Annotated in this window: 66 protein-coding genes and 3 pseudogenes; 29 read left to right on the top strand and 40 right to left on the bottom strand. The window is 68.7% G+C overall.

The window, feature by feature from the left end; genetic code table 11:
* The 3 genes from ACFOM8_RS15255 to ACFOM8_RS15265 all read right to left on the bottom strand — a co-directional run.
* Window positions 1–451: FAD-dependent monooxygenase (locus ACFOM8_RS15255; protein ID WP_377762790.1), on the bottom strand; the 451-nt coding region annotated here is incomplete at its 3' end.
* A gap of 152 nt (window positions 452–603) precedes the next feature.
* Window positions 604–828 (bottom strand): hypothetical protein, encoded by a 225-nt coding sequence (locus ACFOM8_RS15260; protein WP_377762792.1) that lies wholly within the window; start codon window positions 826–828, stop codon window positions 604–606.
* Between the two features lie 581 nt (window positions 829–1,409).
* The gene (locus ACFOM8_RS15265) at window positions 1,410–1,835 is read right to left on the bottom strand and encodes a MarR family winged helix-turn-helix transcriptional regulator (protein ID WP_377762794.1); all 426 of its coding nucleotides are present in this window, start codon (window positions 1,833–1,835) and stop codon (window positions 1,410–1,412) included.
* Window positions 1,836–1,889: 54 nt separating this feature from the next.
* Here ACFOM8_RS15265 and ACFOM8_RS15270 point away from each other — a divergent pair.
* Window positions 1,890–2,088 (top strand): annotated as a pseudogene (locus ACFOM8_RS15270) (homogentisate 1,2-dioxygenase); the annotation flags it as partial.
* Window positions 2,089–2,223: 135 nt separating this feature from the next.
* On the opposite strand, the gene ACFOM8_RS15275 reads toward ACFOM8_RS15270, so the two are convergent.
* The gene (locus ACFOM8_RS15275; RefSeq protein ID WP_377762795.1) at window positions 2,224–2,871 is read right to left on the bottom strand and encodes a GntR family transcriptional regulator; all 648 of its coding nucleotides are present in this window, start codon (window positions 2,869–2,871) and stop codon (window positions 2,224–2,226) included.
* A gap of 268 nt (window positions 2,872–3,139) precedes the next feature.
* Between ACFOM8_RS15275 and ACFOM8_RS15280 the strand changes: the two genes are divergently transcribed.
* From ACFOM8_RS15280 to minE, 8 genes are all read left to right on the top strand, one after another.
* The gene (locus ACFOM8_RS15280) at window positions 3,140–4,372 is read left to right on the top strand and encodes an NRAMP family divalent metal transporter (protein ID WP_377762797.1); all 1,233 of its coding nucleotides are present in this window, start codon (window positions 3,140–3,142) and stop codon (window positions 4,370–4,372) included.
* Between the two features lie 10 nt (window positions 4,373–4,382).
* Window positions 4,383–5,150 (top strand): LamB/YcsF family protein, encoded by a 768-nt coding sequence (locus ACFOM8_RS15285; RefSeq protein ID WP_377762799.1) that lies wholly within the window; start codon window positions 4,383–4,385, stop codon window positions 5,148–5,150.
* Window positions 5,150–5,932 (top strand): putative hydro-lyase, encoded by a 783-nt coding sequence (locus ACFOM8_RS15290; protein WP_377762801.1) that lies wholly within the window; start codon window positions 5,150–5,152, stop codon window positions 5,930–5,932. The genes ACFOM8_RS15285 and ACFOM8_RS15290 overlap by 1 nt, the downstream gene beginning before the upstream one ends.
* Before the next feature lie 2 nt (window positions 5,933–5,934).
* Window positions 5,935–7,476 carry a 5-oxoprolinase subunit B/C family protein gene (locus ACFOM8_RS15295; RefSeq protein ID WP_377762803.1) on the top strand — a complete coding sequence of 514 codons (1,542 nt, stop codon included), beginning with the start codon at window positions 5,935–5,937 and terminating at the stop codon, window positions 7,474–7,476.
* Window positions 7,473–9,257, top strand: a complete 1,785-nt coding sequence (locus tag ACFOM8_RS15300; protein WP_377762805.1) for an acetyl/propionyl/methylcrotonyl-CoA carboxylase subunit alpha — start codon at window positions 7,473–7,475, stop codon at window positions 9,255–9,257. Before ACFOM8_RS15295 ends, ACFOM8_RS15300 begins: the two co-directional genes overlap by 4 nt.
* Before the next feature lie 261 nt (window positions 9,258–9,518).
* Complete coding sequence (minC, locus tag ACFOM8_RS15305) at window positions 9,519–10,208, top strand: septum site-determining protein MinC (RefSeq protein WP_377762807.1); 690 nt, start codon at window positions 9,519–9,521, stop codon at window positions 10,206–10,208.
* Window positions 10,205–11,053, top strand: a complete 849-nt coding sequence (minD, locus tag ACFOM8_RS15310; protein WP_449301497.1) for a septum site-determining protein MinD — start codon at window positions 10,205–10,207, stop codon at window positions 11,051–11,053. Before minC ends, minD begins: the two co-directional genes overlap by 4 nt.
* On the top strand, window positions 11,050–11,328 hold the full coding sequence (gene minE / locus ACFOM8_RS15315) for a cell division topological specificity factor MinE (RefSeq protein WP_377762809.1): 279 nt from the start codon (window positions 11,050–11,052) through the stop codon (window positions 11,326–11,328). The genes minD and minE overlap by 4 nt, the downstream gene beginning before the upstream one ends.
* Window positions 11,329–11,473: 145 nt before the next feature.
* On the opposite strand, the gene ACFOM8_RS15320 is transcribed toward minE, so the two are convergent.
* Genes ACFOM8_RS15320 through ACFOM8_RS15335 form a run of 4 tightly spaced genes read right to left on the bottom strand, consistent with a single transcriptional unit; the run spans window position 11,474 to window position 14,081 of the window.
* Window positions 11,474–12,025, bottom strand: coding sequence for a DUF2076 domain-containing protein (locus ACFOM8_RS15320; RefSeq protein ID WP_377762811.1), 552 nt, complete (start codon window positions 12,023–12,025; stop codon window positions 11,474–11,476).
* Window positions 12,026–12,051: 26 nt separating this feature from the next.
* Window positions 12,052–12,768 (bottom strand): Bax inhibitor-1/YccA family protein, encoded by a 717-nt coding sequence (locus ACFOM8_RS15325; protein ID WP_377762813.1) that lies wholly within the window; start codon window positions 12,766–12,768, stop codon window positions 12,052–12,054.
* A 22-nt stretch (window positions 12,769–12,790) separates the two neighbouring features.
* Window positions 12,791–13,564 (bottom strand): anti-sigma factor family protein, encoded by a 774-nt coding sequence (locus ACFOM8_RS15330; protein WP_377762814.1) that lies wholly within the window; start codon window positions 13,562–13,564, stop codon window positions 12,791–12,793.
* Complete coding sequence (locus ACFOM8_RS15335) at window positions 13,548–14,081, bottom strand: sigma-70 family RNA polymerase sigma factor (RefSeq protein ID WP_377762816.1); 534 nt, start codon at window positions 14,079–14,081, stop codon at window positions 13,548–13,550. The genes ACFOM8_RS15330 and ACFOM8_RS15335 overlap by 17 nt, the downstream gene beginning before the upstream one ends.
* Before the next feature lie 170 nt (window positions 14,082–14,251).
* Between ACFOM8_RS15335 and ACFOM8_RS15340 the strand changes: the two genes are divergently transcribed.
* The 4 genes from ACFOM8_RS15340 (at window position 14,252) to ACFOM8_RS15355 (ending at window position 17,456) form a co-directional block, all read left to right on the top strand.
* A complete protein-coding gene (locus tag ACFOM8_RS15340; RefSeq protein ID WP_377762818.1) occupies window positions 14,252–14,599 on the top strand; it encodes a DUF883 family protein in 348 nt (115 codons plus the stop codon).
* 61 nt (window positions 14,600–14,660) lie between these two features.
* The gene (locus ACFOM8_RS15345) at window positions 14,661–15,620 is read left to right on the top strand and encodes an alpha/beta fold hydrolase (protein WP_377762820.1); all 960 of its coding nucleotides are present in this window, start codon (window positions 14,661–14,663) and stop codon (window positions 15,618–15,620) included.
* Between the two features lie 270 nt (window positions 15,621–15,890).
* On the top strand, window positions 15,891–16,946 hold the full coding sequence (locus tag ACFOM8_RS15350; protein WP_377762822.1) for a type III polyketide synthase: 1,056 nt from the start codon (window positions 15,891–15,893) through the stop codon (window positions 16,944–16,946).
* Window positions 16,947–17,456: an isoprenylcysteine carboxyl methyltransferase family protein gene (locus tag ACFOM8_RS15355; protein WP_377762823.1), complete on the top strand. Its 510-nt coding sequence runs from the start codon at window positions 16,947–16,949 to the stop codon at window positions 17,454–17,456.
* 62 nt (window positions 17,457–17,518) lie between these two features.
* Here ACFOM8_RS15355 and ACFOM8_RS15360 read toward each other — a convergent pair whose 3' ends face one another.
* The 6 genes from ACFOM8_RS15360 to ACFOM8_RS15385 form a co-directional block, all read right to left on the bottom strand.
* Window positions 17,519–18,379, bottom strand: a complete 861-nt coding sequence (locus tag ACFOM8_RS15360) for a LuxR C-terminal-related transcriptional regulator (protein ID WP_377762825.1) — start codon at window positions 18,377–18,379, stop codon at window positions 17,519–17,521.
* A 290-nt stretch (window positions 18,380–18,669) separates the two neighbouring features.
* Window positions 18,670–20,106, bottom strand: coding sequence for an exopolysaccharide Pel transporter PelG (pelG, locus tag ACFOM8_RS15365; protein ID WP_377762827.1), 1,437 nt, complete (start codon window positions 20,104–20,106; stop codon window positions 18,670–18,672).
* Window positions 20,106–21,659 carry a GT4 family glycosyltransferase PelF gene (gene pelF, locus ACFOM8_RS15370; RefSeq protein ID WP_377762829.1) on the bottom strand — a complete coding sequence of 518 codons (1,554 nt, stop codon included), beginning with the start codon at window positions 21,657–21,659 and terminating at the stop codon, window positions 20,106–20,108. The genes pelG and pelF overlap by 1 nt, the downstream gene beginning before the upstream one ends.
* Window positions 21,656–22,492, bottom strand: coding sequence for a hypothetical protein (locus ACFOM8_RS15375; protein WP_377762830.1), 837 nt, complete (start codon window positions 22,490–22,492; stop codon window positions 21,656–21,658). Before ACFOM8_RS15375 ends, pelF begins: the two co-directional genes overlap by 4 nt.
* The gene (locus ACFOM8_RS15380) at window positions 22,485–23,471 is read right to left on the bottom strand and encodes a hypothetical protein (protein ID WP_377762832.1); all 987 of its coding nucleotides are present in this window, start codon (window positions 23,469–23,471) and stop codon (window positions 22,485–22,487) included. Before ACFOM8_RS15380 ends, ACFOM8_RS15375 begins: the two co-directional genes overlap by 8 nt.
* Complete coding sequence (locus tag ACFOM8_RS15385; RefSeq protein WP_377762834.1) at window positions 23,468–25,015, bottom strand: hypothetical protein; 1,548 nt, start codon at window positions 25,013–25,015, stop codon at window positions 23,468–23,470. Before ACFOM8_RS15385 ends, ACFOM8_RS15380 begins: the two co-directional genes overlap by 4 nt.
* Before the next feature lie 340 nt (window positions 25,016–25,355).
* On the opposite strand from ACFOM8_RS15385, the gene ACFOM8_RS15390 reads away from it, so the two are divergent.
* Together ACFOM8_RS15390 and ACFOM8_RS15395 are read left to right on the top strand one after the other, a co-directional pair.
* Window positions 25,356–27,563, top strand: a complete 2,208-nt coding sequence (locus tag ACFOM8_RS15390) for a hypothetical protein (RefSeq protein WP_377762835.1) — start codon at window positions 25,356–25,358, stop codon at window positions 27,561–27,563.
* A 1-nt stretch (window position 27,564) separates the two neighbouring features.
* The gene (locus ACFOM8_RS15395) at window positions 27,565–28,920 is read left to right on the top strand and encodes a tetratricopeptide repeat protein (RefSeq protein ID WP_377762837.1); all 1,356 of its coding nucleotides are present in this window, start codon (window positions 27,565–27,567) and stop codon (window positions 28,918–28,920) included.
* On the opposite strand, the gene ACFOM8_RS15400 is transcribed toward ACFOM8_RS15395, so the two are convergent.
* From ACFOM8_RS15400 to ACFOM8_RS15435, 8 genes and pseudogenes are all read right to left on the bottom strand, one after another.
* Window positions 28,862–29,986 (bottom strand): hypothetical protein, encoded by a 1,125-nt coding sequence (locus ACFOM8_RS15400; RefSeq protein ID WP_377762839.1) that lies wholly within the window; start codon window positions 29,984–29,986, stop codon window positions 28,862–28,864. The two genes, ACFOM8_RS15395 and ACFOM8_RS15400, sit on opposite strands and share 59 nt — an antisense overlap.
* Window positions 29,987–30,083: 97 nt before the next feature.
* Complete coding sequence (gene galE, locus ACFOM8_RS15405; protein WP_377762841.1) at window positions 30,084–31,211, bottom strand: UDP-glucose 4-epimerase GalE; 1,128 nt, start codon at window positions 31,209–31,211, stop codon at window positions 30,084–30,086.
* A complete protein-coding gene (gene glmS / locus ACFOM8_RS15410) occupies window positions 31,208–33,031 on the bottom strand; it encodes a glutamine--fructose-6-phosphate transaminase (isomerizing) (RefSeq protein WP_377762842.1) in 1,824 nt (607 codons plus the stop codon). The genes galE and glmS overlap by 4 nt, the downstream gene beginning before the upstream one ends.
* Before the next feature lie 108 nt (window positions 33,032–33,139).
* Window positions 33,140–34,468 (bottom strand): annotated as a pseudogene (glmM, locus tag ACFOM8_RS15415) (phosphoglucosamine mutase); the annotation flags it as partial.
* Window positions 34,469–34,499: 31 nt separating this feature from the next.
* Window positions 34,500–38,495 carry a hypothetical protein gene (locus ACFOM8_RS15420; protein ID WP_377762844.1) on the bottom strand — a complete coding sequence of 1,332 codons (3,996 nt, stop codon included), beginning with the start codon at window positions 38,493–38,495 and terminating at the stop codon, window positions 34,500–34,502.
* 290 nt (window positions 38,496–38,785) lie between these two features.
* A complete protein-coding gene (locus ACFOM8_RS15425; protein WP_377762846.1) occupies window positions 38,786–39,115 on the bottom strand; it encodes a hypothetical protein in 330 nt (109 codons plus the stop codon).
* A gap of 811 nt (window positions 39,116–39,926) precedes the next feature.
* The gene (locus tag ACFOM8_RS15430; protein WP_377762847.1) at window positions 39,927–40,241 is read right to left on the bottom strand and encodes an H-NS histone family protein; all 315 of its coding nucleotides are present in this window, start codon (window positions 40,239–40,241) and stop codon (window positions 39,927–39,929) included.
* Between the two features lie 144 nt (window positions 40,242–40,385).
* Entirely contained in the window at window positions 40,386–41,201 is an 816-nt protein-coding gene (locus ACFOM8_RS15435; protein ID WP_377762850.1) for a cyclase family protein, read from the bottom strand.
* Between the two features lie 169 nt (window positions 41,202–41,370).
* On the opposite strand from ACFOM8_RS15435, the gene ACFOM8_RS15440 reads away from it, so the two are divergent.
* From ACFOM8_RS15440 to ACFOM8_RS15455, 4 genes are all read left to right on the top strand, one after another.
* Entirely contained in the window at window positions 41,371–42,120 is a 750-nt protein-coding gene (locus tag ACFOM8_RS15440; RefSeq protein WP_377762852.1) for an SDR family oxidoreductase, read from the top strand.
* Between the two features lie 118 nt (window positions 42,121–42,238).
* Complete coding sequence (locus tag ACFOM8_RS15445; RefSeq protein ID WP_377762854.1) at window positions 42,239–45,325, top strand: response regulator; 3,087 nt, start codon at window positions 42,239–42,241, stop codon at window positions 45,323–45,325.
* Window positions 45,322–46,182 carry a CheR family methyltransferase gene (locus tag ACFOM8_RS15450; protein ID WP_377762856.1) on the top strand — a complete coding sequence of 287 codons (861 nt, stop codon included), beginning with the start codon at window positions 45,322–45,324 and terminating at the stop codon, window positions 46,180–46,182. The genes ACFOM8_RS15445 and ACFOM8_RS15450 overlap by 4 nt, the downstream gene beginning before the upstream one ends.
* Window positions 46,175–48,001: a response regulator gene (locus ACFOM8_RS15455; protein ID WP_377762858.1), complete on the top strand. Its 1,827-nt coding sequence runs from the start codon at window positions 46,175–46,177 to the stop codon at window positions 47,999–48,001. The genes ACFOM8_RS15450 and ACFOM8_RS15455 overlap by 8 nt, the downstream gene beginning before the upstream one ends.
* Before the next feature lie 164 nt (window positions 48,002–48,165).
* Here the strand turns inward: ACFOM8_RS15455 and ACFOM8_RS15460 are convergent, their stop codons facing one another.
* The 8 genes from ACFOM8_RS15460 to ACFOM8_RS15495 all read right to left on the bottom strand — a co-directional run bounded on the left by ACFOM8_RS15460 (window position 48,166) and on the right by ACFOM8_RS15495 (window position 56,832).
* The gene (locus tag ACFOM8_RS15460; RefSeq protein ID WP_377762859.1) at window positions 48,166–48,891 is read right to left on the bottom strand and encodes a transcriptional regulator NanR; all 726 of its coding nucleotides are present in this window, start codon (window positions 48,889–48,891) and stop codon (window positions 48,166–48,168) included.
* Window positions 48,892–48,918: 27 nt separating this feature from the next.
* On the bottom strand, window positions 48,919–50,655 hold the full coding sequence (locus ACFOM8_RS15465; protein ID WP_377762861.1) for a hypothetical protein: 1,737 nt from the start codon (window positions 50,653–50,655) through the stop codon (window positions 48,919–48,921).
* Entirely contained in the window at window positions 50,646–51,674 is a 1,029-nt protein-coding gene (locus ACFOM8_RS15470; RefSeq protein WP_377762863.1) for a Gfo/Idh/MocA family protein, read from the bottom strand. Before ACFOM8_RS15470 ends, ACFOM8_RS15465 begins: the two co-directional genes overlap by 10 nt.
* Window positions 51,671–52,729, bottom strand: a complete 1,059-nt coding sequence (locus tag ACFOM8_RS15475) for an ABC transporter permease (protein WP_377762865.1) — start codon at window positions 52,727–52,729, stop codon at window positions 51,671–51,673. The genes ACFOM8_RS15470 and ACFOM8_RS15475 overlap by 4 nt, the downstream gene beginning before the upstream one ends.
* A complete protein-coding gene (locus ACFOM8_RS15480; protein ID WP_377762866.1) occupies window positions 52,726–54,258 on the bottom strand; it encodes a sugar ABC transporter ATP-binding protein in 1,533 nt (510 codons plus the stop codon). Before ACFOM8_RS15480 ends, ACFOM8_RS15475 begins: the two co-directional genes overlap by 4 nt.
* Window positions 54,255–54,881, bottom strand: a complete 627-nt coding sequence (locus ACFOM8_RS15485) for a DUF2291 family protein (RefSeq protein ID WP_377762867.1) — start codon at window positions 54,879–54,881, stop codon at window positions 54,255–54,257. The genes ACFOM8_RS15480 and ACFOM8_RS15485 overlap by 4 nt, the downstream gene beginning before the upstream one ends.
* A 66-nt stretch (window positions 54,882–54,947) precedes the next feature.
* Window positions 54,948–55,889, bottom strand: coding sequence for a D-ribose ABC transporter substrate-binding protein (locus ACFOM8_RS15490; RefSeq protein WP_377762869.1), 942 nt, complete (start codon window positions 55,887–55,889; stop codon window positions 54,948–54,950).
* A 112-nt stretch (window positions 55,890–56,001) separates the two neighbouring features.
* Complete coding sequence (locus ACFOM8_RS15495) at window positions 56,002–56,832, bottom strand: phosphogluconate dehydrogenase C-terminal domain-containing protein (RefSeq protein ID WP_377762871.1); 831 nt, start codon at window positions 56,830–56,832, stop codon at window positions 56,002–56,004.
* Window positions 56,833–56,917: 85 nt separating this feature from the next.
* Between ACFOM8_RS15495 and ACFOM8_RS15500 the strand changes: the two genes are divergently transcribed.
* Genes ACFOM8_RS15500 through ligD form a run of 9 tightly spaced genes read left to right on the top strand, consistent with a single transcriptional unit; the run spans window position 56,918 to window position 71,967 of the window.
* Window positions 56,918–58,267 carry a four-carbon acid sugar kinase family protein gene (locus tag ACFOM8_RS15500; RefSeq protein WP_377762873.1) on the top strand — a complete coding sequence of 450 codons (1,350 nt, stop codon included), beginning with the start codon at window positions 56,918–56,920 and terminating at the stop codon, window positions 58,265–58,267.
* Window positions 58,264–59,526 carry a 3-oxo-isoapionate-4-phosphate decarboxylase OiaX gene (oiaX, locus tag ACFOM8_RS15505; RefSeq protein WP_377762875.1) on the top strand — a complete coding sequence of 421 codons (1,263 nt, stop codon included), beginning with the start codon at window positions 58,264–58,266 and terminating at the stop codon, window positions 59,524–59,526. Before ACFOM8_RS15500 ends, oiaX begins: the two co-directional genes overlap by 4 nt.
* Window positions 59,527–59,581: 55 nt before the next feature.
* Window positions 59,582–60,748: a glycosyltransferase gene (locus ACFOM8_RS15510; protein WP_377762877.1), complete on the top strand. Its 1,167-nt coding sequence runs from the start codon at window positions 59,582–59,584 to the stop codon at window positions 60,746–60,748.
* Window positions 60,745–63,081 carry a UDP-galactopyranose mutase gene (gene glf, locus ACFOM8_RS15515; RefSeq protein ID WP_377762879.1) on the top strand — a complete coding sequence of 779 codons (2,337 nt, stop codon included), beginning with the start codon at window positions 60,745–60,747 and terminating at the stop codon, window positions 63,079–63,081. Before ACFOM8_RS15510 ends, glf begins: the two co-directional genes overlap by 4 nt.
* Window positions 63,082–63,088: 7 nt before the next feature.
* Window positions 63,089–65,182: a glycosyltransferase gene (locus tag ACFOM8_RS15520; protein ID WP_377762880.1), complete on the top strand. Its 2,094-nt coding sequence runs from the start codon at window positions 63,089–63,091 to the stop codon at window positions 65,180–65,182.
* The gene (locus ACFOM8_RS15525; protein ID WP_377762882.1) at window positions 65,172–66,272 is read left to right on the top strand and encodes a zinc-dependent alcohol dehydrogenase; all 1,101 of its coding nucleotides are present in this window, start codon (window positions 65,172–65,174) and stop codon (window positions 66,270–66,272) included. The genes ACFOM8_RS15520 and ACFOM8_RS15525 overlap by 11 nt, the downstream gene beginning before the upstream one ends.
* Window positions 66,269–68,545, top strand: a complete 2,277-nt coding sequence (locus ACFOM8_RS15530; RefSeq protein WP_377762884.1) for a glycosyltransferase — start codon at window positions 66,269–66,271, stop codon at window positions 68,543–68,545. Before ACFOM8_RS15525 ends, ACFOM8_RS15530 begins: the two co-directional genes overlap by 4 nt.
* A gap of 53 nt (window positions 68,546–68,598) precedes the next feature.
* On the top strand, window positions 68,599–69,462 hold the full coding sequence (gene ku, locus ACFOM8_RS15535; RefSeq protein ID WP_377762886.1) for a non-homologous end joining protein Ku: 864 nt from the start codon (window positions 68,599–68,601) through the stop codon (window positions 69,460–69,462).
* A 3-nt stretch (window positions 69,463–69,465) separates the two neighbouring features.
* Window positions 69,466–71,967, top strand: a complete 2,502-nt coding sequence (gene ligD / locus ACFOM8_RS15540) for a DNA ligase D (protein WP_377762888.1) — start codon at window positions 69,466–69,468, stop codon at window positions 71,965–71,967.
* A 280-nt stretch (window positions 71,968–72,247) separates the two neighbouring features.
* On the opposite strand, the gene ku (ACFOM8_RS15545) is transcribed toward ligD, so the two are convergent.
* A complete protein-coding gene (gene ku, locus ACFOM8_RS15545) occupies window positions 72,248–73,054 on the bottom strand; it encodes a non-homologous end joining protein Ku (RefSeq protein WP_377762890.1) in 807 nt (268 codons plus the stop codon).
* A gap of 142 nt (window positions 73,055–73,196) precedes the next feature.
* Window positions 73,197–74,975 (bottom strand): YbhB/YbcL family Raf kinase inhibitor-like protein, encoded by a 1,779-nt coding sequence (locus ACFOM8_RS15550; protein WP_377762891.1) that lies wholly within the window; start codon window positions 74,973–74,975, stop codon window positions 73,197–73,199.
* A gap of 164 nt (window positions 74,976–75,139) precedes the next feature.
* On the opposite strand from ACFOM8_RS15550, the gene ACFOM8_RS15555 reads away from it, so the two are divergent.
* Entirely contained in the window at window positions 75,140–75,892 is a 753-nt protein-coding gene (locus tag ACFOM8_RS15555; RefSeq protein WP_377762893.1) for an SDR family NAD(P)-dependent oxidoreductase, read from the top strand.
* Between the two features lie 16 nt (window positions 75,893–75,908).
* Here the strand turns inward: ACFOM8_RS15555 and ACFOM8_RS15560 are convergent, their stop codons facing one another.
* From ACFOM8_RS15560 to ACFOM8_RS23125, 8 genes and pseudogenes are all read right to left on the bottom strand, one after another.
* Window positions 75,909–76,355, bottom strand: a complete 447-nt coding sequence (locus ACFOM8_RS15560; protein WP_377762894.1) for a DUF421 domain-containing protein — start codon at window positions 76,353–76,355, stop codon at window positions 75,909–75,911.
* A gap of 7 nt (window positions 76,356–76,362) precedes the next feature.
* On the bottom strand, window positions 76,363–76,878 hold the full coding sequence (locus ACFOM8_RS15565) for a hypothetical protein (protein ID WP_377762896.1): 516 nt from the start codon (window positions 76,876–76,878) through the stop codon (window positions 76,363–76,365).
* Between the two features lie 82 nt (window positions 76,879–76,960).
* Window positions 76,961–77,131, bottom strand: a complete 171-nt coding sequence (locus ACFOM8_RS15570) for a hypothetical protein (RefSeq protein ID WP_377762897.1) — start codon at window positions 77,129–77,131, stop codon at window positions 76,961–76,963.
* Entirely contained in the window at window positions 77,128–77,331 is a 204-nt protein-coding gene (locus tag ACFOM8_RS15575) for a hypothetical protein (protein ID WP_377762898.1), read from the bottom strand. The genes ACFOM8_RS15570 and ACFOM8_RS15575 overlap by 4 nt, the downstream gene beginning before the upstream one ends.
* A gap of 4 nt (window positions 77,332–77,335) precedes the next feature.
* A complete protein-coding gene (locus ACFOM8_RS15580; RefSeq protein WP_377762899.1) occupies window positions 77,336–78,523 on the bottom strand; it encodes a zinc-dependent alcohol dehydrogenase in 1,188 nt (395 codons plus the stop codon).
* Complete coding sequence (locus ACFOM8_RS15585) at window positions 78,523–79,140, bottom strand: SRPBCC family protein (protein WP_377762900.1); 618 nt, start codon at window positions 79,138–79,140, stop codon at window positions 78,523–78,525. Before ACFOM8_RS15585 ends, ACFOM8_RS15580 begins: the two co-directional genes overlap by 1 nt.
* Before the next feature lie 50 nt (window positions 79,141–79,190).
* Window positions 79,191–80,123, bottom strand: a complete 933-nt coding sequence (locus ACFOM8_RS15590) for a manganese catalase family protein (protein ID WP_377762902.1) — start codon at window positions 80,121–80,123, stop codon at window positions 79,191–79,193.
* A 102-nt stretch (window positions 80,124–80,225) separates the two neighbouring features.
* Window positions 80,226–81,013, bottom strand: a pseudogene (locus ACFOM8_RS23125) (IS30 family transposase); the annotation flags it as partial.

The following is an 81,013-nucleotide window of genomic DNA, read 5'->3' on the forward strand; positions in this document are numbered from 1 at the left end:
TCGAGGTGGACGAGGCCGTCGCCGCCCCGGCCCGCCGGGCGGTGCAGCGGATGATCGAGATGTCGCGGCAACCGGCGCCCTGACCCGGATTGAAGGGCGGATCAAACCAGAACCAGCGTTCCGGCGGCATGGCGTGCTTCATGCCGATGTCCGCGATCAGGAAGCTATCCTCGACAACCCGGCCATCGAAATCCGGGCCCATGCAGCCGCATGCCGTGGAACGCGATTCGTCGCAGGCCACCGCCCATCCGGCGCGCAGGGCATAGCTGCCCCCATTCGTCGCGACCGCCAGGTCCACCCCGTTGCACAGGGGCGTCACCCCCTCGACCCGGTGGCCCCAGCGGATGTCGATGTTGGGCAGGGCGTTGCAGCCGTCCAGCAGGTATTTCTCAACGTAGTATTGCTGGACGTCGATAAAGCCGGGACGTTTCCGGTTCTTCACCGGCAGCATGTCGAACTGATAGACCGGCCGGTCGGCCGCGCCGGCCCAGATCCAGGGCCACGGCCAGACCCACGGGACCGGCGCCGGGCTGGCGCCGATTTCCTTGCAGACAGGTATTTCCCTGAACGCTTACCGTGTCTTTCCTCCTCCCCTTTGGCCGCTCAGCCCTGTAGCTGCGTCCAGACCGCGCGGTCGCGCTCGGCGGTCCGGATGCGGGGATGCTCGATCCCCTCGTGTGCGTCCCAAAGCCGCTGCACGTCGAAGGGCAGGCAATGTCCGAAGATCGGCCCATGACCGAATTCGGGCGCCAAGGCGTCGCGCGTGGCCTCGAAGGCCTGCTTCAGGGTGCCGCCCGCCTTGTGAACGCGACCCACGGTTTCGATCATGCCTCCAGGAAGTTGCGCGTCGGTTCCGCCGCCGCGCCGGTTTCCGCGACCCCGCGACCCCGCGACCCCGCGCGCCGCCGCGCCGCGCCCGCCGATCAGGTTCCCCCCGTCCCGTCACCGGAAGGATCGGCCGGCAGCAGGCCAAGGGCGACAAGCCGGCCGCATCGGGATCGCCATGCCGTTCCTGCCCAAGGGGCCGACTTGGGCTTGCGCCCTGGCCGGGTTCAGGCCGCATCCGCGATCCGCGCGCAAGGCTTCGGCCTGCCGGTCGCGGCGTTCGGCATGGTTGTTCGCGACGCCCCGAAAAAATTTGACGCCGCAACGCGATCCCCCCAATGGCGGCGGTGCGCGTCCGATTTGCCCGGCAGTCGCCGGAGAAGGGCAACCGCTTGCAGCCAAGCGGCTGCGGGATCACGCGATCACGGACAAGGGGCGCGACCTGTGCCGCCATGCCTTCGGGGATGTCGAGGCGCGGGCAGAGGCGGTTCTGCAAGGCATGGAGTCAGACAACCGGGCTGCCCGGGATCAAGGCCGTGCCGCTCGGGGCGGCCGTGCGCCGGATCGGTCGCGACCCTGCCTGATCAGTCGCCGGAACCGGCCAGGCGCAGAAGTCCCCTGCGAAAGGCCGTTGCGTCGTCGCCCAGTTCGGCCAGCAGTTCGGCCTGATAGGCATCGGCGATCCGGCCCAGCCGATCCATCAGCGCCCGGCCCGCGTCGGTGAGTTCCAGCGCGACCAGCCGCTGGTCGCGGTCATGGCCGGTTCTGCTCAGGTATCCCGCCGTCTCCAGCCGCGTCGCCGCCCGGCTGACCATGGATTTGTCGAGGTTCACCCGCGCGGTGATGTCGCGCACGCTGACCGGGCCGGAGCCGTCCAGATGGGCCAGCACCCGCCATTCGGGAATCGTCAGCCCTGCCTCGGCGGCATAGCGTCGGGCGAATCGCCGGCTGACCTGCGCGGCGGCGACCGCCAGCCGATAGGGCAGGAACTGGTCCAGATCGAACGACATGCGCGCCTCCTGTTTCCTGGAACCCAACAGAAAACCGTTGCGGCGGCAACAAAAAACATGCCTTGCTGGAAGACCGCGCCCGACGTGATGCCCAACGTCACCAGCCTTGGGCCAGTACCGCTGGGACCCGATCCCGGTGCCAAACGAGGACCTGACCTGGATCACCGGGATGCGCACCATCACCACCGCGGGCGACGCGGACATCCGGCTGGGCATGGCAAGCCACGTCCATCTGATCACGCGGTCGATGGTGCCGGAGCGTTTGGCCACGCCTTCCTGCGACGGGTTCATCTGAGACAACCGCAGCCTCGACGACTTCGTGAGACCGCCACCAGATGCCGGAACTGAACACCTAGGGAGGCGAGAGCGTCCTTGGCGGAAGGCCGGGCTATTCCAAGCGCGCAAAGGCCGCCAGCACCACCCGTTCGGATTCGTCCAGGTATCGCGCCATCAGCAAGGCCGCCTCGGCCTGCTTGCCCGCGGCCAGCAGATCCAGGATCTCGGCGTTGCGGTCGATATAGGGTTCGTGCAGGCGCTCGGGGCTGTCCAGAAGCCCGAAGGCCAGGCGCAGTTCCGCGACGATCTGGGCAAAGAAGACTTGCAGCCGGACGCTGTCGGTCAGGGCGACGATGGCCGCGTGAAACTCCATGTTGGCGCTGCCGACGCCCCGCCAGTCCTGCGCCTCGCGCGCGGCACGGGCCTTTTCGACGGCAACGCGCATAAGGGCCGCCGCCTCGTGCCGGGGCCAGGCATGGGCCAGGGCGGGAACCTCGATCAGGCGGCGGACGCGGTAGATGTCCACGATCGTCGCCATCGAGGGCACGGCCACGAAGACCCCCCGGTTCGGCTCGTGGCGCAAAAGGCCCTCACGCGTCAGCAGCCGGAACACCTCGCGCAGCGTGTTGCGCGACACGCCCAGATCGGCGGCCAGCCGCGTTTCCGACAGCCGCTGGCCGGGCGGCAGCGTTCCGCCGATGATGTCGTTGCGCAAACGCGAGGCGGTTTCCTCGGCCAGGCCCGGCGGTTCGATAGCCATGTCATGTCCTTGTTCCGTCGCCGGAGCATGGACGCGCCGCCGTGGCGAGGCAAGGGAACCGGGACCGAATCGTTGCCCCAAAACGCCCTTCGGCCGGACAGCGCGCGCCGCTTCTGCCTGTCAGAACGGCAAATCAGACAGTTGCAATTCCAATATTGTTCAACAATCAAGGCTATTGTGTCAAATAATCGTTGACAGGTTGTCGCGCCGCCGTCACGCTGGAGCCATTCGGAAAACGACGCCCTCCCTTGCAGCAGGAGCATGACTGATGAGTGCAACAGCCGTTTCCCCGGCCGCCAATGCCACCCTGCGGGGCGGGTTCCTCGCGGCGATCTTTCTGATGGCCACATCGGCGATCGGGCCGGGCTTCATCACCCAGACCGCGACCTTCACCGCCAAGCTGGGCGCGGCCTTCGCCTTTGCGATCCTGGCCTCGATCCTGATCGACTTCGTGGTGCAGCTGAACATCTGGCGCATCACCGCGCTGACCCGCAGAAACGCCTCCGAGACCGCCAATGCCGCGATCCCCGGCGCGGGCTATCTGCTAGCGGTGCTGGTGATGGTCGGCGGGCTGGCCTTCAACGTGGGCAACATCGCCGGGGCGGGCTTGGGCCTGAACGCCATGTTCGGCCTGGACCCGAAGATCGGCGGCGCGATCTCGGCCCTGCTGGCGATCGGGGTGTTCCTGTCGAAACGCGCGGGGCTGCTGCTGGACCGGTCGCTGATCGGCCTGGGCATCCTGATGATCGTGATGACGGTGATCGTCGCCGTCACCTCAAACCCGCCGGTGGGCGAGGCGCTGCGCCAGACGATCTTCCCGGACGTCATCGACTTCCCGACCATCACCACCATCGTCGGCGGCACGGTCGGCGGCTATATCACCTATTCCGGCGCGCACCGCCTGCTGGACAAGGGCCTGGTGGGCGAGGAGAACCTGGCCGCCGTGACCCGCGCGTCCCTGACCGGCATCGCCGTCACGGGCGTGATGCGCTTCGTGCTGTTCCTGGCGATCCTGGGCGTCGTGGCGTCCGGCGTGACGCTGGATCTGTCCAGCCAGGCCGCGAACCCGGCGGCGCAGGCCTTTGCCGCCGCGCTTGGCGATTGGGGGATGCGGATCTTTGGCGTGGTGCTGTGGGCGGCGGCCATCACCTCGGTCATCGGGGCGGCCTATACCTCGGTCAGCTTTCTGGTGGCCTTCATGGCCATGACCGACCGCAGCCGCAACATCGCCACGGTGATCTTCATCGCCGTGTCGCTGGCGGTCTTTGTGGCCATCGGCACCGCGCCCGCCGCGCTGCTGGTCTTCGTGGGCGGCTTTAACGGCCTGATCCTGCCCATCGGTCTGACGATCTTCACCTATGTCGGCCTCGCCCGGCCGGATCTGATGGGCGGGCACCGCTACAACCGCCCGCTGCTGGTTCTCAGCGCCATTGTCTGCGCGCTGACCTGGTACATGGGGTATCGTTCCATCGGCCCGATCTTCGCCTTCCTGGGCCTTTGAGGAGGATCACATGCGGACCATCGACCTGAACAGCGACCTGGGCGAGGGCTATGGCGCCTGGACCATGGGCGACGACGCGGCCATGCTGGCCATTGTCAGTTCCGCCAACATCGCCTGCGGCTTTCATGCGGGCGATCCTCTGACCATCCGCGCCACCGCCGATGCGGCTGCCGCGCGGGGCGTGGCGGTGGGGGCGCATGTGTCGTACCCCGACCGGGTGGGCTTTGGCCGCCGCCCCATGGACGTGACGGCGGCAGAGCTGACGGCGGACGTGATCTACCAGATCGGCGCGCTGCAAGGGATCGCGAAGGCGGCGGGAACGCGGGTCACCTATGTCAAACCGCACGGCGCGCTTTACAACACCATCGCCAACGACCCCCGGCAGGCCGACGCGGTGATCGCGGCGATCCGCGAGATCGACCCTTCGCTGGTGCTGATGGGGCTGGCCGGGACGCAGATCCTGGAACGCGCCGCCAAGGCCGGGCTGGCCACCGTGGCCGAGGCCTTCGGCGACCGCGCCTATACGCCGGACGGCCAGCTTGTGTCCCGCCGCGAAAAGGGCGCGGTGCTGCACGACGCCGATGCCGTTGCGGCCCGGATGCTGCGCTTGGCAACGGATGGCGTGATCGAGGCCATCGACGGATCGACCCTGCGCCTGCACGCCGACAGCATCTGCGTGCATGGCGACAGCGCGGGCGCGGTGGACATGGCGCGGCGCATCCGCGAGGAACTGGTTGCGGGCGGCGTCACCGTCGCCCCCTTCGCGGGGGCCGCCTGATGCGCCCCGATCCCGCAAGCGCCGCAGCCGCCCGGCTGGCCTGCCGCACCGCCGTCGCCCCGACCGCCGGAATGGCCCCGGGCTTCACCCAGTGCAACATGATCTCTCTGCCCGGTGATTGGGCATGGGATTTCCTGCTGTTCGCGCAGCGCAACCCCAAGCCTTGCCCGGTTCTGGACGTGACCGATCCCGGCAGTCACCAGACCGCGCTTGCGCCGGGCGCGGACCTGCGCGCCGACATCCCGCTGTATCGCATCTGGCGCGGCGGCGTGCTGGCGGAGGAGGTTGCCGACGCGACCGGGGCCTGGGCCGAGCATCCCGGCCTCGTGACATTCCTGATCGGCTGCTCCTTCACCTTCGAAACGCCCTTGCAAACTGCGGGGATCGAGATGCGCCATATCGCCCAGGGCTGCAACGTGCCGATGTATCTGACGAACCGCGCCTGCCGTCCGGCGGGGCGCCTGCACGGGCCAATGGTCGTGTCGATGCGCCCCATACCCGCCGACCGGGTGGCCGAGGCCGCAACCATCACCGGCCGCTTTCCGGCGGTTCACGGCGCCCCGGTCCATGTCGGCGAACCCGCCGCCCTGGGCATCGCCGACCTGTCGCGCCCCGATTTCGGCGATCCCGTTGACATCCGGTCGGGCGAGGTGCCGGTCTTCTGGGCCTGCGGGGTGACGCCGCAGGCGGCCGTGATGGCCTCGAAACCGCCCTTCGCGATCACCCATGCGCCGGGGCACATGTTTGTCACCGACAGTCCCGACAGCACGTGGCAGGTGTGACGATGCGCTTTCTTCCCGTGGGGCCGCGCACGCTGCTGGTGGAACTGGCCGATCTGGACGAAACGCTGGCGCTGTTCGACGCGCTGGCGGCCGATCCGGTCGAGGGCGTGGCCGAGATCATCCCCGCCGCCCGCACGCTGATGGTCCGCGTGGCGCCCGGCCTTGCCGCCGATGGGGGGCTTGCGGCGGCGATCCTGGCCCGCCAGCCCGCGCCCGGCACGGTGCGCCAGCAAGGTCCGGTCGAAACGGTCGAGATCCCCATGACCTATGACGGCGCCGATCTGGCCGACGTGGCGGCCCACATGGACCTGTCCGTGGCCGAGGTGATCGCCGCGCACGGGGCCGCCACCTGGACCGTGGCCTTTTGCGGCTTCGCGCCGGGCTTCGCCTACATGACGGCCGACGACCCGCGCTTCGACCTGCCCCGCCGCCCCGCGCCGCGCACGCGGATCCCGGCGGGGTCGGTGGCGCTGGCGGCGCGCTTTTGCGGCATCTATCCTCAGGACACTCCGGGCGGCTGGCAGCTGATCGGCACGACCAAGGTGCCGATGTGGGATCTGTCCCGCGACCCGCCCGCGCTGCTGCGCCCCGGCGTCCGCGCCCGCTTTGTCGAAGGGGTGGCGACGGTTCATCCCTCGGCGGCGATCCCTGCGCCGCAGGGCCAACCTGCGCTGACGGTCCTGCAAACCGCCTTTCCCATCGTCTTTCAGGACGAGGGGCGTCCGGGCCAGGGCGGGCAAGGCGTCTCGGCTTCGGGCGCGCTGGACACGGGCGCGATGCGCCGGGCGAACCGCGCGGCGGGCAATCCGTCCGGCTCGCCCGTTCTTGAAATCACGCTCGGCCCGGTGCGGCTGCGCGCCGAACGGCCGGTGACGCTGGCCCTGACCGGCGCGGGGCAGGCCAGGGTGGCCGGGCACGCCATGCCCACGACCTTCGCCCTGGATGCGGGCGACGAGGTGCTGATCCCGCCCCCCGCTGCCGGGATGCGCAGCTATCTGGCGCTGCGCGGCGGCTTCGACGTGGCCCCGGTGCTGGGGTCCGCGGCGACCGACACGCTGGCCTTCGTCGGCCCCGAGGCGCTGACCGGCGGCGCGCCCCTTTTCGGCGCGAACCGTTCCGCAACCGCCGTCGCCTTGCCCGAGGATCAGCCCCCGCTGCCGAAACCCGGCGACATCGTGGAACTGCCCGTCACCCTGGGCCCCCGGGCCGACTGGTTCGCGCCGGAGATGATCGCGCATTTCCTGTCGCAGGAATGGCTGGTCACCCCGCAATCCTCTCGCGTGGGCATCCGCCTTGAAGGCGCGCCCGTCACCCGCGACGACGCGCGCGAACTGCCCTCCGAAGGGACCGAGACCGGCGCCATCCAGATCCCCCATTCCGGCCAGCCGGTGCTGTTTCTGGCCGATCATCCCCTGACCGGCGGCTATCCGGTGATCGCCACGCTGCTGCCGTCCGCGCTGGATTTGGCGGGCCAGATCCCGCCCGGCGCGCGCATCCGCTTCACCGCCGCCGCCCCCTTTCACGACATAAAGGTCCAGCCATGACCCTTTTCGCCACCGGCCCGACCCTGCCCTTGGACCGCCTGCTGATCGCCAACCGGGGCGAGATCGCCGTCCGCGTCATCCGCGCTTGCCGCGACGAGGGGATCGAGACGGTCGCCGTTTATGCCGACGCCGACCGCGACGCGCCCTTTGTGGCGATGGCCGACCAGGCCTTCGCGCTTGGCGGCGATACGCCCGCCGAAACCTATCTGGACGGGCCGAAGATCATCGCCATTGCCCGGCGCGCGGGCGCGGACGCGATCCATCCCGGCTATGGCTTCCTGTCGGAAAACGCGGACTTCGCCCAGGCGGTGCAGGACGCCGGCTTGATCTGGATCGGCCCCGACCCCGCCGTGATCACCGCCCTTGGCGACAAGATCGAGGCCCGCCGCATCGCCGAGGCGGTCGGCGCCCCCCTGGTCGCGGGCACCCCCGGCCCGGTGGAAACCTCCGCCGATGCCCTGGCCTTCGCCCGCCGGCACGGGCTTCCCATCGCCATCAAGGCGGCCTTCGGCGGCGGCGGGCGCGGCATGAAGGTCGCCTGGCGCCTTGAGGAGGTCGAGGAGCTGTTCCAATCCGCCACCCGCGAGGCGCTGACCGCCTTCGGACGCGGCGAATGCTTCATCGAGCAGTTCCTCGACCGTCCCCGCCATGTCGAGGCGCAGGTGCTTGCCGACCGCCACGGCACCGTCAAGGTGATCGGCACGCGCGACTGTTCCCTGCAACGCCGCAACCAGAAGCTGGTCGAGGAAGCCCCCGCGCCCTTTCTGACCGACGAACAGCGGGAACGCATCCACAACAGCGCCCGCGCGATCTGCGCCCGTGCGGGCTACAGCGGCGCGGGAACGGTCGAATACCTGCTGTCGGCCAACGGCACGATCTCGTTTCTCGAGGTGAACACGCGCCTTCAGGTCGAACATCCCGTGACCGAGGAAACCGCCGGCATCGACCTGGTGCGCGGCATGATCGCGGTTGCCCGTGGCGCAAGGCTGACGGACGACAGCGTGCCGGAACCGCGCGGCCATTCCATCGAGTTCCGCATCAACGCCGAGGACGTGGCGCGCGGCTTCCTGCCCACCCCCGGTCCCATCGCCCGCTTCGATGCGCCCTCCGGCCCCGGCATCCGGCTGGACAGCGGCGTGGTGGCGGGATCCGTGATCCCCGGCAGCTTCGATTCGATGATGGCCAAGCTGATCGTGACCGGCAGCACCCGCGACGAAGCCCTGGCCCGCGCCCGCCGCGCCTTGGCCGAATTCCGGATCGAAGGCGTGGCGACGGTTCTGCCCTTTGACCGCGCGGTGCTGGACGCGCCCGACTTCCGCGCCGAGAACGGCGATTTCCGCGTCCACACCCGCTGGATCGAGACCGACTTCGCCGAAACCCTGGCCCGGGCGGTGCGCCCCCATGCCCGCGTCGCGCCCGCGAACGCCCCGGCGCTGCTGCGCCTTGCCATCGAGATCGACGGCAAGCGCCACGAACTGGGCCTGCCCGCAGGCATCCTGGCCGCGGGCGGCAGCGCATCCGCGCCCGCCGAGGCGGCCCCCCCGGACACGGACGAGGCCACGGACGAGGCCACGGTCGCCGCCCCCGTTCCCGGCACCCTCACCGCCTGGCAGGCCGAGAACGGCGCAATGGTCGAGGCCGGTCAGGTCATCGCCGTGGTCGAGGCCATGAAGATGGAAACCCGCGTCGAGGCGCATCGGGCGGGCCGCCTGGAACATCTGCTGGAGACAGGCGCACCGGTCGCCTTTGGCGATGCCCTTGCGCGGATCCTGCCTGGCTAGGGCGCATGGCCGTCGCCCCTTGGGCGGGCGGGATCGGCAATTTCTGCCCGGGATGTCCATCGCCGGGCTTTACAACTGGGCGGGTTCCTGCTGAACAACTGAACGGCTTCTTCCGTCCGGCCCCCGGTCGTGAGAAACGGATACCAACAAGAGCGGCGCGAATCGCGCGATCCGCCACAGAGCAGGAGCAGAGTCGCCGTGTCAGATCGATACGCCCGGACCCGGCATGCGCCCGGGCCTGCGAAGGCAGCCGCCTTCCAGGTGCGCGGCCGCTTTCTGACCGTGCTGGCGCTTCGCATCGACACCGACAGCACGGACGATCCCTTCTACGCCCAGCTTGACGATCAGCTGCGCAAGACGCCGCAGTTCTTCTCGGGCGCGCCGGTGGTGCTGGACCTGGCCAATGTCCCCGGCTTCGGGAACGATCCCGGCCGTCTGCGCGACCTGGTGGAAAACCTGCGCGGGCGCGACCTGCGCGTGTTCGGGGTGCAGAATGCCGCGGGCTTTGACGCGGCTGCGTTGCAGGCCCTTGGCCTGGTTCCCGTCAGCACGGGCCGCGACGCCCCCCTGCCGCGAGCGGCCGCGCCCGTTCCTGCCGCCACGGCACCGGCTCCCGCCCCGGTCGAGAACAAGGTGATCCATTCGCCCGTCCGTTCGGGCCAGCGGATCGTGGTGGAACACGGCGATCTGACGGTGATCGGCTCGGTCGCTTCGGGGGCGGAACTGGTCGCGGCAGGCAACATCCACGTCTACGGGCCCCTGCGCGGCCGCGCCATCGCGGGCTGCCACGGCGACGAGCGCGCGCATATCTTCTGCCAAAGCCTCAATGCCGAACTGGTCGCCATTGCGGGCCTTTACCAGACCAGCGAGATGCTGGAGGACGCCGCCCGCCAACGCTGCACCCACATTTACCTGGAGAACGAGAAACTTCGCATGGAGGTGATCGCATGACAACGGAACCCAAGAACAATCCGCCCCTGGGGCGGGTCATCGTGATCACATCGGGCAAGGGGGGCGTCGGCAAGACGACCTCGGCCGCGGCGATCTCGGCCGGGCTTGCCAAGCAGGGCTTCAGGACCGTGGTGATCGACTTCGACGTGGGGCTGCGCAACCTCGACATGATCATGGGCTGCGAACGCCGGGTGGTTTTCGACTTCATCAACGTCATCCAGGGCGACGCCAAGCTGAAGCAGGCGCTGATCAAGGACAAGCGGTTGGACACCCTGTCGATCCTGCCCACCTCGCAGACCCGCGACAAGGACGCCCTGACCAAGGAGGGCGTCGAGCAGATCCTCAAGGAACTGAAGGCCGAATTCGACTATATCGTCTGCGACAGCCCCGCCGGGATCGAGCGCGGCGCCCAGATGGCCATGTATTTCGCCGATGAAGCCGTGGTCGTCACCAACCCCGAAGTGTCGTCCGTGCGCGACAGCGACCGCGTGCTGGGCCTGCTGAGCAGCCAGACACGGCGGGCCGAGACCGAGGGCGCCGAGCCGATCAAGGCCCAGGTCCTGCTAACGCGCTACGACCAGGAGCGCGTGGACAAGGGCGAGATGATGACGGTCGAGGACGTGCTGGAAATCCTGGCCGTTCCGCTTCTGGGCGTCGTTCCCGAAAGCAAGGCGGTGCTGAAGGCCTCGAACGTGGGCACGCCGGTGGTGCTGGACGAACCCTCGGCCGCGTCGCGCGCCTACGAGGACGCGGTGTCGCGCCTGACCGGCACCCAGGTCGAGATGCGCATCGTGGGCGAACGCCGCCCCGGCCTGTTCCAACGGCTGTTCGGGCGCGCGTCATGAGCCTGTTCGACCTGATCCGCAAGCCGCGCCCCGCAAAGACCGCGCAGACGGCCAAGGACCGGCTGCAAATCCTTCTTGCGCATGAACGCAGCAGCAGCGGCACCACCGAGGCGGACTATCTGCCCATGCTGCAACGCGACATCATCGCGGCGATCCGCAAGCACGTCCCCATCGGCGAACAGGATGTCGAGGTCCGCATGGAACGCGGCGACCAGATGTCGAGCCTGGAGATCAACATCGAACTGCCGGGCGCGACGCCATCAAAGGCGGGCTGAGGCCGGGCGCGGTTCGCTTGCCCGGGCGGTATCAGGAAACGCCCGCGTTGCCCCCGCCCGGGCGGTTCAGGCGGACCGCGGCGCCATGGTCGGGAAGGCCGGTCCCGTCGCCGGGACCGGAAGGCTGAGGGACCGCGGCCCCTGATCATTCGCTGTCGTCGAAGCCCGCGTCGCCGCCGTCGTCCTGACCTGTGTCCTCTTGGGGCGCGAACTCCTCGGCGGCCTCGGCGGGACCGGCGAACATGCCGCCGATGGCGTTGCCCAGCAGCACGCCGCCCGCGACCCCCATCGCGGTCTGCGCCGCGCCCGCCATGAAGCCGCCGCCAGCCGGGCGGCCGCCGCTGGTCCAGGGGCCGCCGCCGTGAACGGGCTGCGGCTGGCGGCCGTAAGCCTGCGCGGGCGGCGCAGCCATGGGCCGCGCCCCTTGCTGCTGTCCGCCCCCGAACAGCCGCCCGAACAGCCCGCCGCCGCCTTGCCGGGGCTGGTCTTGCAACCGCTCGATCTGTGCCTGCGCGGCGTCCAGCGCCTGCTGCTGGACGATCACGGTCTGGGCCAGGTAATAGGCCGCCCCGGGATTGCGCGCGATCCCGTCGGCGATCAGCGCCTCGGCTTCCGGGTCGCGGTGAGGCTGGGCGCGGGCGGCTTCCGACAGCTTGCGGAACAACTCCTCGATGGCCTGCCTGTCGTGATGGTCCATGACGTTTTCTCCTTTTTTGCCTTGCGTCATTCGTCCCGCTGGCCGGTCAGGCTCAGCAGCAGCTGGAAAATGTTGATGAAGTTCAGATAAAGCGACAGCGCCCCCATCACGGCCAGCTTGTGCTGCGTTTCGGCGTCGTGATGTTCGTTGTAGGCCGCCTTGATCGCCTGGGTGTCCCAGGCGGTCAGGCCCACGAAAACCAGGATGCCGATGATCGAGACCGCGAATTGCAGCGCCGTCGATCCCAGAAAGATGTTGATGATGCTGGCAATGATGACGCCGATCAGGCCCATGATCAGGAAGCTGCCGAATTTCGACAGATCGCGCCGGGTGGTGTAACCGTAAAGGCTCATCCCCGCGAACATGGCGGCGGCGCCGAAAAAGGCCCGCGCGATGGAAACCCCGGTGAAGACCAGGAAGATCGAGGCGAGCGACAGCCCCATCACCGCGCAAAAGGCCCAGAACAGCGCCTGCGCCGTCGCGCCCGACACCGCCTCGATCCGAAAGGACAGAAACAGCACAAAGGCCAGCGGGGCCAGCATGACGACCCATTTCAGCGGCGTGCCGAAGATCGGCACGTAGATCGCCGGGACCGAGGCCACCAGCACCGCGACCAGTCCCGTCACGGCAAGGCCAAGGCCCATGTAGTTGTAGATGCGCAGCATGTGGGCGCGCAGCCCTTCGTCATAGGCGGCGGCGGGGGAAAATCCGGCGCTGCGTCCGGTCTGGCGGATGGGTTGCATGGCAAGCTCCGATGGGTTGGGATCAGTAAAGCGTGTCCGACAAGCGCCGCGAGGCCGCCAGCACGGCTTCCGCCTTGTCGGCCCCGGCGATCAGCACATGGGCGGTTTCGCCGATCTGGAACCAGGCGACGCCCTGGCCGGGGGTCTTTTGCAGATGCGGCAGGGTGACACCGAAGCTGCCGGCGCGCACCGCGAAATGGCTGACCTGGCCAAGGCCCGGGGCCTCGAACAGGATCTCGATCCCCGGCCCCTGGGGCGAGGGGAAGACCTGCGCGTCGCGCACCGTCCAGCTTGGGTCGAAAGCCGGCAGCACGATGCCCGTGGCGGCCCGCATCTCGGCCGGGTCCAGCCGGGCGATGCCGGGCTGCGAGGCCATGGACAGGCGCAGCAGGCTGACCTCGTGCGCCGAAAGCGCCGCCGTGACCAGCGCGGGCGGAGGGGCCGAGGCCTGCCCCTGGCTGACCACCAGCGGCCCAAGCCCCGCATGGGCCAGCCAGCCCATCCCCACCAGCATCGCCGCCGGCACAAGGCGCAGCATCCGCCGCAGCCTCGCGTCGCGCCGCCGCGCCGCCGCCAGCCGCCGCGCGGCCCCCAGCAGGGGGCGGGGGGCGGGCGGCGGGGCCAGGGCGCGGCCCAGGTCGCGGCGCAGCGCCAGGTCGCGCATGACCCGGGCCGCGGCCTGCGGGCGCCGGGCCAGATAGGCCTCGACATCGGACCGCTGGGGACCGGTCAGCTGGTCGTCCACATAGGCGTCCAGGTCCAGCTCGGCGATCTGGGGTTCATCGTTCGGCATCATGTCCTCCCACCAGCTTCAGCGCGGGTTTCGGGTCGGCCGCGCCGTCCTCGAAGGCGCGCAGCCGCGCCCGGGCGCGCGACACGCGCGACATGACCGTGCCCGGCGATACGCCCGCCAGGGCCGCGGCCTCGGCATAGGACAGCCCCTGGATCGACACCAGCTCCAGGGCCTCGCGCTGATCGTCGGGCAGGTCCAGGAAGGCCCGGCGCAGCTGGGCCAGGCGCAGGGCGCTGTCCTGCGGCGCGTCGATCACCCGGGCGCTCAGTTCCGCATAGGCGGCCTCGCGGCGCGTGTCGGTCAGGCTCCGGCGGCGGCGGTCGAGAAAGCGGTTGCGCAGGATCGCCCGCAGCCACGGCCCGGGCGGCTTGCCCTCGGCCAGTTGCCGCCGTTGTTCGTGGCCGCGCAGCAGGGTGTCCTGCACCAGGTCGTCGGCCTCGGCCCGGTCGCGCGTCAGCGCGAAGGCATAACGCCTCAGCGGGGCCAGCAGGTCAAGGATCGGGTCGCGGTGCCGGGTCATCTTGCCAGGATAGACGCAGCCGCCGACGGTTTTCTTCCCGGGGGGCCGGATTTTTTTTCCGATCGGCGCGGAGTCGGGCAGGATCGGCCCGTGCCACGGATCGCCATGGAACGACTGGCGGCGGCTTGTTGTTCTTGTCGAAAGAACCCCATCACGGAAAGACCCGAGCAATGGCACAGAACCCGAACCCCGATCTGGAGAAACACGGCAAGTCCGCAACCGAGGGGGCCGTCGCCGACCTGAAGGCAGGCGCATCCCACCTGGCCGAGCGTGGAACCGCGGCCGCAAGCGGCGTGCTGGACGCCGGGCGCGATTATCTGGACCGCATCCGCGAGGCGGGCCAGGACTATGCCGGACGCGTTTACGAGACCGGGCACAAACGGGCCGAGGAAGCGGCCTTTTATGCCGAACTGGGCTACGAGGAAGCGCGGGACTGGACCCGCAGCCATCCGGTCCAGGCCCTTGGCCTTGCGGCGGGGATCGGCCTGCTGGTCGGGTTCGTGGTCGCGCGCCGCTGACGGCGATGGTGGCGCGCCTTTCGAACCGCTTCACAGTCCCGAAACAACCGGCACGGGCCGCATGACAAGACATTCCTCGATCAAGCCTGCCCCGGGGCCGCGCAGGTGGCTGGCGGCCGCCGCAGGCGTTCTGGCCGTCTCGGCGGTGGTCAACAACCGGCTTGCCCGGCAGGCGGAACGGCGCAACCCGCCCTGCGGGCGCTTCATCGGGGTCGGCGGCGTCCGCCTGCACTACCTGGAGCGGGGCGAGGGGCCGCCCCTGGTCCTGCTGCATGGCAATGGCAGCATGATCCAGGACTTCGCGTGCAGCGGCCTGGTCGATCTGGCGGCGCGGCGGCATCGGGTCATCGTTTTCGACCGCCCCGGCTATGGGCACAGCACGCGGCCGCGCGCCAGGATCTGGAGCCCGGATGCCCAGGCCGACCTGATCCAGGCGGCGCTTGACCGGCTTGGCGTGTCCCGCGCGGTGGTGCTGGGCCATTCCTGGGGGGCCTCGGTGGCCGCGGCGCTGGCGATGCGCCATCCCCGCATGGTCCGCGGCCTGGTTCTGGCCTCGGGCTACTATTATCCCACGGCCCGGGCCGACATGGTGCTGCTGTCAGGCCCGGCGGTGCCCCTGCTGGGCGATCTGGCGCGCCATACCGTTGCCCCGCTCGCCGGCCGGATCATCTGGCCGCTTTTGATGCGCAAGATCTTCGGCCCGGCGCCCGTTCCGCCGAAATTCGGGGCCTTTCCCAGGGAAATGGCCCTGCGCCCCTCGCAAATCCGGGCCGAAGCCGCCGAATCCGCCCTTTTGATCCCCTCGGCTGCCAAGGCCCGGACCGGCTATGCGGGGCTGACCATGCCGGTGGCCATCGTGGCGGGGGCCGAGGACCGGCTGATCGACCCTGCGCGGCAGTCCCTGCGCCTTCATCGCGACATTGCGCAAAGCAGCCTGCATCTTGTTCCGGGCTGCGGCCACATGGTGCATCAGACCGACCCGGACGCCGTCATGGCGGCGATCAGCGCGGTCAGCGGCTAGAACGCCGGCGGCCCTGCCGCTGGGATGAAGCATCCTCTGCCTGTACAAGGACAGCTTGGCGCCTTTCGCCCGGGCCAGGCCGGTTGTTGTCCAGACCGGCCCCCGTCATCGCCGTCCCTGGCATGCGGTTCAAGCACGCTCCGCCGTCCTGCGGACCGGACCAAGGGTCCAGCCGGGCGCTGTCACCAAAAAGTGCGGCGCCCGCGGATCTGTTTCGGCATTCTCGCGCGTTCACCTCTGGTTCCTGGCAACTTCCGCAACGGTGGCACGATGATTCCGCAGCCTTCCTGCCCGACCCGGCTGCTGTCCCTTGCCACGGCGGTCCCGCCAGAAATCCTGGTCCAGGACCACGTCATCCGGGAATCCCGCGCCCTGCTGGGCGCGCGCTTCGCCCAGTTCGACCGCCTCGCCCCGGCCTTCGGGAATGCCGGCATCGACACCCGCCATTCGGTCGTGGCGCTGGACTGGTTCCGCCAGCCGCATGGCTGGGTGGACCGCACCCGGGCCTATGCGGCAGGCGCCGCCCGGCTGTTCCGCGAGGCGGCCGGCAGGGCGCTGGACCTGGCGGGACTGTCCGCCCCGCAGGTCGATGTGGTGGTCACGATATCCTCGACCGGGATCGTCACCCCCACGCTCGAGGCCCTGGTTGCCCGGGACATGGGCTTTCGCCCCGATGTCATGCGCGTGCCGGTGTTCGGGCTTGGCTGCGCGGGCGGCGTGTCGGGACTGGCCGTCGCGCGCGATCTGGCCCTGGCCCGGCCCGGCGCGGCGGTCCTGATGGTCGCGGTCGAAACCTGCACCGTCCTGTTCCGCCTGGACCGGCTGACCAAGGCCGACATCATCGCCACGGCGCTGTTCGGCGACGGCGCGGCTGCGGCGGTGCTGCGGGCGGGCCTGGACCAGGACGCCGGCAAGCCCGAACTGGGTCCGGGCCGCCAGCACATGTGGCCCGACACCCTGGACATCATGGGCTGGACGGTCGAGGAAACCGGCCTGGGCGTGGTTTTCGACCGATCCATTCCCGCCTTCGCCGAGGCCGAGCTGCGCGCCGCGCTGGACGCCCTGGCGCCTGACCGGGCGGTGGACCGCTATGTCTGCCATCCGGGCGGGGCCAAGGTCATCACCGCGTTGGAAAGCACGCTGGATCTGCCCGAAGGCGCGCTGGACATCGAGCGCCGGATCCTTGCCCGCCATGGCAACATGTCGGCGCCGACCGTGCTGTTCGTTCTGGACGCCGTGCTGCGGTCGGGCCAGGGCGGCGATCTGATGGCGCTGGCCCTGGGGCCGGGCTTCACGCTGTCCACCCTGCCGATCCGGGTGGCCTGAATGGCCGAGGTCCATCCCGCGGCCCTGGCCTTTATCTCCTTTCTGCTGCTGCAACGGGCGGCCGAACTGGTGCTGGCGGGCCGCAATACCCGCAGGCTGCTGGCGCGCGGCGCGGTCGAACATGGCGCGGGGCATTACCCGCTGATCGTGATCCTGCACGCGGCCTGGCTGCTGGCGATCTGCGTCGGGGGCTGGTCCCGTCCGGTCAGTCCCGGCTGGCTGGCGGTCTTTGCCATGCTTCAGCTTTGCCGCCTGTGGGTGCTGGCCAGCCTTGGCCCGCGCTGGACCACGCGCATCATCGTGCTGGACGAGCCGCCGGTCAGGCGCGGGCCTTACCGCTGGATCGCCCACCCGAACTACGCCGTAGTGGTGGCCGAGATCGCGGTCGCGCCGCTGGTGCTGGGCCTGTGGCCCGTCGCGGTGGCGTTCAGCATCCTGAACGCCCTGGTTCTGCGCATCCGCATCCGGGCCGAGACAAGGGCGCTGAACGGCATCCGGGCGGGCAGCTGAACCCGCCCGCCCGCGAGGCCTTCCCGGGCCAGAGAACATGCGGCCCGGAAAAGCCCCGCGCGTCACCGCGCCGAGAAGGCTCCGGCAACCGACGGTTCGGGCAGGACGCCGACCATCGCGGGGTTCACGGGATCGGCCTCGTAGACGGCCGAGGCCTTCAGCGCCACCTGCATCCGGTTCTTCGCGCCGAAATGGCGCATCAGTTCGCGGACATAGACCTTGATCGTCGCCTCGGTCAGGTTCAGGTGGCGCGCGATTTCCTTGTTGGTCTCGCCCCGGGCAAGGAATTCCAGAACCTCGATGTGGCGCCGTTTGGTCAGCGGATCCAGGCTGGCGCCCGCCGCTGCGCGGTCGCTCCGGCGCTGAAGGGGAACCGGGCCCGAGCCAAGCCAGCGCGGGCTGGACAAGGACGCGGCCTGCGGCGTGGCCGAGGCGTTCGCCTTTGCGGTCCGGTGTTCGTCGATATGCCGGATCATCGCCGAGGCCGGAACCGGCGCGGCGGCCGATCTTGCGCCGGCCGAGGAATGGGGATGATACGTCCCGCCGTTCAGGATGAACTGGATGGCGGCAAGGGCGACATGGGACGGCATCGTGGTCGGAATGAAGCCGCGCAGCCCCAGATAGATCGCCATGGCGATTTCCAGGCTGTCGGCGATGTCCGAAAAGACGATCAGCGGGCTGTCGGGAAACAGGCCGCGCATCCGCTCGATGATCTGGCCCACCTCCTGGTCGCGCAAGGACAGGCCGCCGATGGAATAAAGGCAGGCCGCCGTGTCGTGAACCGGCAGGCTGGCAAGCGCCTCGGGGTCGTGGACGACATGCAGGCCGATGCCGGCCTGACGCGCCCAGGGTTCCAGAAACGCGGCGAATGCGGCCGTGCGCAATTCGTTGGGGTCGAACAGGATTAACGCAGAGGAGGTCATGGCAAATATGTCCCCTATCAGGTAAAGACGCAAACTCGTTAACAAGGCGGATGGCCAGAGCCACAATCCCCCATGAATAAAATGTTAACGCCGAAGAATATCGCTGTCATTGCTTATAATATTTTTGACGCTGCAAGCGCCGTAAGCGTTTCAACACAATAGGATTATTGCCGCGGGATCCTGTGGCGGCCGGGCCAAGCGGGCGGATGGGCGGAAGGCGGCGTCAATCGGAAATTTAATCGAGATAAATATATACAACTTTAAGTATTTGCTGCGAATCGCACGCCGAATCACTCGCGGTAGAGGGAATCGTTCTCGCCCAGGAAAAAGTCGTAGTCATAGGCGCCGAGCGCCTTGTAGGCCGCATAGATGGCCGCCGCCGCGCCCAGGACCGAGCTTGCCAGGAAGGCATAGGCCGACATTCCGATGGTGGCATGCAGCACAAGGCTGATGCCGAGGTTCAGCACCAGGAACGCGGCCTGGATGATGGCGTAATGGCGGGTGCGGTTGGCCACCAGCAGCAGCGCGCAGCACAGAAACATCACCGAATGGAAGAACACCCCGATCAGTCCCACGCGCAGCATCAGGAACTGGCCGAAGCTGAAATCCAGCGACTTGGCCAGCAGGGGCGACATCAGCACGATGCCGACGGTCACGGCCGCCTGAACCGCGGCGATGGTGAGGATGCCGCTCCAGGCCACGCTCTCCAGATCGGCCAGGCGGCCGCGGATCAGGCCATAGGTGGAGCGGGCCTGGATCGCGGCCTTGAACCGCTCGATCACGGCCACAAGATCGCCGTCGTGGAAAACCAGCAGCGCCGCATAGGTGGGAATGACCGACAGATGCGCCAGGAACATGACGCTGTCGTAAGAACTGGAATGCAGGAACCCGGCCGCCGAGCGCACGCCCTCGGGTCCGAACCAGAACACCCATTTGTCGGCCCACACGCCGCAGATGGCGAAGAACACGCCCGCGCACAGCACCGCGCTGGCGCGGATCTGGCGCAGCAGTTCCCCGAAGGTGTCGGCGAAACGGTCGTATCGCGAAGGAAAGCGCCGCTGGACATAGCGGATCGACAGCGCCACGCACAGCGCCACGCCCGCGGCGAAGGACCAGATGAGAACCTCGGTGGTGGGGGCATGAACGGCGGCCAGCAGGGCGCAGGCCACCGACAGGACCATGCCGCCCGTAAAGGCGGCGATCAGGAAGCCATAGGAATGAAGCGCCGACAGAACGGCGAAGCTGGTCCACAGCAGGGCCGCAGCGGCGGTCAGAAAGACAAAGCCCGCCGCGACGCCCGCAGGCCCGATCCCCAGAACCAGGCAGACCGCCAGCGCGATGACCTGCGCCGCAAGCCCCGACAACGCGGCCGCCGCCAGGAACAGCTCGGCCACAACGGCGGCGTTCCCAGCCTCCACCGCCGCCGCGATGCGCCGCCCCGCCACCGCGCCCACCGGCCCCGCGATCAGCGGGGCGATGCAAAAGGCGTAAACCACGGTCAGGCGCAGATCCTCGACCGCCGCCAGACCCATCACCGGGGTCATCGTGACCGAGATGATCGCCAGCGCGACCACCGACACCAGCCATGGTCCGGCCGCCACGATGACCGCCGCCCCGAACCGCCGGACCGAGGCCAGCAGCGGATCGGCCAGCAGCCATTCCGCATCCGCGGCAGGACCGCGAAGGCGGTGGTGGAGCCGGTCGTGAAGGCGGGCGAAGCGGGCCATCACGCGACAAGCTCGTGATAAAGCGCGGCATAGCGCGCGGCCGAAATCTCGGAGGTGAAATAGGTCTCGACCCGCCGGCGCAGGGTGTCGCCGCAGGCGGCGCGCAGGGCGGGGTCGGCCATCAGCTCGACAATGGCCCGGCCGATCGCGTCGGCGTCCATGGGCGGCGCCACCCGTCCGGCCAGGCCCAGGTTCGGATGCTCGTCCGGGGCGCCCTCGATGATCTCGCGGCAGGATCCGACATCGGTCGCGACGCAGGGGATGCGCGCGGCCCCGGCCTCCAGCAGGACCAGGGGCTGCGCCTCGCTGATGCTGGTCAGCACCAGAACGTCGATCCGGGGCAGCCAGTCGACGATGTTGACCTTGCCGGTAAAGACGATGGTGGCGGCCAGGTCCAGTTCGGCCACGCGGCGCTTGCAAAGGGCGAAGTAATCCTCGTCCTCGTCGGTCGGGCCGATCACCAGGACCTGCACGTCGGGAATGGCGCGGCGGACAACGGCGGCGGCGGCGATATAGGCCTCGATGTCCTTGATCGGCACGACGCGGCCGATCAGGGCGACGGTGGGCCTGCGGCCGGGCTGCGGGCGGATGGCGCCGAATTTTTCCAGGGCGATGCCGTTGGGGATGACCTGCAACTTGGACTCGGCCGCGCCCAGGGTGCGCTGGAAGGACTGGTTGGCCCCGTACAGCGTCGTGATCCTGTGACTGCCGTCATAGGCGATGCGCGCGAAGGATTCGAAGGTGTCGATCCAGAAGCGCCGGACATCCGTGCGGGCATCGCCGCCCGACAGGCCGCTGTCGATGGTGTCGGCGATCCATTCGGCCATCACCAGGTCGATGCGGCGTTCGTTGGTGTAGATGCCGTGTTCGGTGATCGCCGCCGTGCGCCCGGTCAGCCGCGCGGCGCGAAGGGCGAACAGGCCCGCATATCCGGTCGAAATGGCGTGATAGGTGCGCGCGGGCGGAACCGGCGCCGTGGCGATCGCCAGCAGGCTGCCGACAAGGTTGCGCCAGGCCCAGAAGAAATCGCTGAAGGCCGCTTCGGGCGCGATGCGGCGGTAGCATTCGGTGATCGCCTGCCAGGCCGCGGGCGAGGCGGTCAGGTCGCTGTAGTCCGGCGGCGCCGGGGTGTCCAGAAAGCCGAACGGTTCGCGCCGCACCGGCTGGGACACGAAGCGCAGAAGGCCGTCGAAGGCCTCCAGGTCGCCGTGGCGCAGCACGCGGTGCATCAGGTCGGCAAAGCGCGCGCAGTCCAGCGCCGGGCGGCGCAGCCTTGGCTTGCGGGCCTTGGGCGCAAGGGCCATCACCTGGAACAGGCGGACATTCGGGGGCAGCTCGTAGCGGATTTCGCGCGGGCGTTCGTCGGCGACAATGGCGACCACCCCGAAGATGGTGTCGGGTTGGGTTCGGATCAGCCAGTCCAGCCAGGACGACACCCCGCCCGCGATGAACGGATAACAGCCCTCGACCACGATGCAGACATCGACGGGTCCGTTGTCGCCGGGGCAGGCATCCCCGGGGCAGGCACCGGCGGGGGCGGTCCCGGGGATCATGCCAGACCGCCGCAGGAATACCGCTTCAGCCGGGGCATGGCCTCAAGCGCGGGCCGCCGCGGCAGGGTCGGGGCGGGCAGGGCCGGGTTGGGCACGGGCGACCGATCCTCGGCCGCGAGCGCCAGAAGCCTGCCGCAGGTGTCCTCGTCGACAAAGCCCGAGGCGGCGACCTCCAGAATGGCGGCCCGGTCGCGGGACTGCCCGGGATCGGCCAGGATCTCCTTGGCGCGGTTGCCGTAGGTTCCGCGCAGCTTGGCGTAAACCGCCGCCGCCTGAACGCGCAGCGCGGGCACCGGCGAGGCCAGCGCGGCCGAAAGCGCCGGGCGCATGTCGGGATGATAAGCCCGGGAGATTGCGGCGATCGCTTCCTGTTGCTGGCGCAGCGTGCCCGCCTCAAAGGTGTGCAGGAAACCCGCCATGCCGTCCCGGGGCAGGGGATGGCGCCGGCGCTGGCAGATCTGGTCGAACAGATCCTCGGCGGCATCGCGCGGCTGTTCGGGCGATGGGGCGCGGCGCCGGGGCCGAGCCGCCCGCGCGGCCGGAGCGACAACACCCGGGCCGATCATCATCAGCACCGGACCTCCGAACGGACCAAACAGCGCCATGATGGCGAAGCTGGCAAGCACCGGCGACGTGGACCGTCCGCACAGCAGCCAGAACAGCGCCCCGAAGGCCAGGGTCAGGCCAAGATGCAGGGCCATGACGGCGATCATCAGCAGATCGCCGTTCAGCCAGGCTTGCAGCAGCAGGATGTCCCCCAGGGCCGTCAGCCCCGTCAGCAGAGGGGCCCCGTTCCCCAGGCTGCGCGGCGCGGAAACGGCAAGGTCACGCATGAAGACGGGCCGGTTCCCCGAACGACGGGGGCGCGGCGGTCAAGGGTTCCGGCATCCGGCGCAGGCTGTCCTCGAGCGCGCGGCCAAGGGCGTTCAGACCGGGGTTGAGCGACCCTGCCTCATGGTCGGGCGAATGCGCCAGCAGCACGCCCCGGGGATCGTCGCCGGGTGACACCGCGCGGCACAGCGCCGGGTTGGCGTCGGTCGCTTCCCCCTGGGTGCGGTCCAGCGGCAGGACCTGTCCGACAACCGGAAGCGGCAGGTCGGCGGCCGAAAGCCCGGGAAGGCTTGCGCCGTCGTCCGTCATCGCGGCCGGCGTCAGACGGCCCGCCTTGTCCAGCCGCAGCCAGGCGACGGATCCGGGCAGGCAGGCGCGGGCCGCCTCGACAAAGGCCTGGGCGCGCCCGTCCGCGTCCGCCCCGGCCAGCCTGTCCAGCGCCGCCAGCCGGTCGTCGGGCCGATCCGCGGCGGATTGCGGCAGGGATTGCGTGGCGGCGGCCAGCTCGGCCCGGGCGACAAAGGCGTCCAGACGGTGGATTTCGGCCGCCAGGGTGCGGTTGATGTCGCGCAGGCGGTCGTTCTCGCGGGCGACCGCGCGGCCCTGGCGGATCTGCTGTTGGCGGTAAAGCCCGATCAGAAGCGCGGCGATCAGCCATTGCGCGGGGGCGATGGCGATGTCCACGTAATGTTCGGTGATGTCCATCCCCACGGGCCGCGAGGGCCAGTCCATCATCATCGTCGCCAGTCCGACCACGGACAGGCCGACGAACAGCCCGTGCTGGACCGCCGCCAGCAGGATCACGATCCAGAACGGGTGATAGGTCAGGCTTGCGAAATGGCCTTCCCCGAAGAAAACCGGCTCGGCCGCGTCCATGGCGACAAGCAGGATCGCGCTGCCGACGAAGCCGCGCAGGAACTGGTTGGTCTCCGGACGGACCGGAGCCGGGGAAAGAAGGGCTGCGTCATCAAGCTGGGTCATTCTTTCAGGGCGCTCCGAATGATGGCGGGCGAGGCGGAACGCACCGCGTCGGCAAGGTCTTCCCCTTCGGCGGCCTCGGCCGACACGGTGACAAGATCGCCGGGGCGGACCAGGGTGTCGGCGTCCGCGGCAATGGTCTGGACGCGGGCGCCGTCCCCGGGGCGTTCGATGGTGACGGCCAGGCGCAGGCCGTCGTTTTCGTAAAGGTTCAGTTCGGCAAGAACGGTGTCGAGTTCGCTGCCGGCCGCGTCCAGCGCAGCCGAAACCTGGCGCAGTTCGGCCGTCAGGGCCTTGATGCGGTCCACGCGGGCCAGTTCCGCATCCTGCGCGGCCGCGCGATGCTCGGCCTCCAGCCTGAACAGCAGGTCTTCCTTTTCCAGCAGGATCCGCTCGGCATCCATCGCCCGCACCGCGGTGTCGTTCAGGCGCGAGTCGGTGACAAGGCCGCTTTGCAGCATCTCGCTTTGATGTTCCTGCCGGTTGGCATGATAGGTCATCTGGGTTTCGGCCAGATCCCTTTGGCGGCGGGCGCTTTCGATCCGGGCGGCAAGATCGGCCAGCGTGGCCTCGCTTTGCGCGCGGCGCAGGCGGCTGGCCTGGATTTCGGACGCCAGGGCGTTGCCTTCGCTGGCGACCCGGTCCCTGCCCAGCAGCGTCACGGCGGCGCGGATGGCGGGATCGTCCTGGGAAAGGGTATCGCGGTCGTTCAGCGCCGCCTCGATGCGCAGGCGCTCCAGCGTCAGGCCGACGCGGGCCTTGTCCAGTTCCGACCGCCGCGCGTCCAGGGCGATCAGCCGGACCTTGGCCGCCGGGTCGCGGTCGTCCAGCGCGCCGGCCTGGGCCAGGACGCGCTTGACCGTCAGGCCGGGGTTGTAGCTGTGCGCCCCGGGCGAACGGACGGCGCCGCGCACAAGAACCGGCGGACGCGCGGCATAGGCGGCGCTGACGGTGTTCTGGGTCCGCAGCCGTTCAAAGGCCGCGCGCGAGACAAGCGCCTCGACGCAGGGCAGGCTGTGCCCGGCGACATCGACATGGCCGATCGCGGGCAGGGACACCGCTCCCGTGGCGCCCACCTCGTAGGTTCCCGACAGGTCCAGCCGTTCGAACACGATGTCCGTGGCCGGGGCCTCGGCCCCTTCGGGCGCGGGGGCGGCGGCCAGAACCGAGCTTTCGAAGATCCGCAGCTGCACGCGGTCGCCCGCCACGGCGGTGTCCTGGTTGCCTTCGGGCGCCTCGCACCGGGCGGACACGACGGGGGCCGCGGGTTCGGTTCTCAGCGGCTGGACGGCCGACAGGGACGCGGGCGGCAGGGATTCGGCGGTGGCGGCGGGTCCGGCAAGGCGGGGGCCGGGCAGGTCGGGCGGCGATTGCAGCGCGGCAATGGCCGGACGAAGCCGCATCTCGGCGCCGTGGTAAAGGCTGGCGGCCTGCGCGGCCAGCGACTGGAACCCGCCTTCTTGCAGGTGGGGCCAGGCCCAGACCCCGGTCAGGCCCGCCCCGACGATCGACGCGCTGACAAGAAAGCCGCCAAGTCCATTCGACATTCCGATTCTCCTGCGCGGTCGCTTTCGGTGCGCCGCAGAAAATTCCCTTGGAGCCTTGTGAAATTACGACACTTGAAAACATGCCTCAACTGGCCGCAGGGGGAATGGGCCATGATATTGGCCTGGCCATATTGGCCAAAGGGTGAATGAACTGGCCGATGGGATAATGAACCCTATCCCGAATGTGGGGCGAAACGCCATTTCACCTTTGGGCTGTGGAAAGACGGCCGGTTATCCCTCATAACAAGGATGATTTGATGCCGGTCGCGAATATCCCGGAAAGAGAATGTCCCGGATTTATTTTCAACCCCTGCGGATATTGCGCGCCCTGTCGGCGCTGATGACCCTTGGGCTTTTCTGGGCGCCGGGCACCGCGGCGGCGCAGGCGTGCGACAGCGTGCCGCGAGCGACGCTGGCCCTTTACGACGGCAGCCGCGAGGGAGAGGTCCGCAACACCCGCATCTACAGATTTGCCGAAGTCGTTCTCAATTACCTGGGGCAGGTGGTGGTTTATCACGACATCAGCCGCAACGCCCCGCCCGAGGTCGATCCTGCGGATGTCGGGCTTGTTCTGTCCTGGCTTGACGAACCCGTGGCGGAAACGGACGGATTTGCGGGCTGGCTGGCGCAGGACGGGGCGTTCTGCAACGGCGGCCCCAGGATCGTGGCCTTTGACGATATCGAATTCTGGGCGAATCTTCCGCCCGAATTGTCGGCAAGGGCCATGGGCGCCATGGGAATTCAAACGGACGGCGTCATTTACGCGGCGGGCGTGTCGGCTGCTGTATCTGCCAAGGATGAAGACCTGCTGGACCACGAAGCCGATTTCCTGATCCGGCCCGGCGATTACCGGGGCGTGACGGCCCTTCCCGCCGCCCGGCCGCTGCTGCAAATCGATGCCCAGGGCGTTTCCATCGCCCTGGCGGTGATCGGACCGGCGGGCGGCTATGTCCATGGCGGCGCCTTGATCGAGCCGGGGACGCAGGGCCGCGCGGCCTGGATCGTCGACCCCTTCGGCTTTTTCGAGGCCGTCTTGCAGGACAGCGCCGTTCCGAAGCCCGATCCGACGACCTTGCAGGGGCTGCGCACCTTCTTTGTCACGGTTTCCTCGGTCGGCTGGCTGGACGTGATGCCCGCGGAGGTCTTCGGAGAAGCGCAGCAGCTGGCCTCGGAGGTTCTGGTGGAACGCCTGATCGCGCCGTTCGAGGATCTGCCGATCACGGTGGCGGTGCTGGCGGGCGACCTGTCGCCCGACCTGGGGGGTCCCGCCGCCGAACGGGGGCGGCAGGCGGCGATCCAGGCGCTGGCCGCGCCGAATGTCGAAGGCGCGGCGCAGGGCTTCAGCGACATCCGCGACTGGTCCTTCTTCGCCGCCTACGACCCCAACCGCGAGGCCGAGATGCTGGTCGCCCCCGAGGTGGCAGAGGAGGGGCAGGGGGCGCTGGTCAGCTCGGCCATGCAGACGCTGCGCGACGCTTTCGCCGATACCGGGGCCTCGACCTTTTCGCGCACGCCGGGGGCGCCGCGCAAATACGCCACCGCGCCCTTCGACCTGGAGCAGGAGGTGGGCGGCGCCGTCGACCAGGTGAACGCGCTGTCCGGGGGCGAACGGCCCGTCGGCCTTTACGCCTGGAGCGGCGATGCCCGCCCCTTCGAAGCCGCGCTGGAAGCGGCCGAGCGGACCGGCATCGGCAGCATGGGCGGCGGCGGCGGCGTCATGGACGCGGCCCGCCCCTCGGTGACGGGATTGTGGCCGCTGTCGGCGCAGGTCGGGCGGCACCGGCAGATCAACGACGCGCTTGGCGGCGACACGCTTTACACGGACTATTGGACATCGGCGCTGTACGGCTTTCACGGCTTTCGCGAAACCCTGCGCCGGACCGAGGAGCCGCGGCGGCTGCGGCCTTTCCAGCTGTCTTTCGCCGCCCGCACGATGATCCATTTCGAAACCCGCCGCGCGGTGGAAACCTTTCTGGAATTGGCGCGGTCGTCCGATGTGGCGCCAATCCGCGCTTCGGCCCATGCGGCGGCGGTCAGGGGCTTCCTGACGGCACGGATCACGGCGGAAGGGCCGGGCCTGTGGCGGATCCGCGACCGGGGGGCCTTGCAGACCCTGCGCCTGGACCGCGCGAAGGGCCGGGCGCTGGACATGGCCGCCAGCGAAGGCGTGATGGGCGCCCGCCGCAAGGGCGACAGCCTGTATGTCGCCCTGGATCCGGGAACGGATGCGCCGCTGGTCGCCCTTACCGACAGCGACCGGCCTGGCGGCGTCGTTCTGGGATCGGCCGCGCCCGCGCTTCTGGCCAGCCGGCCCGTGGTGGAAAGCTGGAGCCGCAGCACCTGCGGCGTGGCGTTGGAGCTTTCGGGCTTTGCCGAGGGCGACGTGACCCTGGCGGCAGAGCCGGGGGCGGAATACGGGATCGCCATCTCGGGGGTCAACGATGACCGGCCCCGCGCCATGGTGGCAAGCGCGGCTGGCGTCCTGGCCATCAGGGTGCCTGCCGCGCCCGGCGGGTTGCGCGGCCTGTCCGTCAAGGGAGGGTGCTGAGATGCTGCTCGACGGGATGCGCAACTTCGCGGTGGCCTCGGTGGCGCTGTGTGCCGCCGCCGTGGCCGGGGTCATGGCGCTGCGCCCCGACCCCGCCGTCCGGCTGGAGGCCGAGCTGTCGCGCCTGGAGCCCGAGGAAGCCCTGCGCGAGCTGCGCGGGGCCGAGGGCCGGGTCGCCTTTCACGACAACCTCGAGCTTCTTTATGGCCGACTGTCCCTGGCGGACGGCGATCTGGACCGCGCGCGGCGGTCCTTTCAGCGGCTGCGGGCGCAGGCCAGCCCGTCCGAGGAGGTTCTGGAAACCCTGGCGGGCATCGAGGCGGCCGCGGGCGATCTGGCCGCCGCGGCGGTCTTTCTGCAACAGGCCCAGGAGGCCTTTCCCTCGGCCGACCGGCGGTTGCGCCTTGGCGGCTGGTATCAGGCCCTGCGCCAGCCCGAGGCCGAGCGCGACCTGCTTCTGTCCGAGGATCCGACGGCCTTGACACCCCCTGAAATCGAGCGTCTTGGGCTTTTGCTGATCCATGACGGGCGGATCGGCGATTACGAGGCGCTGTTCGCCACCCTGGCCGACAGCACGGCCGAGGGGCACGCGTCCTTCAAGCGCAGGCTGCTGGAATACCTGATCGAGGCCGGCCGCCCCGCCGAGGCGGTCGCCGCGGCGGCCCGCTGGACGGCGGGGCCGCAGGGCGCCGAGGCGCTGGAAACCTCGGTCCGGGCGCTGATCGGCCGGGGCGCCATCGACGCGGCGATCCTGGTCGCGCGCGACGGTTTCCGCGCCGCGCCGGCGGAAAGCCACGTGGTGCTGCCGATCTTCGCGCGCAGCGGCCATGGCGGCATCGCCCGCATCCTGCAAGGCGAATGGCTGGCCACCCGCGGCACGCTGTCCGAGGCCGAATGGGCCACGCTGTCCTATCTGGCCGAAAGCACCGGGGACATGCGCGGCCTGCATGCGGCGCTTGTCTCGGGCGGGGATGCGGCGGGCGCCCCGGCGGTGGGCCAGGCGCTGATGCAGTTCGTGCGCTATCGCGGCGCGCAGGCGCTGGTGCCTTGGCGCGGGCTGCTGAACGAGGATGTCTACAAGGCGGCCCCGCTGGTCGGCGCGGCCTGGGCCAACTGGCGGGGCGACCGCGCCGCGACCTATCGCCACCTGGTCGCCGCTTCGCGCCAGCCCTTGTCCGAATGGGACCAACTGATCTGGATGTCGCTGCTGGACGGGCTGCGGGGCAGCCCCTTTCACCGGGTGCTGCTGGCCGGGGCGGCGGACCATCCCGGCCTGCGCCAGCGCCTGCGCGACAGCGTCATTCCGGCCCTCCCGGCCAGCGCAGCGGCGAGCGGATCGGCGGATAAACCTGGTTGAAGACGTTGTCGGCGGCGACATAGGGATAGAACCCCGCCTGCGTCGCCTTTTCGGCGATCAGGTCGCGCAGGGCCTCGGGCTTGTGGTCGGGGAACTGCGTGGCGATGTCCAGCGACAGAACCGAGACGCCGTTGCGGCGGAAATCCTCTTGCAGGGCCTCGGTGGTATGAACATGGGTCGTGGGCGCCGAGACGTTTTCGACCATGATCGCGTCGATCGCTTCCAGATAGTCGGAAAAGGCCGCCTTGCCCTGGGGATCGCCCCCTCCCATGGCATCCCGTCCGATGAAGACGCCGTTGTTCACCACGACATAGGCGTCGCAGTTCCATTGCCGCGCCCGATCCGCGATCAGCCCGACCAGGCGCATCATCTCGCGCGCCATGCCGGGGGCGTCCGCGGGGCCGTCCGGGGTCTTGCCCTCGGGCCAGGCAAGGGTCTTGTCCATCGCATGGCTGTAGTAATGCAGCACGTCGTCCAGGAACAGCCCGTCGATGCCCGTCTGCATCAGCCGGTCGGTCCGTTCCAGAAGGATCTTGTGCCAGGCGTCCGTCCAGTAGGTGGACAGATGTTCCTTGTGCACTGTGGTGGGGCCGTACCAGTCGGGCAGGACGGCCGGCGGCGGCACGTCGATGCCGCCCATCTGGTCGATCCAGTAGTCGCGGTAATGCTCGATCTCGGTGACGTTCAGATAGCCCAGCACCGGGCGGGCGCCGTTCTTGTTGATCTTCGCGATCTCCTCGGGGGTGAAGAAGACCTCGCGGCCGGTGTCGCTGTAGGGCGCGCCGATCCGGGTGATCTCCAGGATCAGCAGGCCGTGCGGCTGGCGCGACAGCGTGTCGGCGTCATAGGTCGTGCCCCAGTACTGGACCGCGAAGCCGTCTTGCAGGCTTGCGGCCAGCCGGGCGGCGCGGGACCGGGCGTTGGACATGACGCATTCCTGGCCGGAAGACCGGTCGGGCGGCTGAAGAACGGGGGGCGCATCCTGGGCGCGGGCCGGTCCGCCCGGCAGGCAGGCGGCCATCAGACCGAAAAGGGCGGCAGGCCGAAGCAGTGACGTGATGTTCAAGGCTGGTCGTGTCCCGAAAGGCGCCGCCCCCCGGCGCAGGGTCGGATCGGGCCCGTGCATGGCGTCGCGGTGCCCCAGGATCATCCTTGCGGCGACCCTAGGGAGAGGCGCTGAAGCTGGGCACAGGGGCCATGGCTCCGAAATCCGATTTCGCCACAAGATAGGGCCTGCTGTCCAGTGCCGCCTGCTGCTGGAAGGCCCAGTGATCGGCGCACATCCGGGCCAGGTCGCGGGTCGCGCGCCATCCCAGGACCGCGCCCGCGCGGCAGGGATCGGCCAGCGACACCGCCACGTCGCCCGGGCGGCGGTCGGTCACGCGGTAGGGGACCGGAAAGCCGCAGGCGTCCGAAAAGGCGCTGATGATCTGCAACACGCTGTAGCCCGTTCCGGTGCCCAGGTTGATGCGCAGGTGGCGGTCGTCCGGCGCATCGCCGAACAGGCGGTCGATCGCCGCGACATGCCCCCGCGCCAGGTCCATGACGTGGATATAGTCGCGCACCCCCGTTCCGTCCGGCGTGTCGTAATCCGCCCCGAAGACCTGCACCTCGGGACGCTGGCCGATGGCCGTCTGGGCCACGTAAGGGAACAGGTTGTTGGGCACATCGCGCGGATTTTCCCCGATCAGCCCGCTGGGATGGGCGCCCACCGGGTTGAAATAGCGCAGCGAGATTGTGCGGAAGCCAGGGTCGGCCGCAACCAGATCGTCGATCATCTCCTCGATCATCAGCTTGGTGCGGCCATAGGGGTTGGTGGTCCCGGTGGGCGCGGTTTCGGGGATCGGCAGCACCTTGGGCACCCCGTAAACCGTTGCCGAGGACGAGAACACCAGCTTGCGCACGGCGGCCGCCTGCATGGCCTGCAACAACGAGATGGCCCCCATCAGATTGTCGCGGAAATAAAGCAGCGGGTCGGCCACCGATTCCCCGACCGCCTTCTTGCCCGCCAGGTGGATCACCGCGTCGATGCGGTACTGCCGCAGGACTTCGGTGACGACCGCCCGGTCGCGGACATCCCCTTCGACCAGGACAACCGTGCCCTTGGCGATCTGGGGGATGCGCGCCACGGTGCGGCGATCCGAATTCTCGAAGTTGTCCAGGATGACGACCTGGTGGCCCGCTTCCAGCAGTTCGACCACGACATGCGATCCGATATACCCGGCGCCCCCGGTCGCCAGGATGGTCTTGCCTTGAGAGTTTTGGGAAAGCTTCGTCTTCTTGCGCATCATTCCACCGTGACGGATTTAGCAAGGTTGCGGGGCTGGTCCACGTCCGTGCCCTTGGCGACGGCGGCGTGATAGGCGATGAACTGGACCGCGACGGCGTAAAGAAAGGGGGCCAGCAGCGGATCGGCCGCCGGCAGGGCGATGCTGCGCCAAACCTCGTCCCCCATCTCGCGGCAGGCTCCCGCGTCCCCGATCAGGGCCACGCGGCCCTTGCGGCCCATGACCTCGCGCAGGTTCGAGGCGATCTTCTCGAACAGCGCGTCATGGGGGGCCAGGGCGACGATGGGCGTGGCCTCGTCCACCAGGGCGATGGGGCCGTGCTTGATCTCGCCCGCCGCATAGCCCTCGGCATGGATATAGGTGATCTCCTTGAGCTTCAGGGCCCCTTCCAGCGCCAGCGGATACATCAGCCCCCGTCCCAGAAAGAGCGCGTCCTTCGCCTCGGCGATGTCGCGGGCCAGGGCTTCGAACTGCCCCTCCAGCGCGATGGTCTCGGACATCAGGCGCGGAACGGTGGACAGAAGCTCGACATGGGCGCGTTCCCCGGCCGCGTCGATGGCGCCGCGCTTGCGGGCGATCATCACGGCCAACGCCGACAGGCACAGCACCATCGCGGTGAACGCCTTGGTCGAGGCCACGCCGATTTCCGGCCCCGCATGGATCGGCAGCACGATGTCGGCCTCGCGCGCGATGGTCGAGGTGGTGACGTTGACCAGCCCCAGGGTGATCTGGCCTTGCGCCTTGGCATAGCGCAGGGCGGCCAGGGTGTCGGCGGTCTCTCCCGACTGGCTGACGACCATGGTGACGCCGCGCGCGGGCAGCGGCGGCTCGCGATAGCGGAACTCGGACGCGATCTCGATTTCCACGGGCAGGCGGGCGACGCGCTCCATCCAGACCTTGGCGACATGGGCGGCATAAAAGGCGGTGCCGCAGGCCACGATGGTCAGGCGCGAAATCCCGGACCAGTCCACGGCCTCGGCGGCGCAGGCGATCCGGTGACGGTCGTCCGAGATCCAGGCCCCCAGGGCCCGGGCGATGACGCTGGGCTGCTCGTGGATCTCCTTGGCCATGAAGTGCCGGTGCTGGCCCTTGTCGGCGATAATGGTTTCCAGCGCGACGGTCTGCACCTCGCGCGTGACGGGGTTGCCCGCCGCGTCATGGATGCGCACGCCGTCGCGGGTCAGGACGGCCCAATCGCCTTCCTCGAGATAGCAGATGCGGTCCGTCATCGCGGCCAGGGCGATGGCGTCCGAGCCGACGAAATTCTCGCCCTCGCCCAGGCCGATGACCAGGGGCGATCCGCGCCGGGCGCAGATCAGCAGGTCGGGCCGCCCGTCGAAGACGAAGCACAGCGCATAGGCGCCGCGCAGCTTGGCGATGGTGGCCGCCGCCGCGTCCTCGCAGCTCAGCCCCCGCGCCAGCATCGAGGCGCAGAGCGTGGCGATCACCTCGGTATCGGTCTGGGATTCGAAGCCGTATCCCGCGGCGGCGAGATCCCGCTTCAGCTCGAGATAGTTCTCGATGATGCCGTTGTGGACAACCGCAACGGGCCCCGAGCGGTGCGGATGGGCGTTGGCCTCGGTCGGGCCGCCATGGGTAGCCCAGCGGGTATGGCCGATGCCGGTGGTGCCGGGCAGCGGCCGGTCGGCCACAAGCTGCACCAGCGCCGACAGCTTGCCCACGGCCCGGCGGCGGTCCAGCACGCCCTCTTCCAGGATGGCCAGGCCCGCGGAATCGTAGCCGCGGTATTCCAGTTTCCCCAGCGAGGCCAGAAGCATCTGGGCCGCGGGCTGCTTGGCGATAACGCCGACGATGCCGCACATGAAACTTTCTCCTCAGGCGCTGCGGGCCAGCGGGGGCCGCTCGGGGGCCGCCGCGAAGGCGGCGGGGCAGGGGTGGACGGGCAGGACATCGCCGCGCAGGACATCGCCGCGCAGGACATGGCTGACCTCGTCGGCGATGGCGGCCAGCAGGTCGGGATCCTCGCCTTCGGCCATGATTCGGACCAGGGGCTCGGTTCCCGAGGGGCGGACCATCAGCCGCCCGGTGCCTTCGAGCCGCCGGGTCATCCGGTCGATCACATCGATCACGGCGGGCCGGTCCAGCGGTGCGCTGCCGCGCTCGATCGGGACGTTGCGGGTGATCTGGGGCAACGGCGCAAAGCGCGACAGCACCTCGGACGCGGGGCGCTCGGCTTCGCGGATCGCGGCCAGGGCCTGCAAGGCGGCCACCAGGCCGTCGCCGGTGGTGCTGAATTCGGACAGGATGATGTGGCCGGACTGTTCGCCGCCGACGGTGCAGCCGGTCTGGCGCATCCGCTCGACCACGTGGCGGTCGCCGACTTTTGTGCTGATGGTGCGGATGCCCCGGCCCGCCAGATGGCGTTCCAGCCCGGAATTGGACATCACCGTCGCCACAAGCGTGTCGTGGGCCAGCTTGCCCCGGGCATGGGCGCGTTCGGCGATCACGCACATCAGCTGGTCGCCATCGACCAGGCGGCCTTTCTCGTCGATCAGGTGGACCCGGTCGGCGTCGCCGTCCAGGCTGATCCCCAGGTCCGCCCCCTGCGCCAGAACCGCGTCGATGCAGGCCTGCGGCGCGGTCGAGCCGCAGCCCGCGTTGATGTTGGTGCCGTTCGGATCGGTGCCGACGCGGATCACCTCGGCGCCCAGTTCCCAGATCAGCTCCGGCCCGACGCGGTGCGCCGCGCCGTTGGCGGCATCGACGACCACGCGCAGCCCGTCCAGGCGCAGCCCGCGCGGAAAGGCGTGCTTGACGAACTCCATGTAGCGTTCGCCCGCCCCGTCGATGCGCCGGGCATGGCCGATCAGCGACGGTTCCGCCAGATCGCCGGTTCTGCCCATGGCGGCCTCGATGGCGGCCTCGTCCGCGTCCGACAGCTTGTAGCCGTCGGAGCCGAAGAACTTGATGCCGTTGTCGTGATGGGGATTGTGCGAGGCGGAGATCATCACGCCCAGATCGGCGCGCAGCGACCGCGTCAACATGCCCACGGCGGGCGTCGGCAAGGGGCCGGTCAGCAGGACGTTCATCCCCGCCGAGGTGAAGCCCGCGACAAGGGCGCTTTCGACCATATAGCCGGAAAGCCGCGTGTCCTTGCCGATCACCACGGTCCGGGATTGTCCCCTGCGGGCGACATGGCGCCCCGCCGCCCGGCCCAGCTGCATGACGGCCTCGGGCGTGATGGGCCAGACATTCGCGCGTCCCCTGACGCCATCGGTTCCAAATAGCTTTTTGTCCATCACAATGTCCCTCTGATTTCTTGAAAACGGATCAGACGAAGAAAGAATTGACGATGTCGCCGGTCAGCAGGTCGGCGGCGTCCAGCCCGGACAGCAGCAGGTGGCTGGTGCCCCGGACCAGTTCCAGCCCGTCGGCGGTATCGACAAAGGCGGCGCGGGCGGCGGCGGCGGTCAGAAAGCCGAAGCCGCGCAATTCCAGCCGGTCCACGCCGCTGTCGAAGTCCAGGATCGTGTCGAAGGCCTCGCCCGCGCGGAAGACGAAGCGGTCGGCCCCCGCCGCGCCGAACAGCACGTCGTTGCCGCCCCGCCCCTCCAGGCGGTTGGCCCCGGAGCCGCCCAGCAGGATGTCGGTGGCGGCGGCGCCGATCAGCTGCGCCCCCGCCGTCAGGAAATCGACCATCGCCGCGTTCTGCTTGAGCGTGTTGAAGGCCAGCGACACCATTCCCGCGCCGGGCAGCGTCGCGCCGTCCGCGCCGGTGATGCGGACCGGGATGGTGCCCTGGGTCTTCAGATCGACCAGCACCTCGCCCCGCCCCTGGAAGCTGAAGTTCAGGTCGGACCCGTTCCCCGAAACCGAGATCAGCTCGCCCCGCATCGGCAGCGCGGCGATGCGCGTCACGTCGGCCATCGTGCTGCCCAGCGTGACCTGGAAGGTGCCGCCGGCCCGGGGCAGAAAGACCGAATCCTCGTCATAGGCATACCAGTTGGCGACCGAGGCGATGCGGCCTTCCTTGCCCATGTCCAGCGCGAAGTTGCCCGCATCCGACAATCCCACGGTCGCGGTGACGACATTGCCCGCGCGCGTGGCGGTGAGGGTGCTGTTCGAAAAGCTTTCGATCCGGTCGGCCAGATCCTTGCCGGTCACGAACTCGGTCCCGGCGGCGGCGGCGGCCGAGATCAGCGACTGGAACATTTGCAGGTTGTAAACCTGCCCGGGATCGTTCAGCCAGTTGGTCGGGCCATAGTCGTGCCAGGGGAAGGCCAGGATCGGCGCTGTGCCGTTCGCGGTCAGCGCCGAGAATTCCTTCAGCCATGCGGCCTCGGCCTGCTGGGGCGTCAGCCCGCCCCAGCCGACCAGCGAGAAGTCGAAGGACATGTTGGGCGCCAGATAGACGCGCTGGTCCTCGCCCGGGGTCAGAAAGCCAAAGGCGCCCGGATAGCCCGCCCCGGTGCCCGAATAGCCGCCGCTGAGATAGTCGAAATACTTGATCATCTCGCGCGTGGCGTCCAGCCGCTCGGGCGCGCCGGGAACGGCGGCGCCGGTGACGGGAATGCCCAGTTCGCGGGCGATGATCTGCCGGGAATAGTCGAACTGGAACCTGTAGGACGCTTCCAGCACCGCGCGCTCCACCTCGGTCAGCGCAAGAACGCTGACGGCGCCGGGATTGGCCGGGTTGGTCCGGGCCAGCGTGTCGGCCAGAACGGCGTTGATCTGGCTGGCGGTCATCCGCGACAGGGCGGCGATCACGGCGGGATCGGCATCCGCATGGGTCGCATAGGGCGACCAGACCGGCACGCCGTGATCGACGATGCCGGCATAGGCCGCGATGCGCGCTTGCAGCATCTCGGTCGTGATCACGTCCGGCAGCAGCAGGTTGGTGTCGTGGGGATGGGTGAAGGAATGCGTCCCGATCTCGCTTTCCAGGGCGCGGATGCGGTCGTAATAGGGCTTCGACACCGCCCAGTCGGTCACCTGGTCGGGCGCATAGGCCCCGATATTGACGTAATAGGATCCGACAAAGCCGTATTGGGCGTACCAGTTTTCGATGATCGGCAGCATCGCGTCGTAGATGCCGGGATCCCGGGTGCTGACATCGAAGACCTCTTGCGACTGGTCCATGTCGTTGCGCGAATAGAACAGCGACTTGTTGCGCGTCATCAGCAGCGAGATGTCGGGCGAATTGTCCTGAAGCACCCAGTCGATGGCCTCGCCCAGGATGTTGTTGTTGCCCATGATCGCGTCGGTGGCGAAATGGACGTTGCGGCCGACGGTCTGGGTGGCGATCACCGCGCCCAGGGTGTCGCCGGTCACGACCTGCTCGAACAGCACCTGTCCGGTGCCGGTGGTGTCGGTGAAGTTCAGGTAGGACGTGTTGCCGTAGACGCCCACGACCTGGTTGTCGCCATAGCCGTCCAGGATCGGATTGGATCCCGCCGTCGCCCGCAGCGTGATCCCGCTGGTGGCGCCGAAGCCTTCCAGCGTGACGCCCAGCAGCGATTTCATCCGAGCATAGGAATCCCCGGCCAGCGCCGCCCCCGTCTGGTCGTTGGTCATGAAGTTGCCCGCCGCGATCAGGCCGACGCCGTAATCGCGCACCGCGGTCGCCAGCGAGGTGGCGATGGCCGCGGCCTGGCCCCCCTGCACATGCGAAAAGCCGGGAAAGACGATGGCGTCATAGCCCGCCAGCGCGGCCGGGTTCAGCAGGTCCGCCTCGGTCAGCAGATCAAAGGGGACGCCCGCCTGTATGGCCTGGCTCTGGGCGGACATGAACAGCTGCCCGTAGGCCGTCTTGTCATAGAAATTGGCGGCGGTGGTGTCGGAATAAACGATGGCGATGCGGGACTGGGGCGCGTCCACCGGGTCGGGCGGCGGGGCCGTGCCCACCACCAGGTTGGCGCTGGCATAGTCGCCCGGCAGGAACACGGAATCGTTCACGTCGGCCAGCACCCGGACCTGGCCGGGATTGCCCGCAAGCAGGGCCTTGGGCACCGCGACCTCGAACCCGGTGCCGTCGGCGCTGCGGGCGAATTTCAGTTCGGCCACGAAGGTCTGGCCCGCCGCGCCGCTGTACAGCCTCGCCACCCCGTCGGCGCCGATGTTGATGTTGTATTCCGATCCCCCGGCCCAACCCCAGATCCTGTGGCCGGTGGCGCTGTTCAGGTCGGTGTCCAGCCAGATCGTGGTGTTCGCCCCGATCGAGGTGCCGCCGATGGCGAAGACATAGCTGTCGCCCGCGGCATCCGGGACAAGCTGGCCGCGCAGCGTGTGGCCCGCCTGCGTGGTCAGCAGGCTGCCCGCCGCCCATTCCCCCAGCGAGCCGTCCAGCGTGACGCCCCCCACGACGGTCGGCGGCAGGCTTCCCACGACAAAGTTCGCGCTGCCGTAATTGTTGGGAATGAAGACCGAGTCATTCACGTCGGCAAAGACCCGGGTCGAGGTGGACCCGCCCAGCAGCGCCTGATCGACCGCGAACTCGATGGTTCTGCCGTCGGCGCTGCGGGCGAAGCTCAGATCGGCCACGAAGGTCTGGCCCGCCGCGCCGCTGTACAGCCGCGCCACCCCGTCGGCGCCGATGTTGATGTTGTATTCCGCGCCGACCGCCCATCCCCAGACCCGGTATCCGGTCGCGCCGTTGCGGTCGGTGTCCAGCCAGATCGTCGTGTTCGCGCCGATCTGCACCGCGTCGCTGGCAATGGCGAAGGTATAGGTGCCGGCCTGCAAGTCGCCGTGCAGGGCATAGCCCGCCGCGCCCGTCGCGGCGCTGTCCAGGCGGGTGGACGCCGCCCATTCGGCCAGGCTGCCGTCCAGGGTCTTGCCCCCGGCCGTGACGGAGGGCGCCGGGTCGCTTACCAGCAGGTTCGCCGTGGCATAGGAGTTGGGCAGGAAGGCCGCGTCGTTCACGTCGGCATAGACGCGCACGGATGTGGGGTTGCCGGCCAGCAGGGTGCGGTCGATGCGGAACTCCAGCACGCGCCCGTCGGCGCTGCGGGCTTCCTCCAGCTCGGCCACCAGGGTCTGCTCGGGGCCGCCGCTGAACAGCCGCGCGGTGCCGTTCGCGGCGATCTCGACATGGTATTCCGCCCCGCCGGCCCATCCCCAGATCTGGTATCCGGTGGCCCGGTTCAGGTCGGTGTCCAGCCACAGCGTCGTGTTGTCGCCGATAACGGCGCTGTCGGCGGTCATCGCGAAATACAGATAACCCGGCTCGGCGATGCCCCACAGGCCATAGCCCGCGGTTCCCGTCGCGGGCGTGTCCAGTCGGGCAACCGGAAACCAGTCGGTCATGGAACCGTCGATCGTCGGCATCTGCGTTTCCCCTTGTGCTGGGTGTCAGGCCTTGTGGCACGCGTGCGCCGCAGCGAGTCTTCACGCCCGATCATCCCGCGCGGACCCCGCCCGGATCAACGAGCGCGGCGGCCAATGGCCATCAGACGAGGGGAATGACGGAACGGTTAACACCAAAGGCGAATGCGTCTTGCCAAAGGGTTAATGCAGGGACGGCGCCTGTCGCCGCGGCCTTCCCGAAGGCGGCTTGCGGCGCGCGGGACGGATCCGGGCCAGCCCCGAAGGCGGTCCGGCCGGACGGATCCGGCCTGTCAACCCCCGTCGTCGTTTGCCGCCTGGGCCGCGAACCAGTCGGAATAGGGCGTGTTCTTCGCCATCCTGCGGTTCAGGTCTGCGGCGCCGTCGTTCCACCAGACCGGCCCGCGTTCGCCAAGGTCCTGCTTGGCCTTCTCGACGGCACGGTGCGCGGCATCCTCGGCCTGCGCGTCGTTCTTGGCCCGGGCCGCGCGGACGGCCCGCCGCGCCGCCATCAGCCGCGACACGAGGCGCTGGCGCTCGGCTTCGGAAAGGTTGGGGTTCGCCGCCCGCCACAGCCTGCCGCGGACAACGATATAGCGCCGGTCGGGGGTGAGAAGAACCATGTGCCTTTGCCGGATTGTTCCGTGTCAACGGCGTCATGCGGCCGCGGGTTTCGCCCGTTCCGCCAGAGGGGCGGGGCTGCCTTCAAACCGCAGGGCCGGGTGTTGTCACCAAGTTGAAATGTCGCTTCCTGAGCCATTTGGAAATGTCGCATGGGCCTCGAGCGACAAGCCGGCCCCGGCCCGCTCTCCAGCACAAGGGCCGTAGGGACGGGGCCGGCGGCCATGCGATTTGGGGATTCTGCCTGTCGCCGCCAGCAACGAGGCCGACACGGCCCTTATTGGGCGGGCGGCAAGGTCTGCGCGTCCTGAGCTTCCGCTGCGCGTCGTTCAGCGCGTTTGTCGAGCCAGCTCTTCCGACCAGACCCGCGCTTGCCGGTCCACGATGATCGCGGGCCTGCCCGGTTGACGCGGCCGGGCGCCCGACGCGATGCCGCCCTGGCCGCGCCGTGCTTTGCGCCCGTGGGATGGGCAAAGCCCCGGGCCGCTGCTCCCGAAGCGACCTTTGTGGCGACATCAATTGGCATGACGGGCGACAAGGAAAACCGTGCCGGACCGGCAAGGCATTCCCGACGCTGAAGCGCAGCCGTTTCAACTTGAGATATTCGCCCGCCGTGTCGGACAAGGAGGCCGTCCGAAGTCTGCCGCCATCGCCTGCCGCCCTTTCAAATCAAAAGGGCGGCAAGAAACCGTCGCCTTTCGTCAACGCGGCTTTCAGGGCGCGAACCCGGCGGCGGTTATTCGGCGACTTTCGCCGCGCGATCCCGTTTCGGCGTAAAAAAGCAGACGGCGTCAAGGCGTTCCGTTTGCCCGATCAGATCGCGAAATCGTCCAGCGGCTTTCCCGCCTTCAGCGCCTCGATGATCCATCCCGGCTTGCGGCCCCGGCCCGTCCAGGTCATGTCGGGATTTTCCGGGTTGCGGTATCTGGCCTCGCCCTGCGGCCGTTTCGCCGGTTGGGCCGCGATCATCTCCTCCAAAGAGGAAAAGCCCGCGGCCTTCGCAATTTCGGTGGCCTTCTGAATGGCTTGCTTTTTCTGGCGGTTTTCGTAATCGGCAATGGCGGCCGCCGATTTTCTGTTGATGTCCTTCAGTTCTTCAAGCGTCAAATCGTTGTAATCGATGTCCATGGACCCTCCCGAAGCTGTCGGCCTTCGAATAGGCCAGGGATCGCCTTTTGGAAAGCCTTGTCGAATTGCAGGCGAAATGGCGTTGCAAGAAATTGCTGATGAAATTGGGCGGATCGACTTTTCCGCCGATTGAATATTGCCGCCTCAAAGCATGGCCAGAATGCGGGCGGGGCCGCCGGTGCCGCCGCGATGCTTGGGCGCGCCGATGAAGACGGTGGCGCCCGCCGGCGGAAGCTGGTCGAGATTGGCCAATCCCTCGATCCCGAAACGGCCCGACGGCAGCCAGGAATGATGCACGGCGAAATCGGCCGAGTTTCCCGGGTCCAGCGACATCGTGTCCACGCCGATCGAGGCCGCGCCCGCCTCGGCCAGCAGATCGGTTGCGCCTTTCGAAAAACCGGGAAAGGCCAGGGCTCCGTCCGGCCCGTTGCGCCAGGACGGATCGCCGATCCGGGCCGTCCAGCCCGAATTCATGGCCACGCAGGCGCCCGCGGGAATGTCGCCATGGGCCGAGATCCAGGCCTCGATGTCCCCAGGCTCGACGACGGCATTCGGATCCTCGGCCGCCCTGGCCGCGATGTCGATGACGCACAGGGGGGCGATCAGGCTTTCGGCCGGCAGGGCATCGACGGGGATCCCGTCCTCGGCGAAATGCAGCGGCGCGTCGATATGGGTGCCGGTATGTTCGAAGATCGTCAGCTTGAACAGGTGATAGCCGTCGGGATCGAAATTCTTGTCGGTCTCGTAAAGGATCCCGGGCTTGCCGTCGAAGGTGGGAAAGGCCCCGTCATAGGCGTGGGTCAGGTCCACGACCCGTCCCCTGGCCTGCGCCAGGGCGGGGCGCGGGCCCGACACACCGGCGGCGACGCCTGCCGCCGCGGTGGCCGCCGCGCCGGAAAACAGGCGGCGGCGCGACAGCATGCGGGTCTTCACGTCCTCGATCAGGCAGGCGGTGCACATGGCCGGGCTCTCCTTGGGGGGTTTCCGCCATGGAATGTCCCGCCGCCCGGACCTGTCAAGCGTCCCGCGGCGGGGCGGCCGCTTGCCGCTGGACATGACCAGTGCCGGGCTGGTTTAAGCGCAAGGGATTTGACCCCCAAGGGTCACGGTTCGTCGCAAGGAGGACGGGATGGTCAATCTTCACGGCAAGGTGGTTCTGGTCACCGGCGCCAGCCGCGGCATCGGGGCGGCCGCCGCCCGGGCCTTTGCCGAGGCGGGCGCCTTTGTGGGCCTGATGGCCCGGAACGAGGCTGCGGTGACGGATCTTGCGGCCGCGATCGGCGGCCTCGCCCTGGCCGGGGACGTGGCCAGGGCCGCCGACATGGACCGCGCCGTGGCCCTGCTGCGCGACCGCCGGGGGCGGCTGGACGTGCTGGTCAACAATGCCGGGCTGATCGGCCCGATCGCCGGGATCGCCTCGGCCGACGCCGAGGAATGGGGCCAGGCCGTCGACGTGAACCTGAAGGGGGTCTTTCACGGAATGCGCGCCGCGCTTCCGGTGATGCGCGCCGGCGGCGGCGGAACGGTCCTGACCGTCGGATCCGGCGCCGCCCATGCCCCGCAAGAAGGCTGGAGCGCCTATTGCGCCAGCAAGGCGGGCGCCTGGATGCTGACCCGCGCCCTGGATCACGAAGCGCGCGCGGACGGCATCCGCGCCATCAGCCTGTCGCCCGGCACGGTGGCGACCGACATGCAGGACGCCATCCGCAAAAGCGGCATCAATCCCGTCAGCAAGCTGGACTGGTCGGCGCATGTCCCGCCCGAATGGCCCGCCCGGGCCCTGGTCTGGCTGGCCGGTCCCGAGGGCGACGCGTTCCGGGGCGCCGAGGTGTCGCTGCGGGACGAAACGATCCGCCGCCGAATCGGCCTTGTCACCTAGGCCGCCGCTGCCCTTTGCACCGGCGGGGCGAATCGTGCGACAGGGTGGCGGAACCGCGTCCCCCGGGCCCGCGTTCGGCGCTGGCCGTTCGCGGCCAGACGGCCCCGAAGGAGAGAATGTGACGAAGACGAAAGACCTGGCGGTCATGGTCGTGATCGCCGTTGTGATGTGCGGTGTGTTCATTCTCGACCTTTACGTCCCCCTGGGAACGGCGGTCTGGCTGCTTTACATTCTTCCCCTTGCGCTCAGCTTCTCGGCCAGCCTGCCCTTGGCGCCGGTGGCGGTGGCGGTGCTGGCCTGCCTGGCGATGATCGGCGGGTTCGTTCTGGACGGGCAAAACGGCATCGACCCGCAGGTCGCGGCCACAAACCGCACCGTGGCGGGCCTTGTTTATCTGGTTCTGGGCAACATGGGCCGGACGCTGATCCGCAACCGCGAGATCCTGGCCCGGCAGGCCTGGCTGCGCGACGGGGAATCGGCCCTGTCCCTGGCGGTTCAGGGCGATCCGGCGGCGGACCGGCTGGGCCAGCAGATCCTGGCCGCGCTGTGCGACCGGATCGGCGCCCGGGCGGCGGTGGCCTATTCCGCCGCCGGCGGCGGCCTGCGCCGGCTTGCGGCCTGGGGGGTGGACCAGTCCGCCCTGGCGCAGCGCGACGGCGCCGCCGACGGCCACCTGGCACGCTGCCTGGCCGAAGGCCGGGCCGTGCATCTGACCCTGGCGCCCGGCCAGGCCCTGGGCTGGTCCTCGGGACTGGCGCGCGGGCGCGCCGCCCATGCCCTGATCGCCCCCCTGCGCGAAGGCGACCGGACCCAGGGCGTGCTGGAATTCGGCTTCGACACGCAGCCCGCGGACCGCGTGACGGAGCTTCTGGACCGGATCTCGGAACGGCTGGCGCTGGCGCTGCGATCGGTCGAATACCGCGAACGGTTGCAGGAACTGCTGGAGGAAACCCGCCACCAGGCCGAGGAGCTACGCAGCCATGCCGAGGAACTGGCCGCCAGCAACGAGGAACTGGAGGAGCAGAGCCGCGCCCTTCAGGACAGCCAGCGCATGCTGGAAAAGCAGCAGGCCGAACTGGAACAGCAGAACAGCAGGCTTGAAAGCCAGACCCGGGAACTGGAAAACCAGCGCGACGCCCTGGCCCGGTCCCGCCGCCAGATCGAGGCGAAGACGGTCGAACTGGCGCGCGAAAGCCGCTACAAGTCCGAATTCGTGGCCAACATGTCCCACGAACTGCGCACGCCCTTGAACGCGCTGCTGATCATGTCGCGGCTGCTGGCGGAAAACCGCGGCCGCAACCTGTCCGAGGAACAGGTCCGCTGGGCCGAGACGATCGAAAGTTCGGGCAAGGATCTGCTGGCGCTGATCAACGACATCCTGGATCTGTCCAAGATCGAGGCGGGCAAGCTGGACCTAGCCCCCGATACGGTCGATCCGCAGGCCGTGGCGGACAAGCTCTTGCGGTCCTTCGGGGAACAGGCCCGCGCCAAGGGCCTGGACCTGTCCGCCGAGGTCGCCCCGGACACGCCGCGGATCCAGACCGATCCCGGGCGGCTGGAACAGGTTCTGCGCAACTTCCTGTCCAATGCCCTGAAGTTCACCGAACGGGGCCGGGTCGCCCTGCGGATCGCCCCGGCGGACGGCGCGGTCGCCTTTTCCGTCAGCGACACCGGGATCGGCATCGACCCCGAACAGCAGGGGGCCGTGTTCGAGGCCTTCCGGCAGGCCGACGGCACCATCTCGCGCCGCTTCGGGGGCACGGGACTGGGGCTCTCGATCTCTCGCCAGCTGGCGGATCTGCTGGGCGGGCGGATCACGCTGGACAGCGCCAAGGGCCGCGGCAGCACCTTCACGCTGACCCTGCCCGTGGCGCCCGAAGGCCATGCCGCGGCGCAGGCGCCTGCGCCGGACGCCCGGCCCGTCCAGGCGGCGGACATCGCGGCGTCCGACGACGCGCCAGCCCCCCTGGCGGCCCTTCCTGGGCTGACGGACGACCGTGACCGGATCCGGCCCGGCGACCGCGTCATGCTGGTGGTCGAGGACGACGCCGCCTTCGCGCGCGTGCTTTACGACCTGGCGCAAGAGCTTGGCTTCCGCTGCGTCTGCGTGGACCGGGCCGACGACGCCGTGCGGGCCGCGCGGCGTTTCCTGCCCCACGGCATCGTTCTGGACATCCGCCTGCCCGATCATTCGGGCCTGTCGGCGCTGGACCGGCTGAAGCGCGACACCGCCACGCGCCATATCCCCGTTCACGTCATCTCGGCCGAGGATTGCACCCGCGAGGCGCTGGCCCAGGGGGCTATCAGCTACATGCTGAAGCCCGTGGCGCGCGACCAGCTGGAAACCGCCTTCCGCAACCTGGAACAGCGCCTGACCGGCCGCCTGCGCCGCGTCCTGATCGTCGAGGACGACCCTGCCCAGATGGAGGGGCTGCGCGCGCTTCTGGCCAGCGACGAGGTGGAAACCGTCGGCGCGGGCACCGCCGCCGAGGCCCTGCGCATCTGCCGCAGCCAAACGGTGGATTGCATCGTGCTGGACATGACGCTGCCCGACGCCTCGGGGTTCGAGCTGCTGGAACGGCTTGACGCCGACGGCACCGCCGCCTTCCCGCCGGTGATCGTCTATACCGCCCGCGCGCTCGACGAGGCCGAGGAACAGCGCCTGCGCCGCTATTCCAAGTCGATCATCATCAAGGGCGCGAAATCGCCCGAACGCCTGATCAACGAGGTGACGCTGTTCCTGCACCAGGTCGTGTCCGACCTGCCGGCCAAGCAGCGGGAAATGCTGGCCGCGTCGCTGAACCGGGACGCCCAGCTGGAAGGCCGCCGCATTCTGGTGGTTGAGGACGACATCCGCAACATCTATGCCCTGACCGGCGTGTTCGAGCCGCACGGCGCCACCGTCCAGATCGCGCGCAACGGCCGCGAAGCATTGGAGGCGCTTGGCCGGGTCAACGACGGGGCAGCGCCCAAGGTGGATCTGGTGCTGATGGACGTGATGATGCCGGAAATGGACGGGCTGACCGCCACGCGCGAGATCCGCAAGATCGACCGCTGGAAGACCCTGCCCATCATCATGCTGACCGCCAAGGCCATGGCCGAGGACCAGAACCGCTGCATCGAGGCGGGCGCGAACGATTACCTGTCCAAGCCCCTGGACGTGGACAAGCTGCTGTCGCTGACCCGCGTGTGGATGCCGCGATGAGCCTGCCGCCCGTCCCCGCCGGTCCCGCCGACGGCATCGAGCTGGACCTGTTCCTCGAAGCCCTGCACCGCCGCTGGCATTACGACTTCCGGTCCTATTCCCGCGCATCGCTGGTCCGGCGGGTGGACCTGGCGCGGGAACGGCTGGGCTGCGCCACCCTGTCGGACCTGCAAGGGCGGGTGCTGCGCGACGAAGGCGTCCTGCCCGACGTGCTGGACGCCATGACCGTGCAGGTCAGCGAACTGTTCCGCGACCCGGATTACTATCTGTCGCTGCGCCGGGGCGTTATTCCGCATCTGCGCACCTTTCCGTCGCTCAAGGTCTGGGTGGCGGGCTGCGCCGACGGCGAGGAGCTGTATTCCCTGGCGATCCTGTTCCGCGAGGAAGGGCTGTTCGACCGCACCATCTTCTACGCGACCGAGATCAACCGCCGCGCCCTGGCCCGCGCCGAGGCGGGCGTTTACCCCATCGACCGCCTGCCCGCCTTTTCGCAGAACTACCAGCGCGCGGGCGGCGCGGGAACGCTGGCCGATCACTATACCGCCGCTTACGGCCGGGTGGCCTTCGACCGGGGACTGCGGGCGCGCACGGTTTTCACCGAGCACAGCCTTGCCACCGACCAGGTGTTTTCCGAGGTGCATCTGATTTCCTGCCGCAACGTGTTGATCTACTTCGACACTCCCCTTCAGGACCGGGCCTTGGGCCTGTTCGCGGAAGGGCTGACGCGCGGCGGCTTTCTGGGGCTCGGATCGCACGAAACGCTGCGGTTCTCGTCCCATGCCGCGTCCTTCGCCGCCTTTGACGAGCCTTGCCGGATCTGGCGGCGCGTGGCCAGCCTCGAGGATGCCCATGTCTGACAGCCCCATCCGCTTCCTGATCGTGGACGACATCGCCGAGAACATTCAGGCGCTGGACGCGCTGCTGCGCCGCGACGGGCTGGCGGTCGATCACGCCCGGTCCGCCACCGAGGCGCTGGAACTGATGCTGGTCCACGACTATGCGCTGGCCTTTCTGGATGTCCACATGCCGGGCACCGACGGCTACGAACTGGCGGAACTGATGCGGTCCATCGAACGCACGCGGGGGGTGCCGATCATCTTCGTCACCGCCGCCGAACGCGACGAAACGCGGCGCTTCCGCGGCTACGAGGCCGGGGCGGTCGATTACATCTTCAAGCCCATTGATCCCGTGGTGCTGAAATCCAAGGCCGAGGTGTTTTTCCGCATCGGCCGGCAGGCCCGCGACCTGCAACAGCAGCGAGACGAAATGGAGCGGATCGCCCGCGACCGCGACAGCGCCGCCAACCGGCTGCGCGCCCATACCGACAACTCGCCCCTGGCCTTTGTGACGCTGGACCAGGATCTGACCGTCCGCGACTGGTCGCAGGGCGCCGAACGGATGTTCGGATCCGCCGCCGCCGCCGTGATGGGACGGTCCGCCCTGGACGGCGGCTGGCTGGATCCGGCGGCTGCCGCGACCCTGCGCGACTGGCTTTGCCCCGGCGACGGGGCCGCGCCGCGCCATTCCGCCGAAATTTCCCTGGGCCATGCCAGCCGGGGACCGATCCCCTGCGCCATCTACGGCTCGATCCTGATGGACGGGGGGCGCCGCACGCTGTCGCTGCAAATCCTGGACATCACCGAACGCAAGCGCGCCGAGGAGGTGCGCTCGCTGCTGATCGGGGAGCTGAACCACCGCATCAAGAACACCCTGGCCAACGTGCAGGCCATCGCCCGCCAGGGCCTGCGCCGGTCCACGGGCCTCGAGGATTTCGAGCAGAGCTTCGGCGGCCGCCTCCAGGCCTTGTCGCGCGCCCATTCGATCCTGTCGGAGTCCACCTGGTCCAACGCGCCGCTGGATCAGATGATCGACGACCAGATCCGCGTGGGCACCCTGGACGGCGACCGTCTTCGCCGCAGCGGCCCCGCGGTCCAGCTGACCCCCGACACGATGCTGCGCATGGCGCTGGCCCTGCACGAACTGGGAACCAACGCCGCCAAGTACGGCGCCCTTTCGGTGCCCGAAGGGGTGGTCCATCTGGACTGGGCGCTTGAAGGCGCGGGCATCTGCCTGCGCTGGCGCGAGTCGGGCGGCCCGCCCGTTGTTCCGCCCGCAAGGGGCGGCTTCGGATCGGATCTGATCGCCGCCGTGGCGGGGGGCGAGGAAGGCGCCGTTTCGGTGGACTGGCAACCCGGCGGCGTCGTCTGGACGATCCGCCTGCGCGAGGGCGTCGCCGCGCTGGAGGGCGAGGTTGTCCCCGTCGGCGGGCCTGCCGAACCCGCCCCCGTCCCCGCGACGGTTCTTGGCGGATGCACCGTTCTTGTGGTCGAGGACGAGCCGCTGGTCGCCCTGGACATCCGGACCGAGCTTGAGGACGCGGGCGCGGGGCCGGTCCGCATCGCCCGCACCGTGGACGCCGCCTTGTCGGCCCTGGCGGAAACCCGTTTCGACCTGGCGCTGCTGGACGGAAACCTCAAGGGCCAGCCGGTCGATGCCGTGGCCGGCCGGTTGCGTCAGGCCCGCATCCCTTTCTGCTTCGTGTCGGGCTATGGCCGTGAACACCTGCCCCCGGGCTTCGAGGATGCGCCGCTGATCCAGAAGCCCTTCGCCGCCGCCGCCCTGCGGCTGGTCCTGGCCGACCTTCTTTACGCTCCGGCCGCCCGCGCGGCGGAATGATTGCCGGGCGCGGATGCCGCCAAAGGCCGCCCTTCTCGTCGTCGCGGCCCTTGCGCCGTTTGACCGGATGCAGGCCGGGCCGCGAAGGCCCGGGGGGCCTTGGCGTCGTTTCCCGGACGGCAAGGCGATGACCTTCGCCTGAGGCAACCCAGGCGGCCCGGCCCCTATCCCGCGTGATGGCGGTAAAGCGGATTGGACCGATCCAGATGCGCCCCCATCGCCCGGACCGCGCCGTCCGCGTCGCGGGCGGCGATCAGGTCCACGATGCCGTCATGTTCCTGCAAGGTGACCTTTTCCTTGCCCGACCAGTGCAGCAGGCCGCCATGGTATTCGAACAGCCACCGCAGCATGGCCTGACTGGACGCCATCAGGATCGGGTTGGCCGAGATCTGCGCGATCCGCGTGTGAAAGGCCATGTCGGCGGTGACAAAGGCTTCGGCATCGCCGATGCGGGCGCGCTGCTCGCCGACCAGCTCGCGCAGGTCGCGCACGTCCGGCGCGGTGGCGTTTTCGGCGGCCACCCGCACCAGCCCGCATTCGAACATCCGCCGCGCCTGCTTCAGATGCTCCAACTGCTCGGGTTCGGACGACAGCAGCATCCGCGCCACGTCATCGACGCGGGCCAGCACGCTGCCCGCCGACAGTTCGTTGACGCGGCTGCGTTCCCCATGGCTGATGGTGATCAGGCCCATGGTGTGCATGTGCTGCAAGGCCTCGCGCACGGCGGGACGGCCGACGCCGAATCGCTCCATCAGGTCGCGTTCCGACGGCACCGCCGCGCCGGGGGGCAGTTCGCCGCTGGCCATCATGTCGCGCAGCCGGTCGAACACCTGGTCGGACAGCTTGCGGCGGGTGATCCGGTCGGGGCTGGCATGGGGGTCGTGTTTCATGGCGTGGCCCTTGGCTGCGGTCTTTTGTCAGGACTTAGGCGAAGGCGGGCCGCTTTGCCAGCCATAGGGATCGGGGCCGGCAGGTGTGAGATTGGCGGTCAGGACCGCATCATCAAAGGCGAGTTCCGCCCGGGTCCCGCCCACCTGCGCATGGCGCACAGCCTTGCCCGCCCGCGCGGCCAGCGCCCGCACCACCGCTGCCACCGGGCGCAGCGATCCATTGCCCCGGACCAGCCCACGCGGGCCGTAAAGCGCGGCGGGCGTCCAGACCGCCACGCCTGCGGGCGCGATCCCGGCCGCCAGTCCCAGCGTCCAGGCGGCGGCAAAGGCGCCGTCCTGGCGGGGATCGTCGTCGGTCATGCAGACCCGGTCGCGGTCCGGGTTCGGGATCGTGCGGCTGCCGTAAGGGTTCTGGCGCATCGCGATGGTGGACGGCCCAAGCCGGTAATCCCGCCTGCCGACGATCGCGCGGGCGGATGCGAGGACATGCGGCACGGCCTCCAGCGTTTCCATCACCGACAGGTCGTCGGCGGCATGGACGATGGGGCAAAGGCCGTGGGTGACGAAATCCCAGGCGTCGGCGGGCGGGCGCTTGCGGTTCAGTTCGGGAAAAAAGCTGGCCATGCCGCCGCCCAGGACCACGCCCGGGAAAGCCTTGCGGGCGGCGGCGTGGATCGCCTCCAGGGGCGGGCAGGGGGGCCAGTCCGATCCCGGCGGGGTCGATTGCCGATCCACCGCCGGGCATATCATGACGGATGCGGGTCGCAGGCCCAATGCCGCCAGATCGGCGGCATGGCCCGTGAATTCCGCGTCCAGGTCGCCGTCCGGCGGGCAGGCGGCGATCAGTTCCAGGTCATAGGCGAGACCCGGCACGGCGGCTTGCAGCGCCGCGAAGGCTTGCAGTTCCGCCAGCCCGTGACCTGCGGCAATGTCCAGATGGCACAGCACCCGCTGCGCGCCGGTCCGGCGCAGGTCGTCGGGGTTGGCGGCGGCGCGGCGGGCATCGGCGGCGGTCAGCGCCAGCGCCGTTTCGGGAAAGGCCGCGCCCGGCAGCTGCGCGCGGATCGGCGGCACCGGGGCGGCTGCCGGGGCAGGGGTCCAGGTGACGCGCACCGTCTGGCGCAACGCCTGTCCGTCGCGGATGGTGTAAGGCCATGGCAGGGCCAGAGGGCGGTTGTAGGTCTTGAAGGACGCATCGCCCCATTGGCGCTGATCCTCCATCTCGAACACGTCGCCCTCGAGCCGGCAGTCGATGCGGAGGCCGCCGGCCTGATGGGTCAGCGCCGTGATGTCCTTGAAGGGCTGCCAGGGTTCGATCAAGGTCGGAAAGCGCGCGTCCTCGACGCTGCCGTCGGGATGACCAACGCGGACGGGGGCGCCCGCCACGCCTTCGATGGGGTGCAGGACGGTGAAGCCCGCGCGGTTGGTTTCCACGCTGCCATGGGCCGTGGCCACGACCTCGGCGGTCAGGCTGCCCTCGGTCAGGGTCAGCGTGATCCGCGCATCCAGATGACCCGTGCCCATCGCGTAGCGCGCGGCATAGGTGACGCGCCCGCCGTCCACCGCCAGATCCGTGATCGCGGGGTCCACCGTGCCCCAGTCCCGGTCGCGGACCAGAAAGGACACGGCGCGGATCGCCTCGACCCCGCCGATCCGCAGGTGGCGCAACTGCCCGGCCTCCAGCGTCACCTGGGCCTCGCCCGCGCGCAGCAGTTGCGAGGGACGCGGCGGCTTGTCGGTGCCGTAGAGCGCAGTCAGGTCCATTCCGCCGCCCGCATGTCGATGCGGGTCCGGTCGGCGGCGGACCGATAGGCCGCCTCGACCAGGGCCAGCGTTTTCAGGTTGTCATGCCCCGAGGTTTCCGGCTGCACCCCCGCCCGTAGGCAATCCACGAAATGCTGCTGGATGATCTGCACGCTTTCCTGGATGTTGTGCCAGGGTTGTTCCGCCCAGGGCAGGACCGGCGGGGCCACGTCGCGGACCTGTTCGCCCGCCGTCTGGATCACCAGCCGATAACCCGCGTCCAGCCGCAGCGTGCCCCCGTCACCGTCGATCTCCAGCAGCGTTTCCGGGAAGGTCTCGGGCTGGCGGCGGGTCGCGTAAGAGCAATCGACCACGCTGGTCACGCCGCTTTCATGCTCCAGCAGCATCGTCGCCACATCCTCGCCCCGGATGCCTTGGTTGATCCGCCGGGTGGTGGCCGACAGGGTCGCCACGTCGCCGAACAGAGCGCGGGCCACGTCGAGGATGTGGATGCCCAGATCCTGGATGATGAAGCGCGGATCGGTGGCCAGATAGGGCTGGCCCGAGAACACGTCGTATCCCGACCGGAAGCTGACACGCCCGAAAAAGGGCTGGCCGATTGCGCCGCCCCGCAGCGCGTCGATGGCCGCGCGCACCGCCGACTGCCAGCGGAAGTTTTCATGCACCATCAGGGTCTTTCCCGCCGTATCGACTGCGGCGATCATGGCGCGGGCATCGGTCATCGTTCCGGCGAAGGGCTTCTGGCAGATGACGTGGACGCCCGCCGCTGCCGCCCGCTCCACCAAGGGCCGGTGAGAGGCGACGGTGGTGGCGATGTCCACGAAGTCCAGGGCTTCCGCCGCCAGCATTTCGGCCGCATCGGCATAGGGGCGGGCGCCGAAGCGGGCGGCGGTCTTGTCGCGCCGCGCCGGATCGCGGTCGCAGACGGCCACGATCTCGACGCCCTCGATCCCGGCCCAGCCGTGCATCTGGTTCTGCGCGAAGAACCCGGCTCCGATCAGCGCACCCTTCAGCATCATTTCCCCGCCTCGGCCTGCAAGGCGACCCGCGCCTGCAATTTCTGCTGCGCCTGATCGACCACCACGGCGGCGATGATGACAAGGCCCTTGATGACCGTCTGCCAAAAGGACGACACGCCCATCATCACCAGCCCGTCCGACAGAACGCCGATCACGAAGGCGCCCACGATGGTGCCGCCGATCCGCCCGCGTCCGCCCGACATCGACGTGCCGCCAAGCACCGCCGCGGCGATGGCGTTCAGCTCGAACGCCTGGCCGGTGGCGGGGTGGGACGCGACCAGTTGCGACGATATGATCAGCCCCACAAGCGCCGCGCAAAGCCCGCTGAACATGTAGACGAAGAACTTGATGCGGTTGACCTTGACCCCCGACAGCGCCGCGCCGCGTTCGTTGCCGCCCACGGCGTAGATATACCGCCCCAAGGGCGTCCTGCGCGCGATATAGGCCGCGATCCCCGCCACGACGATCAGCATCCAGATCGAGATCGGCAGGCCCAGCACTGTTCCCGCCCCGATCAGGCGGAAGGTGTCCGAGCCGTATTCGGGATTGCCGTTCAGGTTCGGAAAGGTGCGCCCGTCCGAAAACAACATCGCCGCGCCCCGGCAGACATACAGCGTGCCCAGCGTCGCGATGAACGGCGCGACGTTCAGTTTCGTGATCAGGAAGGCGTTCACCGCCCCGATCAGCACGCCCACGACCATCACGATCAGGCAGATCTCGACCGTGTTGAACTGGATCGACCAGCCGAGGCCGGGGTCGATGCCGTAAAGCACCAGCCAGCCCGCGACCATGCCGCAAAGGCCGACGATGGAGCCGACCGACAGGTCGATCCCGCCCGAGATGATCACAAAGGTCATCCCGATCGCCAGAAAGGCGTTCAGCGCCACGTGCTTCGACATGATCACCATGTTGGCCGTGGACAGGAAATTCGGCGCGGCAAAGGCGAAAAAGGCGAAAACCAGGATCAGCGCGATAAAGGTCCGGGCCTTCAGCAGCACCAGCAGAAGGTTCGCGGACCCGGCCTGCGGGGCGGGCGTGGTGGCGGCATGGGTCATGCGGCGGGTTCCTTTGCGGGGGCGTGGCCCTTGGCCGATGCGGCGATGACAAGGGTCTCGGTGGCGTCCTTGCGCTCGAACGTGGCCGTGACGCGGCCGTTCGACATGACCACGATGCGGTCGGACAATGCCATCAGCTCCTCCATGTCCGAGGTGACGAAGACGATGCCAAGGCCGTCCGCCGCCAGCTTGCGCATGGTGCGGAACACCTCGGCCTTGGCGCCGATGTCGATGCCGCGGGACGGTTCGTCCATCAGCAGCACCTTGGGTTTCGTCATCAGCGCCTTGCCGATCACGACCTTCTGCTGGTTGCCGCCCGACAGGCTGCTGACCGGGTTTTCCATGGACGCGATCTTGACCGTCAGGCGTTTCACGAAGTCGCGCACCGTTCCGCGTTCCGCGCCCAGGTTCATGTGAAAACCGGTGGTGAACGCGCCCAGGCTGGACAGGGTCATGTTCTCGCGGACCGACAGGATTTGCACCAAACCGTCGTTCTTGCGGTCCTCGGGGATCAGCGCGATCCCCGACCGGATGCGGCCGGCGACGGTTCTGGTCCGAAGCCGCTTGCCGTCCACGAAGATGCGCCCGCCCGCATGGGGGTGGCGGCCGATGACGCATTCCAGGAATTCGCTGCGGCCCGCGCCCATCAACCCGTAGACGCCCAGGATCTCGCCCGCGCGCAAGGACATGGACACGTGATCGACCGCCATGCCGCCGCCCGCGCGGGGCAGGGTCACGTCCTCGGCCCGGAAAACCTCGGGGCCGTAGGGATGGTCGATGTCCTTGGCAAAGTCGCGGGACGCCTCGCCGATCATGGCGCGGACGATCCAGTCCACGTCCACGCCCTGCATCGACCGCGCGCCGGTGATCGCGCCGTCGCGCAGCACGGTGATAAAGTCGCCGATGCGGATCAGCTCCTCCAGCCGGTGCGAGATATAGACGATGCCCACGCCCTGACGTTTCAGGTCTGCGATGACGCGGAACAGGATCTCGACCTCGGCGGCGGATAGGGCCGAGGTGGGTTCGTCCAGGATCAGGATTCGCGCGTCCTGCGCCAGGCTTTTCGCGATCTCGACGATCTGCTGCTGGCCCACGCGCAGGTCGCCCACCATGGCATCGGGGTCGATGTCGTGTTCCAGCCGCCGCATCAGCCCGCGCGTGGCCTCGCGCTGCGCGGCGGTGTCGATGTCGATGCGGCCCCGGGTGATCTCGCGGTTGATGAAGATGTTCTCGGCCACCGTCATGTTCGGGAACAGGTTCAGTTCCTGGAACACGATGCCGATTCCGTGGCGGCGGGCGTCGTCGGTGCCGTTCAGATGCACCGGCTTGCCGTCCATCAGGATCTGCCCTTCGGTCAGATGCTCGACCCCGGCGATGACCTTCATCATCGTGGACTTGCCCGCGCCGTTCTCGCCCACCAGCACGTTGATCGCGCCCATGCGCAGGTCGAAATCGACGCCCTTCAACGCGCGGGTGCCGGGATAGACCTTGGTGCCACCCCGGATCTGCAAGCCGATCGGATGCGTCATGGCAGCACGTCCAGGACGGTCGGCACCACCAGCATGGGGTCCGTGGCGGTCCGCAGCGTGGTCGCGCCCTCGAAGCGGACGGTCTTGCCGGTCAACTCGCCCTCGGGCAGCGTGATCGCGGCGTGCGCCCGGTCGTTCAGCGCGCGGGCGAGTTTCGCGAATTCGATCTGGTCGCGGTAGTCGGTGAAGACGATGAAATCCGCCGCGTCGCGCAGCGCGGTGCCCTTGATCACCGGGCCAAGCTGGATCGTCACGTCGGCCCGTCCGTCGCCGGTCGCGTCCAGCGTCAGGGTCGCCGCGCGGGATTCGCGGCTGGCCTCGACCACGGTGCCCTGGCCCTTGACCAGGAAGTTCCACGGGCTGCCTTCGGCCTGCGGGCGGACGCCATGCGCCTGCCCGGCGGAATCCAGGCCGCCTTGCAGCGCGGCGTTCAGCGCGGGCAGGTCGATGGCCTTTTCCGCCACATAGGGAACCATCCGGCTGTCATAAATCTCGGCGGCCTTGGCGGCCATGCGATCCTCGTCGGTCTGGGACGCCGCGTTCTCGCTGCCGGGTTCGGGATCGGGGACGATCTTGCAGGCGCCAAGCACGACTGCCAGCGACAGGCCAAGGATCGCGGTCATCGCGCGCATCAGCGGAACTCCGAGGGTAGGGGAAAGCGGCCCGGCAGGGGTGCCGGGCCGGTGTCGTCACTCCGCCAGGGCGAAGGTTTCCAGCTTGCCGGCGTTGTCAGACGTGATCAGGATGCAGTCCATCAGCTGCTTTTCGTCCACGCCGGTGGATCCGGTCTTCAGGTACTGGTCCGCCTGTTCCACGGCCAGTTGAGCCTGACGATAGGCCGGTTGCAGCACGGTGGCCTTGATGCCCCCCGCCTTGATGCTGTCTCGCACGTCGTTCGACCCGTCGAAGCCCACCACGATCACGTCGGTGCGGCCCGCCGCTTCCAGCGCCGCCCAGGCCCCCATGGCCATGGTGTCGTTGCCCGAGATCACGCCCTTGATGTCGGGATTGGCCTGAAGGATCGTTTCCATGACCGTATAGGCCTCGGTCTGGGACCAGTTGGCGGTCTGCTGGGCCACCATCTCCATGTCGGGATACTGGTCGATGATGTCGTGATAGCCCGACGAGCGGATGCCCGCGTTGGTGTCCGCCTCGCGGCCCAGAAGCTCGGCATACTTGCCGGTCTCGCCCATCAGGCGCACGAACTCCTCGGCCCCCAGCTGCGCGCCCTGATAGTTGTTGGACACGATCTGGCTGACGGCGATGCCGGATTCCTTGATCTCTCGGTCGATCAGGAAGGAGGGGATGCCCGCGTCCTTGGCGGCCTGCACGGCGGCCACGGTGGCGTCGGCGCCCGCATTGTCCAGGATGATCGCCTTCACGCCCTGGCCGATGGCGGTGTTGAACAGTTCAAGCTGCTTGTTGGGGTCGTCGTCATGGACCATGACCACGGTGTCATAGCCCAGTTCCTTGGCGCGCGCCTCGGCACCCACGGCCTCGGCCTTGAAGAACGGGTTGTCGTGGCTGGGGGTGATGATCGCGATGGTGCCCTCGGCCGCCGCAAGGGACGGAGTGGCGACGGTCATGGCAAGGCCAAGGGCCGAGATCATCAGCCGGCGGGTCAGTTTCATGTTTTCCTCCCTTTGGGGTCAGCCGGGCGGTGCCGGTTCCGTTCTGACCGTTTCACGCTGCGGGGAAATCGGCACCAAGTCAACAGGTATGATGACCTGACGATTTCAGGCGTCAGGTGATCCGCTCGATGCTGGCGGCGACCTCGTCCCATTCCAGCACCTTCTTCCAGTCGTCGCGCATCAGCATGGGGATGCCGAACTCGATCGCCTTGTTGCAGGCGTCCGAGAACTGCCCTTGCCGTTCCTCGAAAATCACCGCGCCCAGGATGTTCATGTGGCCCAGCAGGAAATCGCGGGCGCATTCCTTGGATACGCCGCTGCGGGCCACGACCTCGTCCATCGCCTCGCGCATGACTGTCAACAGCGAGGCGCAGACGGTTTCCGACAGGCCGGGTTCCAGCATCGCCATCTGCTTGACGGTGACCTCATAACTGCGGGCGACGGGGGCATAGATGGCCCGGGCGATGCGGTCGCCCAACTGGTAATGTTCGCGCGGGCCCTGCATCAGGGCGTTGACGACGCCCTGCCTGGCCGCCACGCCGCCGAAATGGTCGGCGCGGCCCTCGGGCGTGGATTCGTCATTGAAAATTGGGGGATGGCAGGGATGCGTGACAAAATAGGTGATGTCCGGGCGGTCCGGCAGGTGGCCCGCGAAGGGGGCGGCTGCATCCAGGATCACGATCATCGTGCCGGGGGCCACCTGCGGCACCACGGTTGCGGCGACCTTGCGGATCACCGTATCGGGGACGGCCAGGATCACCACGGCGGCCCCTGCCAGGGCGGTGCCCGCGTCGACGGTATCAAAGCCCAGTTCGGTTTTCAGCCGTTCGCGGCCCGCATCGCTGACCTCGACATGGGCCACGTCGAAATCCGTCTTGGCCAGGTTCGCGGACAGGCGCACGCCCATCTTGCCACCGGCCCCGAACAGGGCAACCTTTGTCATCTCGCCATCCTTCCCCGCAGGAATCATTCTTGCCAAACTGGTATGATGAGATAATAACAAGCCGATGCCGTCAAGGGAGGATCGCATGGCTCCATGGGTCGCATGGCTGGGCGACGATTTCACCGGATCGGCGGCGGTGATGGAGGTCTTGCAGTTCGCGGGCCTGCCGGCGGTCCTGTTCACCGACATTCCCCCGCCCGACCTGGCCTTGCGGTTTGCGGATTGCCTGGGGGTGGGGATCGCCACGACCGCGCGCAGCCACGACCCGGCCTGGATGGGGCGGAACCTGCCTCCGCTGCTGGGCTGGCTGGACGGGCTGCGGGCGCCGATCCTGCATTACAAGGTCTGCTCGACCTTCGATTCCTCGCCCTCGGCGGGGTCGATCGGCGCGGCCATCGAGATCGGCTTGCGGGTCCGCCCCGCCCGCGCCGCGCCGCTGCTGACGGCGGCGCCGCGGATGCGGCGGTATCAGGCCTTCGGGCATCTGTTCGCGGGCACGTTGGACGGGGTGTTCCGGCTGGACCGCCACCCCGTCATGTCGCGCCACCCCGTCACGCCCATGGCCGAATCCGACCTGCTGCGGCATCTTGCGGCGCAGACGGACCTGCCATCCGCGCTGATCGACCTGGAGTCGCTGTCCGATCCCCGGGCCCTGGCCGAAGCCCTGGCCTCGGGCGCGCGGATCCTGTCGCTCGACAGCATGGACCCCGCCAGCGAAGCCGCCGCCGGGCGGCTGATCTGGGAAAACCGCGCCGACCTGGGCTTCGTCGCGGGCAGCCAGGGGATCGAATACGCCCTGGTGCGCCACTGGCAGGACAGCGGCATGATCCCGCGCGTGGACCCGCCCGGCGCGGCGGCGCGCGCGGACCGGATCGCGGCGGTGTCGGGGTCCGTCTCGCCCACCACGGCGCGGCAACTGGATTGGGCGGGGCAGAACGGTTTCACGCTGTTGGCCTTTGACGCGCGCGCAGTCACTGGCAGCGACGCCGACATGGCGGCCGAGGAACGGCGTCTGACGGATGCCGCCGTTGCCGCCGGCCAGGCGGGGCAAAGCCCCTTGGTCCATTCCGCGTCCGGCGAAGGCCCGCAGGTCGATGCCTTTCGCGCGTCCCTGGTCCGCAGCGGCATGGACCCGGCCGCCGCCAACCGGCGCATCGGGGAATCCCTGGGCCGCATCCTGGACGGGACGCTGCGCGCCACGGGGATCCGGCGGGCGGTGATCTCGGGCGGGGATACCTCTGGGCACGGGATGCGGCAGCTTGGGCTGTCGGCGCTGGTGGCGAAGGCGCCGACCATTCCCGGCGCGGCGCTGTGCCAGGCCTTCGGCGCCGGACCGCATGACGGGCTGGAAATCGCGCTGAAAGGCGGGCAGATGGGGTCCGAGGACTATTTCGGCTGGGTTCGCGACGGCGGCGGATCACGGAGAACAGCATGACCGACCAGATCCGCGTCATCTACCGCATCGAGACCCCGGGCAGCATCGAGGCCCTGGCGCAAAAGATCGCCGCCGACCAGTCCACCGGCACTTTCACCGAGCTGCCCGGCGAAACCGAGGCGCTGAAGGCCCGCCATGCCGCCCGCGTCGAACGGATCGACCCGCTGCCCGATGCGGAAACGCCCGGTTTCCCGGTTGGCGCCCCCGGCCCCTTTCACCGCGCCGATGTCACCATCGCCTGGCCGCTGGACGCCATCGGCACCGACATCGCCGCGCTGATGACCATCGCGGTGGGCGGCGTTTACGCCATCCGCGGCCTGACCGGCGTGCGCGTCATGGATTTCGACCTGCCGGCCGCCTTTGCCTGCCATCCCGGCCCGCAGTTCGGCATCGCCGGATCGCGCCGCCTGATGGGAGTGGCCGAAGGTCCGATGATCGCGTCCATCATCAAGCCTTCGCTGGGCCTTTCGCCCCAGGACACCGCGCAGGTCGTCCAGACCCTGTGCGACGCCGGCGTCGACTTCATCAAGGACGACGAGAAGCTGATGTCGCCGGGCTATTCCTCCTTGGCCGCGCGGGTCGATGCGATCATGCCGGTGATCGAGCGCCACGCCGACCGGACGGGCAAAAAGGTGATGTACGCCTTCGGCATCTCCTCCGCCGACCCGGACCGGATGATGCGCAACCACGACCATGTGGTGTCCTGGGGCGGCAATGCGGCGGTGGTCAACATCAACTCGGTCGGCCATGGCGGCATGGCCTTTCTGCGCAAGCGGTCGCAGCTTTGCCTGCACGCGCACCGGAACGGCTGGGACATCATGACACGCCATCCGGCCCTGGGGATGGAGTTCCGCGCTTATCAGAAGATCTGGCGCCTGCTGGGCGTGGACCAGTTCCAGATCAACGGCATAAGCGCCAAATACTGGGAACCGGACGACAGCTTCGTAAAATCTTTCCATGACGTGATGACGCCGATCTTTTCCGATGCAGACCGTCCCTTGCCGGTGGTCTGTTCCGGGCAATGGGGCGGGCAGGCGGTGGAAACCTATCGGCGCACGGGCCGCACGCTGGACCTGATGTATCTGGGCGGCGGGGGCATCCACGGCCATCCGAACGGCCCCGCGGCAGGGGTGCGCGCCATCCGCCGCGCGTGGCAAGCGGCAGAAGCGGGCGAGACGCTGGAGAACGCGGCCAGGGACCATCCCGACCTGGCGGCCTCGCTGGCGAAGTGGGGACCGGGAACTGACAAAGATCAATGAAACTCTTTGCGGAAGGTGACGGTTATCCAGTGCCCTTTTTGCTGGATGGCCCCATATGACCGGTTGGATCGTTGCGATTTCCGATTTCTGCTCGCAGATCCCGCCCAGCATTCCGCAATCCCCCGCCGATCCCCGCTTCTGGCACGCAAGCACGCCGCCCTCGGCCCGGACGCGTCCCGGCAAGGTCGATGTGATCGGCGGCTATCTGGAGCGGCTGCCCTTGTCCGCCGTCGCCGCGGGCCAGGCCGATCACGCCGAGATCTGGAGCTTTGCCGGATGCGACGGCGAATCCGATCTCGACCGGGACCGGCCGGACGGCACGCCCGACCCCCTGAACCCGGCCCTGACCCGGCGCGTTTTCCGGGCCGACGGCCCTGCGCCCTATGCGTCGTCCGAAGCGGTGGATTTCATCCGCGCCGTGGGGGCACCCGACATCCTGTGCGTTTGGGGCCTGGGCGTCGATGCGGCGCTGCTGGATGCCTGCGAGGCCTCGGTGAAGATCTACAACTCCATCGACGCGCCCGCCCTGCGGATCTCCGACGAGCTGGCCGCGCGGTTCGACCTGTTCCTGACCGGCGCCGACTGGCAGTCGCGCGAGATCGAGGCGCGGGTGCCCGGCGCGCGGACGCTGGTGCTGCCGGTCGGACCCGCCTTCGCCTCGGGCGAGACGTTCTTCCCGACGGAGGCCGCGAAGGACCGCGACGTGGTGTATGTGGCCTGCGCGCAACCCTACAAGCGCCACGACATCCTGTTCGACGCCATGGCGCGCAGGCCCGGCACGCGCGGGCTGCTGGTGGTGGGCTATGGCCATCAGACCGACGAGTTCCGCGACCGCGCCGCGCGCGACGGGCTGGACCTCGAGATCGTGGGCCCGCCCGGCGTCCCCCATGACGAGGTGAACCGCCAGATCAACCGCGCCCGCGTGGGCGTGGTCTGCGGCGTCGAGGACGGGGCGCCCGCGATCCTCACCGAATACCAGCTGGCGGGCCTGCCGGTCTTGGCCAATGCGCGGCTGTCCTGCGGCTTGCAGTTCGTCACGCCCGAAACCGGCGCCGTTGCCCACGAGGGCGCCGATTTCGCCGAAAGCCTGGACATGCTGCTGCGCGACCATGCCCGATACGAACCGCGCGAGATCGCGCTGGCCAGATGGGGCTGGCGGCCCAGCATGGCCGTGCTAAGCCGGGAACTGACCGAAATCCGCAATGCGAGGATGGTGCCGTGAACAATGCCAACCCCCTGACGCCCCTTGCGCTTGCGATCCGCCCCGCGCTGATCTGCTTTTCGCATCTCCGCTGGGATTTCGTGCTGCAACGTCCGCAGCACCTGATGTCGCGCCTTGCCCGCGATTACCGCCTGTTCTTCTGGGAAGAGGCGATCCCCACCGACCACCACCTGCCCTATCTGGAATTCCACGCTTTCGAGGGCACCACCGTTCAGTCCATCCGCCCCCGCGTCCCCGCCCGCTGGTCGCCCGCCGATCAGGCCCGCGCGCTGTCCGGCCTTCTGGACCAGATGATGGGACTGAGCGGCATCCATCGCCCGGTTCTGTGGTTCTACACACCGATGATGTGGCCCATCGCGGCCCATGTGGATGCGGCGGCCGTGGTTTACGACTGCATGGACGAACTTTCGGCCTTCCGCTTCGCACCGCCGGAACTGGCCGCGAACGAAACCGCGCTGATGGCCGCGGCGGATGTGGTCTTCACCGGCGGCCATTCGATCTACGAGGCGAAGGCCGACCGGCACGGCAACATCCATTCCTTTCCGTCCTCGGTCGATACGGCGCATTTCGCCCGCGCCCGGGGCGGGCTGGCGGAACCGGGCGACCAGGCAAGCCTGCCCCGCCCACGCTTGGGCTATTACGGCGTGATCGACGAACGGCTGGATCTGGACCTGATCGCGGCCCTGGCGCGGGCGCGTCCCGAATGGTCTATCGTGATGATCGGTCCCCTGGCCAAGATCGGCCCCGAGGATCTTCCGCGCGCCCCCAACATCCACTGGCTGGGGCAGCGCGGCTATGACCAGCTGCCCGCCTATCTGGCGGGATGGGATGTGGCGCTGATGCCCTTTGCCATGAACGAGGCGACGCGCTTTATTTCCCCCACCAAGACGCCGGAATATCTGGCCGGGGGCGTGCAGGTGGTCTCCACCCCCGTGCGCGACGTGGTGCGCCAGTATGGCGAGGTTGCCGCCGTGCGGATCGCGTCGGACGCGGAGGGCTTTCTGCGCGCCTGCGAGGCCGCCCTGGCCGCGCGCGGCCGTCCCGGCGAATGGCGCGACGACGCCGACCGGATGCTGGCCGATCTCAGTTGGGACAACACCTTCCAGCGGATGAAAACGCATCTGGACCGCGTTCTGGGCAAGCACCCGCCCTCGGCCTCGGTCGTGAAGCTGCCTATGCCGCCGGTTCTGCGCGGCGCCAGGAAGCATGACGTGACGATCTGCGGCGCAGGCTTTGCGGGATCGGTGCTGGCCCGGCAGTTCGCCGAGGTTTCGGGCAAGCGCGTGCTGCTGGCGGACAAGCGGCCCCATGTCGCGGGCAATGCCTTCGACTGCCTGGACGGCGCAGGCGTCCTGATCCACCGGTACGGGCCGCATATCTTCCACACCAACAGCGACGATGTGTTCGCCTGGCTGAGCCGCTTCACCGAATGGCGTCCTTACGAACACCGCGTGCTGGCCCGGGTGGGCGACAAGTCGGTGCCCATGCCGATCAACCGCACCACGCTGAACGCGCTTTACGGGCTGGACATGCGGTCCGAAGCCGAGGCCGAGGCTTTCCTGGCGCGCCAGGCGCAGCCGGTCACGAACATCCGCACATCCCGGGACGTGGTGATAAATGCCGTCGGAACAGAGCTTTACGAGACCTTCTTCCAGGGATACACGCGCAAGCAATGGGGACTTGATCCTTCGCAGCTGGACAAGTCCGTGACGGCACGGGTGCCGACCCGCACCAATACCGACGACCGCTATTTTACGGACAAGCATCAGGCCATGCCCCGAGAGGGTTACACCCGGATGTTCGAGCGGATTCTGGACCATCCCGGCATCGAGCTGGCGCTTGGCACCGACTTCCACGACCTGGAAGCCGCCGACAAGGGCCGGCTGGTGGTTTATACCGGGCCGATCGACGCCTATTTCGGCCACCGCTTCGGCACGCTGCCTTATCGCAGCCTGCAATTCCGGCACGAGACGCTGGACCGGCCGCAGTTCCAGCCCGTGGGCGTCGTCAACTATCCGGCCGAGGACGTGCCCTATACCCGCATCACGGAATACAAGCACCTGACCGGTCAAAGCCACGCCAAGACCTCGATCAGCTACGAATACCCCTCGGCCGAGGGTGATCCCTATTATCCGATCCCCCGGCCCGAGAACCAGGCGCTGTTCCGCCGCTACGACGCGCTGGCCGCAGCGGAACCGGGCGTGGTCTTCGCGGGCCGGCTGGGCAGCTATCGTTACTACAACATGGACCAGGTGGTCGGCCAGGCGCTGGCGATCCATCGGCGGCTGACGGCCCGCCAGCCCGCGGCGGATGCCATGGCCCCGCTGGCATGACGGCGTGATGCGCTGCCTTTTGGTGACCGACAGCCCCGAACCCTCGGGAGTGGGCGAACACATGCTGACCCTGGCCGCAAGCCTGCCGCCGGGAATGGCGGTGCTGGCCTTTCCCGACCATCCGGCGGGCCGCGCCTTGGCGGCGCGGGCGGGGGCCATGGGGCTGTCCTCTCAGGTCTTCGATCCAGCCGATCCCGACGCCTTCCTGGCCGCCAGCCGGACGCGCATGGTCCATGTCCATGCCGGCATCGGCTGGGAAGGCCACGGCCTTGTCCGGGCCGCCGCGCGGGCGGGCAGGGCGGTGATCCGCACCGAGCATCTGCCCTGGCTTCTGACCGATGCCGGCCAGATCGAGGATTATGCCGGGGCAAGCCATGATCTGGATGCGGTGGTCGCCGTGTCGCAGGCGGCGGGCCGGGAATGGCGGAAGGCCCTGGACGGCATGGGACGGGGCGATCTGCCGGTGCATGTCGTCCAGAACGGCATCGCCGCGCCCGCGGTCCGCCATGCGGGCGGGGACGGGCTGTCCCTGCTTTGCGTCGGGCGCTTCACCCCGCAAAAGCTGCATCGGACCCTGCTGGCGGCGCTGGCCCGGCTGCACCGGCGGGGCCTTCCCGCGCGGCTGGATCTGGTCGGGCAGGGACCGGGCCAGGTGCGGCTGCGCCGCTGGGTCGCGCGCCTTGGGCTGACCGGCGCCGTCCGCTTCCTGGGCCGGCGCGACGACGTTCCGGCGCTGATGGCGGCCTCGGACCTCCTGGTTCTGCCCTCGGGCTTCGAGGGGCTGCCGCTGGTTCTGCTGGAGGCCATGTCCATCGGCCTGCCCGTTGTCGCCACCGATGTGACCGGCTCGGCCGAGGCCCTTGGCCCGGACCATCCCTGGCTGGTGCCGCCCCGCCGTTCGCGCGCCCTTGCCGACGCCCTGGCGCAGGCATTGACCGACCGCGCGGCCCGCGCAGGCGTGGCGCGCAACGGCCGGACCCGCTGGCGCGGGCTTTTCACCGCCGGCCGCATGGCGGCGGACACCATGCAGGTTTACCGCCGCGTGCTGCAACAACGAAACGAGGATCGAATGCAAAAGACCAGGCTGGGCTTTATCGGGGCGGGCGGCATCGCCCACCGCCATTTCGGCGTCCTGCGCACGATGGAGGACGTGGCGATCGCCGCGGTCTGCGATCCCGACGAAGCCCGCGCCCGGCAGGCGGCCGAGGCCACCGGCGCCGCAGCCTATCCCGACCACGAAACGATGCTGGCCGCCGAGGATCTGGACGCCGTGTTCATCTGCGTGCCGCCCTTTGCCCATGGCGCGCCCGAACGCGCCTGCGTCGCGCGCGGGCTGCCCTTCTTCGTCGAAAAGCCCATCTCGCTGGACATCGCCCTTGCCGAGGAGATCGCGTCCGCCGTCGAGGCGGCAGGGCTGATCACCGCCGTGGGATACCATTGGCGCTATCTGGACACCATGGACGAGGCGCGGAGCCATCTGGCCCGGAACGCGCCGCACCTGATCCAGGGCTTCTGGCTGGACCAGACGCCGCCGCCCCAATGGTGGTGGGATCACGACCGCAGCGGCGGGCAGGTGGTCGAGCAGGCGACGCATGTCATCGACGCCGCGCGCTTTCTGGCCGGCGACGTGACCGAGGTGTTCGGCATGTCCGCCCGCCGCGACCGCGACGACTTCCAGGGCCTGACCGTGCCCACCGCCACCGCCGCCACGCTGCGCTTTGCCGGCGGCGCCATCGCCAACCTGTCGGCCACCTGCCTGTTGCGCTGGAACCACCGCGTCGGCCTGCATGTCTTCGCCGACGGCATGGCGCTGGAGATCAGCGACCACGACATCATGGTGGACGTGGGCCGGGGCCGTCCCGTCCGCCACGCCCAGGGCGATCCCGTGTGGCGCGAGGACCGCGACTTCATCGAGGCGGTGCAGGGCCACGAGAACCGCATCCGCTGCCCCTACGGCGAAGCCTTGATGACCCATCGCGTGGCCCTTGCCGTCGCGCAATCCGCCCGCGACGGCGCCCTTGTGAAGATGGAGGGGCTGCGGGCTGACCCGCAGCCGATCTTTCGTCAAGCCTCTGCGCAGGGCGCCATTGATGCCGCATGAGCATCGCCACATCCGCAGCCTTGGCGTCGAGCGCCCGGGCGAACCCTATTTCTTCGGCTATGACGAAGGCCCGGCGGGCGACGGCCAGCTGCGTCTGGACCTGCTTTACACCGGCCTGTCGGCGGGGACCGAGCTGACCTTCCTCAAGGGCAGCAACCCTTATCTGCACAGCCGCTGGGACGACTGGCAGGGCCTGTTCATTCCCGGAGAGCCGTCGGCGCATTTCCCCGTCAACTTCCTGGGCTACATGGAGGTCGCCCGCGTCGTCGACGCCCGCGCGCCGGGTTTTTCGAACGGCGACGTGCTGGCCACCACCTTCGGCCACAAGACCGGCCACACGGCCAATCCGGCCCATGACCTGCTGCTGAAGCTGCCCGAGGGGATGGACCCGATCCTGGGCGTCTTCGTGGCGCAGATGGGGCCGATCGCGGCCAACGGCATCCTGCACGCCGACGCCGACCAGTTCGGCGCCTCGGTGCCGCATCTTGGCGCGGGGGTCGAGGGCCGCCCGGTCCTGGTCTGGGGCGGCGGCACGGTGGGGCTGTTCTGCGCGCTGTTCGCGCGGCAGGGCGGCGCGTCCGAGATCGTGGTGGTGGATCCCTCGCCCTTCCGCCAGGACATCGCCCGCCGCATGGGCTTCATCGCCATGGGCGAGGACGAGGCCGTGCGCCATGCGAAATCGGCCTGGCATCACAAGGCCGGCGGGCGGGGCGCGGAATACGTGTTCCAGACCCGGGCGCGGTCCGACAGCCTTCACCGCTGCTTGCAGGCGTTGCGCCCGCAGGGGACGGTGATCGACCTGGCCTTCTACCAGGGCGGCATGGACGGCGCCCGCTTCGGAGAGGAGTTCCACCACAACGGCCTGGCGATCCGCTGCGCGCAGATCAACCGGATGCCGCGCCCCGTGGCCCATGCCTGGGACCAGCGGCGGCTGGCGCAGGAAACGCTGCGGTTGTTGCAGGCGGAAGGCGGCGCGATCCGGGAACACATGATCACCCATGTCGTGCCTTATGACGGCGCGCCCGATTTCCTCCGCCGCCTTGTGGCGGACCGCCCCGACTTCCTCCAGATCGTGTTCGAGGCCACATGAGCGCGGATGACCAGCCGATCTGGGGGTTCGCGCCCCCGGAAACCTTTCCGCAGCCGCATGACGGCCACGACCTGATCCGCATCACCTTCGTGATGGCCTGGCTGGTCGTCGGCGGCGAGGAAACGGAAATCCGCCTTCTGGCCCGCACCCTGCCGCGCGACCGGTACCGCATCACCGTTATCCCCTGCTTCCGCAAGGAAGGGATGCCCCGCCAGACCCACGAACAGCTGGCCGATCTGGGCGTGCATGTGGACACCACGCCCTATGGCCTGAACTTCGACGACACCATCGACTATCTGCGCCGCAAGCTGGCCGGGGCCGACGTGGTCGTGTCCTGCCAGAACGTCGCCGACATCTATCCCGCGCTGGACCGCATGGCGCTGCGCCCGCCCTTGATCGAACACGGCGGGCTGGTCAGCGAGGCGCTGGCGGGGCCGAAGCATTTCACCGCCCGCTATGTCGGCGTCTGCGACAGCATCCGCGCGGCGGCGGCGTCGAGAATGCCCGAGCGTCCGGGCGATGCGGTCGAGATCCCCTCGATGGTCGATCTGGACGAGTTCCGCCCCGAACGCCGCGACGCCATGCGCGCCTCGCTGGGGATCGCCACGGACGAGGTTCTGATCGGCTGGGTGGGCCGTCTGGATCGCAAGAAGCGGGTCGAGGATTTCATCGGCGCCGCCTTGCGGATCGACGATCCGCGCGCGCGCTTCGTGATCGTCGGCGGCCCCGACGCCTTTATGCCGGAATACGAACACGAGTTGCGGGTCATGGCCGCGCCGCTGGGCCGCCGGATGATCTTCACCGGCGACCGCAAGGACGTGCCCGACCTGATGGCGGCCATGGACATCTTCTGCTGGCTGTCGCGCGGCGAAGGGATGCCCCATGTCATCGCCGAGGCGGGCGCGGCGGGCCTGCCGGTGATCGCCACCGCCGACAACGGATCGGTGCAGCAGATCGCGGACGGGACCAGCGGCATCTTCGTTCCCCACGAGGATCCGCAAGCCGTGGCCAAGGCCATGGCGCGCCTGCTGCACGACGCCCCCCTGCGCCGGCGCCTTGGCGCCGCGCTGCGCGAGCATGTCCATGCCCGCTATTCCGCGCCCGTCGTGGTGCCGCAATGGCGGGCGCTGATCGACCGGGTTCTGGCCGAACGCGCGCCCGCGCCCCCGCCCGCCACCTTTGACAGCTTCGTCCTGGGCGGGTGGGAATCCTCGACCCATCGGCTGCGCGACGGGCGGCGGCTGGACCTGATCGAGGCCGTGGGCCACGACGCCCATGCCGCGCAGGACTATCGCCAACTGGCGGACCTTGGCATCCGCGCCTGCCGCGACGGCGTGCGCTGGCATCTGGTCGAACCCGAACCGGGGCGTTACGATTTCTCCAGCCTGACGCCGATGATGACGGCGGCGCGCGACACCGGCACGCAGGTCATCTGGGATCTGCTGCATTACGGCTGGCCCGACGGCCTGGACATCTGGGGCCCGGCTTTCGCGGACCGCTTCGCCCGGTTCGCCCGGGCCGTGGCCCTGCACCACCGCGAGATCACGGATGCCGTCCCCTTCTGGTGCCCGGTCAACGAGATCAGCTTCTTCGCCTGGGCGGGGGGCGACGCCCGATACCTCAACCCCTTCGCCGCGCATCGGGGATACGAGCTGAAATGCCAGCTGGCCCGCGCCGCGATCGCGGCCATGCACGAATTGCGCGCCGTCGATCCCCGCGCCCGCTTCGTTCACGCCGAACCCCTGCTGGCGATCCACCATGATCCCCACAACGGCAAGCCCCTGTGGGAGGCGCAGGGTTACCACGACGCGCAGTTCCAGGCCTTCGAGCTGATCATGGGCCGGATGTGGCCGCAGCTTGGCGGCGATCCGTCCTTCCTGGACATCGTGGGCGTCAATTATTACTGGAACAACCAATGGATCCACGGCGGCCAGCCCATCGACATGGACCACCCCTGGTATCGGCCCCTGTCCGACCTGCTGGTCGAGGTCGCGGCGCGCTATGACCGACCGCTGATGATCACCGAGACGGGAACCGAGGGTGCGCGCCGCCCGTCCTGGTTCGCCTATGTCCGCGACCAGGTGGCCCGCGCCCGGGCCCGGGGCGCGCGGGTCGAGGGGATCTGCCTTTATCCCATCGCCAACCATCCCGGATGGGACGACGACCGGCTGTGCCCCAACGGGCTTCTGGGCCATGACCCCTCGGGCGGGACGCGGCCGGTCGAATGGCCCCTGGCGCGGGAAATCGCGCGGCGGGCCATGGCGGGGGCCTAGCGGAACCCGGCCCGGCCCAGGCCGTTCGTTTCCCGCGGATGGCGGAGGCGGCGATGGCACCCAGGGCAAGCTGGAAGGGATTTCTCAAGGTCGGAGAGGTCAGCTGCGCGGTGGGGCTTTACACCGCCGCCTCGACATCCGAACGGATCGCCTTTCACACCTTGAACCGCAAGACCGGCAACCGCGTCCACCGCGTTTTCGCCGACAGCGAGACCGGCAAGCCTGTCGAACGCGACGACCAGGTCAAGGGATACGAGATCGGCACGGGCGAGTATGTCATGCTCGACCCCGACGAGGTCGCATCGGCCGTGCCCGACAGCGACAAGACGCTGTCTATCACCGCCTTTATCGGCTGCGACGACATCGACGACCTGTATTTCGACAAGCCCTATTACATCGCCCCCGTTGACGAAGGCGCGGTCGAGGCCTTTGCCCTGATCCGCGACGGGATGCGCGCGAAAAAGGTCGCCGCCCTGGCGCAGACCGTGCTGTTCCGCCGCGTCCGCACGGTGCTGATCCGCGCGCACGAGGGCGGGCTGATCGGGACCACGCTGAACTTCGACTACGAGGTCCGCAATCCCGCCGAGGTCTTTGCCGACCTGCCCGACATCCGTATCCCGGACGAGATGCTGGAACTGGCGGAACACATCATCAAGACCAAGCGCGGCAAGTTCGACCCGCGCGATTTCGACGACCGCTACGAGGCCGCGCTGGCCGAACTGGTCAAGGCCAAGATCGAGGGCCGGACAATCCGTCCCCGCAAGGAATCCGAGCCCGAGGAGGTCGTGGACCTGATGGCCGCCCTGCGCGAAAGCGCCGCCATGGCCAAGCCCAGGCGGCGCACGGCCAAGCCGCGCGGCGACGGCGCCAAGCCCAAGGCGCCGGCCAGCTCCTCCACCCGCAAGAAGGCCGGCTAGGCCATGGCGGGGCAGTCGGGGGCGGGGCTGGACGTTTACAACGAAAAGCGCGACTTTTCGCAGACCGCCGAGCCGCGCGGGCGCAAGGCGCGCAAGGCGGGGCGGTCCTTCGTGATCCAGAAGCACGCGGCGACGCGGCTGCATTACGACCTGCGGCTGGAACTGGACGGCGTGCTGAAAAGCTGGGCCGTTACGAAGGGGCCGAGCCTTGTCGCGGGCGAAAAGCGCCTGGCCGTTCACGTCGAGGATCACCCGCTGGACTACGGCACCTTCGAGGGCACCATTCCCAAGGGCAACTACGGTGCGGGCGCGGTGATCGTCTGGGACCGGGGGACTTGGACGCCCGTGGGCGGCGATTATGCCGCAGGCAAGCTGGAGTTCGACCTGAAGGGCCAAAAGCTCTCGGGGCGCTGGCATCTGGTGCGGATGCGCGGCAAGCGCGGCGAGACGCGGGAAAACTGGCTGCTGATCAAGGCCGACGATGACGACGCCCGCCCCGACGACGCCTCCGACATCCTGTCCGAGCGCCCCGAATCCGTGAAAACCGGCCGCACGGTCGAGGAGGTGGCCCAGGGCGCCGCGGACAAGCCGAAGCCAGCCAAGCCCAAGGCCCGCCGGTCCCGCCCCCGGGACGAAGCCGCCCCCGCGCCGCGCGCGAAGAAAACCCCGATGCCCGGCTTTGTCGAACCGGCGCTTGCCACCCTGAAGCCCGCCCCGCCCACGGGCGCCAAATGGCTGCACGAGGTCAAGTTCGACGGCTATCGCCTCCAGGCCCGGCTGGAAAGGCAGGAGGTCAAGCTGCTGACCCGCAGCGGGCTTGACTGGACCGACCGCTTTGGGGCCGAGGTCACGGACGCCCTGCGCGCGCTGCCTGCCGACACCTTCGTCATCGACGGCGAACTGGTGGTGGAAACCGGGGCGGGGTGGTCGGATTTTTCGGCCCTTCAGGCGGATCTGTCGGAAGGGCGCAACGACCGCTTCGTGTTCTATGCCTTCGACCTGATGTATCTGAACGGCTACGACCTGCGCGAGGCGCCGCTGATCGAACGCAAGGGCCTGCTGGAGGACCTGGTCGGCTCCGATCCCGGCCGGGTGCGGTTTTCCAGCCATTTCGGGGAAAGCGGGTCCATGGTGCTGCGCCATGCCTGTCGCCTCAGCCTGGAAGGCATCATCTCGAAAGAGGCCGACGGACCCTATCGGCCGGGGCGCGGCAAGGGCTGGATCAAGTCCAAATGCTCGGCCCGGCAGGAATTCGTGGTGGCGGGCTATGTGCCATCGACCACGGGGGACAATCTGATAGGCTCGCTGGTCCTGGGGGTGAACGACGGCGGCGCGCTGGTGCATGTGGGCCGCGTCGGCACAGGCTTTTCCCGCAAGATCGCCGGGGAACTGCGGGGCCGGCTGGACGACATGCGCATCGGCCGCAGTCCCTTCGCGGGCAAGCTGACGGCGGACGAGGCGCGCGGCGTCCGCTATGTCCGCCCGGAACTGGTGGCCGAGGTCGAGTTCCGCGCCTGGACCGCCGACGGAATCCTGCGCCACGCCTCGTTCCGGGGGCTGCGCGAGGACAAGCCTGCCGCCGAGGTGGTGCGCGAAAGCGGCCCGGCCAACGGGCAGCCCAGGCCGCAAAAGCGCCGCGTGACCCTGACCCATCCCGACCGCGTTTATTGGCCGGACGAGGGCATCACCAAGGAAGGCCTTGCCGATTACCATGCCGAGGTCTGGCCCAGGATCGCGCCTTTCATCACGGGCCGCCCGCTGGCCCTGCTGCGCTGTCCCGGGGGGATCGACGGGCAGAGGTTTTTCCAGAAGCACGTTTGGCGCGGGATGAACAAGCACATCGCCCGGGTCAAGGATCCGCAGAACAAGACCGGCGAGCCGCTGGTCGCCATCACCGACCTGGACGGGCTGATGGGCCTGGTCCAGTCGGCGGCGCTGGAGATCCATCCCTGGGGGTCCACGGTGGCGGATTGGGAACGTCCCGATACCATCACCATGGACCTGGATCCGGGCGAGGGGGTGTCCTGGAACGCGGTGATCGCCGCCGCGCAAGAGGTGCGGCAGCGCCTTGCGGATGCGGGGCTCGGGGCCTTCGTCAAGACCTCGGGCGGGAAGGGGCTGCATGTCGTGGCGCCGCTGGTGCCCAAGGCCGACTGGCCCGCCGTGAAGGCCTTCGCCAAGACGCTGGCCGGGGCCATGGCGGCGGACAGCCCCGACGCCTATGTCGCCACCATCGCCAAATCCAAGCGCAAGGGCCGGATCCTGATCGATTATCTGCGCAACGGGCGCGGCATGACGGCCGTTGCGGCCTTTTCCCCGCGCGCCCGTCCGGGCGCCGCCGTGTCCATGCCCGTCGGATGGGAGGAGCTGGACCAGTTCGGCCCGGTCCATTTCACGGTGAAAAACACGCCGAACCGTCTAGCAGCCCTGGCCCGCGACCCGTGGGAGGATTTCCGCCCCGCCGCCCATCCGCTGACGGTCAAGGCGCAGCGGCGGAAGGGATAGCGCCCGCTCTGACACCGGCGGGATCGAAAAACGCCTGCTTTATCCCGCCGCGCGACCGGGTTGACCGGAACCGTATGGACCCAAGATTCCGAAGGACCAGCGCCCCTCCATGCCAGAGCGGGCGGCGCGGATGGCGATGGCCGCCGCCGGACACAAGCGAATTCTCGGCTGGGATCGGGTCGATCCGCCCCGTCCTGCAAACGCGCCCGCACATCCCGGGGCAATCAGGCGCTACCGGCGGCGGATCGAAGGCCGCGGCCCTTGCCGACAACCCCGCTGTTCAGGCCCTGCCGCGCTGTCCTTCGGCCTGGATGCTTTTCTTCAGCGCGGTCATAATGTCGATGACATTGTCCGGCGTTTCCACCTTGGGCGCGCGGGGCCGGGCGGGCTTTTTCCTGCCCTTCTTCTTGGCGGCGATGATGTCCAGCAGGCGCGCCTGGACCGGGTCGTCCACCATGCGGGCGTCCCAATGCGTCCGGCGTTCGTCGATCAGCTTCCTGACAAGAGTCATCAGCTTGGCCTCGGGCTTGTCCGCCTTGATCTTGTCGAAGTAATCGCCCGCCTCGCGCACCTCGTCGCCATAGCGCAGGGTCCACAGGACGATCCCCTTGTCGCAGGGCTTCAGCATGACGGCCCGTTCGCGGCGGTACATGACCACACGGGAAATGCCCACGGTGCCGGTCGCCTTCATCGCGTCGCGGATCACGGCAAAGGCTTCCTGGCCCACCTCGTCCCCCGGCATCAGGAAATGCGGCCTGTCATACCAGACCCAGCCGATCGAGTGGTCGGGCACGAACATGTCGATGTCGATGGTGCGCGTGCTTTCCAGGGCGACCGCCTCGATCTCGTTGTCCTCCAGCATCACGTGGTCGTTTTCGCCCCTTTCATAGCCCTTCACCTCGTCCTCGTCGCGGACGGGCCTTTCGGTGACGGAATCGACATACTGGCTGACCACGCGGTTGCCGGTCTTGGCGTTCAGCGTATGGAAGCGGACCTTTTCGCCCTCGGTGGTGGCGGGCGTCAGGGTGACGGGACATGTCACCAGCGACAGCTTCAGATAGCCTTTCCAGAACGTGCGCGGTGCCATGATGCCCATCCCTGCCGGTCTGACCCAAACGGCCGCGGGCGGGGCTTTGTTCCGCCTTGGCAGGCCTTCCAGGCCGGCGCGGCCGGGGGGAAGGGGAACAGGCCCGGCAGGGCAGCCGCAAGGCGTTCCGGGCAGGTCTTTCCTAGTTGCGGTCGAAGGTGCCTGTGACCTGCCCGGCGGCCAGCACATGCCCCTGCATCGCGGCCAGCACGGCGGCGCGGTCGGCGGCGGGGGGCAGGTCCAGGCTGGAAACATCCAGCGCGAAGACCTGGAAACGATAGCGGTGCGGCCCGTCCGGGACCGGCGGTTTCGGCCCGGTATAGCCGGTCGATCCCATCGAGTTCGCGCCCTGCTTCACCCCTTCGGGATCGGGCAGCGAGGCCTCGGTCGGCAGGCCCTCGCGCAGGGCGGTCACATCGGCGGGAATGTCGTAGGCCAGCCAATGCACGAAGGGCTTGGGTTCCTTCGCGTCCGGGTCTTCGGCGATGACGACAAAGGACCGCGTTTCCTCGGGGGCGCCGTTCCAGGACAGCGCGGGCGAGGCGTTGTCGCCATCCGCCGCGTGCTTCGGGTCGATGGGGGCGTCGGGCTGGAACGGGGCGGTGACGGTCAGCCCCGCGTCTGCCTTCAAGACCTCGATGGCCAGGGGCGAGGGCGAGGGCGGGACCAGGGCGTCCGGCACGGGGCCGCCCGCGGGCGGGCGGTCCTGCGGCGCGGCGTCGGAGGCGATGCGGTAGATCACCCCTTGGGTATCGTCGGAAACGAAGATCGCGCCGTCGCGGCCCACCACCACGCCCACCGGGCGGCCCGCATGGGTCCAGCCGCCCGCACCCTCGGCCAGGAAGCCGGTCATCACGGGTTCGATGCCCACGGGCTTGCCGCCCTCGAAGTCGATCCTGACCAGCTCATAGCCCGAGGGCGGGCGGCGGTTCCACGATCCGCGCATGGCGACAAGCGCGTCGCCCCGCCATTCGGGGAACATCGCGCCGTCATAGAACGCCATCTGCATGGGCGCGGCGTGGGGCGTGTGGCCCAGGAGCGGTTCTTCCGAAATCTCGGCCCAGGTTTCCAGGCTGGTGCCCGGCGGCGGATTGTCCTGGGGGTTGAACTGGTCCATCCCATAGACATAGGGCCAACCGTATCGCTTGCCCTGTCCGATCTGGTTCAGCTCCTCGATCTGTTCGTTGTCGCCCAGCCAGTCGATGCCGTGGTCCATGCCCCACAACTGGCCCCCTTCCGGTTCCCAGTCGAAGCCGATGGTGTTGCGCACCCCGGCGGCAAAGATCGTGCGGCCGGTTCCGTCGGGTTCGGCCCGCAGGATCGTGGCGTTTTCGGGGTTGGATTCCGCGCAGGCGTTGCAGGTGCTGCCGACCGAGATGTAAAGCTTGCCGTCCGGTCCCATCGCCAGCGTCCGGTTCGGGTGCTGGCCTGCGTCGGGCAGGTCGTCGATGATGCGGCGCAACTCTCCGAAGCGGCCGTCCTGCGCGACATCGGCCACATAAACGTCGTTCACGGTCGCCAGATAGACGGTGTCGCCGTCAAAGGCGATGCCGTGCATCCCCGGCCTGCTGGCGACCGTCACCGGCGCGTCCGCCATTCCGTCGCCGTCGTCGTCGCGCAGCATGACCACGTCGCCCACGCTGCGCCGCGTCGCGTAAAGCGTGCCGTCGGCGGATACCGCGAGGATGCGCGGATTGATCAGATCGCGGGCAAAGACGCCGATCGTCGCGCCTTCCGGCAGTTGGAAGCCTTGCAGCAACTCCTCGTCGCTGGCCGCTTCGCGCGGCTCGGGTTCCAGGATCGCGCCGGTAACGGTGACGTCGGAATACTGGCCGACCTTGCCTTCCGGCTGGGCCGACACGATCCCGGGCGCGGCGACGGCCATCGCCGTGATCATCGGAAAGGACATTTGACGGAGCATGGCTGTTCCTGCCGGTCAGGGGTTTCCGACCAAACCATGGGCGGCGGCGGCAGGTTCCGGCCGCGGGAACCATGCGACAAAGATTAACCGGACCGGCCTGGGCGGAACCGCCCTGCTGCGGGGCTGTTGAAGGCCAGTTCCATTCAAAAGGAAGGATGCCGCTCATGAGCGTTGCCCTTGTCACCGGCGCATCGACGGGGATCGGTTACGAACTGGCCCGGCTGTGCGCGGCCGACGGCCACGACACCGTTGTTGTCGCCAACGAGTCCCAAATCCACACCGCCGCGGGGGATCTGGGCGCCCGCCCGGTCCAGGCCGACCTGGCGACGCCCGAAGGGACGGCGGCGGTTCTGGAGGCCCTTGGCGGGCAGGACGTGGACTATCTGTTCCTGAACGCGGGCACCGGCCTGGGCCACGCCTTTCTGGACCAGGACCCGGACAAGATCGAGCACATCGTCCTGACCAACATCATGGGCGTGCTGCGGCTGGTTCATCCGCTGGGCCGCCGCATGGTCGCGCGGGGCCAGGGCCGCATCCTGATCACCGGATCCATCGTGGGTTTCATGCCGGGGGCCTATCAGGCGGTTTATGCAGGGACCAAGGCGTTTCTCAACAGCTTCTCGGTCGCGCTGGCCGAGGAGCTGAAGGATACCGGCGTCACCGTCACCTGCCTGATGCCGGGCGCAACCGAAACGCAGTTCTTCGCGCGCGCCGACATGCTGGACACCCCCGTCGGGCAGGCCAAGAAGGACGACCCGGCGGATGTGGCCAAGACCGGCTACGAGGCGATGATGAAGGGAACGGCGCAGGCAACGCACGGACTGAAGAACAAAGCCCAGGCGACGGCGGCTGAACTGCTTCCGGGCGAACTGGTGGCCAAGCTCAGCTCCCGGATGTCCAGGCCCCAGGACGAATAAGGCGCGATCCCCGCGCTTATTCCTTTCTGGGGATGATGCTGATGCCGCCGCTGACCTCCAGCACGGCGGCGTCGATGTCGTCCAGCGTCTTCAGGCCATGCTGGGCGCGCGCGGCCTCCAGCAGGTCGCCCACGCCGACGCGCGCGCGGCGCATCGCCTCCTCGTCGATCCGGCCCCGGCTGATCAGAACGGTGGGGTTGCCGTCCAGAATGGAGGCCGCGCGGTCCGACCGCGCCTTGACCCAGGCCAGCAGCACGTCGGTCGCAAACAGCGTGACGATCAGGATCGCCGCGTTGGTGATGGAAAAGTCGTCGCCCAGAAGGGCCTGTTGCGTCGTCTCGGCGATGATCAGAAGCAGCACGAAATCGAAGGGCGTCATTTGCGCCATGGTGCGGCGGCCCGACAAGCGCGTGGCGATCAGCAGAACGACATAAACGGCAACGCCGCGAACAACCGAATCCATGGCTCCCTCAGGGCAGAACAAGCAGGCTGATGCGGCGGGTTTCGCCGTTGACGGTCATCTCGAAGCTGGTCCAGCCGAAATGCATGGCCCGCAGACCGATCTTGACCTCGTGCGGGGCAGGGCCGCCGGTCGGGAAGGTCATCGCCTGCGCGCCTTCCGCCAGGCGGTTCCGCTCGGGTTCGGGCTGGATCCGTTCGACCTGGAACCGGTCGAAGAAGGGCTGCGAGATGCGGACCTCGTGACTGGGCGCAGGAGTGCCGAAGGCGATCGTCATGTCGTCCGCGCCTTCCCAGCGGGACACGCGCGGCACCTCGGCCCGGGCCCCGGCAAAGGAAACGGTCTGCTTGGAAAACACGCCGCCGCCGCCGGTCAGACCCAGGACAGCCAGAACCATCATGCCGCCAAAGCACCACCATGCGATCCGCTGGATGCGCCAGTAACGCCGCTGACGGGCGCGCGGCTCGTCAAGCTGAAGCCCGTCGGGGCGTATTTCTGGGATGGTCAGTCTTGTCCCTTGGCTCATGGCCGGTCTCCGCGGGGTCTTGCCTGCGAAAGCAAGGCCCGGGGACGACCTGCGGTTCCGTGCCGGGGTCGAGCCTGCGGGATCAGGGCCGCTGGCCGGCCTCGACCTCGGGCGGATCGTCCTGCACCTCGGTCGCGTGCCACAGGTTGCGGCCGACGAACAGGACCAGCGCGATGGCGACAAGAATGATCACCACCGCCACGCCCGCGCGTCCGAGGCGGCGGGGCCCCGGCTTGGGTTCCCGGCCCGTCACGACAAGGCCCAGACGGCGCCGATGATCACCAGCAGGATCATGGCGGCTGGCCAGACCAGCACCTGCCAGGCCAGCCGGTTGCGCACGGGCGCTGTGGCGCGCACGTAATCGGTGTCCGAGGGCTCGCCCGCCGCGCCGGCGGAACGGTCCAGGGGACCGGACTCGGTCGTCTTTTCGCCGTCTTCGGTGGTGCCGGGCATGATCCTAGCTCCCCTTTGCCGCGCCGGGCTTCAGGACCACCTTGGTCCATTCGTCCTGCTTGCCGTGGAAGTTCTTGTAGCCGGTGGGCGCGTCCTCCAGCGGCAGGCGGTGCGAGATCAGGAAGGTGGTGTCGATCTCTCCCTCCAGGATGCGGTGCAGAAGCTCTTTGCCGTATTTCTGCACGTGGGTCTGGCCGGTGCGGATCTGCAAGCCCTTTTCCATCAGCGCGCCGATCGGGAACTTGTCGGCCAGGCCGCCATAGACGCTGGGGATCGACACCCGTCCGCCCTTGCGCACCGCCATCAGCGCCATGCGCAGGGCATGAACGTTGTCGGCGTCGATGCCGATCTTCTGCTTCAACGCGTCCATCAGCGCGTCGGGCGCAAAGCCGTGGCTTTCCATGCCCACGGCGTCGATCACCGCATCGGGTCCGATGCCGCCGGTCATCTCCATCAGGGCTTCCAGCACATGGGTCTGCTTGAAGTCGATGACCTTGGCGCCCAGCTTGCGCGCCAGGTCCAGCCGGTGGGGGTAATGGTCGATGGCGATGACCTGTCCCGCGCCCATCAGCAGCGCCGACTGGACCGCGAACAGCCCCACCGGCCCGCAGCCCCAGACGGCCACGTTGTCGCCGGGCTGGATGTCGGCGTTTTCCGCAGCCATCCAGCCGGTGGGCAGGATGTCGGACAGAAACAGCACCTCCTCGTCCGAGGGGCCTTCGGGGATCACGATGGGTCCCACGTCGGAAAACGGCACCCGCACGTATTCCGCCTGACCGCCCGGATAGCCGCCGGTCATGTGCGAATATCCGAAAAGCCCGCTCATCGCATGGCCGTAAAGCAGCTCGGACGCTTCCTGCTTTTCCACCGGGTTCGAGTTGTCGCAGGCCGAGAACTGCTGCTGCTGGCAGAAGAAGCAGGCCCCGCAGGAAATGGTGAAGGGCACCACCACACGGTCGCCCTTCTTCAGCGTCGATTTTGGGCCGGTTTCCACCACGCGGCCCATGAATTCATGGCCTAGGATGTCGCCCGCCATCAGACCGGGGATCACGCCGTCATAAAGGTGCAGATCCGATCCGCAGATCGCGGTCGCCGTGATCTCGATGATGGCGTCGCGGGGGTTGACGATCTGGGGATCGGGAACGGTGTCCACGCGAACATCGTGCTTGCCGTGCCAGGTGAGTGCGCGCATCAGTCTGCCTTTCTGTTGGACGAGGTGGCGATCTCGCCGGTTTCCAGAAGCATCTTGAGCCGCTTCAGTTCCTGCTTGCCGCGCAGCCTGGGGTCGGTTCCGCGCAGCTTGGCCGCCCATTGCCCGACGATGCCCGCCTGCGGGCGCCAGGCGATATGCGCCTCGACCTCGGTGCCGCGGCCCGCGGGGGCGTCGCGCAGCTGGACCTTGGCCTCGATGTCGATCTCGGCGCCGGGGGCGGACCGCCAGGCCAGGGCTTCGTTCTCGCGGTCCTCGACCAGGCGGGTTTCCACCGCCAGGTGCCCATCGGGCGTGTCGATGACCCAGGTCACGTTCTCGCCGCTGACCTGGACGGCGGCGAGGCCCTCCATGAAATCGGTCAGATGCTCGGGCTTGCGCCACATCTCGTAGATGCGGCTGCGCGGCGCCCTGATGGTGACGGTGCGGCCCGCGACTTGATAGCCGCCAAAGCTGGATCGGCGCGCGGTGCGGCCGGGGGCGCTGTCGGCGGGACGCCTGGGGCCGGTTTTCAGGATCGCCCCCGCGGCAAGTCCCGCGCCAACGGTCAGGGCAAGCACGGCGGCGGCAAGGGGCAGATCGGTCTGACGACGGTGCATCGGAAAACTCCGTGGAACAAGGCGGCCGCCGGAACGGCCGCCGGCGTTTCTCAGCGTGACTTCTGGTAAAGCTTGCTGGCGATCTCGAACATCTCTTCGGGGGCATAGTCCGGGGTGAAGGCCGAGGGCACGCCCGTCAGGTCATGGATCTTGCCGCCTTCCGGCAGGCCGTCCACCACCTCCAGTTCGCCCGGGGGATCGTCGGGCAGGGCGGTTTCCCCGCCGCCCCAGATGCCGCGCATCTCCTCGTAGTCCGAGGGGCTGAAGGTATAAAGCCGGCGGTGGGACCCTTCCTCCAGGTATTTCTGGCATTCCGGGATGTTGCCCAGCGGGATGTTCGGCGTGGGCAGGAACTTGTCCAGATCCACCCCCGTCAGCTTCTTCAGCGCCAGCGCATAGGCATGGGCATGGACCGATCCGCGCACCAGCAGATAGCCGCAGACCTCGCGCCCGGTGACGTTGGCGTCAGTCAGCGATTCGTAGACGCGCAGCTTGTGCAGCCGCGCGCCGCATTCCAGGTGGAAATTGTGCAGAAGATCCACGATCACGTTGCCGGTCGTGGTCACCATGTCCGCGTTCCAGGACATCGAGTTCGAGTTGACCGGAACCGCTCCCCCCGCATGGCTGAAGAACGATGCGGCGGAGCGGATGTCCTTCATCTCCTCGAACGGCGCCTTGGAAATGTCGCCGCCGTCGCCTTCGTCCCCGCCGGGCTTGTCCGGGCCGTTGGCCAGCATGGCCACGCCGTTGCTGACCAGTTCGACATGGCCCAGTTCCTCGGCGGTGATGGCGGCGACCAGGCTGTAGAAAGGCCGCAGCTTCGACTTGCTGCGAAAATTGAAGCTTTGGAACATATAGTTCCCCAGCGTCGACATCTCGCCATACTTGCCGCCGAGCAGTTCCTGCAAGGCGGCGGCGGCGTTCGGGTCTTGTCGCTTGGGGGCAGGCAGTTCGACTTGCAACTTATCAACGCGCAGGAACATGGCTTGTTCTCCGGGTATGGGATGCCTTGGGAGAACACGGATCGCCGGGAACTGTTCCGTTGCGGCGGACTGAACAAACGTTAATCGGCGATCGTGGACGCGCTAGCCCCAATGCGACTTTGGTTGCCGGGAGAGTTTCTCACGTCTGTAGCCTCGGCCGAGCAGGTTGGCCTTGAACACCTCGGCGGGGGTGCGGAAGCCGAGGCAATTGCGCGGCGTGGCATTGAGGGCTGCGATGAGGGCGCGTAACTCCTCTTGCGACAGGCTGTTCGGATCGGTGTCGCGACAGAGCCATCGTCTGAGCCGCTTGCTGGCGTTCTCCACAGCCCCTTTCTGCCAAGGTGACTGCGCCTCGCAGAACCACGTCTGCGTGCCCACCTTGGCTTGCAGATGCGGCCAGTCGATGAATTCCGATCCGCGATGAAAGGTGATCGACCGGCAGGCATGCCGGAGCAGGGGCGTCAGTGCTTGGGCGATCTGCGCCATGATCGGCTTGGTGCGCTTCTCGGCGTTCTTCAGCGCGACCAGGAAGCGGCTCGTGCGCTCGATTATGGTGGTGACGTTAGCCGGCCCATACTTCTGCCGGAACAACACCAGATCCGCCTCCCATGCTGGTGCTTTGCAACATCACCATCTTGGCACATCGCAATGCCGTTTCGGGGTGAGGTATCCACACCATCAGTGCCCGAACTGCCTGCGATGCGCGATAACGTCCGGGCGGAACAGGATGCTGAGTTCCGGCGCGAAATTCTGCGGCGGGCGCTTGCGCAGCCGGTAGCCCCGGCGGCGTCGGCGCCCGGAAGGCAGGTGGCACCACAACTCAGCCCGGCGGCCTTCATCGGAGTAGAACATGGCGATAGATGGTCTCCTGGCAGACCCGGCGCGGGGCA

Source organism: Paracoccus angustae, from assembly GCF_042648745.1.
GTDB lineage: Bacteria > Pseudomonadota > Alphaproteobacteria > Rhodobacterales > Rhodobacteraceae > Paracoccus > Paracoccus angustae.

Excerpts from the sequence above, each read along its gene's own strand:
- ACFOM8_RS15460 (WP_377762859.1), bottom strand. The coding sequence starts at position 48,891 with ATGAAACACGACCCCCATGCCAGCCCCGACCGGATCACCCGCCGCAAG.
- ACFOM8_RS15300 (WP_377762805.1), top strand. The coding sequence starts at position 7,473 with ATGACCCTTTTCGCCACCGGCCCGACCCTGCCCTTGGACCGCCTGCTG.
- ACFOM8_RS15330 (WP_377762814.1), bottom strand. The coding sequence starts at position 13,564 with ATGATGCCGAACGATGAACCCCAGATCGCCGAGCTGGACCTGGACGCC.
- ACFOM8_RS15350 (WP_377762822.1), top strand. The coding sequence starts at position 15,891 with ATGATTCCGCAGCCTTCCTGCCCGACCCGGCTGCTGTCCCTTGCCACG.
- pelG (WP_377762827.1), bottom strand. The coding sequence starts at position 20,106 with ATGGCCCGCTTCGCCCGCCTTCACGACCGGCTCCACCACCGCCTTCGC.
- ACFOM8_RS15265 (WP_377762794.1), bottom strand. The coding sequence starts at position 1,835 with ATGTCGTTCGATCTGGACCAGTTCCTGCCCTATCGGCTGGCGGTCGCC.
- ACFOM8_RS15290 (WP_377762801.1), top strand. The coding sequence starts at position 5,150 with ATGCGCCCCGATCCCGCAAGCGCCGCAGCCGCCCGGCTGGCCTGCCGC.
- ACFOM8_RS15435 (WP_377762850.1), bottom strand. The coding sequence starts at position 41,201 with ATGTGCACCGCCTGCCTGATCGAGGACGTGAAGACCCGCATGCTGTCG.
- ACFOM8_RS15520 (WP_377762880.1), top strand. The coding sequence starts at position 63,089 with ATGCGCTGCCTTTTGGTGACCGACAGCCCCGAACCCTCGGGAGTGGGC.
- ACFOM8_RS15475 (WP_377762865.1), bottom strand. The coding sequence starts at position 52,729 with ATGACCCATGCCGCCACCACGCCCGCCCCGCAGGCCGGGTCCGCGAAC.
- ACFOM8_RS15575 (WP_377762898.1), bottom strand. The coding sequence starts at position 77,331 with ATGCCCGGCACCACCGAAGACGGCGAAAAGACGACCGAGTCCGGTCCC.
- ACFOM8_RS15340 (WP_377762818.1), top strand. The coding sequence starts at position 14,252 with ATGGCACAGAACCCGAACCCCGATCTGGAGAAACACGGCAAGTCCGCA.
- ACFOM8_RS15530 (WP_377762884.1), top strand. The coding sequence starts at position 66,269 with ATGAGCGCGGATGACCAGCCGATCTGGGGGTTCGCGCCCCCGGAAACC.
- ACFOM8_RS15345 (WP_377762820.1), top strand. The coding sequence starts at position 14,661 with ATGACAAGACATTCCTCGATCAAGCCTGCCCCGGGGCCGCGCAGGTGG.
- oiaX (WP_377762875.1), top strand. The coding sequence starts at position 58,264 with ATGACCGACCAGATCCGCGTCATCTACCGCATCGAGACCCCGGGCAGC.
- glmS (WP_377762842.1), bottom strand. The coding sequence starts at position 33,031 with ATGTGCGGCATCGTCGGCGTTATCGCCAAGCAGCCCGCGGCCCAGATG.
- ACFOM8_RS15395 (WP_377762837.1), top strand. The coding sequence starts at position 27,565 with ATGCTGCTCGACGGGATGCGCAACTTCGCGGTGGCCTCGGTGGCGCTG.
- ACFOM8_RS15500 (WP_377762873.1), top strand. The coding sequence starts at position 56,918 with ATGGCTCCATGGGTCGCATGGCTGGGCGACGATTTCACCGGATCGGCG.
- ACFOM8_RS15380 (WP_377762832.1), bottom strand. The coding sequence starts at position 23,471 with ATGACCCAGCTTGATGACGCAGCCCTTCTTTCCCCGGCTCCGGTCCGT.
- ACFOM8_RS15325 (WP_377762813.1), bottom strand. The coding sequence starts at position 12,768 with ATGCAACCCATCCGCCAGACCGGACGCAGCGCCGGATTTTCCCCCGCC.
- galE (WP_377762841.1), bottom strand. The coding sequence starts at position 31,211 with ATGATGCGCAAGAAGACGAAGCTTTCCCAAAACTCTCAAGGCAAGACC.
- ACFOM8_RS15585 (WP_377762900.1), bottom strand. The coding sequence starts at position 79,140 with ATGCACCGTCGTCAGACCGATCTGCCCCTTGCCGCCGCCGTGCTTGCC.
- ACFOM8_RS15260 (WP_377762792.1), bottom strand. The coding sequence starts at position 828 with ATGATCGAAACCGTGGGTCGCGTTCACAAGGCGGGCGGCACCCTGAAG.
- ACFOM8_RS15565 (WP_377762896.1), bottom strand. The coding sequence starts at position 76,878 with ATGAGCCAAGGGACAAGACTGACCATCCCAGAAATACGCCCCGACGGG.
- minD (WP_449301497.1), top strand. The coding sequence starts at position 10,205 with ATGACAACGGAACCCAAGAACAATCCGCCCCTGGGGCGGGTCATCGTG.
- ACFOM8_RS15510 (WP_377762877.1), top strand. The coding sequence starts at position 59,582 with ATGACCGGTTGGATCGTTGCGATTTCCGATTTCTGCTCGCAGATCCCG.
- ACFOM8_RS15580 (WP_377762899.1), bottom strand. The coding sequence starts at position 78,523 with ATGCGCGCACTCACCTGGCACGGCAAGCACGATGTTCGCGTGGACACC.
- ACFOM8_RS15485 (WP_377762867.1), bottom strand. The coding sequence starts at position 54,881 with ATGACCGCGATCCTTGGCCTGTCGCTGGCAGTCGTGCTTGGCGCCTGC.
- ACFOM8_RS15275 (WP_377762795.1), bottom strand. The coding sequence starts at position 2,871 with ATGGCTATCGAACCGCCGGGCCTGGCCGAGGAAACCGCCTCGCGTTTG.
- ACFOM8_RS15295 (WP_377762803.1), top strand. The coding sequence starts at position 5,935 with ATGCGCTTTCTTCCCGTGGGGCCGCGCACGCTGCTGGTGGAACTGGCC.
- ACFOM8_RS15465 (WP_377762861.1), bottom strand. The coding sequence starts at position 50,655 with ATGGACCTGACTGCGCTCTACGGCACCGACAAGCCGCCGCGTCCCTCG.
- ACFOM8_RS15360 (WP_377762825.1), bottom strand. The coding sequence starts at position 18,379 with ATGACCTCCTCTGCGTTAATCCTGTTCGACCCCAACGAATTGCGCACG.
- ACFOM8_RS15480 (WP_377762866.1), bottom strand. The coding sequence starts at position 54,258 with ATGACGCATCCGATCGGCTTGCAGATCCGGGGTGGCACCAAGGTCTAT.
- minE (WP_377762809.1), top strand. The coding sequence starts at position 11,050 with ATGAGCCTGTTCGACCTGATCCGCAAGCCGCGCCCCGCAAAGACCGCG.
- ACFOM8_RS15590 (WP_377762902.1), bottom strand. The coding sequence starts at position 80,123 with ATGTTCCTGCGCGTTGATAAGTTGCAAGTCGAACTGCCTGCCCCCAAG.
- ACFOM8_RS15525 (WP_377762882.1), top strand. The coding sequence starts at position 65,172 with ATGCCGCATGAGCATCGCCACATCCGCAGCCTTGGCGTCGAGCGCCCG.
- ACFOM8_RS15455 (WP_377762858.1), top strand. The coding sequence starts at position 46,175 with ATGTCTGACAGCCCCATCCGCTTCCTGATCGTGGACGACATCGCCGAG.
- ACFOM8_RS15385 (WP_377762834.1), bottom strand. The coding sequence starts at position 25,015 with ATGTCGAATGGACTTGGCGGCTTTCTTGTCAGCGCGTCGATCGTCGGG.
- ACFOM8_RS15425 (WP_377762846.1), bottom strand. The coding sequence starts at position 39,115 with ATGGTTCTTCTCACCCCCGACCGGCGCTATATCGTTGTCCGCGGCAGG.
- ACFOM8_RS15420 (WP_377762844.1), bottom strand. The coding sequence starts at position 38,495 with ATGCCGACGATCGACGGTTCCATGACCGACTGGTTTCCGGTTGCCCGA.
- ACFOM8_RS15390 (WP_377762835.1), top strand. The coding sequence starts at position 25,356 with ATGACCCTTGGGCTTTTCTGGGCGCCGGGCACCGCGGCGGCGCAGGCG.
- ACFOM8_RS15490 (WP_377762869.1), bottom strand. The coding sequence starts at position 55,889 with ATGAAACTGACCCGCCGGCTGATGATCTCGGCCCTTGGCCTTGCCATG.
- ACFOM8_RS15555 (WP_377762893.1), top strand. The coding sequence starts at position 75,140 with ATGAGCGTTGCCCTTGTCACCGGCGCATCGACGGGGATCGGTTACGAA.
- ACFOM8_RS15450 (WP_377762856.1), top strand. The coding sequence starts at position 45,322 with ATGAGCCTGCCGCCCGTCCCCGCCGGTCCCGCCGACGGCATCGAGCTG.
- ACFOM8_RS15560 (WP_377762894.1), bottom strand. The coding sequence starts at position 76,355 with ATGGATTCGGTTGTTCGCGGCGTTGCCGTTTATGTCGTTCTGCTGATC.
- ACFOM8_RS15320 (WP_377762811.1), bottom strand. The coding sequence starts at position 12,025 with ATGGACCATCACGACAGGCAGGCCATCGAGGAGTTGTTCCGCAAGCTG.
- ACFOM8_RS15495 (WP_377762871.1), bottom strand. The coding sequence starts at position 56,832 with ATGACAAAGGTTGCCCTGTTCGGGGCCGGTGGCAAGATGGGCGTGCGC.
- ku (WP_377762890.1), bottom strand. The coding sequence starts at position 73,054 with ATGGCACCGCGCACGTTCTGGAAAGGCTATCTGAAGCTGTCGCTGGTG.
- pelF (WP_377762829.1), bottom strand. The coding sequence starts at position 21,659 with ATGATCCCCGGGACCGCCCCCGCCGGTGCCTGCCCCGGGGATGCCTGC.
- ku (WP_377762886.1), top strand. The coding sequence starts at position 68,599 with ATGGCACCCAGGGCAAGCTGGAAGGGATTTCTCAAGGTCGGAGAGGTC.
- ACFOM8_RS15550 (WP_377762891.1), bottom strand. The coding sequence starts at position 74,975 with ATGCTCCGTCAAATGTCCTTTCCGATGATCACGGCGATGGCCGTCGCC.
- ACFOM8_RS15470 (WP_377762863.1), bottom strand. The coding sequence starts at position 51,674 with ATGATGCTGAAGGGTGCGCTGATCGGAGCCGGGTTCTTCGCGCAGAAC.
- ACFOM8_RS15280 (WP_377762797.1), top strand. The coding sequence starts at position 3,140 with ATGAGTGCAACAGCCGTTTCCCCGGCCGCCAATGCCACCCTGCGGGGC.
- ACFOM8_RS15440 (WP_377762852.1), top strand. The coding sequence starts at position 41,371 with ATGGTCAATCTTCACGGCAAGGTGGTTCTGGTCACCGGCGCCAGCCGC.
- ACFOM8_RS15375 (WP_377762830.1), bottom strand. The coding sequence starts at position 22,492 with ATGCGTGACCTTGCCGTTTCCGCGCCGCGCAGCCTGGGGAACGGGGCC.
- ACFOM8_RS15430 (WP_377762847.1), bottom strand. The coding sequence starts at position 40,241 with ATGGACATCGATTACAACGATTTGACGCTTGAAGAACTGAAGGACATC.
- ACFOM8_RS15335 (WP_377762816.1), bottom strand. The coding sequence starts at position 14,081 with ATGACCCGGCACCGCGACCCGATCCTTGACCTGCTGGCCCCGCTGAGG.
- ACFOM8_RS15285 (WP_377762799.1), top strand. The coding sequence starts at position 4,383 with ATGCGGACCATCGACCTGAACAGCGACCTGGGCGAGGGCTATGGCGCC.
- ACFOM8_RS15355 (WP_377762823.1), top strand. The coding sequence starts at position 16,947 with ATGGCCGAGGTCCATCCCGCGGCCCTGGCCTTTATCTCCTTTCTGCTG.
- ligD (WP_377762888.1), top strand. The coding sequence starts at position 69,466 with ATGGCGGGGCAGTCGGGGGCGGGGCTGGACGTTTACAACGAAAAGCGC.